The sequence below is a fragment of the Umezawaea sp. NPDC059074 genome (assembly GCF_042738955.1).
GTDB lineage: Bacteria > Actinomycetota > Actinomycetes > Mycobacteriales > Pseudonocardiaceae > Umezawaea.
Genome location: NZ_JBHYHC010000028.1, coordinates 1 through 84,844 on the forward strand (window position 1 = coordinate 1; position 84,844 = coordinate 84,844).

At 70.5% G+C, this 84,844-nt stretch carries 80 protein-coding genes and 2 tRNA genes; 41 read left to right on the forward strand and 41 right to left on the reverse strand.

Annotation, left to right across the window (positions count from 1 at the left end):
* Positions 1–1,623: MDR family MFS transporter (locus ACFWW9_RS15280; RefSeq protein WP_390376901.1), on the reverse strand; the 1,623-nt coding region annotated here is incomplete at its 3' end.
* The gene (locus ACFWW9_RS15285; RefSeq protein ID WP_390376904.1) at positions 1,623–2,138 is read right to left on the reverse strand and encodes a MarR family winged helix-turn-helix transcriptional regulator; all 516 of its coding nucleotides are present in this window, start codon (positions 2,136–2,138) and stop codon (positions 1,623–1,625) included. The genes ACFWW9_RS15285 and ACFWW9_RS15280, both read right to left, overlap by 1 nt.
* A 167-nt stretch (positions 2,139–2,305) precedes the next feature.
* On the opposite strand from ACFWW9_RS15285, the gene ACFWW9_RS15290 reads away from it, so the two are divergent.
* From ACFWW9_RS15290 to ACFWW9_RS15305, 4 genes are all read left to right on the forward strand, one after another.
* Positions 2,306–2,758, forward strand: coding sequence for a DUF4442 domain-containing protein (locus ACFWW9_RS15290; protein ID WP_390376907.1), 453 nt, complete (start codon positions 2,306–2,308; stop codon positions 2,756–2,758).
* Between the two features lie 78 nt (positions 2,759–2,836).
* A complete protein-coding gene (locus tag ACFWW9_RS15295) occupies positions 2,837–3,571 on the forward strand; it encodes a thermonuclease family protein (RefSeq protein WP_390376910.1) in 735 nt (244 codons plus the stop codon).
* Positions 3,572–3,715: 144 nt separating this feature from the next.
* Entirely contained in the window at positions 3,716–4,411 is a 696-nt protein-coding gene (locus ACFWW9_RS15300; protein WP_390376913.1) for a thermonuclease family protein, read from the forward strand.
* 9 nt (positions 4,412–4,420) lie between these two features.
* Entirely contained in the window at positions 4,421–5,434 is a 1,014-nt protein-coding gene (locus ACFWW9_RS15305; protein WP_390376916.1) for an LLM class F420-dependent oxidoreductase, read from the forward strand.
* Here the strand turns inward: ACFWW9_RS15305 and ACFWW9_RS15310 are convergent.
* Complete coding sequence (locus tag ACFWW9_RS15310; RefSeq protein WP_390376919.1) at positions 5,421–5,606, reverse strand: hypothetical protein; 186 nt, start codon at positions 5,604–5,606, stop codon at positions 5,421–5,423. The two genes, ACFWW9_RS15305 and ACFWW9_RS15310, sit on opposite strands and share 14 nt — an antisense overlap.
* Positions 5,607–5,982: 376 nt before the next feature.
* Here ACFWW9_RS15310 and ACFWW9_RS15315 point away from each other — a divergent pair, with 376 nt between their 5' ends.
* Positions 5,983–6,504, forward strand: coding sequence for a hypothetical protein (locus tag ACFWW9_RS15315; protein ID WP_390376922.1), 522 nt, complete (start codon positions 5,983–5,985; stop codon positions 6,502–6,504).
* Here ACFWW9_RS15315 and ACFWW9_RS15320 read toward each other — a convergent pair.
* The 3 genes from ACFWW9_RS15320 to ACFWW9_RS15330 form a co-directional block, all read right to left on the reverse strand.
* Positions 6,501–6,881 (reverse strand): hypothetical protein, encoded by a 381-nt coding sequence (locus ACFWW9_RS15320; protein WP_390376925.1) that lies wholly within the window; start codon positions 6,879–6,881, stop codon positions 6,501–6,503. The genes ACFWW9_RS15315 and ACFWW9_RS15320 overlap by 4 nt on opposite strands.
* A gap of 20 nt (positions 6,882–6,901) precedes the next feature.
* Positions 6,902–7,708 carry a transglutaminase-like domain-containing protein gene (locus tag ACFWW9_RS15325; RefSeq protein WP_390376928.1) on the reverse strand — a complete coding sequence of 269 codons (807 nt, stop codon included), beginning with the start codon at positions 7,706–7,708 and terminating at the stop codon, positions 6,902–6,904.
* A gap of 154 nt (positions 7,709–7,862) precedes the next feature.
* Positions 7,863–7,936: transfer RNA gene (locus ACFWW9_RS15330), tRNA-Thr, on the reverse strand.
* Between the two features lie 120 nt (positions 7,937–8,056).
* Here ACFWW9_RS15330 and ACFWW9_RS15335 point away from each other — a divergent pair.
* The gene (locus tag ACFWW9_RS15335; RefSeq protein WP_390376931.1) at positions 8,057–9,889 is read left to right on the forward strand and encodes a hypothetical protein; all 1,833 of its coding nucleotides are present in this window, start codon (positions 8,057–8,059) and stop codon (positions 9,887–9,889) included.
* Positions 9,890–9,935: 46 nt separating this feature from the next.
* Here ACFWW9_RS15335 and ACFWW9_RS15340 read toward each other — a convergent pair whose 3' ends face one another.
* Both ACFWW9_RS15340 and ACFWW9_RS15345 read right to left on the reverse strand, forming a co-directional pair.
* Positions 9,936–11,084 (reverse strand): glycoside hydrolase family 88 protein, encoded by a 1,149-nt coding sequence (locus ACFWW9_RS15340; protein ID WP_390376934.1) that lies wholly within the window; start codon positions 11,082–11,084, stop codon positions 9,936–9,938.
* Between the two features lie 56 nt (positions 11,085–11,140).
* Positions 11,141–12,748, reverse strand: a complete 1,608-nt coding sequence (locus tag ACFWW9_RS15345) for an L-lactate permease (RefSeq protein ID WP_390376937.1) — start codon at positions 12,746–12,748, stop codon at positions 11,141–11,143.
* 157 nt (positions 12,749–12,905) lie between these two features.
* Here ACFWW9_RS15345 and kduI point away from each other — a divergent pair, with 157 nt between their 5' ends.
* From kduI to ACFWW9_RS15365, 4 genes are all read left to right on the forward strand, one after another.
* Entirely contained in the window at positions 12,906–13,733 is an 828-nt protein-coding gene (gene kduI / locus ACFWW9_RS15350; RefSeq protein ID WP_390376939.1) for a 5-dehydro-4-deoxy-D-glucuronate isomerase, read from the forward strand.
* 9 nt (positions 13,734–13,742) lie between these two features.
* Positions 13,743–14,474, forward strand: a complete 732-nt coding sequence (locus ACFWW9_RS15355; protein ID WP_390376942.1) for an SDR family oxidoreductase — start codon at positions 13,743–13,745, stop codon at positions 14,472–14,474.
* A complete protein-coding gene (locus ACFWW9_RS15360) occupies positions 14,471–15,214 on the forward strand; it encodes an IclR family transcriptional regulator (RefSeq protein WP_390376945.1) in 744 nt (247 codons plus the stop codon). Before ACFWW9_RS15355 ends, ACFWW9_RS15360 begins: the two co-directional genes overlap by 4 nt.
* Before the next feature lie 330 nt (positions 15,215–15,544).
* Positions 15,545–17,215 (forward strand): hypothetical protein, encoded by a 1,671-nt coding sequence (locus ACFWW9_RS15365; protein ID WP_390376948.1) that lies wholly within the window; start codon positions 15,545–15,547, stop codon positions 17,213–17,215.
* On the opposite strand, the gene ACFWW9_RS15370 is transcribed toward ACFWW9_RS15365, so the two are convergent.
* The 8 genes from ACFWW9_RS15370 to ACFWW9_RS15405 all read right to left on the reverse strand — a co-directional run bounded on the left by ACFWW9_RS15370 (position 17,212) and on the right by ACFWW9_RS15405 (position 28,374).
* Complete coding sequence (locus ACFWW9_RS15370) at positions 17,212–18,414, reverse strand: DNA polymerase III subunit delta' (RefSeq protein ID WP_390376951.1); 1,203 nt, start codon at positions 18,412–18,414, stop codon at positions 17,212–17,214. The genes ACFWW9_RS15365 and ACFWW9_RS15370 overlap by 4 nt on opposite strands.
* A complete protein-coding gene (locus ACFWW9_RS15375) occupies positions 18,411–20,513 on the reverse strand; it encodes a bifunctional MFS transporter/dTMP kinase (RefSeq protein ID WP_390376954.1) in 2,103 nt (700 codons plus the stop codon). The genes ACFWW9_RS15370 and ACFWW9_RS15375 overlap by 4 nt, the downstream gene beginning before the upstream one ends.
* Positions 20,514–20,571: 58 nt before the next feature.
* On the reverse strand, positions 20,572–21,042 hold the full coding sequence (locus tag ACFWW9_RS15380; RefSeq protein WP_390376957.1) for a hypothetical protein: 471 nt from the start codon (positions 21,040–21,042) through the stop codon (positions 20,572–20,574).
* 17 nt (positions 21,043–21,059) lie between these two features.
* On the reverse strand, positions 21,060–23,831 hold the full coding sequence (topA, locus tag ACFWW9_RS15385; protein ID WP_390376960.1) for a type I DNA topoisomerase: 2,772 nt from the start codon (positions 23,829–23,831) through the stop codon (positions 21,060–21,062).
* Between the two features lie 104 nt (positions 23,832–23,935).
* A complete protein-coding gene (locus tag ACFWW9_RS15390; RefSeq protein ID WP_390376963.1) occupies positions 23,936–24,544 on the reverse strand; it encodes a hypothetical protein in 609 nt (202 codons plus the stop codon).
* Between the two features lie 85 nt (positions 24,545–24,629).
* The gene (locus ACFWW9_RS15395) at positions 24,630–25,268 is read right to left on the reverse strand and encodes a hypothetical protein (protein WP_390376966.1); all 639 of its coding nucleotides are present in this window, start codon (positions 25,266–25,268) and stop codon (positions 24,630–24,632) included.
* Positions 25,269–25,388: 120 nt separating this feature from the next.
* Positions 25,389–25,961 carry a hypothetical protein gene (locus ACFWW9_RS15400; protein WP_390376969.1) on the reverse strand — a complete coding sequence of 191 codons (573 nt, stop codon included), beginning with the start codon at positions 25,959–25,961 and terminating at the stop codon, positions 25,389–25,391.
* A gap of 112 nt (positions 25,962–26,073) precedes the next feature.
* Entirely contained in the window at positions 26,074–28,374 is a 2,301-nt protein-coding gene (locus ACFWW9_RS15405) for a sodium-translocating pyrophosphatase (protein WP_390376972.1), read from the reverse strand.
* A 211-nt stretch (positions 28,375–28,585) separates the two neighbouring features.
* On the opposite strand from ACFWW9_RS15405, the gene ACFWW9_RS15410 reads away from it, so the two are divergent.
* Entirely contained in the window at positions 28,586–31,009 is a 2,424-nt protein-coding gene (locus ACFWW9_RS15410; RefSeq protein ID WP_390376975.1) for a DEAD/DEAH box helicase, read from the forward strand.
* Here the strand turns inward: ACFWW9_RS15410 and ACFWW9_RS15415 are convergent.
* The 8 genes from ACFWW9_RS15415 to ssd all read right to left on the reverse strand — a co-directional run bounded on the left by ACFWW9_RS15415 (position 30,979) and on the right by ssd (position 38,565).
* Positions 30,979–31,623 (reverse strand): bifunctional DNA primase/polymerase, encoded by a 645-nt coding sequence (locus ACFWW9_RS15415; protein ID WP_390376978.1) that lies wholly within the window; start codon positions 31,621–31,623, stop codon positions 30,979–30,981. The genes ACFWW9_RS15410 and ACFWW9_RS15415 overlap by 31 nt on opposite strands.
* Before the next feature lie 265 nt (positions 31,624–31,888).
* The gene (locus ACFWW9_RS15420; protein WP_390376981.1) at positions 31,889–32,221 is read right to left on the reverse strand and encodes an Rv3654c family TadE-like protein; all 333 of its coding nucleotides are present in this window, start codon (positions 32,219–32,221) and stop codon (positions 31,889–31,891) included.
* Positions 32,222–33,583: 1,362 nt separating this feature from the next.
* Positions 33,584–33,937: a TadE family type IV pilus minor pilin gene (locus ACFWW9_RS15425; RefSeq protein WP_390376984.1), complete on the reverse strand. Its 354-nt coding sequence runs from the start codon at positions 33,935–33,937 to the stop codon at positions 33,584–33,586.
* Complete coding sequence (locus ACFWW9_RS15430; protein WP_390377113.1) at positions 33,934–34,071, reverse strand: DUF4244 domain-containing protein; 138 nt, start codon at positions 34,069–34,071, stop codon at positions 33,934–33,936. The genes ACFWW9_RS15425 and ACFWW9_RS15430 overlap by 4 nt, the downstream gene beginning before the upstream one ends.
* A 61-nt stretch (positions 34,072–34,132) precedes the next feature.
* A complete protein-coding gene (locus ACFWW9_RS15435) occupies positions 34,133–34,690 on the reverse strand; it encodes a type II secretion system F family protein (RefSeq protein WP_390376986.1) in 558 nt (185 codons plus the stop codon).
* Positions 34,687–35,502 (reverse strand): type II secretion system F family protein, encoded by an 816-nt coding sequence (locus ACFWW9_RS15440; RefSeq protein WP_390376989.1) that lies wholly within the window; start codon positions 35,500–35,502, stop codon positions 34,687–34,689. Before ACFWW9_RS15440 ends, ACFWW9_RS15435 begins: the two co-directional genes overlap by 4 nt.
* A gap of 7 nt (positions 35,503–35,509) precedes the next feature.
* Complete coding sequence (locus ACFWW9_RS15445) at positions 35,510–36,697, reverse strand: TadA family conjugal transfer-associated ATPase (RefSeq protein ID WP_390376992.1); 1,188 nt, start codon at positions 36,695–36,697, stop codon at positions 35,510–35,512.
* Positions 36,698–37,500: 803 nt separating this feature from the next.
* Positions 37,501–38,565, reverse strand: coding sequence for a septum site-determining protein Ssd (gene ssd, locus ACFWW9_RS15450; protein WP_390376995.1), 1,065 nt, complete (start codon positions 38,563–38,565; stop codon positions 37,501–37,503).
* Between the two features lie 470 nt (positions 38,566–39,035).
* Here ssd and ACFWW9_RS15455 point away from each other — a divergent pair, with 470 nt between their 5' ends.
* The 6 genes from ACFWW9_RS15455 to ACFWW9_RS15480 all read left to right on the forward strand — a co-directional run bounded on the left by ACFWW9_RS15455 (position 39,036) and on the right by ACFWW9_RS15480 (position 47,000).
* Positions 39,036–39,863, forward strand: coding sequence for an HAD family hydrolase (locus ACFWW9_RS15455; protein WP_390376998.1), 828 nt, complete (start codon positions 39,036–39,038; stop codon positions 39,861–39,863).
* 562 nt (positions 39,864–40,425) lie between these two features.
* Positions 40,426–42,144, forward strand: coding sequence for a glycoside hydrolase family 3 protein (locus ACFWW9_RS15460; protein WP_390377116.1), 1,719 nt, complete (start codon positions 40,426–40,428; stop codon positions 42,142–42,144).
* Positions 42,141–43,373: an exo-beta-N-acetylmuramidase NamZ domain-containing protein gene (locus tag ACFWW9_RS15465; protein WP_390377001.1), complete on the forward strand. Its 1,233-nt coding sequence runs from the start codon at positions 42,141–42,143 to the stop codon at positions 43,371–43,373. Before ACFWW9_RS15460 ends, ACFWW9_RS15465 begins: the two co-directional genes overlap by 4 nt.
* A gap of 8 nt (positions 43,374–43,381) precedes the next feature.
* Complete coding sequence (locus ACFWW9_RS15470) at positions 43,382–45,028, forward strand: serine hydrolase domain-containing protein (RefSeq protein ID WP_390377119.1); 1,647 nt, start codon at positions 43,382–43,384, stop codon at positions 45,026–45,028.
* 131 nt (positions 45,029–45,159) lie between these two features.
* On the forward strand, positions 45,160–46,083 hold the full coding sequence (locus ACFWW9_RS15475; RefSeq protein ID WP_390377004.1) for a MurR/RpiR family transcriptional regulator: 924 nt from the start codon (positions 45,160–45,162) through the stop codon (positions 46,081–46,083).
* Positions 46,080–47,000, forward strand: a complete 921-nt coding sequence (locus tag ACFWW9_RS15480) for an N-acetylmuramic acid 6-phosphate etherase (protein ID WP_390377007.1) — start codon at positions 46,080–46,082, stop codon at positions 46,998–47,000. The genes ACFWW9_RS15475 and ACFWW9_RS15480 overlap by 4 nt, the downstream gene beginning before the upstream one ends.
* On the opposite strand, the gene ACFWW9_RS15485 is transcribed toward ACFWW9_RS15480, so the two are convergent.
* Positions 46,986–47,438, reverse strand: a complete 453-nt coding sequence (locus ACFWW9_RS15485) for an Lrp/AsnC family transcriptional regulator (RefSeq protein ID WP_390377010.1) — start codon at positions 47,436–47,438, stop codon at positions 46,986–46,988. The two genes, ACFWW9_RS15480 and ACFWW9_RS15485, sit on opposite strands and share 15 nt — an antisense overlap.
* Positions 47,439–47,544: 106 nt before the next feature.
* Here ACFWW9_RS15485 and ACFWW9_RS15490 point away from each other — a divergent pair, with 106 nt between their 5' ends.
* The 3 genes from ACFWW9_RS15490 to ACFWW9_RS15500 are packed head-to-tail and all read left to right on the forward strand — an operon-like array spanning position 47,545 to position 50,026.
* Positions 47,545–48,381: a tryptophan 2,3-dioxygenase gene (locus ACFWW9_RS15490; protein WP_390377013.1), complete on the forward strand. Its 837-nt coding sequence runs from the start codon at positions 47,545–47,547 to the stop codon at positions 48,379–48,381.
* Complete coding sequence (gene kynU / locus ACFWW9_RS15495) at positions 48,378–49,514, forward strand: kynureninase (protein WP_390377015.1); 1,137 nt, start codon at positions 48,378–48,380, stop codon at positions 49,512–49,514. The genes ACFWW9_RS15490 and kynU overlap by 4 nt, the downstream gene beginning before the upstream one ends.
* A 38-nt stretch (positions 49,515–49,552) precedes the next feature.
* Positions 49,553–50,026: a hypothetical protein gene (locus ACFWW9_RS15500; RefSeq protein WP_390377017.1), complete on the forward strand. Its 474-nt coding sequence runs from the start codon at positions 49,553–49,555 to the stop codon at positions 50,024–50,026.
* 10 nt (positions 50,027–50,036) lie between these two features.
* Here the strand turns inward: ACFWW9_RS15500 and ACFWW9_RS15505 are convergent, their stop codons facing one another.
* Positions 50,037–50,774 (reverse strand): oxidoreductase, encoded by a 738-nt coding sequence (locus ACFWW9_RS15505; RefSeq protein ID WP_390377020.1) that lies wholly within the window; start codon positions 50,772–50,774, stop codon positions 50,037–50,039.
* 112 nt (positions 50,775–50,886) lie between these two features.
* Here ACFWW9_RS15505 and ACFWW9_RS15510 point away from each other — a divergent pair, with 112 nt between their 5' ends.
* The 5 genes from ACFWW9_RS15510 (at position 50,887) to ACFWW9_RS15530 (ending at position 56,687) form a co-directional block, all read left to right on the forward strand.
* A complete protein-coding gene (locus tag ACFWW9_RS15510) occupies positions 50,887–51,438 on the forward strand; it encodes a GNAT family N-acetyltransferase (RefSeq protein ID WP_390377122.1) in 552 nt (183 codons plus the stop codon).
* Positions 51,439–51,676: 238 nt separating this feature from the next.
* Positions 51,677–53,659 (forward strand): acetate--CoA ligase, encoded by a 1,983-nt coding sequence (acs, locus tag ACFWW9_RS15515; RefSeq protein ID WP_390377024.1) that lies wholly within the window; start codon positions 51,677–51,679, stop codon positions 53,657–53,659.
* 353 nt (positions 53,660–54,012) lie between these two features.
* Positions 54,013–55,215, forward strand: coding sequence for a Na+/H+ antiporter NhaA (gene nhaA / locus ACFWW9_RS15520; RefSeq protein ID WP_390377125.1), 1,203 nt, complete (start codon positions 54,013–54,015; stop codon positions 55,213–55,215).
* A 48-nt stretch (positions 55,216–55,263) separates the two neighbouring features.
* Positions 55,264–55,752, forward strand: a complete 489-nt coding sequence (locus ACFWW9_RS15525; protein WP_390377027.1) for a phage holin family protein — start codon at positions 55,264–55,266, stop codon at positions 55,750–55,752.
* A gap of 8 nt (positions 55,753–55,760) precedes the next feature.
* The gene (locus ACFWW9_RS15530; RefSeq protein WP_390377030.1) at positions 55,761–56,687 is read left to right on the forward strand and encodes an alpha/beta fold hydrolase; all 927 of its coding nucleotides are present in this window, start codon (positions 55,761–55,763) and stop codon (positions 56,685–56,687) included.
* Here ACFWW9_RS15530 and ACFWW9_RS15535 read toward each other — a convergent pair.
* The 4 genes from ACFWW9_RS15535 to nth are packed head-to-tail and all read right to left on the reverse strand — an operon-like array spanning position 56,684 to position 59,850.
* Positions 56,684–57,871 carry a MarP family serine protease gene (locus ACFWW9_RS15535; protein WP_390377033.1) on the reverse strand — a complete coding sequence of 396 codons (1,188 nt, stop codon included), beginning with the start codon at positions 57,869–57,871 and terminating at the stop codon, positions 56,684–56,686. The genes ACFWW9_RS15530 and ACFWW9_RS15535 overlap by 4 nt on opposite strands.
* Positions 57,872–57,893: 22 nt before the next feature.
* Positions 57,894–58,517, reverse strand: a complete 624-nt coding sequence (locus ACFWW9_RS15540; RefSeq protein ID WP_390377128.1) for an NUDIX hydrolase — start codon at positions 58,515–58,517, stop codon at positions 57,894–57,896.
* A gap of 35 nt (positions 58,518–58,552) precedes the next feature.
* Positions 58,553–59,149, reverse strand: a complete 597-nt coding sequence (locus ACFWW9_RS15545) for a TlpA family protein disulfide reductase (protein WP_390377036.1) — start codon at positions 59,147–59,149, stop codon at positions 58,553–58,555.
* Positions 59,146–59,850, reverse strand: a complete 705-nt coding sequence (nth, locus tag ACFWW9_RS15550) for an endonuclease III (RefSeq protein WP_390377039.1) — start codon at positions 59,848–59,850, stop codon at positions 59,146–59,148. The genes ACFWW9_RS15545 and nth overlap by 4 nt, the downstream gene beginning before the upstream one ends.
* Before the next feature lie 206 nt (positions 59,851–60,056).
* Here nth and ACFWW9_RS15555 point away from each other — a divergent pair, with 206 nt between their 5' ends.
* The 3 genes from ACFWW9_RS15555 (at position 60,057) to ACFWW9_RS15565 (ending at position 62,874) form a co-directional block, all read left to right on the forward strand.
* Positions 60,057–60,308, forward strand: coding sequence for a hypothetical protein (locus tag ACFWW9_RS15555; protein ID WP_259629660.1), 252 nt, complete (start codon positions 60,057–60,059; stop codon positions 60,306–60,308).
* Positions 60,309–60,531: 223 nt separating this feature from the next.
* Positions 60,532–61,206, forward strand: coding sequence for a Crp/Fnr family transcriptional regulator (locus tag ACFWW9_RS15560; protein ID WP_106185253.1), 675 nt, complete (start codon positions 60,532–60,534; stop codon positions 61,204–61,206).
* Positions 61,207–61,623: 417 nt separating this feature from the next.
* Positions 61,624–62,874 carry an MFS transporter gene (locus ACFWW9_RS15565; protein WP_390377043.1) on the forward strand — a complete coding sequence of 417 codons (1,251 nt, stop codon included), beginning with the start codon at positions 61,624–61,626 and terminating at the stop codon, positions 62,872–62,874.
* Here ACFWW9_RS15565 and ACFWW9_RS15570 read toward each other — a convergent pair.
* The gene (locus ACFWW9_RS15570; RefSeq protein ID WP_390377046.1) at positions 62,871–63,500 is read right to left on the reverse strand and encodes a Scr1 family TA system antitoxin-like transcriptional regulator; all 630 of its coding nucleotides are present in this window, start codon (positions 63,498–63,500) and stop codon (positions 62,871–62,873) included. The genes ACFWW9_RS15565 and ACFWW9_RS15570 overlap by 4 nt on opposite strands.
* Before the next feature lie 76 nt (positions 63,501–63,576).
* Between ACFWW9_RS15570 and dnaN the strand changes: the two genes are divergently transcribed.
* A complete protein-coding gene (dnaN, locus tag ACFWW9_RS15575) occupies positions 63,577–64,677 on the forward strand; it encodes a DNA polymerase III subunit beta (RefSeq protein ID WP_390377049.1) in 1,101 nt (366 codons plus the stop codon).
* A 361-nt stretch (positions 64,678–65,038) separates the two neighbouring features.
* Here dnaN and ACFWW9_RS15580 read toward each other — a convergent pair whose 3' ends face one another.
* Together ACFWW9_RS15580 and ACFWW9_RS15585 are read right to left on the reverse strand one after the other, a co-directional pair.
* A complete protein-coding gene (locus tag ACFWW9_RS15580) occupies positions 65,039–65,857 on the reverse strand; it encodes an MBL fold metallo-hydrolase (RefSeq protein WP_390377052.1) in 819 nt (272 codons plus the stop codon).
* A complete protein-coding gene (locus ACFWW9_RS15585) occupies positions 65,854–66,702 on the reverse strand; it encodes an NUDIX hydrolase (protein WP_390377055.1) in 849 nt (282 codons plus the stop codon). The genes ACFWW9_RS15580 and ACFWW9_RS15585 overlap by 4 nt, the downstream gene beginning before the upstream one ends.
* Before the next feature lie 40 nt (positions 66,703–66,742).
* On the opposite strand from ACFWW9_RS15585, the gene ACFWW9_RS15590 reads away from it, so the two are divergent.
* From ACFWW9_RS15590 to ACFWW9_RS15600, 3 genes are read left to right on the forward strand one after another with little or no spacing between them, the layout of a single operon-like run.
* Complete coding sequence (locus tag ACFWW9_RS15590) at positions 66,743–67,120, forward strand: hypothetical protein (RefSeq protein ID WP_390377058.1); 378 nt, start codon at positions 66,743–66,745, stop codon at positions 67,118–67,120.
* A 17-nt stretch (positions 67,121–67,137) separates the two neighbouring features.
* Positions 67,138–68,028, forward strand: a complete 891-nt coding sequence (locus ACFWW9_RS15595; protein ID WP_390377061.1) for a Gfo/Idh/MocA family protein — start codon at positions 67,138–67,140, stop codon at positions 68,026–68,028.
* Complete coding sequence (locus ACFWW9_RS15600) at positions 68,025–69,131, forward strand: tetratricopeptide repeat protein (protein ID WP_390377064.1); 1,107 nt, start codon at positions 68,025–68,027, stop codon at positions 69,129–69,131. The genes ACFWW9_RS15595 and ACFWW9_RS15600 overlap by 4 nt, the downstream gene beginning before the upstream one ends.
* 968 nt (positions 69,132–70,099) lie before the next feature.
* Here the strand turns inward: ACFWW9_RS15600 and ACFWW9_RS15605 are convergent.
* The 4 genes from ACFWW9_RS15605 to ACFWW9_RS15620 are packed head-to-tail and all read right to left on the reverse strand — an operon-like array spanning position 70,100 to position 72,603.
* On the reverse strand, positions 70,100–71,317 hold the full coding sequence (locus tag ACFWW9_RS15605) for a hypothetical protein (protein ID WP_390377067.1): 1,218 nt from the start codon (positions 71,315–71,317) through the stop codon (positions 70,100–70,102).
* 35 nt (positions 71,318–71,352) lie between these two features.
* Positions 71,353–71,970: a hypothetical protein gene (locus ACFWW9_RS15610; protein WP_390377070.1), complete on the reverse strand. Its 618-nt coding sequence runs from the start codon at positions 71,968–71,970 to the stop codon at positions 71,353–71,355.
* Positions 71,971–71,992: 22 nt separating this feature from the next.
* Positions 71,993–72,451, reverse strand: a complete 459-nt coding sequence (locus tag ACFWW9_RS15615; protein ID WP_390377073.1) for a RidA family protein — start codon at positions 72,449–72,451, stop codon at positions 71,993–71,995.
* Positions 72,448–72,603, reverse strand: a complete 156-nt coding sequence (locus ACFWW9_RS15620; RefSeq protein ID WP_390377076.1) for a hypothetical protein — start codon at positions 72,601–72,603, stop codon at positions 72,448–72,450. The genes ACFWW9_RS15615 and ACFWW9_RS15620 overlap by 4 nt, the downstream gene beginning before the upstream one ends.
* Before the next feature lie 74 nt (positions 72,604–72,677).
* On the opposite strand from ACFWW9_RS15620, the gene ACFWW9_RS15625 reads away from it, so the two are divergent.
* Genes ACFWW9_RS15625 through ACFWW9_RS15635 form a run of 3 tightly spaced genes read left to right on the forward strand, consistent with a single transcriptional unit; the run spans position 72,678 to position 75,094 of the window.
* Positions 72,678–72,929 (forward strand): hypothetical protein, encoded by a 252-nt coding sequence (locus ACFWW9_RS15625; RefSeq protein ID WP_390377079.1) that lies wholly within the window; start codon positions 72,678–72,680, stop codon positions 72,927–72,929.
* Between the two features lie 36 nt (positions 72,930–72,965).
* The gene (locus ACFWW9_RS15630; RefSeq protein WP_390377083.1) at positions 72,966–73,970 is read left to right on the forward strand and encodes an ArsA-related P-loop ATPase; all 1,005 of its coding nucleotides are present in this window, start codon (positions 72,966–72,968) and stop codon (positions 73,968–73,970) included.
* Positions 73,967–75,094 (forward strand): ArsA family ATPase, encoded by a 1,128-nt coding sequence (locus tag ACFWW9_RS15635; RefSeq protein ID WP_390377086.1) that lies wholly within the window; start codon positions 73,967–73,969, stop codon positions 75,092–75,094. Before ACFWW9_RS15630 ends, ACFWW9_RS15635 begins: the two co-directional genes overlap by 4 nt.
* A gap of 12 nt (positions 75,095–75,106) precedes the next feature.
* On the opposite strand, the gene ACFWW9_RS15640 is transcribed toward ACFWW9_RS15635, so the two are convergent.
* Positions 75,107–75,409, reverse strand: a complete 303-nt coding sequence (locus tag ACFWW9_RS15640) for a WhiB family transcriptional regulator (RefSeq protein ID WP_259628853.1) — start codon at positions 75,407–75,409, stop codon at positions 75,107–75,109.
* A 251-nt stretch (positions 75,410–75,660) separates the two neighbouring features.
* Here ACFWW9_RS15640 and ACFWW9_RS15645 point away from each other — a divergent pair, with 251 nt between their 5' ends.
* Positions 75,661–78,132, forward strand: coding sequence for a penicillin-binding protein (locus tag ACFWW9_RS15645; protein ID WP_390377089.1), 2,472 nt, complete (start codon positions 75,661–75,663; stop codon positions 78,130–78,132).
* Between the two features lie 490 nt (positions 78,133–78,622).
* Here the strand turns inward: ACFWW9_RS15645 and ACFWW9_RS15650 are convergent, their stop codons facing one another.
* On the reverse strand, positions 78,623–79,093 hold the full coding sequence (locus ACFWW9_RS15650) for a GatB/YqeY domain-containing protein (protein ID WP_390377092.1): 471 nt from the start codon (positions 79,091–79,093) through the stop codon (positions 78,623–78,625).
* A gap of 65 nt (positions 79,094–79,158) precedes the next feature.
* On the opposite strand from ACFWW9_RS15650, the gene ACFWW9_RS15655 reads away from it, so the two are divergent.
* Entirely contained in the window at positions 79,159–80,121 is a 963-nt protein-coding gene (locus tag ACFWW9_RS15655) for a metallophosphoesterase (protein WP_390377095.1), read from the forward strand.
* Positions 80,122–80,139: 18 nt separating this feature from the next.
* A tRNA-Pro gene (locus tag ACFWW9_RS15660) sits at positions 80,140–80,213 on the forward strand.
* A 102-nt stretch (positions 80,214–80,315) separates the two neighbouring features.
* Here ACFWW9_RS15660 and ACFWW9_RS15665 read toward each other — a convergent pair.
* Positions 80,316–80,852 carry a helix-turn-helix domain-containing protein gene (locus ACFWW9_RS15665; protein WP_390377098.1) on the reverse strand — a complete coding sequence of 179 codons (537 nt, stop codon included), beginning with the start codon at positions 80,850–80,852 and terminating at the stop codon, positions 80,316–80,318.
* Between the two features lie 76 nt (positions 80,853–80,928).
* Between ACFWW9_RS15665 and ACFWW9_RS15670 the strand changes: the two genes are divergently transcribed.
* Positions 80,929–81,816 carry an alpha/beta hydrolase gene (locus ACFWW9_RS15670; RefSeq protein WP_390377101.1) on the forward strand — a complete coding sequence of 296 codons (888 nt, stop codon included), beginning with the start codon at positions 80,929–80,931 and terminating at the stop codon, positions 81,814–81,816.
* A gap of 38 nt (positions 81,817–81,854) precedes the next feature.
* A complete protein-coding gene (locus ACFWW9_RS15675; protein WP_390377104.1) occupies positions 81,855–82,667 on the forward strand; it encodes a CPBP family intramembrane glutamic endopeptidase in 813 nt (270 codons plus the stop codon).
* A gap of 127 nt (positions 82,668–82,794) precedes the next feature.
* On the opposite strand, the gene ACFWW9_RS15680 is transcribed toward ACFWW9_RS15675, so the two are convergent.
* On the reverse strand, positions 82,795–83,286 hold the full coding sequence (locus ACFWW9_RS15680; protein ID WP_390377107.1) for a GyrI-like domain-containing protein: 492 nt from the start codon (positions 83,284–83,286) through the stop codon (positions 82,795–82,797).
* Between the two features lie 157 nt (positions 83,287–83,443).
* Here ACFWW9_RS15680 and ACFWW9_RS15685 point away from each other — a divergent pair, with 157 nt between their 5' ends.
* Positions 83,444–83,719, forward strand: a complete 276-nt coding sequence (locus ACFWW9_RS15685) for a hypothetical protein (RefSeq protein WP_390377110.1) — start codon at positions 83,444–83,446, stop codon at positions 83,717–83,719.
* Positions 83,720–84,844 lie beyond the last annotated feature (1,125 nt).

Below are 84,844 nucleotides of genomic sequence, written 5' to 3' on the forward strand. Positions count from 1 at the left end.
CTCCAGGCCTGAGCGCATGGACAGCGGGACCTCCTTGAGGAACCAGATCAGCACGAAGCCGATCAGCACCACCACGCCGCCGACCAGGAACACGTTGTCGATCGCGCCGGAGAAGCCGTCCAGGAACGGACGCGCCAGCACCGGGTCGAGGGTCTTCAGGAACTCGGTGTTGTTCAGGTCGACACCGGAACCGCCGCCGCCCTGGAGGCTCTGGGCGAACTGCGCGTTCTCCGGCTTGGCCAGCGCGGCCTGGAAGTCCGGGTTGCCGAACGCCGTGCGGAGCGCGTTGCCGATCTTGTCGCCGACGCTGCTGAACAGGATCGACAGGAACACGGCGGTGCCGACGGTTCCGCCGATCTGGCGGAAGAACGTGGCCGACGACGTCGCGACGCCCATGTCCCTCGGCTCGGCGTTGTTCTGGATGGCCAGCAGCAGGGTCTGCATGCACAGCCCCAGTCCGGCGCCCATCACGAACATCATGCTGAGCGTGAAGGCGTTCGACGTGTCCGTGCCGATCGTGCTGAACGCGAACAGCGCACCGGCCATCAGCGCGAAGCCCATGATCGGGAACAGCTTGTAGCGACCCGTCCGCGCGGTGATCTGGCCGCTGATCCCGGCCGCCGACATGATGCCGAACGTCAGCGGGAGCAGCATCAGGCCGGCTTCGGTCGCCGAGGCGCCCTTGACGATCTGGAGGTACAGCGGCAGCGAGACCATGCCGCCGAACATGCCGATGCCCATCACGAAGTTGATCGTGTTGCCGAGCGAGAACGTGCCGCTGCGGAACAGCCTCAGCGGCAGCAGCGCCTCGTCGCCCATGCGCTTCTCGTTGAGGACGAAGCCCACGACGCCGACCACGCCGAGCGCGTACATGGCGATCGAGGTGCCGGACGCCCAGCCCCACTCACGGCCCTGCTCGGCGACGATCAGCAGCGGCACCAGGCCGATGCTGAGCAGCGCGGCGCCCCAGAAGTCGATGCGGTGGTCGACCCGCTTGTGCGGGACGTTGAGCACCTTGGCGACCACGACGAGCGCGATCAGGGCGATCGGCACGTTGATCAGGAACACCCAGCGCCAGCCCGCGATGCCCGCGAACGAGTCCAGGCCGGCGAACAGGCCGCCGACGACCGGGCCCGCGACGCTCGACACGCCGAACACGGCCATGAAGTACGCGGAGTACTTGCTGCGCTCCCGAGGCGACGTGATGTCCGCCAGGATCGCCATGCCGAGCGACATCAGACCACCGGCGCCGAGGCCCTGCACCGCGCGGAACGCGGCCAGCTCGTACATCGAGGTGGCGATGCCGGACAGCAGCGACCCGGCCAGGAAGAGGCCGATCGCGGTGAGGTACATCGGCTTGCGGCCGTAGATGTCCGACAGCTTGCCGTACAGCGGCGTCGTGATCGTGGCGGTGATCAGGTACGCGGTCGTGGCCCAGGCCTGCAGGGTCTGGCCCTGGAGTTCGTCGGCGATGGTCTTCATCGCCGAGGAGACGATCGTCTGGTCGAGCGCCGCGAGGAACATCCCCAGCAGCAGCCCGGACAGGATCGTCAGGATCTGACGGTGGGTGAGCAGCGATTCGCCCCTCGGCGACGCTTCCGCTCTCTCTACCGTTTCCGACATCACTTCTCCCCTTCTGAGCGCGGCCCCAGTCCGCTCTCAGCCAAGAAACCCGGTAGCGCGTTCTCGTGGTCGTTCACGAAGCGCTCGAACAAGTCGGTGAACTGAACCCAGTCCGGCTCCGACCAGCCTCCGAACATCCGTGCGATGGCGGCGTTGCGCATGCGACGGCGGTCGGCCAGCAGCTGTTGGCCGGACTCCGTGGCGACGAGCACGCTGGCCCGTCCGTCCTCCGGGTCGGCTCGGCGTTCCACGAACCCGTCCTTGACGAGTCCCGCGACCTGGCGGCTGACGGTCGAGGGGTCGGAGAAGACCGCCTCGGCCAGCGCGCTCGACCGGGAGGGACCCAGGTGGGCGAGGGTCGCGAGCAGGATGAACGCGGCCTTGTCCACGCCGACCTTGGCCATGTGCGCGGCCACGCACGCGTTCATCTTGTTGAGCCGGATCATCGCCATGCCGACCCGATCGGCCAGCTCCAGCTCTCGTTCCGTCGCCTCGGAACCCACCGTGTCACTCACCGGGCTCACCATGGAACACTCCGTTGCTTGCATCACCCAACTAGTTGCTGAGTACAAGCATGAACTCGGATGGCGTAGCGAAGCAAACGATTTACGCGTGAGCCATGTCTCAGCAGGCGGTTACCCACGGGTAGGCAACAGGGTTACCGGTCGGTAGCATCCGGGGCATGAGCCAGGACTACGCGTTCGTCGCCGAGACCATGAAGCAGGGCGTGCCGTGGGTGGGCACCACCGGCATCGACTTCCTCGAGGTCGAGGGCGACCGGGTGCTCGTCGCGCTGCCGGACGGCGAGCAGTACCGCAACCACGTCGGCGGCCCACACGCGGCCGTGGTGTTCGGCGCGGGCGAGACCGCGTCCGGCGCCGTCGTGCTCGCGGCCTTCTCCCGGCACATGGACAAGGCCACGCCGCTCGTCGCCCGCGCCGAGATCACCTACAAGAAGGTCGCCACCGGCGCGCTGCGGGCCGAGGCCGTGCTCGGCCGCCCGGCCGCCGAGGTGGTCGCCGAACTGGCGTCCGGCACCCGGCCCGAGTTCCCCGTGCACGTCACGATCACCAACGCCGACGGCGTCACCACGACCGAGATGACCGTGATCTGGACGTTGCGCCCGAACCGCTGACCACCGGTTCAGGCGTTCGGCGTAACGCCCGAACCACTTCCCCGCGATGCCTCCAACACGTCCACTTGGAGGAATCGCGTGACCAGCTCACCCGCCTTAGCCCGCTGGCGCCGCAGCGCCGTCCCGTTCCTGCTCGTCGCCGCGTGCGCGGGCGGCTGCGGGTCCACGCCGGACACCCCGCGCGTCGCCGCGACCCAGTCGTCCGGCGCGGCCAGCACGACCTCGACGCCCACGAGCACGTCCACCGCCCCGCCGCCGGTACAGAAGGTCGTCGACGGCCGCACGCTCGTCAACGCGACGGGCAAGACCGTCCGCGTCGTCGGACTGGCCGCGCCCGGCGAGTGCTGGGCCAAGTCCGCCGCCGAGTTCGCCACGAGCACGTTGACCGGCCAGCGTGTCAAGCTCGTCCCGGTCGCCGGTGACACGGTGTCCGTGGGTCTCCCGGACGGTTCGGACTACGCCGAAACCGCGCTGCGCAAGGGCTTGGCGCGCGCCGAGCCCACCGCGAGCGCCACGCTCACCGCCGCGCAGGCCGTGGCCCAGCAGGCCGGGGTCGGGCTGTGGGGCAGCACGTGCCAGGGCGCGGACACCGTCGCGCCACCGGCTCCGGTCACGCCGCCGCAGCCGGTCGTCGTCCCGCCCGCGCCGGAACCCGTGCCCGCGCCGCCACCGGCCACTCCGGACCTCCCCGCGGCGGTCTACTACAAGAGCTGCGCGGCGGCCCGTGCCGCGGGCGTGACGCCGCTGCACCGCGGCGATCCGGGCTACGGGTCCCATTTGGACCGCGACGGCGACGGGATCGCCTGCGAGTAAACCGATACAGATGCCGCAACCCACGTCCGAGGGGGCTGATCAGGGGATTCGAGTTGGTAACGTCCCGTGGCCGCCGTAACACGGTGGACGTTCCAGTGCGATGACCCGGACACAGGTGCGACCGCCGCGCCCTTGGAGGACCGCGTGCCCAGTACTTCCCCCGCGTCGACTCGTTGGCGTGGAGCCCTGCAACTCCTGCTCGCCCTGACCGTCCTCGGTGGATGCGCGTCGAAAACGGACCTCTCGTCCGCGATCCAGGTGACGACGCCGAGTTCCACGCCGAGCACGGCACCGATGATCACCACCACGGCGAGCGCGCCCGACCAACCGTCCACGCAGGTCGTGGACGTCGTGGACGGACGCACGATCGTCGGGGCGGACGGCAGGCAGATCCAGATCGCGGGCCTCCAGCCGCCCGGCGAGTGCTGGGCGCAGGCCGCGCTGGAGTTCACCCGGAAGACGTTGAACGGCAAGACGGTCAAGTACGTCCCGACGGTCGGGACGGCCGCGACCGTGCTGATGCCGGACGGGTCGAACTTCGCGGTCGAGGCCGTTCGTCGAGGCCAGGGCCGCGCCGAGCCCGGCACGGGGACGGCGCTGAGGTCCGCGCAGTCCGCCGCCGAGCAGGCCGAACTCGGGCTGTGGGGCGGGCCCTGCGGCGGCAAGGACAGCCTCCAGCAGGCGGGGTCGGGGCAGCAGCAGTCGTCGGGGTCCAGCGACGTGTACTACGCGACCTGCGACGCGGCCAAGCGCGCGGGCGCCACGCCGATCGTCGTCGGCCAGCCCGGCTACGGCAAGCACCTCGACCCGGACGGCGACGGGATCGCCTGCGACCGGTAGAACAGCCGCATGAAGGTGGACAGCGTCGAGATCACGTTCGACCCGCGCGAGATCGGCGGCACCGCGCGGCAGGCCGAGGACGCGGGCTACGACGGGTTCTGGGTGGCCGAGGCCCAGCACGACCCGTTCGTCGCCCTCTCGGTCGCCGCCGGGACGACGTCGCGGATCGAACTGGGCACGTCCATCGCGGTGGCGTTCGCGCGCAACCCGATGAGCACCGCCGTGCTGGCGAACGACCTGCAACTGCTGTCCGGCGGCCGCTTCAACCTAGGACTCGGGTCCCAGGTGGAGCCGCACATCACCAAGCGGTTCTCGATGCCGTGGTCGAAACCCGCCGCGCGGATGCGCGAGTACGTGCTGGCGATGCGGGCGATCTGGCACGCGTGGGAGACCGGTGAGCGGCCGAGGTTCCGCGGCGAGTTCTTCACCCACACCGTGATGACGCCGTTCTTCGACCCCGGCCCGAACCCGTACGGCCCGCCCAAGGTGTTCCTCGCGGGCGTCGGCGAACTGATGACCGAGGTCGCGGGCGAGGTCGCCGACGGGTTCCTGTGCCACAGCTTCACCACCGAGCGGTACCTGCGCGAGGTGACGGTCCCGGCGTTGGAACGCGGCCGCGCTCGCGCCGGGAAACCGTTGGCGGGCTTGGAGATCAGCGGCCCGTCGTTCGTCGCGACGGGCAACACCGAGGAGGAGCTGGCGGCGTCCATCAGGGACACCAAGAAGCAGATCGCGTTCTACGGCTCGACGCCGTCCTACCGGAAGGTCCTCGACCTGCACGGGTGGGGCGCCCTGCACGAGGACCTGCACGCGCTGTCCCGGCGGCAGAAGTGGGACGAGATGACCGACGCCGTCGACGACGAGGTGCTGCGGGCGTTCGCCGTGGTCGGCGAACCGGAGCAGGTCGCCGCCGAGCTGCTGGCCCGCTACGGCGACATCACCACCCGCTCGTCCTGCTACGCCCCGTACCGCGCCGACCCCGAACGCTGGGGCCGGGTGTTCACGGCGCTCAAAAACGGGTGATGCGGTGCCGCCCGCTGGGCGAATCGCGCAACCCGTGGTGGAAGAACGCCAGTTCCGCCCGAACCCGCAGCACTCCCCGGCGTCTTATCCACCGCCGTCTGCCCACCCGCGCGGCCACCAGGGCGAGCGGCAGGACGAGCAACGTCATCAGGATCGTCGGGATCAAGGTCATCGCCTCCTTCGGCAGGGCAACGACCGAGTCGGACCCCGCTTACGGCGATCACCCGAAGGCCACCCCGATGGAGCAACCGCTCCACCGGGCGGACGTTCCGTCGACCACCCCTCTGGAGATCAGTTTCGACCGCTCACCCGAAAGTGTTACCGAGGATGGGGGCGAGCGGAAGAACTACAGGTCACGAGGTTGTCACCACCACGCCAACGCTCGGCCGTCCGGGTCACGGCACTGCTCCGGTTCCCCCTGTTCTTCCCTTGTGCCGCAAGCGCTTCGACCCTGAACACACCATCGAGTGGCGGGTAACGCGCCTCGGAACGGCCACGATGAGCGGATGCCAGCCGGAGAACACCGGCTCCGTTCCCAGAGGCGAACCATGTCCGAACCCGTTGTGCCGGCGTCCGAAGCGGTGACCCCGCCGAACGGCTTCCCCCAACCCCAGTGGTCACCGGCTCCGGCTCGGCGCTCCGGAAGGGGGTGGCTCCTGTTCGGCCTCGGGGTCGTGACCGGCGCGGCCGTCCTCGGCGCGGTCTGGCTCGTCGTGGCGCTGCCAGGGGCCACCGCGAAGTCCACGGCGTTCGAGCTGAAGGGGACCATGACCCTGGTCGACTCCCGGCTCGGCGGCAGCTCGAACTGCTACGGCACGGGCGGCTACAAGGACATCTCGGAGGGCAGCGCGGTCACGGTGTACGGCGCGGGCGGCGACGTCGTGGCCACGGGCTCGCTCGGCAAGGGCACGATCGGCTCCTCGTACGACACCTGCGTCTTCACCGTGTCCGTCCCGAACGTGCCGGGCGACGAGAAGTTCTACCAGGTCGAGGTGACCCACCGGGGCAAGATCACCGTCGAGGCCGCGGACGCCAAGTCGGTCGGCGTCGCCGCGACCCTCGGCGGCTAGAGGTCCGGCAGCGGGTCCGGCGGGCCGAAGTCGCGGTCGCGGACCTCCGCGTCGGCCGCGGCGATCACCGGGACGTACTCGTCCCAGGTCTGGAACGGCGAGCCGTCGAACGTGAACGTCGGGTCCATCACCGTGTCCACCGGGCCGAGCCGCAGCGTTCGCGGGTAGGTCCAGTGCACGGCCTTCGGCAGGTCGTGGCTCCGCCAGCTGCACTCCAGCATGATCACGTTCTCGGCCGTCACCACGAAGAGGAACGGCTTCTGCACGAACGAGAACCCCGACGCGGAGTTGGCCGTCGCCGGGAAGAGGTAGCGGATCTCCGTGCCCGGCGGCAGCAGCGCCCGGCACCTCTCGCGCACCACGCTGCTCAACGGCACGTCCCCACGACCTTCCGGTTTCAGCGAATCAGTTCCTCGGGCACCCGCAGGTCCTCGTGCTGGTAGAGAGCCGCGACCGCCGCCGCGTCGTCACCCGCGCACACGGCCGCCACCTCGTCGAGCAGCAGGTCGTAGTCCTCGCCGGTGTTGCCCTCGTACGCGTCGGTCATCCGACCCCACTCGTCCCACGGCAGGGTCTCCACGTTGTTCAACGCGGCCAGGTCGCGCACGGCGTTGCCGCGGATCTCCGACGGCCCCCAGTTCTCCGTGCCGGGCACGCCGAACAGGTCCGCGTCGATCTCCCCGCGCCGGTAGGCGCTCCACGCCTCACCACCGGTCAGGAACTCGCCGGGCTTCAGGTCACGAGGGTCGACCGGGAACGACGACTCGAACACCTCGGTGTCGATCCGCACCCACCGCCCACCGTCCCAGAACTCGGTGACCCAGTGGTCCACCCCGCGCCCGGCCTCGAAGTACATCCCGAACCCGCACCGCACCCGAGCCGGAATCCCGTTGTCCCGCAACAGGGCGCAGCTCAACACCGCGAAGTGCCGACACGTCCCCACCACCCGCCGCGCGGGCTCCCGCCGAGCAGACAACGGTGAGGGATCCAACCCCAACAACACGTCGACCAGCTCGTTCGCGGGCCGGATGTCCTTCTCCACCAACCGCCCAGCCGACATCCCCGCCGCGACGAGATCAGTGGGCTGGAGAACGAGCGCGTGCACAGCCGCGCAGACCTCCAACGGGTCGCTCGCGACCACAGACCCGGCACCCGCGCCAAGAGCGGTGAACGGTCCGGGAACGACGTAGTCGATCTGCACCATGGGAGCAAATGGTAGGGCTAGACCGACCGGTTGGAGACCTGAACCAGGCATCTCGAACCACCGGGCGTTCCCCTGCCGACGAGGCACCGCCCCCAGCACGCGGGCAAAGAAAAACCCCAGGCCACACGATGTGTGACCTGGGGCCATCTCGCTGAGCCGCCTATCGGAATCGAACCGATGACCTGTTCATTACGAGTGAACCGCTCTAGCCGACTGAGCTAAGGCGGCGAGACGCGTTAACTATAGCGGACTTCAAGAGCGTCACCGACAGGGGTCCCCCTCGTTAGTCTTCTCGTGACGCCGCTCACCCCGGCAGCACGCTCTTCACCGCCGAGGAGGACCTCTCACATGCGCAGACGCCGGCTCGCGTTGGCCTTGCCCACCGCCGCAGCGTTGCTCGCGCTCTGCGCGTCGCCCGCGCTCGCCCAGCCGACGACGACGCCGCTGCCCGCGCCCGTGAGCCCTGGGCAGCCGCCGATCTCCGCGCCGAACGGGCCGCAACCGCTTGCGCACGCCGTGGGGGATGCGGGGACCGGGTTGGCGGTGGTGCGGTTGGCGCCGGATTCGACGCCGACCAACACGATCCTGCCGGGGTTCGGGGAGGAGTTGCCGAAGCAGGCCGCGGCGGAGCTCGGGGTCGGGTTGGCGAGTGCGCAGGTGAACACCGAGGCCTACCTGGCGTTCGAGCGGTCGGTGGCGCAGGCGTCGCCGTTGGGGTTCGCGGTGCAGGGGCGGGCGCCGCAGACGCCCGGCTCGTTGGCGCAGACGGCCGGGCCGGACAACGCCGAGGGGTTGAGCGCCGGGCTGGCGTTGCCGAAGACGCCGTTGGACGCGCTGGTCAAGGTCAGCGGGCTCGACGGGAGCGTGCACGCGCGGTGGGACGACAAGGTCGGGCCCTGCGTGCAGCCGTTGAGCGAGGCCAAGACGTCGCTGGCCAGCCTGTCCGTGCTGAACGCGATCCCGACGCTGCCGACCACCTCGGACCTGACCGGGATGCTGACGCAGGACACGCCGAAGCTCGACGCGGCGGCGAAGCAGTCGCTGATCGACGCGCTCAAGGGCATGACCGCCCCGCTCAGCCAGCTCGGCGGGCTGCTGTCGGGCACGCCGGACACCGGCGAGAAGGGGTCGCTGCTCAGCCTGCCGGAGACGTTGACGGCGCGGTCGACCGTGGAGCTGGTCGACCTGCCGGACTCGAAGAACAAGGCCGTGAAGACCACGTCGACCCTCCAGGCCGCGAGCGTGCGGCTGCTCGCGGGCACGCCGATGGAGGTCCGGATCGACGTGGTGAGCCAGCCGACGCTGGTGGCGCTGGCGACGGGCGTGGAGGCGACGTCGTCGATCACGTACACCGCGCCGGTGCTGAGGGTGTCGCAGGGCGGCAAGGTGCTCGGCACGCTGGACGCGGCCAACCAGAAGCTGGAGATCCCGATCGGCATCCCCGTCGCGGGCCTGCCCGAGCTGCCGAAGCTGCCCGTCGTCGGCGGGATCCTGCCGGGCGGCGGTGACGTGCCCGCCGAGCTGAAGAAGCTCGACATCGGGGTGCTGCGGTTGCAGATCGCGCAGCTCAACGAGAAGAAGATGGCGTTGAACGGGCCGTTGACGCAGGGCGGTCCGACGATCAAGGGCTTCATGCTCGGCGCGACGGCCCGCCTGCTGGACCTGCAACTGCTGCCCACGGACGCGCTCGGCCTGCCGAACCTGCCGTCCGCGCTGGCCCAGGTGTCGCTCGGCGAGCAGATCGTCCGCGCCGCCGCGCCCGAAGGGGGCGTCGAGTGCGGCAGTACCACCACACCGACGCCGCCCGCGGGCGCTCAGCCGCCGCCGGGGCAGGCCCGACCGGTCATCCCGCTGGCGTACACGAACGCCGCGTACAAGACGATCCCGATCTTCTGGATCGGCACGGGACTGCTGCTCGCGGGCGTGGTCATCGTGTCCGCGATGCCGGGCACGCGCCGCCGTGAGCCCGCGTTCGCGATGGCGGGCGGAGCCGTGACCACGACCGAACCCGAGACCGACCCCGAGACCGAGACCGAGGTCGAGGTCGAGGTCGAGGCCACGACCGAACCCGAACCGGAAGCCGTGACCGACACCGAGCCGGAAGCCGAGTCCGAGGTCGAGTCCGAGGTCGAGCCCGAGGCGGCGGCCGACACCAAGCCGGAGACCAGGCCCGAGGACTGAGCCGGGTGGGGAGGCCCCCGATGCCTCCCCACCCGCACTCACCTGCCTACAAGCCGATCGCGCGAGCGATCTCGGTGGGCTTCAGCACGCGGAGCAGGGCCTCCATGAAGTAGTAGTCCGCGTACGGCAGAGACACCTCGACGCCGTCCTCGGACGGCCGGTTGCGCGTGCCGCGGGCCAGGACGGCTTCGGCGCGCGTGGACTTCTTGGTGAGGCAGTCCCTGGTCAGGCCGTGCAGGATGCGCAGCGCGGAGTCCCGGTACTGGACGCGGCCGGACGCCTTGGCGAGGTCGATCAGGCCCGCGGCCATGATCGCGCCCGCCGAGGAGTCCTTGATGTCGTTGGGGGCTTGCGGGGCGCGGTAGTCCCACACCGGCACGTGGTCGGGCGTGATCTGGCCCAGCGCGAAGTCGGCCAGTTTGCGCGCGGTGGCCAGGAACGACGCGTCGTTGGTGCGCCGGTACATCGTGGTGAACCCGTAGATCGCCCACGCCTGCCCGCGCGACCACGCCGACGTCGGGCTGTAGCCCTGCACGGTGTTCTGGCCGATCGGCGCGCCCGTCGTGGGGTTGTAGTCGAAGACGTGCGGCGTGGAGCCGTCCGCGCGGACGAAGTTCTGCTGCGTCGACTTGGCGTGAGCGATGGCGATGTCCAGGTACTTGCGGTCGCCGGTCTCCTTGCTGGCGAACGCGAGCAGGTCCAGGTTCATCATCGTGTCGATGATCGAACGGCCGGCGTCGTTCGGCGTGCCCATCGCGCCCCAAGCCCGGATGAACTTGCCCGCCGTGTTGAACCGGCCGATCAGCCCGTCCGCGGCCTTGATCGCGCCGTCGCGCCACTTCACGTCACCCGTGAGCCGCCACGCGGTGACCCACGACGGGTAGAACAGGAAGCCCTGGTCGTGGTCGCGGGCGACCTCCTTGCGCGGCGACAGCTTCTCCGCCGAGGCCAGCGCGAGCGTCTTGAACTGCTCGTCGCCGCTCGCGAGGTACGCCATCCACAGCGTCCCCGGCCAGAACCCGCCGACCCAGCCGCCGTCGGCGACGTAGGTCCACTTCTCGGCCCTGGTGATCTCCGGGAACGTGGTGATGGCCGGTCCGGTGACGCGCACCTTCGACACGGCGTAGTCCAACGCGCCGCGCAGCGCTTCCGGACCTGGCACGGGTTCTTGCGCCAACGCGGTTCCTCCCGTCACAGCGGTCGCTCCAGCCGCCACGGCAGCGGAGGTCAGCAAGGTACGGCGGGACACAGTCATGGCACCATCCATCCGAGAATCGGCGTTGATTGCAGGTAGGCCAGTACGCACATGAGGAGCAGCAGGAGCAGGCTCCAGCCGAAGACGCGGCGGAAGAGTTCGCCTTCCTTGCCGACGAGGCCCGCCGCGGCGGTGCCGATCGCCAGGTTCTGGGGCGAGATCATCTTCGCCATCACGCCACCCGAGCTGTTCGAGGCGCCGAACAGGAACGGGGACGCGTTGAGCTGTTGGGCCGCGGTGGTCTGCAGGGTGCCGAAGAGGGCGTTGGAGCCCGCGTCGGTGCCGGTGATCGTGACGCCGAACCAGCCGACCACGGGTGACAGGAACGCGAAGAACGCGCCGGTGCCCGCGAGCCACACGCCGAGCGTGGTGATCTGGCCGGAGAAGTTCATGACGTACGACAGCGCGAACACGGCCAGGATCGCGAGGATCGCCCAGCTGAACTGGCGGATCGTGCGGCCGTAGATCGCGACCGCCTTGCCGAGCCCGACCCTCAGCACCAGCAGCGACAGCAGGCCCGAGACCAGCAGCAACGTGCCGGTCGCCGACAGCAGGTTCAGCGTGTACACCGTCGCGACGGGTTTCCCGTTCGGCGCGGTGATGTGCAGGCCGGGCCAGGCGAACTTCGTGGTCGCCTTCTCCAGCAGGTTCTTCACGGCGGTGATCTGGGCGAGCGCGAAGATCACCACGATGATCGCGTACGGGGCGAACGCCACCGCGATGTCACGCCGGGAGTCGGTGCCGCGGAGCGAATCGTCGCCGGAGGAACCGCCGCCGACCGTCACGGGCACGGCCGCGGGCCTGCGGATCCGCACCGCCAGGACCACCGCGCCGACCGACACGACGGCCGCGATGATGTCGCACAGCTTGTAGGACACGAAGTTCGACACCAGGTACTGCGTGACGCCGAAGGACAGCCCGGCCGCCAAGGCGATCGGCCACACCTCGCGCACGCCGCGCTTGCCGTCGACGATCAGCACCAGCACGAACGGCACCAGCACCGCGAGGATCGACACCTGGCGGCCCGCCATCGCGCCGAAGTGCTCGGCGGGCAGGCCCGTGACGGTGCCCAGCACGGTGATCGGGTTGCCCATGCCGCCGAACGCGACCGGCGCGGTGTCGGCGACCAGCGCGAGCGCGGCGGCCTTCATCGGGTTCACGCCGAGCGCGATGAGCATGACCGAGCAGATGGCGACGGGTCCGCCGCCGCCCGCCAGCGCCTCCAGCAGCGCGCCGAACGAGAAGGCGATCACGATCGCCTGCACGCGCGGGTCGTCGCTGATCGAGCTGAACGCCCGGCGCAGGACGTTGAAATGCCCGCTCTCCACGGTCAGGTTGTAGATCCAGATCGCGTTGAAGGTGATCCACAGGACCACGAGCACGCTCGTGGCGGCGCCGAAGGCCGCGGAGTTGAGCGCCGTGCCGACCGGCATGGAGTACACGGCCACCGCGATGCCGATCGAGAGCACGAGCGCGGTCAGCCCCGCCCAGTGCGCTTTCCACTTGAAGCCGCCCAGCAGGACCAGCACCGTGACCAGCGGGATCAGGGCGAGGAGCGCGGACAGGAGTAGGGACCCCGTTGGGTCGGGGTTTTGCTGGTACATCGTCGACCGCCGCCTTTCGGGCGCACTGCGAACCGACTCGTCACCGGCGGCGGCGAAGTGACGAGACCACACTTGTTCCGCCCAGCAGAACGTAGTTCCATGGACGGACCGAGCACATAGTGTCACTGGACAGCCACAATCGGAAGGCATCACCGCGATGGAAATCCGGCACGCGACCCACCCGGAGCAGTTGGCCGCGCTCGACACCGACCGGTTGCGGGAACGCTTCCTGGTCGAGGACCTGTTCGTCGCGGGCGAGGTGCGGCTGGTCTACACGCACGAGGACCGGATCGTCCTCGGCGGCGCGACTCCCCTGCCTGGCCAGGCGCTCACGCTGGAACCCGCGGACGCGCTCCGGACCGCCACGTTCCTGGCCCGCCGCGAGCTGGCGGTGGTCGTGGTGCGCGGGTCCGGCAGCGTCGTCGTCGACGGCACCGAGCACGAACTGGGAACTCGCGACTGCGTGTACGTCGGGCAGGGAGCTTCGGACGTCCGCTTCGAGGCCGCCGAGGAGGGCACGCGCTTCTACCTGTTCTCCACGCCCTCGCACGCCGCCCACCCCACGGCGGTCGCCCGCTACGCGGAGGTGGACGCGCTCGCGCTGGGCGAGCAGGCCACGTCCAACGTGCGGGAGATCCGGAAGTTCGTGCACGCGGACGGGATCCGGTCGAGCCAGCTCGTGCTGGGCATGACCACGCTCGCGCCCGGCAGCGTGTGGAACACGATGCCGCCGCACACCCACGACCGGCGCACCGAGGCGTACCTGTACTTCGACCTGCCCGACGAGCACCGCGTCGTGCACCTGATGGGCGAGCCGAGCGCGACCCGGAACCTGGTGGTGCGCAACGAGGAGGTCGTGATCTCGCCGAGCTGGTCCGTCCACAGTGGAGCGGGAACGCACGCGTACTCGTTCGTGTGGGCCATGGGTGGCGAGAACCAGGCCTACGACGACGTGGAACCCGTTCCGGTCACCGACCTTCGCTGAGGGAGCCCAGTGGACCTCTTCTCCCTGCGCGGGCGGACCGCGCTGGTGACCGGCGCGCGCGGCGGGATCGGCCGGGCCGTCGCGCTCGGGCTGGCCGAGGCGGGCGCGAACCTGGTGCTGCTCGGGCGTACCGCGGACTTCGGGGACGTGCCGGACGCCGTCGTGGCCACGGTCGTCGTGGACCTGGCCGACCCGTCGGCGATCGAGCCCGCGCTGGCCCCGGTGCTCGCCGAGCACCGGATCGACGTGCTGGTGAACAACGCCGGGACGATCCACCGCGAGCCCGCGGCGGACGTGTCGCTGGCGGACTGGCGGCGGATCCTGGCGGTCAACCTGGACTCGGTGTTCGAGCTGAGCAGGCTGGTCGGGGGCCGGATGCTGGACGGCGGCGGGAAGATCGTGAACATCGCGTCGCTGCTCAGCTTCCAGGGCGGGGTCACGGTTCCGGCGTACGCGGCGAGCAAGCACGCGGTCGCGGGCCTGACCAAGGCGCTGGCCAACGAGTGGGCACCGCACAATGTGCAGGTGAACGCGATCGCTCCCGGCTACATCGCCACCGACAACACGGCCGACCTCCGCGCCGACCCCGACCGCGAGCCCGCCATCCGCGGCCGCATCCCCGCCGGGCGGTGGGGTTCGCCGTCCGACCTGGTCGGCGCGGCGGTGTTCCTCAGCTCGCGCGCGTCGGACTACGTCAACGGGCACGTGCTCGTGGTCGACGGCGGGTGGATGGGCCGGTGACCGACACGGCGGTGGAGAAGACGCTGGCCGTGCTGGAGGCGCTGGCCGACCACTCGCGGATCACCGACATCGCGCGGGTGACAGGGCTGCCCAAGTCGACCGTGCACCGGCTGCTCCAGGCGATGGTGGACCGGGGGTTCGCCGCCGTGCGGTCCGACGGCGGCTACCTGGCCGGGCCGAAGGTGCTGGTGATGGCCGGGAAGGTGCTGCGGCCCGTGGACACCGTGGAACGGGCCCGGCCGGCGCTGCGGGCGTTGCGCGAGGAGTCGTCGTGCACGGTCCACATGGCGATGGTCGTCGGCGACGAGCTGGTCTACGTGGACAAGGTGGAGGCGGACAAGCCGTACCGGATGCCGTCGCGGCTGGGGATGAGCCTGTCGGTGCACTGCTCGGCCATCGGCAAGGCCGTGCTGGGCTCGATGGGCCCGGTCGAGTCCGACGCCATGGTCGCGCGCCTCCGCCTGGTCGGCCGCACCCCGAACACGATCACCACCGAGGACCGCCTGCGCGCCGAGGTGGCCGAGGTGCGCCGCACCGGCTACGGCTTCGACGACGAGGAGAACGAGGTCGGCATCCGCTGCGTCGGCGCCGCGATCCGCGACCACACGGGCGCGGTCGTCGGCGGCATCTCCGCCTCCACGCTCGCCATGGAGCACACGATGGCCCAGCTGACCGCCCTCGGCCCCCGCGTGCTGAGCGCGGCGAACACCGTGTCGACGGCGCTGGGGTACGTGGAGTGAGCGGCTGATTACGAAGACGTCTTTGTTGCCACCCGATCGGGCGTAAGCCCTGTGGTGCGCGTAACGAGCCGATTAGGCGGTTCGACGGCGTATCCAAGGCTCCATTCGCACTAGTTCGGGGTGTGCACCATGGGACTTGTCGCAGTCGAACAGGAATCGATCTCGCCGATAGCGGGCACGCCTGATTGCGTGCCTTTGTCACTCGAACACCTTCGGCCGTACACCTCCGTCATGGTGCTCGAGTGCACCGGAGAAGATCCCGCCGTCGACTTCTCCAAACTCATGCACTACCTCCGAAGCATCCACAACCGCCGGAGAGGAGCGCTGAGCGTGACACTGGTCGCCAGCGGAACTTCCCCCACGCCGCTACCCGAAGATCTCGCCGTGGACGACCTGGACGGTTTCATCCGACGAATCGCCACGTCTCCCAGCTGGATCCTGGACAGCAGCGGCATTCAAGATTCGAACTACTACCTCACCCTGGCAGTTCGGCGACGCAGGTTGATCGCCCTGCACACCGAGCCCTCTCTCCGGGACCACGTGAAGCGATGGATCACCAAACCTCCACGCCCACCCCTGCGCAAACTCCCTCCGGCGGTTTTCGAGGCAGGACTGCTCCAAGGCGAAGCCAAGGGATTGCTCCTGCGGGGAACGCACAGCAGGCGCACCACTCGACCGGACAGCAAGAACCTCAGCGGTCTCCGCCTCCAGGACGCGCTCAACGCCCTGGAGGACTCGTCCTTCGCCTTGTCCTCCGGTCGAGCCGCGTTCCCGGAGGGCACCGCTTACCCGAGCCTGACCGGCACGGTCAGCACCACGCCTGGCAGTTCACAGGTCTGGCACAAACCGAACCGGGTGTTCACCGAGTTCATCGCCACCGTGTGCGACGTGCTCGACCTCTTGGAGAGCCTCCTCTCGGAGGACGACCTCCCCGCGAGCGCGTTTCCCCAACTGGCCCGTCCTACGACGGACCTGGCCGAACTCCAAGGGCCCTACGAGGTGGTGCCCTTGGCCCCGGAGGACATCGTGGGAACGCCTGATTTCGACCCGGACAGGTACAACGCGGCAGTGCTGCTGGATCGCGCGATGTTGACGGTCCACCCCGGAAGAACCCCGACGTGCTTCTCGTTGGACGTCGGGTTCAACGACTCGGCCAGCGGCACTTTGACATGCAAACTCGTCGCACGGGACGACTCGTTGGCCTTGTCCTTCGGCTACGGGAAGAACATCACCGACCACCGGGCTGTCGAGCGCATCTTCCACGCTCTCAACGATCATCCCGATCTGCTCACGGTCTACTTCGAGTCCGGACACACGTATGTCGAGGGCCAGGTGTGGCAACGCGAAACGCGAGTGGCGCGATTCCCGAACTGGGAGTTCGAGGACTTCTCCGTCTACGCGATCAAGACTGAAAAACCCGGAGGAAAGTCCGCCCAGGCGATCCACGACGCCATCGGGGTTTCCGGTGACGACTCCCTGTTCGCCTGGGTGGTCGCTCACTACTCGACGGGCTGGCTGACCTGTGACGACGGTCCCGGTGAGATCGCGGATTTCCTGCACCTGTCCGACGAGGGGGTGCTGACAGCCATCCACGTCAAGGCCGCGAAGTCCCTCTCTCCCCGCGGCATAGCCGCCACCGCCTACGAAGTGGTGTCGAGCCAGGCCACGAAGAACTTGGTGTTCGCCGATACCGCACGGTTGAAGGAGCGTCTCCTGAACGCTCCGGCGAAGTCACCTGCCACATGGGTGGACGGGACTCGATGCGCCGACCGTTCGGAGTTCATCGACATGCTGGACGCGCGGAGAGCGCAGGACGAGTTCCGAGTGGTGATCGTGCAACCGCAGGTCGCCGAGAACCTGTACAGCAAGATATCCGACTCGAGCCGCAAGGTGGATCGGAACACGTTGCAGCTGTACCGGCTCGAAACGCTGCTCAACGGCGCTCGTGGCTCGATCGTGGCGATGGGCGGCGATCTGACGGTGATCGGACGTCGGGGCTAGCCCCGGTGCAGGGCAGTGACCATGGCGTCGATGGCGATGCGCGGCTTCACGTTCATCTCCAGCGCCTCCCGGCAGGCCAGCACGGCCTCCAGGCGGCGCAGGGTCGACTCCGGGGTCCAGTTCTCGGCCGCGGTGCGGGCGTCGTTGGCGCGGTCGGGGTGGTTGAGCCTGGCCTGGGAGCCGGTGGCGGTGACCAGGACGTCGCGGTAGAAGCCCGCCAAGTCCACCAGGGCCGTGTCGTAGGAGTCGCGCTGGGTCCTGGTGGCGCGGGACTTCTGGCGCTTCTCCAGGTCCTTCATCGCGCCCTTGGCGCCGCGGGTGGCGGCCGCCGTGCCCTTGCCGGTGCCGCCCGCGCCCATCGCGGTCTCCAACGCCGACCGCTCGTCCTCGTTGCGCTCCTCGTTGGCCGTCGTGGCGTCGCCCTCGGCGGCGGCCACGAGCTGGTCGGCGCAGGTGTAGACGTCCTGGGCGCGGCGCACGGCCAGCGGGATGCGCAGCACCGACTCGCGGCGGGTGCGGACCTGCTCGTCGGTCGCCAGCCTGCGGGCGCGGCCGACGTGGCCCGCGCACACCGACGCCGCCCAGCGGGCCATGTCGGCGGGCACGCCGTCGCGGTGCCGCAGCACGTCCGCGATGGCGTCCGGGCGCGGCGAGCCGAGCGGCACGATGCGGCAGCGGGAGCGGATGGTGACCGAGACGTCCTCGGGGTGGTCCGACGGGGCGCAGAGCAGGAACACCGTGCGGTCCGGGGGTTCCTCCACGGCCTTGAGCAGCGCGTTCGCCGCGCCCTCGGTGAGGCGGTCGGCGTCCTCGATGATGACGACCTGCCAGCGGCCGCCCGTGGGGCGGCGGGCGGCGGCCTGCACCAGCGCGCGCATCTCGGCCACGGAGATCGACAGGCCCTCGGGGGCCACGAAGCGGACGTCGGCGTGGGTCTCGGCGACCGTGGTGTGGCAGCCGGGGCAGTCGCCGCAGCCGGGGCGGTCGTCGACCGTCGTGCACTCCAGCGCCGCGGCGAACGCCTTGGCCGTGTCCGACCGGCCGGAGCCGGGCGGGCCGGTGAACAGCCAGGCGTGGGTCATCGCGCCCGGCGCGGGCGTGCCCCCCGCCACGATCAGCGCGGCCGCCTCGGCCGCCGCGCTCAACACCTCCACCGCGGCGGGCTGGCCGACGACGTCGGCCCACACGCTCGAGTTCACGTCGTCTCCACAACGGGCTGGGTCTCGGGGACGGGGACGCGACGGCGTTCCGCGAAGAGCGGGAGCACCGCGGCGCGCACGCGCTCGGACACCTCGGCCTCGGTGCCGTCCGCGTCGACCACCACGTAGCGGTCCGGGTCGGCCGAGGCCATCTCGGTGAGCAGGCGCTGCACGCGCCAATGGTGCTCGATGTTGTCGATGGCCCGCGTCCGGGGCTTGCCGAACACGGTCTCGTTCAGCGCGTCGACCGGCATCGTCACCGGTGAGCGGTCCAGCAGGATCGTCACGTCCGGGCGCAGCCTGCCGGTGGCCCAGTCGACCAGGCCCTCCACCTCGGCGGGCTGGACGCTGCCCACGGCGCTGAAGTGGGCCAGCGGGCTGTCCACGTACCGCTCCATCACGACCAGCGCGCCGTTGTCCAGCGCGGGCCGGACCTCGCGCTCGACCACGTCCGCGCGGACGGCGGCGGCGACCAGGGCGTGGGCGCGGACGCCCGCCAGGTCGACGCTGGACAGCATGCTGCGCAGCCTGCGCTCGTCGAGTTCCGGGTCGCTGGCCAGCAGGACGTCGTGGCCGGCGGCGCGCAACGCCTCGGCGAGCATCCGGGCCTGGACGCCGGTGTCGCGGCGGGTGTCGCCCTCGACGGTGATGAGCAGGCCCGTCGACGACTTCGACTTGCCGCGGATGGCCGCGAACAGCTCCGAGAGGATCGGCTCGATCCGCCGGTTGTCCATCTGCCGGTAGGCGATCAGGCCCACCACGGCCGCCAGGACACCCGCGCCGAACATGACGGGCCGGGTGCCGTCGACGTTCATCGGGTGGTTGAACAGGGTGATCGTGCGGGGCTTCAGCACGGTGACCAGCAGCGGCGTCACGACGGTCGACAGGCCCAGGATGATCTTCATCAGGGACTGGACCAGCGCGACCATCCGGCCGCGCATCTCGTCCTCGACCTGCGAGCCGATGATCGTGAGACCGGTCAGGAACGCGATGCCCGCGCACGCGCCGACCATCGCCACGGCGAGCAGCGCGATCCACAGGTGCGGGGCCAGCGCGACGATCACCAGGCTCAGGCCCGCGCAGACGATCGTGAGGCCGAACAGCCGGTTGTACGTCAGGCGGCGGGCGAACCGCGGCGCGAGGGCCATGCCGCTGGCCAGGCCGATGAACACGGCGATGAACAGCAGGGCGAACGCGCTGTCGCCGCCCAGCAGGCTCAGCGCGTACAGCTTGGCGCAGCCGATCACGGCACCGGCCGCGGCGAACGCGCCGATCATGCCGATGACCAGGCCGCGCACCAGCGGGGTCCGCCACGCGTAGCGCAGGCCGTCCCGCATCATCGCGAGGAAGCCGAGCTTGTCCTCGGCCTCCTCCTGCTTCTTCTTCGCCGACGTGGCCCGGCCGGACAGCTCCGGGATGCGGGTCGCGACCAGCACCGCGGACGTGATGTAGAGCAGGCCGTTGACGACCACCGCGATGATGGCCACCCGGAACACGACGTTGTCGCTGGTCAGGTGCAGGTAGCCGGGGATGCCGGAGATCAGCGCGTACAGGCCGAACCCGCTGATCGTGGAGATGCCGTAGGTCATCACCAGGCCGAGCTGGTTCGCCGACTCCACCTGGTCCGGCCTGCGCAGCAGGTTCGGGACCGCGGACTCCTTGGCCGGGATCCACAGCATCGCGCAGCAGCCGACGAGGAAGTTGGCGATGAACAGCCACCACGCCGCGCCGACGAACGCGATGGACAGGAACAGCCCGCCGCGGGCCAGGTCGCACGCGACCATGACCTTGCGCCGGTCGAACCGGTCCGCCAGCACGCCGCCGAGCGGCGCGAACAGGATGCCCGGCAGCAGCTGCGTGAGGACGACCGCGCTGAGCGCGAAGCCCTCCCAGCCGTAGCCCTCGGCGAGCTTGGTCACCAGGCCCGTGAGGGCGAGCAGTGACAACCAGTCGCCGACGCTGCACAGGTACGTGACGCCCCACAGCCGCCGGAACGGCCGGATCGCCAGCACGCTGCGCAACCTGTGGGTCGCCGAAGCCGCGCCGGTCGCGCCCGGATCGAGCTGACCTGCGTTGTCGCTGTCCTGGATGTTGTCCACCCCCTGTAGGCCACCCACCGATCAGCCTAACCGCGGCCGACCCGGTCGGTGCGCACAGTCAGCGGATTGAGTCCAAGACCGCCTCGACCACCTGGCGGATGACGTTGAAGAACACCGATCCGAGGATCAGCAGCGCGAACAGGCAACCACCGAACGCGCCGCCCCGCGACTTGCGGGGCGCCTGCTGCGGCTGCTGCTGCGGACGCACCCCCTGCGGGTGCGCCAGCGGGGTCGGGGCCACCGGCGCCTGGTACTGCACGCGGTGGCTGCTGACCTGCATCTGCGGCGGCAACGGCTGCCGGGCGCGCACCGGGCGCACGCGCTGCTCGCGCAGCACCGCGTCCCGGATCGCCTGCCTCGCCAGCTCCGGGTCCGGCAGCACCGGCACGTACACCGGCAGCAGCGGCCCGGCCTGCTTCGGCCGGTAGAGGGTCTCCCCCGTGACCAGGCCCGCCACGGCGTCCGGGTACAGGGGAGGTGGCGGCGGGGCCTGAGTCCCGTCGGGTCCGAACGCTCGTGGTCCAGGCACCGCCACCCCCTACGTCGTCAGCTCTTGGTCTTGGCGGGCGCCTTCTTGCGCGGCGCCGCCGGCTTCTTCGCCGCGGGCTTCTTCTTGGTGACCGGGCCCTTGGCGCGCTTCTCCGCCAGCAGCTCGGACGCGCGCTCGTCGGTGAGGCCCTCGACGGTGTCGCTCTTGCGCAGCGACCCGTTGGTCTCGCCGTCGGTCACGTACGGGCCGAAGCGGCCGTCCTTGACCACCATCGGCTTGCCGGACACCGGGTCGTTGCCCAGTTCCTTCAGCGGCGGGGCGCTGGTGGCCGACCGGCCGCGCTTCTTCGGCTCGGAGTAGATCTTCAGCGCCTCGTCCAGCGTGACCGTGAACAGCTGGTCCTCGCTGGTCAGCGAGCGCGAGTCCGTGCCCTTCTTCAGGTACGGCCCGTAGCGCCCGTTCTGCGCGGTGATCTCGGCCCCGGTCTCCGGGTCCTTGCCGACGACCCGCGGGAGCGACAGCAGCTTGAGCGCGTCGTCCAGGGTCACGGTGTCCAGCGCCATGTCCTTGAACAGCGACCCCGTGCGCGGCTTCGGCGCCTTCTTGGCCGCCTTCTCGTCCGCGGGCTCGGGCAGGACCTCGGTCACGTACGGACCGAAGCGGCCTTCCTTCGCCAGGATCTCGTTGCCGCTGACCGGGTCGACGCCGAGCGAACGGCCTTCCTGGGGGGTCGAGAACAGCTTCTCGGCCAGTTCCAGGGTCAGCTCGTCCGGCGGCATGTCGTCGGGCAGGTTGGCGCGCTGCGCGGTCGGCTCGCCGTTGTCGCCGATCACCTCGCGCTCCAGGTACGGCCCGTAGCGGCCGACCCGGACCACGACGGGCCGGTCCTCGTCGTCCTTGAACAGCGCGATCGAGTTCACCAGGCGGGCGTCGATCTCCTCGACGCTCGACCCGACGAGCTTCTTCAGGCCGCCGGAACGGCCGATGGAGCTCTCCGGGCCGACGCTGCCGCCGAAGTAGAAGCCGGACAGCCACGTCGTGCGCTGCTGGCGACCGGCGGCGATGCCGTCCAGCTCGTCCTCGAGCGCGGCGGTGAAGTCGTAGTCCACCAGGCGGCCGAAGTGCTGCTCCAGCAGCCCGACCACCGCGAAGGCGACCCACGAGGGCACCAGCGCGGAGCCCTTCTTCCACACGTAGCCGCGGTCCTGGACGGTGCTGATGATCGACGCGTACGTCGACGGGCGACCGATCCCCAGCTCTTCCATCGTCTTGATCAGGCTGGCCTCGGTGAAGCGCGAGGGCGGGCTGGTCGAGTGGCCGTCGGCGGTCAGGTCCGCGGCCGTGACGGCCTGGTCCTTGACCAGCTGCGGCAGCCGCGACTCGGCGTCGTCCGACTCGCCACCGGCCTCGGCGTCGACCGTCTCCACGTACGCCTTGAGGAACCCGGCGAACGTGATCGTGCGGCCCGACGCGGAGAACGTGCACTCCTCGCCGGTCGTCGCGTTGCCGACGATCCGCACCGACGTCGTGTTGCCGCGGGCGTCGTTCATCTGGGACGCGATCGTGCGCTGCCAGATCATCTCGTAGAGCTTGAACTCGTCCGCGTCCAGCTCGCGGGCGACCTCGCCGGGGGTCCGGAAGACCTCGCCGGCGGGGCGGATCGCCTCGTGCGCCTCCTGCGCGTTCTTGACCTTGCGGGTGTACTGCCTCGGCTGGGCCGCGACGTACTCCGCGCCGTAGAGCTGGGTCGCCTGCGTGCGGGCCGCCGTGATGGCGGTCTCCGACAGCGTCGTGCTGTCGGTTCGCATGTAGGTGATGTAGCCGTTCTCGTACAGCTTCTGCGCCGTGCGCATCGTCCGGTCCGCGGTGAAGCGGAGCTTGCGGCCCGCCTCCTGCTGGATCGTCGACGTCATGAACGGCGCGTACGGCTTCCGCGTGTACGGCTTCTCCTCGACGCTGGCCACGGTCAGCGGCACGTCGGCCAGGCCCGCGGCCAACGCGCGGGCCTCGGCCTCGTTGAGCAGCCGCACCTCGGACCCGGCCTTGAGCTTGCCGTCCGACCCGAAGTCGCGGCCGAGCGCCAGCCGGGCGCCGTCGACGGCGACCATGCGCGCGCCGAACGTGCGCGGCGTCGCCTCGGCGCCCGCGTCCATCGTGGCCGAGATGTCCCAGTACGAGGAGGAGACGAACTTCATCCGCTCCCGCTCGCGCTCCACCACGATCCGGGTCGCCACCGACTGCACGCGGCCCGCCGAGAGCTTCGGCATGACCTTCTTCCACAGCACGGGGCTGACCTCGTAGCCGTAGAGGCGGTCGAGGATGCGGCGGGTCTCCTGCGCGTCGACCAGGTCCTGGTCGAGGTCGCGCGGGTTGGCCGCCGCCGCGAGGATCGCGGGCTCGGTGATCTCGTGGAAGACCATCCGGCGGACCGGGATCTTCGGCTTGAGCGTGTCCAGCAGGTGCCACGCGATGGCTTCGCCCTCGCGGTCACCGTCTGTCGCGAGGTAGAGCTCGTCGACGCCCTTGAGCAGTTCCTTCAACTCCGCGACGGTCGACTTCTTGTCCGGCGTCACGACGTAGAGGGGCTCGAAGTCGTGGTCGACGTCCACCCCGAGGCGCGCCCACGGCTGACCCTTGTACTTCGCGGGCACGTCGGCGGCACCACGCGGGAGGTCGCGGATGTGCCCCTTGGACGACTCCACGACGAAGTTGCTGCCGAGGTACGACGCGATCTTGCGCGCCTTGGCGGGCGACTCGACGATCACCAATCGGCGATTGCCGTCACCCGTAGCCCCGGAGCCGTTTTTCGTCCGTGTCGATCCAGCCACGCTGTCCCGCTCTCTTCCAAACCCTGTGCTTCGACCCGCCAGTGTGCACTGTCGACCAGCCCCGCTGAGCGGGCCTGGTGCGGACAGGGTGACACAACCGCCCTCTATCGCCCGTTGGGAGGACCCGGCGAACCGGTCGGCCAGTCCACTTCCGCCACCCCGTCCGGCGGCTCCCCGACCAGTTCCGCGAGCCTCGCGAGCCTGCGCCTGCCGATCACCCGGAGCACCGGTCCGCCGTCGGGCCCGGCCGCGAGCGTCGACGGCAATCCGGAGCTGATCAAGGCCGCACGCAGGGGTTCGTGCGTTTCCGGGGCCTCCGGGTCGAGCCCCAGCGCGTACGCCGAGTCGAGCCGTCCGCCCGACACCAGGGCCCAGAACCGGAGCACCGCCCCGTCCAGTTCGAACTCCGACGGCACCGCCTTGGCCGCGCCCCCGCGAAGCCAGTCGGCGGCCAAACGGGTGAGATCCGCGCGAAACGCCGTGCGGACCAGCGCGCCGCTCTCCTCCACGGGTGCGATCTCGGCCACCACGCCCCGCCGGGCGCACTCGCCGGCGAGCGCGGAGGCCCGCCCTCGGGTCGGGACGACGACCGACACGCGGGCCGCCGTGCCCCGCCCGAAGCCCATCGCCTGGCCGGGCCCGCACAGCAGGCCCGCCAGGTCCCCAACCCCCGGTTGGCGCGCCTCGGCGGAGTAGAAGGACAGTTGCCCCACACGCGGAGCGTAGAACACCTGTTCGACCTGTGTCAGCTGCCGAACGCCGCGCGGGCGTTCACACCCGCGCGGCGCCGGACGCGGATCAGGAGGTCGGCGTGGAGGACGTCGACCCGGTCGCGCCGTCGATGGCCTTGCAGTTCGGGGCCTTCTTCTCGGCCTCGGCCAGGTTCGAGCGGACGAGGACGCCGTCGAAGTCCTCCCCGACCTTCGCCACGGCCTGCATGTCCGTCGCGACCTGCGTGAACGCGGCGGCGATCGACGCCGGGTCCTGCGGGTTCGCGGCCTCGACGCCGGTCTTGGCCTTGTCGAGAGCGGTCTTGAGCTGCCCGAAGATGTCCGCAGCGCTGCCAGCCAGCTTCTCGGAGTCCGGGTGCGGACCCTTCTTCAGGTCGTTGAGCTTCTTGATCGCGCCGTCCACCGCCGTGGAGCCCTCGCCGAGCCACGCGGCGAACTGCGTCTGCATCTTCGCCGGGTCGGTCTGGTCGAGCGTCGGCTCGGTGGAGAGCGTCTTGATGACGTCGAGGCTCGCGCCGCAGACCTGGTCGATCCACGCCACGGTCTCGTCGCCACCGGCGGCGGCCTTGGACGAGGACGAGGACGTGCCGCTGCTGGTCGAGCCGGTGCCGGTGCCGGAGGCCGTGCCCGCGGTCTGGCTGCCGCACGCGGTCAGGGCAAGGACGGCGGTGGCGAAGACGCCGACCACGGCGAGGCGGTGCCTCATGAGCAACTCCCAGTTCAAATCGAGTCGAGCGGAGATGAGGGGGGAACCTACTCCCCCGCTGGTCCACTCGGATGCGGTTTTGCGCCGTTCGGCGTCTCGTGCCCGAATCGAGATCCGTGCTCAGGACGTGGTCGTGGGGGCGGCCGCGGGTTCGCGGAGCGCCTGGCACTTCGGCGCCTTCTCGGCCGCCGCCAGCAGTTCGGGGCTGGTCTGCAGGTCCTTCAGCGGCTCGGCGAACTCGGTGAGCTTCGCGATGGCTTCACCGGCGGCCTGGAGGCCGCCGCTGGGATCGGCCGCGTCGGCCTGCTCCACCTTCGCTTTCGCGTCGGTGAACACCTTCGTTACCCCGTCGTAGGCGTCGGCCATCTTGGCGACCTGCTCGTCGCCCCCCGCGACCGGCGACGGCCCGACGGCCCGCAGGTCGGCGGCGGACTTCCCGAACGCGTCCGCGAGCTGCCCCATGTAGGCGCTCATGTCGGCCTTGAGCTTGACCGGGTCGGTCGCGTCGAGCTTGGGCGGGGACTTGGCCATCGCGGTGAACCCGGACGCCGCCGCGCACACCTTGTCCACGTACGCGACCGCCGGGTCGGCGGTCGGCGCGGACGACGACGGGCCGGTCGAACCACCGCCGCCCGACGTGCACCCGGCGACGAGCGCCGAGGCGGCGAGCAGCGCGGCGAGGCTGAGCCTCATGTCCAACAACTCCCTGGATCGGGTCGCGGTTACCCGACCAGTGTGAACCGAAAGGGCGCGTCCGGGTCGGTGAAGACCCGAACGCGCCCTTGTCCAGCGGTTCAGCGGCTCGCTACTGGGCGGCGCCGTTGGCCACGGTCTCCGCCGGGCTGTCCGAGATCGCGGTGCCGCGGCGCTTGGAGATCACGACGGCCGCCACGATGATCGCCACCGCGACGACGGCGATCGTCAGCCGGATGCCGGTGGAGGCGTCCGCGCCGATGGAGAACGTGACGATGGCGGGCGCGATGAGCACCGACACCAGGTTCATCACCTTGATCAGCGGGTTGATGGCCGGGCCCGCGGTGTCCTTGAACGGGTCGCCGACCGTGTCGCCGATGACCGTCGCGGCGTGGGCGTCGGAGCCCTTGCCACCGTGGTTGCCGTCCTCGACCAGCTTCTTCGCGTTGTCCCACGCGCCACCGGAGTTGGCCAGGAACACCGCCATCAGCGTGCCGGTCGCGATCGCGCCTGCCAGGTAGCCCGCCAGCGGGCCGACGCCGAGGCCGAAGCCGACGGCGATCGGGGCCAGCACGGCGAGCAGGCCGGGGGTGGCCAGCTCGCGCAGCGAGTCCTTGGTGCAGATGTCGACGACCTTGCCGTACTCGGGCTTCACCGAGTAGTCCATGATGCCCGGGTTCTCCCGGAACTGGCGGCGCACCTCGAACACGATGGCGCCCGCGGCCCTGGTCACGGCGTTGACCGCGAGACCGGAGAACATGAACACCACGGCCGAGCCGATGATCAGACCGACCAGCACGTTCGGCGTGAACGCGACGAAGTCGGCGTTGTCGAAGCCCGCCCCGACCTTGCCGAGCGACTGCGTGATCGCGTCCTTGTAGGAGCCGAACAGCGCCGTCGCGGCGAGCACGGCGGTCGCGATCGCGATGCCCTTGGTGATGGCCTTGGTGGTGTTGCCCACCGCGTCCAGCTCGGTGAGGATCTGCGCGGCCTCGCCGTCGACGTCGCCCGACATCTCGGCGATGCCCTGGGCGTTGTCGCTGACCGGGCCGAACGTGTCCATGGCGACGATGACGCCGACCGTGGTGAGCAGACCGCAACCGGCCAGTGCCACGGCGAACAGCGCCACGACGACCGAGCCGGACAGCAGGAACGCGCCGTACACGGCCGCGCCGATCACCAGCGCGGTGTAGACCGCCGACTCGAAACCGACCGAGATGCCGGACAGGATGACCGTCGCGGCGCCGGTCAGCGAGGTGCGGCCGACCTCCTTGACGGGCTTGTGCTCGGTGCCGGTGTAGTAGCCGGTCAGCCAGAGGATGATGCCCGCGAGCACGATGCCGATGATCACGGCGATGGCCGCGATCAGCGCCGGGTTGCCGCTGGTGCCCTTGATCTCGTCCGACACGCCGTCCAGGTTCGCGAACGAGCTGGGCAGGTAGGTGAACGCCGCCACGGTGCACAGCACCGCGGAGATCACCGCGGAGATGTAGAACGCGCGGTTGATCGCCGACAGGCCGTTCTCGCCGGTCCTGGCCTTGGTGGTGTAGACGCCGATGACGGCGGTGACGACACCGATGGCGGGGACGATCAGCGGGAACAGCAGGCCCTGCGCGCCGAACGCGGCGGTGCCGAGGATCAGCGAGGCGACGAGCATCACGGCGTAGGACTCGAAGAGGTCCGCCGCCATGCCCGCGCAGTCGCCCACGTTGTCGCCGACGTTGTCGGCGATCGTGGCGGCGTTGCGCGGGTCGTCCTCGGGGATGCCCTGCTCCACCTTGCCGACCAGGTCGGCGCCGACGTCGGCGGCCTTGGTGAAGATGCCGCCGCCGACGCGCATGAACATGGCCAGCAGCGCCGCGCCGAACCCGAAGCCCTCGAGGACCTTCGGGGCCTGGCCCGCGTAGACCAGCACGACGACGGCCGCGCCGAACAGGCCGAGGCCGACGGTCATCATGCCGACGACGCCACCGGTGCGGAACGCGATCCGGGTCGCCTTCTCCCGTCCGCCCTCCTCCTTGGACGCGGCCGCGACGCGCACGTTCGCGCGGGTCGACAGCCACATGCCGAGGTAGCCGATGCTGGCCGAGAAGACCGCGCCGAAGATGAAGAACAGGGACCGGCCGATCCGCTCGTTCAGGTCGTCGGCCGGTAGCGCGAACAGCAGGACGAAAACGATCACCACGAAGGGTGCGAGCGTGCGGAACTGCCTGTTGAGGTAAGCCGCTGCGCCCTCTTGGACCGCCTTGGCGATTTCCTGCATCTTGGGGGTGCCCTGGCCCGCGGCCAGCACCTCCCTGAGCAGTACGTAGCCGACGGCAAGGGCTGCCAGGGCGACCACGGCGATCACGGCGACAACGCCGCGATCACCTCCGGAGAGTTCAAGGCCCTCCGCGAGGAATTGCCGGGACATCCGTCCTCCTGGTGAGTGTTCTGCCCAACAGGGGACCGCATCTCGTCGCGCCCTCGAACCGGCCAACCGCGCGTCAGCCCCGACACCACGTGATGCATCCCTCATTGGATGCGATTCGGCGGAGTCTATTCATAGGCCGCAACCCTGCAACGATCCGTCCCGATCCGTGCACACACCGTTATCTACGCAGGAAGCGGTGGTCGGTGCCCCGATGGTGCCAGAACTGTCGGTGCCGTGTGCGAAGCTGCCGACCGTGGCCGACCAGGGACGCCGACTGCTGGACCGGGTGCTCGCCGGAGTGCCCAGCGGGGAAACGCCGCTCACGCACGTCACCGATATGCCACGTCGCGCCGCTCGGTTGGCCCAGTGGCCGTCGTGGGCCGCCCAGCCGGTGATCGACTCCGTGCGGGCGTGCGGCGTCGAACGGCCGTGGCGGCACCAGGTCGAGGCGGCCGAGATCGCCTGGTCGGGGCGCAACGTGGTGCTGGCGACGGGCACGGCGTCCGGCAAGTCGCTGGCCTACCAGTTGCCGGTGCTGACGGCGTTGTCGACGGACCCGCGCGCCACCGCGCTGTACCTGTCGCCGACGAAGGCGCTCGGCGCGGACCAGCTGCGGTCCGTCGAGGGGCTGGCGGTGCCCGGCGTGCACGCGTCGTCGTTCGACGGCGACACGCCGATGGCCGAGCGCGACTGGGTCCGGGCGTACGCGAACTGGGTGTTCACGAACCCGGACATGCTGCACCGCGGCATCCTGCCGAACCACACCCGGTGGATCCGGCTGTTCAAGCGGCTCAAGTACGTGGTGGTCGACGAGTGCCACTCCTACCGCGGGGTGTTCGGCTCGCACGTGGCCCTGCTGCTGCGCCGCCTGCGCCGGATGGCGCGCAAGTACGGGGCCGACCCGGTGTTCGTGCTGGCGTCGGCGACGGTCACGAACCCCGCCGTCTCCGCGGGCAGGCTGCTGGGCGCCGAGTGCGCGGCCGTGACGGAGGACGGCTCCCCGCGCGCCGCCCGCACGGTGGCGCTGTGGGAACCGCCGCTGCTGGAGGACTTCGCGGGCGAGAACGGCGCGCCGGTCCGCCGCTCGGCGGGCGCCGAGACGTCCCGCATCCTGGCGGACCTGGTGGTGGAAGGCGCGCGGTCACTGGCTTTCGTGCGCTCCCGCGTCGGCGCGGAGCTGACGGCGCTGGGCGCGCAGCGGATACTGTCCGAAGTGGACGGTTCGCTGCCGGGCCGGGTGGCCGCGTACCGCGGCGGCTACCTGCCCGAGGAGCGCAGGGCGTTGGAGCGCAAGCTGTCCAGCGGCGAACTGCTCGGCGTGGCGACGACGAACGCGCTGGAACTGGGTGTCGACATCGCGGGCCTGGACGCCGTGGTGGTGGCCGGTTTCCCCGGCACGCTGGCGTCGTTCTGGCAGCAGGCGGGCCGCGCGGGCCGCACCGGCGACAACGCGCTGGTGGTGTTCGTCGCCCGTGACGACCCGCTGGACACGTACCTGGTGCACAACCCGCCCGCCGTGTTCGACCGCCCGATCGAGGCCACGGTCCTCGACCCGACCAACCCGTACGTCCTGGCCCCGCACCTGGCGTGCGCGGCGGCGGAGTTACCCCTGACCGAGGAGGGCCTGGCGGACTTCGGCGGCGACGCCGCGCGCCCGGTGCTGGCGGACCTGGTGGAGCGCAAACTGCTGCGGCGCAGGCCGAACGGCTGGTACTGGGCGTCGCACGACCGCCCGCACGCCGACGTCGACATCCGCGGCTCCGGCGGCGACCAGGTGGTCGTCGTGGAAGCGGACTCCGGCCGGATGCTCGGCACCGTCGATCCGGGCGCGGCGCACCGCTCGGTCCACCAGGGAGCCGTGTACCTGCACCAGGGCGAGTCGTATCTCGTCGACAACTTGGACCTGGAGCAGGGGTTGGCGCTCGTGCACGCCGCCCGCCCGGACTGGTCGACGATGGCGCGCGAGACGGTCGACATCACCGTGGTGAACACGGTGGAGCGGCGGGACTACGACGGCGTCTCGGTGTGCCTCGGCGAGGTGGAGGTGACGTCCCAGGTCGTCGGATACCTGCGGCGGCTGCCGTCCGGGCAGGTGATCGACCAGGTGCCGTTGGACATGCCGGAGCAGGTGCTGCTCACCAGGGCAGTTTGGTACACGGTGTCGGAGGAGTTGTTGGCGAGCAGCGCACCGGGGGGCGCGGGTCTGGATCCCGCGCGCGTCCCCGGTGCGCTGCACGCCGCCGAACACGCGGCGATCGGCCTGCTACCGCTCTTCGCGACCTGTGACCGCTGGGACATCGGCGGTGTGTCGACCGCACTGCACGCGGACACCGGGGAGGCGACGGTGTTCGTGCACGACGGTCATCCAGGAGGGGCCGGATTCGCCGACCGCGGCTTCGCCGCTGTGATCCCCTGGTTGGTCGCTACTCGGGAAGCGATCGCTTCGTGTGCGTGTCCGGCTGGTTGCCCGTCCTGCGTTCAGTCGCCGAAGTGCGGCAACGGCAACGAACCGCTGGACAAAGCTGGTGGAATGGCCGTCCTGGGCACTGTTCTCGGGGTTGTCGGGGAGAGAACCAACAGCACCCAGGACGGCCAGCCTGTGGGTCAGCCCCGCTCCGCGGCGACGAGCCGCTGAGCGCCGGCCTCGAACAGCGAGGGCATCTGGATCGCCTCGACGAGCGCGTCCTGCACGATCCGCGACACCGGCAGGTTCCAGCCGCAGATCTGCGGCTTGACCCGCCAGTGCACGACACCGTGCTGGACCGGCGACGGCGGCAGGGCGATGTACTCGCCCTTGCCGTAGAGGCGGACGTCGTCGTGCGCGGCCAGGTCGGCGCGCAGGACCTGGCCGGACTCGACCAGGAACATCCAGGCGCCCGCGGGGGTCGCGACGATCGGCACCGGCAGCCCGATGGTGCGCAGGGCCATCGCGGCCCGCCGCCCCAGGTCCGCGCCGACCTCGATCGCGTCGAACACGTGGCCCGTGGCACCGAGCACGCTGTACGACCGACCGGTCCACCACGCCGCGACCTGCTCCGGCTTCGTGCCGATGCGCTCCTGCCAGTCGCGGTGCACCGGCACCGGCCCGTCGGTGTCGACCCCGCCGCGCCCGGCCCACTGGACCGAGCCGCTCTGCGAACCGGCCGGATAGGTGCCCGGCAGCACAGGCCACCCGTGCCACGCGAGGCCGACCGCCTCTGCCCGCAGCTCGATGCGGAAGGCCCCGCGCCAGCTATCCGACCACTCCATGCTCTGTCGCCTCCAACTCGTGAACACTGACACTGTGTCGGTGTTGTCAGACACCGTGTCGGTGCCGCTACTCCAATTAACGGCATGAGCCGCACCGGATGTAACTCCCCGTCGACAACTGGTCGGAATGGCACGGCGAACGAAGCCCGGCCACCGGGCGGCAGAACTGCCGACCGAACCCTGAGAGCCAGCTGAGAGCGACCAGACCCCGCATGTGAGTCCGCTCACCGTGGATGGATGACCGTTCACCGCGTCCACCCCCACTTCACCCTTCAGCCGGACCGGCCCGCGCACGAACGCTCAGCGGCCCGAACACGGAAACGTCCCCTTCCACCGCCACGATCACCTCCCAACCGCTCACCGCACACCCGCCCAACCGCTCACCCATCCGCTCGACCACCCACCGCGCCCGGCCACAGGCCACAGCCACCCCATCGGGGAGATGAGCGGCAGCGGCCACCGCGGCCAGATCAGCAGCAGCCCCGATCTCATGCCGCCGCACCACCACCCCACCCACCTGAAGACAAACAGCAACGACCCCAACCACCACCGCAATCCCCACAACCCCGAACACCGTCGCGGACCCCCGGTCATCCACCCCTGCTCCTCCCTCCACCACACCTCCACCACTCCCCTTGCACTACTTCTCCCTCCACCACGCCTCCTTCTACGACTCCCGGCCACCTCCCACACACGACCTTCCTGTCCTGGTTGCCGGACCACCGGTCCACCCATCCCGCGACAGGACAAGCGGCCACAACCACCACCCTTTCCCGGTGACGGCAACCACCCAGCCCAACAGCTGTTGACCGCAGGTCCACACGCGCCTGCGACAGGACAGGCGGTCAACAACCACTCAGCCGCCAGTCCGACCGGCGGTCCCCCTGATGGCAGCGACCACTCGACCAACGCCCCACCAGGACCTATGAACAGGCATTGACCACCGGTCCACCCCTGCCCTACGGCAAACCACGTCGTCACCGGCCCACCGACAGCAGCTTCAGCCGCGTTTGCTCAGCAGCCATGGGGACAACTGCACCCGCATGACTCCCGCCTAGCGCCGGATCACCGGACGCACCCAGATGAAGTTGTTGACCACCGGTCAACAACTGCCCTGTCGCAGGCCGGACGGTCCACCGACGGCCACAGCCATCGCCTTCAACCAGCAGCCACCTCGATGACAACTACGCCTCAGCGCGAGACTCCCGGCCCCTCTTGTCGAAAGGTTGACCAACGGCCCACGCCTTGGCCAGCGTTGGGCAGCGGCAGGCGGCACTGGAACAAAAACTAACCAACCGGCGACCCACCGCCCACCGCCACCGCCCGATGCCCACGCCCACTGCCGCTGCCCACCACCCATCACCCATCACCTGCGGCCGACTGCCCGCCACCCCCTGCCCGCCACCCCCTGCCCGCCACCCCCTGCCCGCCACCCGCTGCTTGCTGCCTGCCACCCACGGCCCGGTGTCTGCCGCCCGCCGCCGCTGCCCGCCGCCCGCTACCCACCCGCTGCCGCTGCTCGCCACCCACAGCCCACTGCCCGCTGCCCACAGCCCGCTGCCCATAGCCCGCTGCCCATAGCCCGGTGTCTGCCGCCAAGTGCCCGCAGCCCGCAGCTCGGTGGCCGGTGCTCGGTGCTCGGTGCTCGGTGGCCAGTGTCTGCCGCCAGCCGCAGCCGCCCGCCGCCCGCCGCCCGCTGCCCGCAGCCCGGTGGCCGGAGCTCGGTGGCCGGTGTCTGCCGCCAAGTACCCGCAGCCAGCAGCCCGGCGGCCGGTGGTCGGTGGTCGGTGGTCGGTGGTCGGTGGTCGGTGCTGGGTGCTGGGTGCTGGGTGCTGGGTGCTGGGTGCGTCAGCTTCGCCGAGGCCTCCGGAGCGGTGTTGATCTTGGTTGGGTGTTTGCCCTTCTCTGTATCTCTTGTGCGTTCTCCTTTCTGGTGGCAGACCGATCGGGCGGTTCGGGGTCAGGGGGCGGTTGGTTCCAGGACTGAATAGGCCCTTGCTGTCAGGTGGAGGCCGGGGAGTGGGCTGGGGGCGGAGATCTCCACCTCGATGTCGTCGTTGTTGGTGTTGATCTTCACGGTGGCGTTGGCTGGGGCGATGGTGTGGGCCAGTGCGGTGGCGCGGTCCGGTTCGCCGCGGGCTAGCAGGCGGGCGGCTTCGCGGGCCGCGTCGGTGCAGCGGAGGTGGTTGACGACCGTTGTGATCGCCGCGGCGCACAGTGTGAGGACGAAGACCATGGCGAAGATCGCGATGGCGGCTTCGACCGTGACCATTCCGCTGTCGTTCGGGGAGCGGCAGCGGCGGGGTGGGGTCATCCGCCCACCGCGAAGGCCTTCTGGACCAGGTCTCGGAGTAGTTGGGTGATGACGTCGCTGCTGAGCAGCACGTAGAGGGCGGTCGCCAAGGCCGCTGCCGCGAGAGTTCCGATCGCGTACTCGGCGGTGGTCATTCCGTCGTCGCCTTGGAGGGCTTCGCGGATGGTCTGGTGCACGGTGGGCTCCTTCGGTTGGTCACCAGGTCGCGGTGAAACGGCCTGCCAGGCCGATGACGACCGGCAGGACTCCCAGGCAGAGGAACGCCGGGAGGAAACAGGCGGCGAGCGGGGCTGCCACCAGGACGGCCGCCCGTTGGGCTCGGGCCTCGGCTTGGTCGGCCATCTGGTCGCGGACGCGGGCGGCCAGGTTCGAGGCCAACGTCGCCAGGGCCGCGCCTGAGCGGGCGGTTCGGCGGGCACCTCGGGCCAGCGGTGCCGTCGTGTCGTTGGCCAGGGCTGGGGCCCAGGCGGTCACGGGGTCCGCGCCCAAGGCGAGCAGGGCTCCTACCTGGCTGAGCGCTGTGGCCGCTGGAGGTGACAGGCCGTCGACGACGGCGTGGACGGCGCTCGCCACCGGCAGGCCGGTTCTGAGGCAGGCGGCCAGGAGGTCCCAGCTCGCGGCCACGGACAGCGGGTCGTCGGCTGGCGGTGGGGTCGGGCGTGCCGGTTTGGGGTTCGGCGGGATGAGGCGGTGGAGCACCGGCGGTGGCGAGGGGAACGTCAGCAGCGCCAAGGCCAGGAGGAAGAAGGTCATGGGCGGGCCGCCTGGTCGGTCAACCTGGCGCTCCACAGCAGACCGGCGCAGACGAGCAGTGCGCCCAGGAGCAGGAGGGCTTGGCCCGCTGTGGTCGAGGTCAGGACGTGGAGGGGGTGAGCGCCGCTCAACTCGCCGAGCGCGATGCCGAACAGCGGGAGGCCCGCCAGTACCGACGCGCTGGCTTGCGGGCCTGCCATCCGGGCTTTGAGCTGGCCCGCGAACGTGACGCGGCGTTCGAGGTCGCGGCGCACGGCGTCCAGGGTTTCGGCCAGGGGAACGCCGTGCTGGTCGGACAGTCGCCACGCGCGGGCCAGTGGTCCCAGTGCCGAGGTCAGGTCGGGTTTCGCTCGGGACATGGTGTTCAGAGCTGTGGTGACGTCGCCGCCGAGGCGGGCGGTCGAGGCTATTCCGGTCAGGACAGTGGTGGCCGGTTCCTCGGCGTCCTGCGCGGCACCTGCCGCCGCTGCGGCGGGGTGAGCGCCCGCTTTGAGTTCCGAGACGAAGGCCGCCAGGCCGTCTGCGATCGCGGAGGTGGCGGTCAGGCGGGATCGCTGGTTCGCGCGTGAGCGGACGCCGCGCCAGATCACGGTGGCGACCATCGCGGTCGCGAGGAGTGCGACCGGGCCCGCCAGGAAGCCGACGACCACGCAGGTCGCGAGGACCAGGAACGAGCGGCGAGGGCGGGGTGAGTGGCGGGATCGGGGTGGTCCCAGGGCGCGGAGTCGGCGGGTTGACGTGGTGGCCGGGAGCAGGAGGAGAGCCGCGGCCAGGATTGCCAGGGGCACGGCGGGTGAATCGGGCAGGGTCATGGCTGACTCACCTCGCTGGTCGGCGGGTCGGGTCGACAGGGCGTTCAGGGTGGCCGAGCAGGGATCGCAGGGCGGGCCAGGCCTGTTGGCGGCCGTGTTCGTGGTGCCAGGCGGTGCGGACCGTGAGGGTCGTCGCGGTGCGGTGGAAGACGGCGATCTCGGCCAGGCGTCTGGCGCCGTCCGGAGCGCGGCGCATGTGGAGGACGACCTGCACGGCGGCGGCCAACTGGCTGTGCAGGGCGGCGCGGTTGAGACCGCCCAGGGCGGCCAGTGCTTCCAGGCGGGCCGGGACCTCGGTCGGCGAGTTGGCGTGCAGGGTGCCCGCGCCGCCGTCGTGGCCGGTGTTGAGCGTGGCGAGCAGGTCGCAGACCTCGGCTCCGCGGACCTCGCCGACGACGATGCGGTCGGGACGCATGCGGAGGGCCTGGCGGACCAGTTCGCGGACGGGGACCTCGCCGGCGCCCTCGATGTTGGCCGGGCGGGCGATCAGGCGGATCACCTGCGGGTGGTTCGGTTGGAGTTCGCCCGCGTCCTCGACGCAGAGGACGCGTTCGGTGTGCGGGACGCAGCCGAGCAGGGCGGCCAGGAGGGTCGTCTTGCCGGAGCCGGTTCCGCCGACGACGAGGAAGGCGAGTCTGGTGTGGACGATGTCGCGGAGGAGGGCGGCGATCGGGGCGTCGAAGGTGCCGCGGGCCTGGAGTTCGTCGAGGTCGTGGACCGCCGGGCGGAGGACGCGCAGGGACAGGCAGGTGCCGGAGGCGGCGATCGGCGGGAGGACGGCGTGCAGGCGGATCCGGCCTGACGGGCCGGAACCGGGGAGCCAGCCGTCGACGTGCGGAACGGCCTCGTCGAGACGGCGGCCGGCGGCGACGGCCAGCCGTTGAGCGAGCCTGCGGACGGCGGCCTCGTCGGGGAACGTGATCGCGGTGCGGCGCAAGCCTTGCGCGCCGTCGGCCCAGACCTCCGTGGGGCCGGTGACGAGGACGTCCGTGGTGTCGGGGTCGGCGAGGAGCGGGTCCAACGGGCCCGCGCCGACGAACTCCTGACGCAGCAACGTCAAGGCGGACAGGACTTCAGCGTCGCCCAGGACACCACCCGCTTCCTCGCGGACGGCTTCGGCGACGGCCGCCGGGGTCAGCTCCGCTCGGCCTACGGCCAGACGGCGGCGGACACGTTCGACGAGGTCTGCGGTCATGGGGGGTCCTCGGGGTTTAGGGCCGGTCGGGCGGGACGGGTGGCCGCCCGACCGGCGGGGAGGTCGACGGATCGCGGCGACGGTCGGGGGCGTCGGGCGCGATGTCGACTTGGTCTGGGTAAGGCGAGGGCTGACGGAATTCGGGAGGAGTGAGGGGGATCTGTTGGTGGGCAGGCCGAAGAGGACGGATGGGTGGGAAGCACCAGGGGGCTGGGAAATGTGGACCGCAGGGGGCAGGGACTCTGGTGGGGCCAGCTGAGGCGGTCCCAGCGGGTGCGGGTTGCGGGAGACGGAGGAGCGCGTGAGCCGGGGACCGGATTCGTTGGGGGGCTTGGAGGTTGAAGGCCCGCAGAGGGAAGCGAGACCGGTCGGCTGACAGGAGAGAGTGGGGGCTGCCTGGGGATGAGAGCGGTGCCGGTTGGAGGGAGGTGGGCTGGGACTAGGGCGGCTGAGTGGACAGGGCTGTGGCGGAGTCGCGACTGGAGCTTGGGGTTGGGGGTGTCGGCGGGATGACCCTGAGTGGCAGGCGAGTCAGGCGGGCGGATCAGAAGTGGCGGCTGGCGAGTGGGCCGGTAGGCGGGATGAGGGCGGACAGGCGGTAAGTGCGAAAGCTGGTTGGAAACCTGGGTGGGGGCAAGCGAGTAGGGCGAGCGAAAGCAGAGATGAGAGCGGGCGGCGGGTCCAAGGGTGGGCAGGCCAGGACTGGTCAGGTGGGAACTGAGCAGTTGAGCAAGTGGCAGCTGGGGCCAGCCGGTTATGGGTGTAGATGGCTGACTACGGCCAGCCAGGTAAGTGGGTGGGGGCTAGGTGGCGTGTAAGGCGGTGAGGATGGTTTTTGCGGTTTTGGCTAGTGGGCCTCTGGTGTTGTGGGGGAAGTTGCCTCGGTCCAGGGCTGTTACCAGGCCTGGTTCTGGGCGCATGGTGGTGAGCAGGGGAAGGCCTAGGGCCGTGGCTATTTCCTTGGGGTGCAGGCCTGTTGGGCCTGGGGTGCGGACTACGAGGGCGATGGTCACGCCTCGTTCGGTGATGTGGTGGGCCACGCGTTTGGCCGCTACGCCCGCGCGGACTTCCGCTGGGACCACCAGGACGGCCAGGTCGGCTCGGTCCAGTGCTGCCCGTGCCGCGTCGGTGAGGTGACGTGGGAGGTCGCAGATGACTGTTTCGCCTGCCCTGCGGCCTGCTTCGACCACGGCTGCCACGGCGTCCGGTTCTGGGCCGTGGCCTTCTCTTGCGCAGGAGAGGACGGTGAGGCGGCCGTGTTTCGCGGTTCTGCCGGGGAGGGCGGCGTGCAGTGCCGAGGCGGCTACTCGGCCGCCGGTGAGGTGGAGTTCGGGCCAGCGAGGGCCTTCGGTGGCCTCGGTGCCCAAGGTCAGGTCGAGGCCACCACCCAGGGGGTCGCAGTCGATGAGGAGGCCTTGGCTGCCCGAGGTGAGGACGGCTTGACCAACCGCCGCGGCCAGGACTGAGGCTCCTGCGCCTCCACGGCCGCCCAGGAGCACCACTACTCGGCCGTCGGTGCTGGGTGGGCCTTCGGCGAGGTCGGCCAGTGCGCCCGCCAGCCAGTGTTCGGCGGCGGGGAGTTCGACCACGCGGTCCAGGCCCAGGGCGACCGCTGTCGGCCACACGGCCGGTGACGGGGTTCCGGTGCTGACCAGGTAGACGCCGGTGCGGCGTGGGAGGTCCAAGAGGCCGCACTCGAAGGCGCCCCACTCGTCCAGCAGGACCGCCGGAGCGGTCTTCCACCTGGTGCGCAAGGCCGCCGCGTCCGGGACGCGGTCCAGTTCGCAGCCCGCCGCCGCTGCCAGGCGGAGCAGGTCGTCCAGCAGCAACTCGTCGCCGACCAGGGCCACGGGTCGATTCGCTTCCACTCCGGCTCACCTCCCTGTCGACTCGTTCGGACCGGTCTTGGTCCGGGGTCAACGGTCGGCTGTCGTGAGGAAAGCCACAAGCGAGCAAGATCGAGATGTGGACAACCGGTGGGGTTGTGGACAAGTCGGAGGCGGAAATCCGGCTTTGTCGGTGCCGTGCGAGAGGCTGGGAGGTTGGGCTTCGAACGCCGCGAGCAGAACGCGGAAAGGGCCGGGAAACCGGCCGTCCACCTGACCCCGGACATGGGACGACCCCCGCCAGGGGGGAGGGACGGGGGTCGTCGGTGGTTCAGTCCCGGGGGGTCGGACTGAACCGGTCCGGTAGAACCGGACCGCACCACTGTATCCCCAGAACCTTGACCGGTGCTCGTCTTCCGTTGGAGGACACGAGGAATTTCCGTCGTCCGGCGCACAGCACTTTCGTCAACGAGCGAAACGCCCTTCGGGAACGCACCCCCTAAACTGGCGGCGTGACCGATCCCGGCAGCGGCGAAGCCCCCGCACAAGGCACCCGAGTCGCCGCGTTCTTCGACCTGGACAAGACGGTCATCGCCAAGTCGAGCACGTTGGCGTTCAGCCGCCCGTTCTTCCAAGAAGGTCTGATCAACCGGCGCGCTGTGCTCAAGAGCGCCTACGCGCAGTTCGTGTTCATGCTCGCGGGCGCGGACGCGGACCAGATGGACAGGATGCGGTCGCACATCACCGCGCTCTGCGAGGGGTGGGACGTCGAGCAGATCAGGTCGATCGTCGCCGAGACCCTGCACGACATCGTGGATCCCCTGGTCTACAAGGAAGCCACCCAGCTGATCACCGACCACAAGGCCGAGGGCCACGACGTGGTCGTCGTGTCGGCGTCCGGTGAGGAGCTGGTGGCACCGATCTCCGACATGGTCGGCGCGACGCACAGCGTCGGCACCCGGATGGTCATCGCCGACGGCCGCTACTCCGGTGAGATCGACTTCTACTGCGCGGGCGAGAACAAGGCCATCGCCGTCAAGCAGCTCGCGCAGCAGCACGGCTACGACCTCGAGGACTGCTTCGCGTACTCGGATTCCGTCACGGACCTGCCGCTGCTGGAGGCCGTCGGTCACCCGACGGTGGTGAACCCGGACCGCGCCCTGCGGAAGGTCGCCGCGCAACGCGGGTGGCCCGTCCTCACGTTCTCCGACCCGGTGTCGCTCCGCGCGCGCATCCCCACGCCGTCGGGCACGGCCGTCGCGGTCACCGCGATCGGGCTCGGCGCGGCCGCCGCGGCGGGCGTCGCCTGGTACGGGATGCGGCGTCGCAGGCGTAGCTGAGCGCCGCGAATCGGGTGGGTGACGTCCTCCGCCCGATCAGCGGTACCGGAGCCGGAAACCCCTGAGATCAACCAACTTTCGCTACTGAACGTGGCTTGACCGGTGCACCCTTCCGAGGCCTTGCTGTGACGCGGCACACGGTCTACAAATGGAGGTGCGGACTTCGGGTCGGCCAGGGACGAAGCGGAAGAGAAGCGGCGTTCACCCCGGCAGAGCTCCGTGCACGGACTTCGAGCACCCACGCGCAGCACGCCGCGGGAGGCTTGCCGTCAAGGGCCTGCGTACTGGGACGCCGGACGCCGAGGCCATGGTGATACGGCACGAGTTGCACGCTTGGTAACTCGAAGGCCCGTGCTGTTGGCGGGGACCCCGCACGAAAGTGCCGGGGTCCCCGCCCTTTTTCGTCCGGCCCGATTCCCCAGGGCGAGGCAAAATACCCACCCGTTGACCGGCTCGCACGTCGTGAGTAACTTGCGAATATGTCCGGATAGTTGTGGGAAACACGCCTGGGGAGGCTCTCGTGGGCCGGGTCGGACATCCGTTGGCCGCCGTCGTGCTGGTCATGACGGCGCTGTGCGTTCCGCTCTCCGCGACCGCGGCGCCGGATTCCACGTCAGCGCAGAACATCTCCACGCTCGTGCGCGGCATGTCGTTGGAGGAAAAGGTCGGTCAGCTCTTCGTGACCTACCTGAACGGGCAGTCACCCGACGAGGTGAACCCGGTCAACAAGGCGAACTTCGGTGTCGACACCCCGGCTCAGGTGGTCGCGAAGTTCCACCCCGGCGGGGTCATCTACTTCAACAACTCCACCCGCGACAACATCGACACCCCGCAGCAGGTCGCCGCTCTTTCGAACGGTTTGCAGCGCGCCGCGATGGGCTCGGGGAGCCGCATTCCGCTGGCGATCTCCACCGACCAGGAAATGGGCATCGTCACCCGCATCGGCGCTCCGGCCACGCAGTTCCCCGGCAACATGGCGCTGGGCGCGGGCCGGTCGACGGCGGACGCCCAGAAGGCCGCCACGATCACCGCGAACGAGCTGCGGGCCATGGGGATCACCCAGGACTTCGCGCCGGACGCGGACGTGAACTCGAACCCGGTGAACCCCGTCATCGGCGTGCGCTCGTACTCCAGCGATCCCCGGTTGACCTCGGACATGGCGGCCGCCCAGGTGCGCGGCTACCAGCAGCGCTACCTCGCGCGGGGTGCCGTATCCGCGACGGCGAAGCACTTCCCCGGTCACGGCGACACGTCCGAGGACAGCCACACGAGCCTGCCGGTGGTGGACCGGACCGTGGAGCAGTGGCGGCAGGTCGACGCGCCGCCGTTCCGCGCGGCCATCGCGGCGGGCATCGACTCGATCATGACCGCGCACATCCAGACCCCTCGGATCGACCCGTCCGGCGAGCCCGCGACGTTGTCCGCGCCCGTCGTCACGGGTCTGCTGCGCAACGAGCTGCACTACGACGGCGTGGTCATCACCGACTCGCTGGAGATGGAGGGCGTGCGCATGCTGCACCCCGACGCGGAGATCCCGGTGCTCGCCCTCAAGGCGGGCGTCGACCAGCTGCTGATGCCGGTCAACCTGGAACTGGCCATCACCAGCGTCGTCAACGCCGTGCGCAGCGGTGAGCTCACCGAACGCCGCATCGACCAGAGCGTGCTGCGGGTGCTGCGGATGAAGCTCCTGCGCGGGATGCTCACCAGCCCCCTGGTCGACGTGAACGCGGTGGCCCGCACGGTCGGCACCCCGGCGAACCTGGCCACCGCCCAGCGGATCACCGACCGCACGACGACCGTGGTCCGCAACGCCGACGGCGTGCTGCCGCTGCGCTCGAAGCCGACGTCCGCGCTGGTCACGGGCTGGGGCGACACCACGACCCGGCTGCTCGCCGACCGGTTGACCGCTCGCGGCACGGCCACCACCGCGCTCCCCACCGGCAGCGCCCCGACGGAGGCGCAGATCGCCGCGGCGGAACAGGCGGCCGCAGGCGCCGGGGTCGTCGTCCTGCTCACGAACTCGCTGAGCAAGCAGCCCGCGCAGCAGGCGCTGCTCGCCAGGCTCCGGGCGACCGGGAAACCGGTGGTCGCGGTGGCCGTGCAGAACCCGTACGACGTCGGGTACGACGCGCCGACGTGGCTGGCCACCTTCTCCTACGGCCTCGGGTCGATGGAGTCGCTGGCCAAGGTGCTCTACGGCGAGGCGGGTCCGAAGGGGACGCTGCCGGTCGAGGTGCCGGGCCCGACGCGCTACCCGCTCGGCCACGGCGTCACCTGGTGAGGCGCAGGCTCCTGCTCCAGGCGGGCGCGCTGGCCGTGCCCGCGGTGGCGCTGGCCGACCGGCCCGCGGCAGCGTCCACGACGGTCACCACCGGCGCCGAGGCCTTGGCGCGGGACGGCTGGCGACGGCTTTGCGGGAAGCGGGTCGGCGTCCTCACCAACCCGACCGGCGTTCTGGTCGACCAGACCCACGTGGTCGACTCCATGGTCGCAGCGGGCATCCGCCCCCAGGCGGTGTTCGGGCCCGAGCACGGTTTCCGCGGCACGGCCCAGGCGGGCGGCTCGGAGGGCGACTACGCCGACCCGCGCACCGGCCTGCCCGTCTACGACGCCTACGGCAAGAACGCCGCCCAGCTGGCCGCGCTGTTCCGCAAGGCCGACGTGGACACGGTCGTCTTCGACATCGCGGACGTCGGCGCGCGCTTCTACACCTACATCTGGTCCCTTTACACGGCGATGCAGGCAGCCGCCACGACCGGCGCGGCATTCCTCGTCCTCGACCGCCCGAACCCGGTCGGCGGCACGGCGAGGGGCCCGCAGCTCGACCCCGCGTACGCCACCGGCGTCGGCCGCAAGCCGATCGTCCAGCAGCACGGGATGACGGTCGGCGAGCTGGCCCGGCTGTTCGACGGGGAGTTCCTGCCGTCCGACGGCGGCAGGCTCAGCAGCCTGGACGTCGTGTGGGCACAGGGATGGCGACGGGCCGACCTGGCGACCGGTCTGCCGTGGACGCCGCCGAGCCCGAACATGCCCACGCAGGACACCGCGCTGGTCTACCCCGGCACGTGCCTGTTCGAGGGCACGCTCTTCTCCGAGGGCCGCGGCACGACCCGGCCGTTCGAGACCGTCGGCGCGCCGGACGTCGACTGGCGGTGGGCCGAGCGCCTCAACGAGCTGGCGCTGCCCGGCGTGCGCTTCCGCGAGACCTACTTCTCCCCCACGTTCGGCAAGTTCGTCGGCAAGTCCTGCGGCGGGGTGGCCCTGCACCTCACCGACCCGCGGAGGTTCGACGCGATCCGCGCCGCCGTCGCGATGATCGTGACCGCTCGCTCCCTCTACCCCGCGCTGTTCGGCTGGCGGCCCGACAACTGGATCGACAACCTCAGCGGCTCGGACCGCCTGCGCCGCACGGTCGACGCCGGCGCGGGCGTCGACGAGGTCGTCGGGGCCTGGGAAGCCGAGCTGACCGCGTTCCGCCGCACCAGAAGTCCGTACCTCCACTACCGGTGAGGACCACGATGCGCCTGCCCGCCCTGCTCGTCACCACCGCCACCCTGGTAGCCATGACCGCCCTCCCCGCCCACGCGGACCCGTCGACCGGCCGGTTCGACCGCCCGCACACCGGTTTCGCGCCGACGTGGACCACGCTGCGCGCCGGTGACGCGGGCCTGGACCGCGCGCCGATCGACGCCGCGCTGGAGCAGGTGCGCCAGTACACCGAGCCGAACTCGAGCGGGCACCCGCTGTTCGCGGGCGCGGTGACGCTCCTGGCGCACGACGGCAAGGTCGTCGCCCACCAGCCGACCGGCTGGGCCGTCCGCTACTCCGACGCCAAGGGCACCGAACTCCCCGTCGAGCAACGGGTTCCGATGGCCGAGGACACGATCTTCGACCTCGCGTCGATCTCGAAGCTGTTCACCTCCATCGCGGTCATGCAGCAGGTCGAGGCGGGTCGGGTGCGGGTGGACCAGCCCGTGGCGCGGTACCTGCCGGAGTTCGGCGTGAACGGCAAGGAGGCCATCACCGTCGAGCAGCTCCTCACCCACACCTCCGGCCTGGAGCCGTTCCTGCCGCTGTGGCAGCAGTGGCCGGACGTCCCGTCGCGGATCAAGGCCGTCATGGACGTCGCGCCGAAGACCCCGCCGGGCTCGACCTACACCTACTCCGACCTGAACCTGATCACCCTGGGCGAGCTGGTCCACCGGGTGAGCGGGGCGCCGCTGGACCAGCTGGTGCGCAACGGGATCACCCGTCCCCTCGGTCTCGTCGACACCGGGTACAACCCGCCCGCGAGCAAGCTCGACCGGATCGCCGCGACGGAGTTCGAGGCCAACGCGGGCCGCGGCATGGTGCGCGGCCAGGTGCACGACGAGAACGCCTGGTCGCTGGGCGGCGTCGCGGGCCACGCGGGCGTGTTCTCCACCGCGCGCGACCTCGCCGTGCTCGGCCAGGCGATCCTCAACGGCGGCACGTACAACGGCCACCGGATCCTCCGGCCGAAGACCGTCGAGCTGATGCTGACGAACTTCAACACCGAATTCCCCGGCGACTCGCACGGACTCGGGTTCGAGCTGGACCAGCGCTGGTACATGGGCGCTCTCGCTTCTCCTCGCACGGCGGGGCACACGGGCTTCACCGGCACGACACTCGTGCTCGACCCGATGTCGCGGTCCATCGCCATCCTCCTGACCAACCGCGTGCACCCCTCCCGCGACTGGGGCTCCATCAACCCCGCGCGCCGGGCCGTCGCGGACGGTCTCGCGAAGGCGCTCGCCGTCCGCCCGCAGCACGGCCCCGACGCGTGGACCCCCGCCCTGACCGGCGCGACGCTCACGACCGGCGACCTGCCCGGCGCGCGCCGCGTCTCGTTCGACGCGTTCGTCGACCTCGACGAGGGCGACAGCGTCGTGCTCCAGTCCGGCGACGGCACCACGTGGCGGGACCTCAGGACGTTGACCGGAACCGGGACCAGGACGTGGAGGCGGGTCGAGGTCGCGGCCGAGGGACCGCGGTTCCGGTGGCTCTACGTGAGGGGCGCGGGGTACGGCGGGCGAGGCGTGTACGTGGACGGGATCAAGGTCTTCGGCAGCAGGAGCACCCTGCTGGACGCCGAGCGGGATCCGGGGGCGCTGACGGCGGTCGACTGGCGTCCGGCAGCGCGGTGAGCACGGTCCGCCAGCACGCGCGGACAGTCGGTGAGGAACTGACGCCGTTCGGGTGAGAAATGCTCACAAATCTGCCCGAGTACCCCCTCTGGTCCGTTGACCTGGGTAGTCACGGTTAGTAAGTTTCCCACGTGTCCAGCCACAATCCCGATTACCTCGACGCCAGCCCCCTGGTCAAGATCCGCTCACTGCTGCCGGGCCTCGCCCGCGCGGAGCAGCGGGTCGCCAAGGTCGTGCTGGAGAACCCCGCCACGGTCGCCCACCGCAGCATCACCGAGGTGGCCGAGGCCGCGGGCACCAGCGAGACGACGGTGACCCGCTTCTGCAAGGCCATCGGCGTCGGCGGTTACCCGGAGTTGCGGATCGCGCTCGCCGCCGACACCGCCAGGACCGCCTCCCGCGTCGACCGCGACCTCGGCAGCGACATCACGCTGACCGACGACCTGCGCCAGGTCGTCGGCAAAGTCGCGTTCGCCGACGCGCGCGCCGTGGAGGAGACCGCCGAACAGCTCGACGTGGAGACGTTGCAGAAGGTCGTGCAGGCCGTCGCGGGCGCGGGACGGGTGGACGTCTACGGGTTCGGCGCGAGCGCGTTCGTCGCCTTCGACCTCCAGCAGAAGCTGCACCGCATCGGCCGGGTCTGCTTCGCCTGGAACGACACCCACATCGCGTTGACCAGCGCGGCCGTCCTCACCGACGCGGACGTCGCCGTCGGCATCTCGCACACCGGCTCGACGTCGGAGACCGTGGAGGCGCTGCGCGTCGCCAAGGACCGCGGCGCGACGACCGTGGCGCTCACCAACTTCCCGCGCTCGCCGATCAGCGAGGTCGCCGACCACGTCCTGACCACGGCCGCGCGCGAGACGACGTTCCGCTCGGGCGCGATGGCCAGCCGGATCGCCCAGCTGACCGTGGTCGACTGCCTGTTCATCGGCGTGGCGCAGCTGCACGTCGACAGCGCGAAGTCGGCGCTGGAAGCGACGTACGACGCGGTCTCCGGCCACCGGCTGGGAGCGCGGCCCGACGGCAGGCGACGACGGGAGACCGGTAAATGACCTCGCCCGGCAACGGTGTGGCGGTGCGCGTGGATTCCCCTACCGAGATGCGGAACCCGCGCACGCTCGACATCGACCGGATGTCCACTTTGGACGTCCTGCGGGCGATCAACGTGGAGGACCAGGTCGTGCCGGACGCGGTGGCGGCGGTGTTGCCGCAGCTCGCGCTGGCGGCCGACCTGGCGGTCGGGGCGTTGCGCGCCGGCGGTCGGGTGCACTACGTGGGGGCCGGGACGTCGGGGCGGTTGGCCACGCTCGACGCGGCCGAGTTGGCGCCGACGTTCAACGTGCCGCCGGACTGGTTCGTCGCGCACCACGCGGGTGGGCCGGAGGCGTTGGTGCGGGCGTTGGAGAACGTCGAGGACAGCAGTGGCGCGGCGGAGATCCGGCGGTTCGCGTCGGCGGGTGACCTCGTGCTCGGGGTCACGGCGTCCGGGCGGACGCCGTACGTCGTGAGCGCGTTGGTCGAGGCGCGCGCGCTCGGGGCGCACACGGTGCTGGTGTCGAACAACCCGATGTCCCCCGCGCCGTGCGAGGTCGACGTGCTGATCGCGCTCGACACGGGCCCGGAGGCCATCGCGGGGTCGACGCGGATGAAGGCCGGGTCGTCGCAGAAGCTCGTGCTGACGTCGTTCTCGACCGCGGTGATGGTCCGGCTGGGCCGCACCTACTCGAACCTGATGGTCAGCATGCGGGCCACGAACGCGAAGCTGCGCGGCCGGACCGTGCGGATCCTGCGCGAGGCGACCGGGCTGGCCGAGCAGGAGTGCACGGACGCGCTGTCGGACGCGGGCGGCGACCTGAAGGTGGCGCTGGTGCACCTGCTGTCCGGCGCGACGATCGCGCGGGCCGCCGAGGCGCTCGTCGGCTCGGACGGGCACGTGCGCCAGGCGATGGTGTCCTTAGCCACCGGCTAGGACGGGACGCCACGGGATCGGCGTCGACAGCACCATCGCGCTGGACGTCTCGCCGTGGCCGCCGAGCCGCACGAGCAGCCGTTCCAGCTCCTGCACCGACGTCGTCACGACCTTCACGACCGAGCAGATGTCGCCGGTCAGCCGCACGACCTCGACCACCTCCGGGCAGTCGTCGAGCAGTTCCGGGTGCACGGTGATGCACCTCGGGCCGTAGCACTTCATCCGCACCAGGGCGACGACCGAGCGTCCCACCGCCGTGGGGTCGACCGCGGCCCGGTAGCCGGTGATCACGCCCGCGTTCTCCAGCCGCCGCACGCGCTGCGCGACCGTCGGAGGCGAGATGTGCACGCGCCGGGCCAGCTCGTTGTACGACAGCCGCGCGTCCTCCTGGAGGGCCTCCAGCAGGGCCCAGTCCACGGCGTCCAGGTCGATGCTCATGAACGCAAACCTATCCGCCGAAACGGCTTTCGGCTGTAAGACTTCGGGGCCCGGAAGGCCGTCGACGTGCATTCAGAAATGCCATCCGAGCACGCATGATGACGACATGAGCACTTGTCCGGTCGTCCACGGCGGCGAAGAGGTCCCCAAGCTCGACTTCGGCGGCACCACGCCGTACGAGGACTACGTGCACGCCTCGGTCCTGCACACGTTGCAGAAGCAGGCCTCCGACGACCCGCGCGAGATGTCGTTCCTGGTCATCACCCAGATCATGGAGCTGTACTTCGGCCTGCTGGTGTTCGAGTGGCGGCAGGCGCAGCGGGAGCTGCGGGCCGACGACCTGCGCGCGGCCGTGCGCACGCTGCACCGCAGCGACCTGCACATGCAGGGCCTCAACGCGGCGTGGCGGCCGATCGCGCGGATGACGCCGGGCGAGTTCAACTCGTTCCGCGACGCGCTCGGCGAGGGCTCGGGCTTCCAGTCCGGCGTGTACCGCGAGATGGAGTTCCTGCTCGGCGAGAAGTCCCGCTCGATGCTGGTGCCGCACCGGGCCGTGCCGAAGCTGCACGACTCCCTGGAGGCGCAGCTGCACGCGCCGAGCCTGTACGACGACGTGCTCGCGGCGCTGCACCGCCGTGGCCTGGGCATCCCGGTCGACGTGCTGGAGCGCGACCTGTCCAGGGCCTACGAGCCGAACGCCGACGTCGAGAAGGTGTGGGCCGAGGTGTACCGCGGCGACGACCGCGACCTGCTGGAGCTGGGCGAGGCGCTGACCGACATCGCCGAGGAGTTCGCGCGCTGGCGCTACGACCACCTCCTCGCGACGCGGCGCTCGATGGGTGCCAAGGTGGGCACGGGCGGTTCCGCCGGCGTGGCCTGGCTGGAGAAGCGCACCCAGCGTTCGGTGTTCCCGGAACTGTGGACCGCGAGGAGCTTCGTGTGACCGACCTCGACGCCGTCGACCCGCTCGCGCGCGTGCGCGACCTGTTCGACCTGGATGACGACGTGGTCTACCTGGACGGCAACTCCCTCGGCGCGCCTCCGAAGGCCGTCGCCGAGCGGATGCAGGAGGTCGTGCGGCAGCAGTGGGGCCGCAGGCTGATCCGCAGCTGGTCCGAGGGCTGGTGGGAGGCCCCGCAACGGGTCGGCGACAGGGTCGGGCGGCTGGTCGGGGCCGCGCCGGGGCAGGTCGTCGTGGGCGACTCGACCAGCGTGAACCTCTTCAAGGCGCTGATGGCGGCGGTGAAGGGCACGGACCGCGCGGAGATCGTGGTGGACGCGGGCACGTTCCCCACCGACGGGTACATCGCCCGGTCCGTGGCGGAGCTGACCGGGCTGGAGCTGCGGCCCGCCGTGCCGGACGCGCTGGAGCTGACCGAGCGGACCGCCGTGGTGCTGCTCAACCACGTCGACTACCGGACCGGCCGGATGCTGGACATGGCCGCGGTGACCGAGCGGGTGCACGCGGTCGGGGCGAAGGTCGTCTGGGACCTCTGCCACAGCGCGGGCGTGCTGCCGATCGAGCTGGACGCGCTGGGCGTGGACCTGGCCGTGGGGTGCACGTACAAGTTCCTCAACGGCGGGCCGGGGTCGCCCGCGTTCCTCTACGTGCCGACGGCCGCGCAGGCCACGTTCGAGCAGCCGTTGACCGGGTGGACCGGGCACCGCGCGCCGTTCGCGATGGAGGAGGCGTACACGCCCGACGCCGGGATCGCGCGGGGCCGGTGCGGTACGCCGGACATCCTCTCCATGCTGGCGCTCGACGCCGCGCTGGACGTGTGGGACGAGGTGTCGCTGGCGGACGTGCGGGCCAAGGGGTTGGCGCTGACCGCGTACTTCCGGTCGCTCGTGGAGGACCTGCCGGGCATCGAGGTGATCACGCCCGCCGACGAGTGGCGCGGGCACCAGATCTCGTTGCGGCACACCGACGCGGAGGCCGTGATGGGGAAGCTGATCGCACGGGACGTGATCGGCGACCACCGGCCCCCTGACGTGCTGCGCTTCGGTTTCGCGCCGCTGTACATCAGGTACGCCGACGCCCGCAGGGCCGCCGAGGTGCTCGCGGAAGTGCTCTGACGGGGCAACCGGGAGAGGGCTTCGAGCGTGGACTGCCCATGAAGACGACAACGGTTCTGCTCGGAGTCCTGGCGCTGGGCGTGCTCGGCGCCCCCGCCGCGTCCGCCGCCGCCACACCGCAGTGCACGGCGTCCGCCCTGGTCGTGAGGGCGGGCGAACGGGTCTCGCCGAACGTCGCCGACCAGCTGTTCCAGGTCGAGTTCGAGGCCTCGCGGGCGTGCGCGATGCGCGGCACGCTCGGCGACCTCGTGTTCCACGACCCGGACGGCGTCGCGCTGCCCATCGGCGTGGTCACGCCCGACCCCGCGGGCGCCGAGCGGGTCGTGGTCTCGCCCGGCCACCCGAAGGTCGTGTACATCGCCTCCAAGAAGGGCACGGCGCAGGGCTACCCGGTCGCGTCCGCGACCTTCACCCTGCCGACGACCGCCGCCGACCGGACCGTGACGGTGGCGTGGCCCAACTCGCTCACCGGCCCGGCGCGCCTCGGGTACGTCGGCGACTACTTCGGCTGATCCCGCTCGATCAGGCGGAGGCGGCGTCCGCGATGCTCGACGCCTCGCGGGCGCCCGCCTCCAGCGCAGCGCAGCAGAACAGGATCCACCGGCCGACGCCCTCGGGTTCACCCGAGGTGAAGGCGACCAGGGCGGCGTCGTACTCGTTCTGCCGCCGCAGGCAGTGGACCTCGGGGACGCCAAGACCCTTCGGGTCCAGGCCGGTGGCGATCGACGTCAGCCGGGCCGCGGCCCGCGCGACCACGCCGTTCGCGCTCTCGAACGGGGTCAGCGCCAGCAGTTCGCCGTGCACGATCGCGACCAGCAGCGGGCCGGGGACCTTCGTGCCGCCGGTCAGCAGGCCCGCGAGCAGGTCGAGCCGGTCGGCGACGCCGGGGTCGAGCCGGGGCCTGCCGAGTTCGCCGTCGAAGTCGGCGGCGGCGAGCAGGTGCAGCCGGGCCAGTGCCTGCGACGGCGCGCGCTCCCACGTGGGCAGCAGCGTGCCGAGCGCCTCGGCGACCCGCAGCGACCCGGCCAGCACGGGGTCCGTCACCGAGCCGTCCTCCGGGATGGCGGTCGGCCCGCCGTCGAGCGCGGCGGAGGCGCGGGCGGCGCGCACGGACGCCTCGGCGGCGGTGGTCGCCCAGCCGCGCAGGTTCACCCGGTGGCGGTGCACCTGGAAGACGGCGGTCTTGGCGGCGGCGACGGCGTCGGCCACGCCGGGCAGGTCCAGCAGCGGAGCCAGCGGATCGGTCACGGGGCCGGACATTACCCGTGAGTAAAGTGGCTATTCGAAATTACCCTTTATTGGCCGTTCATGAGTGGCCACTTGCGGCATAGCGTGAGCACCCGTGACCACCGACTGGTTCGACCGCCCCGTGATGACCGGCCCGCACGTGCGGCTGGAGCCGTTGACCGAGGACCACGCCGAGGGCCTGCTCGCGGCGGGCAAGGACCCGGCGATCTGGACGTGGCTGAGCGTCCTCCAGCCCACGACCCTGGACGAGATGCGGGCGTTCGTCACCAAGGCGCTGGCCGACCCGAACCGCCGGGCGTGGGTCCAGCTCGACCCCGCGACCGGCGAGGTCGCGGGCACGACGTCGTACTACGAGATCGACCCCGTGCACCGCGGCGTCTACATCGGACACACCTGGATCGGCCCGCGCTGGCAGCGCACCGGGCTGAACACCGGCGCCAAGCTGCTGCTGATCGGGCGGGCGTTCGACGACCTCGGCGCGCACCGCGTCGGCTGGCACACCGACATGCTCAACGCCCGGTCGCGCGCGGCGATCACCCGGCTCGGCGCGACCTTCGAGGGGTCGCTGCGGGCCCACCGCGTGCGGCCGGACGGCACGCTGCGCGACACGGCCGTGTACTCCGTGACCGCCCCGGAGTGGCCCGCCGTGCGCGAGGGGCTGACCAGCGGGAACTAGTCCGATCAGGGGTGAGCGGCGTCACCACGGGTCCGTTCGTCGCAACGGACGGGTCGTTCGGCCGACGAACGGTGGCACCGGCGCGCGAGCGGGGTTACACAGTTACCCAGGTGTTTCGACTGTAGCCAGAATTGGTCTGAACCTTTTCGCGTGCCGCGCCTGTCGATCCGGGTCGTCCGGCACTACGGTCAGCACAGCCGCTCTGCACGTAGGTCAGGAACGTAGGAGGTCCCGCACCATGACCCAGCCGTCGGACCAGGGCCCGGCCCTGGACAACCTGCACACGGAGAGCCGGACGTTCCCGCCCAGCGCGGAGTTCGCCGCGCAGGCGAACGCGACGTCCGCGCTGTACGACGATGCGAGTGCCGACCGCGACGCGTTCTGGGCCGCGCAGGCCGACCGCCTCGCCTGGGACACGAAGTGGGACCAGGTGCTCGACTGGTCGAACGCGCCGTTCGCGAAGTGGTTCGTCGGCGGCAAGCTCAACGTCGCCTACAACTGCGTCGACCGGCACGTCGAGTCCGGCCACGGCGACCAGGTCGCGATCCACTGGGTCGGCGAGCCCGGCGACAAGCGCGCGATCACGTACAACGACCTCAAGCGCGAGGTCTCCAAGGCCGCGAACGCCCTGGTCTCGCTCGGCCTGGAGACCGGCGACCGGGTCGCGATCTACATGCCGATGGTGCCCGAGGCGATCTTCTCGATCCTCGCCGTCGCCCGGCTCGGCGCGACGCACAGCGTCGTCTTCGCGGGCTTCTCCGCAGAGGCGCTGCGCACCCGCATCGACGACGCCTCCGCGAAGATCGTGATCACCACCGACGGCCAGTACCGGCGCGGCAAGCCCGTGTCGCTCAAGGCCGCCGTCGACGAGGCCGTCGCGCAGACCCCCAGCGTCACCAACGTGCTCGTCGTGAAGCGCACCGAGTCCGAAGTGGACTGGGTCGAGGGCCGCGACGTGTGGTGGCACGACGTCGTGGACAGCCAGTCCGAGGAGCACGCGCCCGAGGCGTTCGACAGCGAGCACCCGCTGTTCATCCTCTACACCTCCGGCACGACCGGGAAGCCGAAGGGCATCCTGCACACGACCGGCGGCTACCTCACGCAGACCGCGTACACGCACCACAACGTGTTCGACCTCAAGCCGGACACCGACGTGTACTGGTGCACCGCCGACATCGGCTGGGTGACCGGGCACAGCTACATCGTCTACGGCCCGCTGGCCAACCGCGTGACCCAGGTCGTCTACGAGGGCACGCCGAACACCCCGCACGAGGGCCGGCACTGGGAGATCATCCAGGAGTACGGCGTCTCGATCTACTACACGGCGCCCACGCTGATCCGCACGTTCATGAAGTGGGGCGACGACATCCCCGCGAAGTACGACCTGTCCTCGCTGCGCGTCCTGGGCAGCGTCGGCGAGCCGATCAACCCCGAGGCGTGGATCTGGTACCGCGAGCACATCGGCGCGGGCAAGGCCCCGATCGTGGACACGTGGTGGCAGACCGAGACCGGCGCGATCATGATCTCGCCGCTGCCCGGCGTCATCTCGACCAAGCCCGGCTCCGCGCAGCGCCCGCTGCCCGGCATCGGCGCGAAGGTCGTCGACGAGCAGGGCGTCGAGGTCCCGCACGGCGGCGGTGGCTACCTGGTGCTCGACGAGCCGTGGCCGTCGATGCTGCGCGGCATCTGGGGCGACGAGGAGCGCTTCCGCGACACGTACTGGTCGCGGTTCGCCGAGCAGGGCTTCTACTTCGCGGGCGACGGCGCCAAGTACGACGCCGACGGCGACATCTGGCTGCTCGGCCGGGTCGACGACGTGATGAACGTGTCCGGCCACCGGATCTCCACCACCGAGGTCGAGTCCGCGCTGGTCTCGCACCCGACGGTCGCCGAGGCCGCGGTCGTCGGCGCGTCCGACCCGACCACGGGCCAGGGCATCGTGGCGTTCGTGATCCTGCGCGGCGGCGTGGCCGACAGCGCGTCCGGCGCGGAGGCGATCAAGGCGCTCCGCGAGCACGTGGCGAAGGAGATCGGCCCGATCGCGAAGCCGCGGCAGATCATGGTCGTGCCGGAGCTGCCGAAGACCCGCTCCGGCAAGATCATGCGCCGACTGCTGAAGGACGTGGCGGAAAACCGCCAGGTCGGCGACGTGACCACCCTGGCGGACTCGTCCGTGATGGACTTGATCTCCAGCGGTCTGAAGACGACGACCGAGGACTGACCTTCCGGTGGACGATGTCGTACCCCCTGCCGTCGCGGCAGGGGGTACGACCGTTTTGAGGGCTCACGTCCGGGGTGGGTGAACGGTCCGTTCAGCCGAAAGTCCGCACGGACCTCGGTGGTTCACGCCCCACCTCCGGACGAACGGTCCGTTCAGCCGCTCACGAACCCGGACCGCTCCCGCCCACCTCCGGATGAACGGTCCGTTCAGCCCACACCGCCGGCCAACACCACCCACCTCCACCCGCCGTGAACGGTCCGTCCAACCGTTCGCGTCCGATAAGGTGGGTTTCGGTGAGCCGGGAAGTCTGGTCGGCAGCAACATTGTGCTGTCCTCTAGACCTCGGAGTTGATCTGGTGCAGTCCCGCCGCCCGGCCATCGTCACCGATTTCGCCCGCTACCTCCGCACCGAGACCGTCGGTGGGATGGTGCTGCTGGGCGCGACCGCCATCGCCCTGCTCTGGGCGAACTCGCCGTTCAGCGGGTCCTACACCGGTCTTCGGGACCTGCACGTCGGCCCGGCCTCGCTGCACCTGAACCTCAGCGTCGGCGACTGGGCCAAGGACGGGCTGCTCGCGGTGTTCTTCTTCGTCGCCGGGCTCGAGCTCAAGCGGGAACTCGTCGTCGGCGAGCTGTCCAAGGTCAAGGCCGCGATCCTGCCGGTGATCGCCGCAATCGGCGGCATGGTCGTCCCGGCGCTGGTCGCGGTGGGCGTGGCGTGGGGGCAGCCGGGGGTCGAGCGGGCGTGGGCGATCCCGGTCGCGACGGACATCGCGTTCGCGCTGGGCGTGCTGGCGATCACCGCGTCGGGGCTGCCCAGCAGCCTGCGGGTGTTCCTGCTCAGCCTCGCCGTGGTCGACGACCTGGGCGCCATCCTGCTGATCGCGATCCTGTTCACCTCGAAGTTCAACGTCCTCGCGGCGCTCGGCGCGCTGGCTCTGATGGCGCTCTACGCGTACCTCCAGCACAGGCGCGTCCGGTCCGCGTGGCTGTACGTGCCGATCGCGGTGGCGACGTGGGCGCTGGTGCACGCGGCGGGCGTGCACGCCACCATCGCGGGCGTCGCGCTCGGTCTGCTGACGCGGGTGCGCAAGGACCCGCGCGAGAAGCACTCGCCCGCCGTCCGCCTCGAGCACCGGTTGCAGCCGTACTCGGCGGGGTTCGCGGTGCCGGTGTTCGCGCTGTTCGCCGCTGGGGTGCCGATCGGCGGTGACGCGCTGGGCAAGCTGTTCACCGACAAGATCGCGCTCGGCGTGATGGCCGGGCTGGTGTTCGGCAAGGTGGTCGGGATCGTCGGGTCGGCCGTGTTGGCGGTGTGGCTGAAGGCCGCGGTGTGGCCCAGCGGCACGGGCCTTCGGGACGTCCTCGCGGTCGGGATGCTGGGCGGCGTCGGGTTCACCGTGAGCCTGCTGATCGCCGACCTCGCGCTGACCGGAGCGGCCGCCGAACAGGCGAAGGCCGCCGTCCTGCTGGCCTCGTTGACGGCCTCGCTGCTCGCCGCCGTCCTGCTCGTTCGGCGCAGCCGTGTGCACCAAGCCGACAACGAAGTGGCGTGATCAGCCAGCCGAACGGCTGCGCGTCCGCGTGCATGGCACGATGGGCCGGTGACCAGCGCGAGGGAGAACACCAACGGCGGCCGTGGAAGCGACGGCCTGCCGCCCGTCCCGTCGATCCCGCTGACGGCGGAGAACGCGGCCAAGATCGCCGAGGAGACGTCGCTCGGCGGGCTCGTCCGCGACGCGACGGGCCACCTGTCGACGCTGGTCAGGGCCGAGGTCGAACTGGCGAAGTCCGAGGTCGTCAAGGAGATCAAGAAGGGGGTCACGGGCAGCGTCTACTTCATCGTCGCGTTGACGGTGCTGCTGTTCAGCCTCTTCTTCCTGTTCCTGACCATCGGCTACGCCCTCTACGACATCTTCGGCTGGCCGCTGTCGCTGTCGTTCCTGACGGTGTTCGTGGCCATGCTGCTCGTCACGGGCCTGTTCGCGTTCCTCGGCTACCGCAAGGTGAAGAAGCTGAAGGCGCCGGAACGCACGATCGAGTCCGCCAAGGGCATCGTCGACACGTTGCGGCACCGCGGCGAAGCCCACTAGGCCGGGCCGTGCGCCTGCCCCCTGATCCGTCCACGGTGCGGATCAGCGGACCGTGGACCCATCGCGACGTCTCCGCCAACGGCGTCCGGCTGCACGTGGCCGAGATGGGCGAGGGTCCGCTGGTGCTGCTGCTGCACGGGTTCCCCGAGTTCTGGTGGTCGTGGCGCCACCAGCTGACGTCGCTGGCCGAGGCCGGTTACCGCGCGGTGGCGCTGGACCTGCGCGGCTACGGCGACTCCGACAAACCGCCGCGCGGCTACGACGGCTGGACGCTGGCCGGTGACGTGGCGGGCCTGGTCAAGGCGCTGGGCGAACGCCGGGCGCACCTGGTCGGCCACGCGTGGGGCGGGCTGCTGGCGTGGACGGTCGGCGCGATGCACCCCCGCCTGGTCCAGTCGGTGACGGCGATCTCCGCCCCGCACCCGCTGGCGCTGCGCCGGGCGATCCGCAAGAACCCCCGCACCCAGGGCCGGGCCGCGAGCTACGCGTTCCGCTTCCAGGCCCCGATCTACCCCGAGCGCTGGCTGACCAACGACCGCGCGGCCAACGTGGGCGGCCTGCTGCGCTCCTGGTCGGGTCCCAAGTGGACGGTGGCGCCGGAGTTCGACGAGGTCGTCCGCCGCAACCGCGAGGCCATGATGGTCCCCGGCGTGGCGCACAGCGCGCTGGAGTACTACCGCTGGGCGCTCCGCTCGCAGGTCCGCAGCGACGGCCGCCGGTTCATCGAGACCATCGACCGCCGCCTGGACGTGCCGGTGCTCCAGCTCCACGGCGCCGTGGACCCGATCATGCTGGAGTCCACGGCCCGCCACTCGTCCTACTGGCTGGGGCCGAACTCCAAGTGGCGCTGCCTCCCGGAGATCGGCCACTTCCCGCACCAGGAAGCACCCCACACAACAAGCCGCATCCTGGCCGAGTTCATCTCCCAGACCTAGCTGGCACAGCTCTGGGTCGACTCCTTGCGCACCAGCGACGGGGCCTTCTCCACCTCGTCGCGCACCTGCTGCGCGGTCAGCACGAACCCGGTCTCCTGGTCGTCCACGGCCGCGCCGAACACCACGCCCATCACGCGTCCCTGGAGGTCCACCAGCGGGCCACCGGAGTTGCCGCTGCGGACCTTCGCCCGGATCGTGTACACGTCGCGGGTCACGGTCTGCGCGTCGTAGATGTCCGGCCCCCGCAGCATCGGGATGCGTTCGCGCACCCGCGCCTCGGACGCCGTGTACGGGCCGTCCAGCGGGTAGCCGAGGACGATCCCGTCCTGGCCCTGCGGGATCTCGTCGCCGTCGAACTGCAACGGCGTGGCCTCCAGGTCCGGCACGGCGAGGATCGCGATGTCGGTCTGCGCGTCGTACAGCACCACCGTGGCGTCGAACTGCCCGCGCCCGACCTCCACGGTCACCTCGCTCGTGCCCGCCACGACGTGCGCGTTCGTCATCACGCGCTCCGGGGCGACCACGAACCCGGTCCCCTCCAGCGCCCGCGAGCACGACGGGGCCCGGCCGCGGACCTTCAGCACGCTGGGCCGGAGCTTCTGCACGATCGGGTTGGCCGCCAGCTCGGGGTTCGGCGGGCCGACGTCCTTGAGCGGGGTCCGGTTGAACGGGTCCATCGCCGCCGGGAAGCCGGACACGTCGAACAGCTTCTGGAGGTCGTCCGACAGCTCGCGGGCGGCGGCGGGCATCACGTCGTCGACCGTCTTGAGCAGCACGGACTGCTTGAGCGCCTTCGCCAGCGACGGCACGCCCGCGACGGAGGTCAGCGGCAGGGCGATCATCCACGCCACCACGAACACCACGAGGCCCTGGACGATCGCGCCCAGCGCGTTGTCCACGCCGCGCAGCGGGCCCGCGTTGATGTGCGGCTTCACCATGCGGCCGATGTAGACGCCCAGCGTCTCGCCCAGCGCCACCAGCAGGATCACGATGCCGACCGCGAAGACCACCTTGGTGACCACGTTGTCGAACTGCGAGACCACCAGGGGCGCGAGCTGGGTGCCCAGCACGAGGCCGACCAGGACACCGATGAACGCGGGCAGGGCGATGACCATGCCCTGCCGGGCGCCGGACACCGCCGCGAACACGGCCAGCGCCAGCACCAGCAGGTCGACCCAATTCACGCCCACAACCTCCGACAAGCTTCTACGTAGCGCGCAGCGCTAGATCAAGGTCCCGGACGTCGGTCCCGTCCCACGGCCGTTCCCACCCGCCGAGCGCGATGAGCCCGTTGAGCAGTCCTGCCGTGAACCCCCACACCAACATGCCAGGCGCGGAGAACGCGGGTCCCACGTAGCCCGAGGGGTGGCTGACGAGGAACCGGTTCTCCGGGTCCGCGAGATGGGCGATCGGCACCCGCGCCACCGCCGCGGTCTCAGCAGGGTCTACGGGCAGGACCGGACATGGTTCATGCCAATGTGCCAGTACCGGCGTGACGAGGAAACCGGAGACCGGCACGTGCAGCACCGGGAGCACGGCCACGGGCCGCACCCCTTCGCGTTGCACGCCGGTCTCCTCCTCGGCCTCGCGCAGGGCCGTGTCGACCGGTCCGTCGTCGGTCGGGTCAGCCGCTCCACCGGGGAACGCGACCTGGCCGGGGTGCGACCCCAGCGTGTCCGCTCGACGGAGAAGCAGCACGTCAGGGCCGTTCGGGCCCTCGCCGAACAGCATCAGGACGGCCGCCGCGCGAGCCGTGGCGGGGGCGGGCGCGGTCATCCGGGAGAACGTCGCGGCGTCGATCCGGGCGGACGCCTTCACGAGCGTGGTCATCCAGTCCGGCACGTCGGCCGGGTCGGTCAGGAGCGTCACTCGACCGCCTCCCGGACCTGGTCGGGGGTGGAGAAAGTCAGCGGAGATGTAACTTGGATCACTGAACCATTCGCTTGGACGACGAAGCTGGCGGGCAGGTTCGGCGGCGCCTTCAGCACCTTGCGGAGCGCGTCCGACCCGTCGTAGAGCGACGGCAGGTGGACGCCGAGCTTGGTGAGCAGCTCCAGCCCGTCGGACTCGCCGCTCAGCACCTGGACGGGGATCACGGGCACGGCTCCCGGCTCCTGGGCGTACCCGTCCAGCACCCGGAGCTCCTCCTGGCACGGCTGGCACCAGGTCGCCCAGAAGTTGATGAGCGCCGGGCCGCCCGCGACGGTCGTGGCCACGTCTATGGACGCGCCATCACCCAGGCAGGTTGCGGTGACGCCCCGAAGAGGCGCGGGACCGTCCGGTCCACCACGGGGGCACGGTCGGAGCGCGGCGAGGCCACGGGCCGCGCCGAGGTCCTGGGTGGGCCGCTCGACCGCGGCGGGCCCCGGTGACGCCCGGTCGTCCGACCGGGGCCAGAGCGCGACCACCCCGGCCACGACCAGCACCAACGCCACGAGCGCCCACCGCGTCGCCGTCCTCACCCGAGCTTCTCACCCTCCCGCACGCGGTCGGCCAACTCCAGCAGGTGCGGGGCCTCGTCGCCCTTGACCAGCTTCGCGGCCTTGTCCGGGTCGACCTCCCCGATCCCGTAGGACGGGCACTGCGGCGCGAGGAAGCAGGCGCCGCACGCGGGCTTCTTGGCGTGGCAGACCCGGCGGCCGTGGAAGATCGTCCGGTGGGACAGCATCGTCCAGTCCTTGCGCTCGAACAGCGCCCCGATGGCGTGCTCGGCCTTGACCGGGTCCTCCTCGGTGATCCACTCCCAGCGGCGGGTCAGCCTGCCGACGTGCGTGTCGACGGTGACCCCAGGCACGCCGAAGGCGTCGCCGAGCACCACGTTGGCGGTCTTGCGGCCGACGCCGGGCAGGGTGACGAGGTCCTCCAGCTTGCCGGGGACCTCACCGTCGAACTTCTCCACCAGCGCGGCGCCCAACCCCAGCAGGGCGGTCGCCTTGTTCCGGTAGAAACCGGTCGAGCGGATCAGCTCCTCCAGCTCGGCGCGGTCGGCGGAGGCGTAGTCGGCCGCCGTCCGGTAGCGCTTGAAGAGGGCGGGCGTCGCGAGGTTCACGCCCTTGTCCGTGCTCTGCGCCGACAGCACGACGGCGACGACGAGCTCCAACGGCGTGGTGAAGTCGAGTTCGCAGTGGGCGTCCGGATAGCCTAGTTCGAGCAAGCGGAGCATCCGTCGGGCCCGACGAACACGACCTAACCTGGTCTCCGTCTTGGCCGCAGGCGTTTGGCGAAACTTCGCGGTGGGCACGGAACCAATGTACGGGCGTAGGCGTCCTCTTACGTCAGAGGCTCGACCCGCTCACGACCGAGGCTCTGCCCGCCGGAGGGACCCCTCTTGAGCCACCCGAAACTCGATGCGCAAGGATCGGAGCCATCATGACTGCCTGGTTCGTCATCGCCGTTCCGATCATCATCATGTTCTTCGCGCTCTTCATGGAGCGCGTGGAAGCTCGTTTGCGCCACGTCGCCGTTCAGGAGGACGAGGTCGAGGAGTTCTTGGAGCAGGCGCGTCCCGACGAGGTCAGGGCGCTCTACGGGCACGGCATCGGCCGGGCCCTGGAGCTGTTCCGCCTGCGACGGCTGGGCGGTCGTGCCAGGAACCTGCGGCAGCGGCGTACCCGCCGCTAGCAGGGCCCGCAAGACCTAGAGGTCCACGAAGCACCCTTCGTGGGCCTTACCGGGCTGTCTGGGGTTGGCGAAGATTGGTCTGTCTCCTTTGGAGACGGCGAGCCGGAAGGCGAACCACCGATCAACCCTTAGACTGCACTCAGTGATCGACGGCACGGCGCAGGCTCCGCCAAAAGGCGGAAGGCGCACGACCATGCCGTCGCGTCTCGACAGGAGGGACGAGGTGGACGAGACCCTGGCCCGCGCGGGCATCTTCCAGGGGGTTGAACCGGCTGCAGCGGAGGCACTGGCGCAGACGCTGGAGTCCGTTGAATTCCCGCGTGGCCACGTGATCTTCGCGGAAGGTGAGCCGGGCGACCGGCTGTACATCATCCAGTCGGGCAAGGTGAAGATCGGCCGGAAGTCCCCGGACGGTCGCGAGAACCTGCTGGGGATCTTCGGACCGTCGGACATGTTCGGCGAGCTGTCGATCTTCGATCCCGGCCCGCGGACGTCGACGGCCACCACGGTGACCGAGGTTCGCGCGGTCAGCATGGACCGACCCGCACTGCGGACGTGGATCACGAACCGGCCGGAGATCGCCGAGCAGCTGCTGAGGGCCCTGGCCCGCAGGCTGCGCCGGACGAACTCCATGCTGGCCGACCTGATCTTCACCGACGTGCCCGGCCGAGTCGCGAAGGCGCTGCTCCAGCTCGCCCAGCGGTTCGGCAGCCAGGAGGCGGGACTGCTCCGGGTCACCCACGACCTGACGCAGGAGGAGATCGCGCAGTTCGTCGGCGCCTCGCGGGAGACCGTGAACAAGGCGCTCGCCGACTTCGCCCACCGCGGCTGGTTGCGGCTGGAGGGCAAGAGCGTGCTGATCCTCGACCCCGAGCGGCTGGCTCGCCGGGCTCGCTAGTTCCAGGCAAGAGTGAAGGGACCGGGCGCCGCCCCCGACGCGGCGCACCGGTCCCTTCACTTCGCGCGGTCCATCCCCCGACGAACCGCGCTTCTCCAACCGGCGTTCAGGCCCCGACCCTCGTCGCCGGCGTGGAGGTCCTGGTTACCCAGTCCGATCTCCGCCGAAACCCGCGTCGATCTTCGTCTCACCGGGCCTTCCATCGGATGACCCCGTGTTGTCAACGATCGCACGGAGACTCCCCGGTACATCAAGCCCTGTCACCCTGTAAGACGTCGTGTTCAGCGGTTTCGTTGCCAACTTTCACCCAGTCATCCCATTGTTGTGACCAAATCGCAACGACCGTCTCAACGGGTGATGGACCACACCGGTGAAATGACTGGTACGGGCGTACCACTACAAGGCACACTGGTACGCATGTCCCACTCTGCCCGTTTCGCCGACTACCGCGCCGCCCTGACCACCCCCGGAATGCGCGGCCCCGTGGTCGCGTCCCTGCTCGCCCGCCTCCCGATCGCGATGGTCGGCCTGTCCCTGCTGCTCTACGTGCAGCGGTCGACCGGGTCGTTCGCCATCGCCGGGCTGGTGTCGGCGGGAGCGCTGGTCGGTGTCGCGGTGGGCGCGGTCGTGCAGGGCAGGCTGATGGACCGGCTCGGCCCGACCCGTCCGCTGCTCGCCACGATCGTGCTGCTGATCGTGTTCTCCACCGCGTCGATCCTGGCCGTGGAGGCCAAGGCGCCGGTCGCCGTGCTGGTTCCGCTCGCGTTCCTGGTCGGGTTCAACGAGCCGATGGTCGGCTCGGCGTCCCGCGCGCTGTGGGCCCGGATGGTGCCCGCGGGCTCGACCCGGCTCGCCGGGTACGCGTACGAGGCGATCAGCATGGAGGTGTTCTTCATCCTCGGCCCCGGCCTGTCCGGCCTGCTGGTCACGGCCCCGTGGGCGGGCACCGGCGTGGTCGTCGGCGTGGTCTGCATGGTCATCGGCGCCACCTGGTTCGCGCTCAACCCGACCGTCCGGGCCGTGCGCCCGGCCGTCGTGGAGAACCGCAAGCTGCTCGGCGCGCTGGCCAGCCCCGGCATGCGCACGGTCGCGCTCGCCGCGCTCGGCTTCGGCGTGACGATCGGGTTCATCGAGGTCGCGGTGCCCGCGGCCGCCGCGAACGCCGGTCACCTCAGCCTCGGCGGCCTGCTGCTGAGCGCGTGGTCGATCAGCTCCGTGGTGTTCGGCGTCCTGTACGCGATGCGGCCGTTCCCCAAGTCGATGCACCTGCGGCTGCCCGCGCTGCTCGGCGGGTTCGGCGCGCTGTCGCTGCTGCTGGCGATCCCGACCACGCTGATCTGGCTCGGCGTCACGATGCTGCTGGTCGGCACCCTGGTCACGCCGCAGGCCACCACCCACTCGGCCGCGATCGAGCAGGTCGCGCCGAAGGGCACGGCCACCGAGGCGTTCGGCTGGGTCATCACCGCCGTGACGGTCGGCCTGGCCATCGGCCAGTCGATCAGCGGCTACCTCGTGGAGCACGTCGGCACGCCGGTCGCGTTCCTCGCGGCGGGCGCGTCGGGCCTGGTCGTGGCGGCGGCGGTGTGGCTGCTGCGCGGCACGGTCGCGGCGGGCATCCCCGCCGACCCGGCGGCCAAGCGGGTCGAGATGGACCTCGCGGCCCGCTAGGCCAGGAACACGTCCAACCGCTCGAACACGCTGCGCGCGGCCCGCACTTCCTCGGGTTCCTCGATGAAGGTGGCCGCGTGCACGTGTTCGAGGAACACCACCGACGGCCCCTTGTCCATGTGGAACAGGGTGCACGGGTGGCCGATGCCGGGGTACGCGCCCTTGGCGAACGGGATCCGGCGGATCGTGATGCCCGGCTGCTCGCCGGGCATCGCGCCTTCGCTGGTGAACACCGTGCACCGGCTCGGGTCCTTCACGTGCACCGTCGGCACCGCGTGCGGGCTGAGCACGTCCACCCGTTCCGCGGTCTGCCCGAGCAGGGTCAGCACGGACTCGGCCTCCGGCCCCCAGTCGCACTCCAGGTACAGGTCACGGGCGCGGGCGGCTTCGCCGATCAGCACGTCCCGCAGCTTGCGCTCGATGCGCAGCGCGTGGAAGTAGGCGTGCAGGTCCGGCATCCACACGGGCGTGACCCCGTCCTCCAGCCGCCGGACCCGCGCCTCCACGATGTCCAACCGCTTGGCCACCGCCTCGACGGTGAACCCGGTCGCCTCCCGCAGGTCGCGCAACTTCCCACCCAGGACGCGGCCGCGCAGGGTCGGCATCGGCACCGGTTCGCTCTTCACGCCCCCCACGCTAGTCGGACCGCCGCTGACCTCGCACGACCAAGAATTGTCGTACCCCTTGGATAGCTTCCTGACCATGGACCTCACCGCCACAACAGCAGACCTGGCAGGAGCGGCGGCCGAGGTCGCCCGCCTCCTCCCGACCAGGGTCCACGACCCGGTCTTGGCGGGCCTGGTCCTGCACGCCACCGACCGGGTCGAGCTGTCGGGCAGCGACCGAGAACACGCGGTCCGACTGACCAGACAGGCCACGATCCACACCGAGGGCACAGTCCTAGTACCGGCCAGGCCTTTGGCCGACACCCTCCGCACCCTCGACTCCCCCCAGGTCCGCCTGGTCGTGGAGGGCTCCCGCTTGGCCATCCGCACCTCCAACGCCCGCTTCGCCCTACCGCTACTGGACCTCTCGTCCCACCCAGGCATCCCCCACCTCCCACCCGCAGCAGGCACCGTCTCCGCCTCCGCCCTGGCCTCGGCAGTCCTCCCGGTGGCCAGCGCCGCGTCCCGCGACGGCGCACTCCCGGTGTTCACCGGCGTCCGCCTCCACTCGGCAGGCAACCGCCTGGAACTGCTGGCCACCGACCGCTACCGCATGGCCTTCGCCACCGTCCCCTGGCACTCCCAAGCTCCACTGGACGTCCTGGCCCCAGCCACCTTGCTGGCAGACGTCGTCCGCCAACCAGCACCCGGCGACGACGTGACCCTTCAAGCGGACCTCGACCGCCTGGCTCTTTCCTGGCCGGGCGGCTCGGTCAGCACGGCGTTGCTGGCAGCCCCGTTCCCCGACGATCGAGCACGAAAACTCCTGGAGGCGGTCATCGACAGCACGGTCCTCGTGGACGCGGACGCACTGGCGGGCGCGGTCCGCAGAGCCACCCCGTACTCGGGCCCCCACGGCTCGGTGACCATCCAGGTCGACGACAGCGAACTAAGGGTCAAAGGCAGCGACCCGCAGAACGGCGAGTCGGAGGAATCGGTGAAGGCAACGGTAGACGGCAACCGCCTGACCAAGACCTTCCAGGCCAGATACCTGTCAGACGCGCTGAAGGCGTTCACCGGAAGACGGATCGAACTACGAATCCAAGACGGCATCCGCTCAACCGTCCTCACATCCCCAGCAGGAGACGACGGGGTGGAACTGACCTACCTGGTGGTGCCGATGAGAACCGTGGCGTGAACCGGGCGGGTCCCGGAGGCGTGGGCTACGGCTGGCCCTGGCTGGATTCAGCATGAGCTGAGATTCGGCCTGGCCTGGGCTGGGCTGGGTTCGGCGCGGCCTGGGCTGGGCTGGGTTCGGCGCGGGCTGCGGCTGGCTGAACTGATCCGACCAACCCGACCCGCATCCAGACTCCCCCCGCCGCCCCGATCCAAAGCGCCTTCATGCTTGAACCAGGTTTGTCAAGGCATCTTTCCAGCCTTGACAAACCTGGTTCAAGCATTGAAATACTTGCGCGACCGGGGCAAGGGATGCGGACCCACCCTGCTCAAGCCCACCCAGCTCAAAACCCCCAACTCAACCAACCCACGACCAAAAACCCTCACCCCTCCGACCGCAAGTACTCCAACTGAGCCTCCACCGACCACTCCGCCGCTCCCCACAACGACCGATCCACATCCGCGTACACAACCTCCACCACCTGCCGAGCCGTAGGCGCCCCACCCAACACCGCCACCGCCTCCCGCACCTGCCCCAACCTCTGCTCCCGGTGCGTCAAATACCGCCGGGCAACTTCCGCCACATCCCCCAACTCGGGCCCATGCCCCGGCAGCCCCACAGTCCCAGCCCCCAACCCAGCCAACCGCTCCAACGAGGCCAGGTAGTCCCCCAACTTCCCATCAGGGTGAGCGACCACGGTCGTCCCCCGCCCCAAGATCGAGTCCCCGGTCAACACCACCGTCGCCCCGTCGAACTCCACCGCCAAGCACACCGAGTCCGCCGTATGCCCAGGCGTAGCCAACACCTGCACCTTCAACCCAGCCGCCGACACGACCTCCCCATCCCCCAGCGCCCCACCCCCACGACACAACTCCGGATCAAACGCCCGAGTAGGCGCCCCCACCAGTTCAGCGAACCGCTGCGCCCCCTCCGCATGATCGGGATGCCCATGCGTGATCAACACCGCCGCAACAGGCCCACAAGCGGCCACCCGCGTCAAATGCGCTTCGTCGAACGGCCCCGGATCGACCACCACGCACGACACCGAGTCCGGCGACCGCAGCAGCCACGTGTTCGTCCCGTCCAAGGTCATGATCGACGGGTTGTGGGCGAGCATCACCGAGGCGATCGGGGTGACCTTGCGGAGCACGCCGTAGGCCGGGTGCTGGGCGTGGTCACCGATCGCGGGAAACCGGCTCATCGTCGTCCCACCTCACTGTCGGCCGTCGGGTACTCGGGGTCGCCCGGCAGGACGACGTGCAGTTCGCCACCACGTCGGACCACCCTGGGGATGATCTTCTCGACCGTGCGGTCCGCGGCCATCACGTCCGCGACGCTGTCGAACTCGTCCAGGTCCGCCAACGTCATCCACGTCGGCGGCATCAGCCCGCGCCGTCCTTCCCGCCAGTCCGCGATGGCGTCGGCGGGGGTCTGCCAGAGGGCGTCGGACGCCTCGCTCGTCACGTCGTCGGCCCGCTGCCCCTCCGGCAGCACGGCGACGAAGAAGCGGGTGTCGTAGCGGCGGGGCTCCTCGATCGGCGTCACCCAGTGGGCCCACGGGCGTAGGAGGTCCGCGCGGAGCACGAGTCCCGCTTCGGACAGGAACTGCGCCAACGACAGTTCGCGCTTCTCCAACGCCTTGCGCGCGTCGTGGAACGGTCGGGTGTCGGCGACGACGCTGGTCTCGTCGGGGCCTGCCAGCAGCACACCGGACTCCTCGAACGTCTCTCGGACGGCCGCGCACACCAGTGCCGTGGCGAGCGCGGGACCGCAGTCGAAGCAGCGGCCCCACCAGGCCGGGTCGGGGCCGGTCCACGCGACCGAGGTGTCGGAGTCCCGGCGGTCCACGCCGCCGCCGGGGAACACGGTCATGCCGCCCGCGAAGGCCATGCCGGTGACCCGGCGCTGGAGGAACACCTCCGGCCTGGTCGCGGTGTCGCGGATCAGCACGACGGTCGCGGCGTCCCTCGGCACGACCGGGGTCGCCGGTGGCTCATCGGGCACCATTCCTTCGGGCAGCACCATTTCCGCGGGGAGTTCGCGCATGCCGCCGAGCCTACTTCCGGGCACCGGGCAGGATGGGCCGATGGTCTCCGACTCCCGTCCACTGGTCACCGGCTGCCTGGTCAAGATCCTGGTGATGATGCTCGGCGCGATCCTCGGCACGGTGCTGACGGTCGTCGCCGGGGTGGTCCTGTTCATCCCCGACCGCACGACGGTGCACTCCAAGCCGCAGTCGGCGCAGGGGCCGGGCGTGTTCGTGAAGGAGGTCGACAGCTTCGTGGGCTCGCCGAGCTACGAGGTGTGGATCGGCCCGGACGAGTCGCGCGGCTTCGTGGTCCCGATCCCGCGCGGGTGGGACAGCAACCCCGACGCGGTGTTCGGCGACGGCGGCACGCGGCTGCGCTTCGACAACGGCGCGGAGGTGTTCGTCCCCGAGTCCTCGTACTCGGGGGGTCGCTGAGAGGCAGGATGGGCGGCGTGGAAGAACAACTGCGCGTAGGACTCGTCGGCGCCGGACCGTGGGCGACCACGGTGCACGCGCCGGGCATCGCCGACCACCCCGGCACCCGCCTCGCCTCGGTGTGGGCCCGCAAGCCGGAGGCAGCCGCCGAACTGGCGGCCACCCACGGCGCGGAGGTGGCGTCCACTCCGGACGACCTGCTGTCCACCGTGGACGCCGTGGCGTTCGCCGTGCCGCCGGAGGTGCAGGCGGACATCGCCGCGAAGGCCGCCGCGCTGGGGAAGCACCTCATCCTGGAGAAGCCGATCGCGTCCACCGTGGACGATGCCGAACGCCTGGCCGACGCCGTCGAGCGGGCCGGGGTCGCGTCGCTGGTGCTGCTGACCCGCCGCTACGCCCCGGAGACCAAGGAGCTGCTGACCCAGCTGCACCGCACCGGCTCGTGGTCCGGCGCGGACGCGCAGTGGCTGTCCGGCTCGCTGCTGACCGGCCCGTACTCGCACTCGCCGTGGCGGCACGAGCGCGGCGCGCTGCACGACCTCGGCCCGCACGTGTTCGACCTGCTCGACATCTCGCTCGGCCGGATCACCGACGTGCTCGCCGCGCACGTGTCCGACGCAGGCCTCTGGCGCCTGGTGTTCGCGCACGAGGGCGGCGCGACCAGTTCGGCGACGCTGTCCATGAGCCTCCCGTTGCAGCCGTCGGTCGCCGAGCTGACCGTCTACGGCGAGCACGGCTACCGCAGGCTCGCCACCTCCGGCACGTCCGCGCGGGACTGCTACACGCTCCTGCTGGACGACTTCGTCGCCATGGTCCACAGCGGCACCACCGAGCACCCGCTGGACGTCCGGCGCGGCCTGCACCTCCAGCGGATCATCGCGCTGGCTGGTGAGCGGGCGGGCAGGTGACGATCCACGCCTTCCACGTCGACCCGGAAACCCTCCACGAGATCCCCGACCACCCCGCGGAACTCGCCGCTTGGCTCGACCGGCAGTCCCCCGACGACCACGAGTCGTGGACCGCGGCAGGCGTGGCGGCCCGCCTGCTGCGCCGCCTCGACCAGGCCGAACACGCCCTGGCCACGGCGTTGGCGCTGAACCCGACCGTCGCGGCCCGCCTCCGGCACGCCCACGTGCTCCAGTGGCAGGGCAGGTTCACCGAGGCCGTCCCCGAGTTCGACCGCTGCGTCGCCGAGGCGGACGACGACGTCCGGCACTTCGCCCACCAGCACGCGGGCAAGTGCCACTACGACCAGGGCCGCTGGGACCTCGCGCTGACCCACTTCCGGGAGGCCCTGCGCCTCCGTTCGACCGCGCCCCTGATCACCTCGGCCGTGGACGCCGCCGACGCCTGCCTCACCGCAGCCACGATCGCCCCCGAACTGCACCGCCTGGTCCCGGCCGTGCACCGCGCCTCCGGCCCACGAGCCGTCGCCGTGGTCACCGACGGCCCACCCCGCCTAGGCCTGCTCGCCGAGATGGCGAGCCTCCTGGCCACCGGCCCGGTCCCGCGCCAGGTGATCCGCGACCTCAACCGCTACGCGCCCACCCTCGACACCGCACTCACCGCGCTGGCCACCGACGGCTGGCTCATCCTCACCGCCGACACCATCACCGCCACCCCTCGCTGCCACCCACTCCTGGCCCTGCTCAACGACGTCCACGCCACCACCGCGGCAACCCTCTGGCCCACCCCACCACTCCTCCCGGTGTGGCCGGACCACCCCCTGACCAGCGCGATCACCGCCGACACACCCGCCGCCCGCCTGTTCGACCAGCTCCGCGCCCTCCGCCACGACCGCGCAGACGCCCACGCCACCGCCTGGCAAGCGGAAGGCCTCACCATCCCCGAACTCCAGGCCCTCCCCCCGGACTCCCCGCTCCGCACGCGAATCGAGACGACCACCGACCGGATCGCCTCAAGGCCGTACCGCAAGATCGACGCCGAATCCCGCGCCCACTTGATCGACAACGTGCGCGCCCTGCCGGAAAAATCACCAGACATGCCCTGAGCAGCACATTCCCCACAGTTTTTGGTGGAACAAACGTGCCAAAACCTGGATTGACGATCTTGTCGTACCCCACCGCTACGCTGGAATTCGGGGGGATCCCCACGCGCGCGCGAGGGATGGACCCCCGAATTCCACGCTAGCTGGAAGGTCCGACATTTTTGCCGAGCCGAGCGAGGAAGTGATCTCCAGTGAAGTTGGGGAACACTGGAGATCATTCGTCGGGAAACGAATTGAGCATTGCTCGCATTCTTGCTTGGCGGTGAGGTTGGCCGGACGGTCACGCTCGGTGAACATCGGTTCGAGGCAAGGGGTCGCGGGGCGGGGTCCGGCGCATCGCCGGATTGCGACGGAGCGTGATCGGTAAGCGAGGGTGGGCCGCGATGCGGGGAGGGTTGGGCGGCGGCGGAGAGGGCCGTCGAGGGGCCTGTTGGGGGCGAGCTGAAGTCGGGCATTGGTTGGCACGTATGGGCCAAAGGACCGTTCGTATGCCAGGCGACTCCGCCTCGGTGGCAAGCACGGAGGCTTCCCCAGGGCCTCAGACGGGGCTCGCGAGAAGTTGAGGGGAGCTGGCGAGAACCCTCAGAGCAGCCCGAGAGTGCATCAGAAGCCCAGGGGCAGGCCGGAGAGCGACCGCCAGCCCCAGAGGTGCCCGAAGTGCAGCTCGAAGTGCCTGCGGGAACCCAGAGGGACAGCCCGAAAGCCCGAGAAACCCAGTCGCCCCCTGGAGAAGCCGCGAAACCCGGACAGGCCGCCAGAGCACGGCCACGGAACCCGAAGGCAGCCCGAGAGCCCATGGGAAACCGGACAGCGGCCCAAAGTGCAGCGAGAGAACCAGCCGAGAGCCCGCAGGAACCCTGACAGCCGCCCAAAGTGTGGCAAGCAACCCGGAGGCAGCCCGAGTGCTCAGGGAGACCCCGGACAGCACAACGCCCGGCCTCCCAAGGGAAGACCGGGCGTGTGCGAGGTGATCAGGCCGGGTAGGGCGGGTGGCCGTTGTTCTGTTGTGGGGCGTCGCCGTTGGGCGGTGCTCCCATCCACGCGGGGGGTTGGAAGGAGCCCTGGGTGCCTGAGCGGTCGATCTGCCACTGGCTGGAGTCCTGGGCTTGGCCGGGGACGTCCTCGCGTTGGGCCAACTCCTCGTGGAGTTGTTGCAGCAACGCTCGTTCGCGGTCGCTGAGCTTCGCGTCGGCGGCCGGGATCGCTTCCACGGCGACCTGGCCCGGTGGCAGGCCGTTCGGGTCCGCCAGCGCCGCTTGGAGGGCGGCCAAGTCGTCGGGGCCGAGTTCCATGGTCACCTCGGCGTTGTTGAACACCGCCGGTGGCGTGGTCGGTGGGGTCAGGGCGGGAGGCAACGGGGGCTCGTCGGCCACGTCGACCGGTTCGCGGACGACCCGCTTGACCGGCTTCGGTGGGAACGGCTGGGCGCCCTCGTAGGACTCGACGCGGTTCCGTCTGGTGGTCTCTGAGCCGGTCTCGGGGATTTCCGGCACCGGTGTCGGCTCAACCACCGGTGCCAGGTCCCGAACGTCTTCGGGACCGTCGAACCAGGCCCCGGACTCGTCGCGGTGGCCGCCACCACCTGCCGAGGAGCTGAACTTCACCTCGCGGGCCGTGGTGACGGCCGCCGCGTGGTAGTCGCTGAGCTGGGTGGCCGGGCGGAGGACTTCGACGGCGGCGCTCACGCCGGCGCGGCGCAGGGCCCGGTCGATCCGGTAGGCCGTGGCGGGCGCGTAGCCCTGCGGGCCGATGTCGACCAGGACCAGGCGTTGCGGCAGCGGTCCCGGCGAGGCGCCCGCGGGTGTGGAGCGCCAGACGCACATGACCGAGCGGATGTCGGGGAGGCTGGTGACGACCTTCGTCAACGCCTCCGCGATGCCGCCGACCGGGTCCGACTCGGCCGAGAAGCGGTGCCTCGGCACGGGCAGGGTGTCGACCGCGTTGAGCAGGTCGGCGAGGGTGCGCGACGAGTTGAGCTCGTCGAGCAGGTCGCTGATCTGGCCGCGTTCGGCGTCGGTGACCGCGATCCGGCCCGCGAGCAGGCAGCCCACGACCAGTTCCACGGCTCGATCCGGTTCCGCGACCGCCAGCAGCTCCCGAGCCTGGGACAGCGCGTCGTCATCGACGCGACCGGCCAGTGCCAACAGGAGATCGTGCAGCCGGACGGGCAGTTCCACGTCGGTCGCCACGCCTGTTCTCCTTCCGGCCCGCCGATCGACGAGCGCTACACGGGCACCAGGTGCCCGTCGACTTCGGCTCCGGTGCAGATCGGTTCCGAAGCCGCCAGTGCCGCCTGGTGGTAGGACGGCAGTTCCATTCCGAGCGGTACGACCTCCACGCACGGGTCGTGTTCACCCAGTGCGCGCAGCACCCGCTGCACCTCGCCCGTCAGGCGGGCGTGGCCGGTGGTCGCGGCGATCAGGACGATTCGCCTGGCCACCTGGTCCTCGCCGCCCTGCCGCCAGCTGGTCCGGACTTCCCCGACCCCCTGGCGGCCGCGCAGCGTGGCACCGAGCACCGCGGTCGCGGAATCACCCATCGACACACGATCGGGTGATTCTGCTGTGAAGGTGTAGCCGGATTCGGAGAGTTCGTCCACCCCTTCGACGGAACTCAGCATCGCCCGATCGGCCCCGTTCGACAGCACGGCGTCGGCGAGCAGGTTCATCTCGAGGTCCGTCAGACCGATCCGGTCGTGCAGCAAAGCGCGCGGTAGGGCGCGTGCGAGGACCACCACGGCGTCGGTCGCGGCCCAGTCGCGGAAGCGCCAGAGGATGTCGTCCGGCAGCCGTCCGGCCAGCCGGAGGAGCAGTTCGTGGCACGCCCACTCGGTGTCCGACATCTCACATCACGCCTTTCGCGACTCAGCTGACTTCGACGACCAGTTCGACCTCGACGGGCGCTCCGAGCGGCAGCTCGGCCACGCCGACGGCGGACCGGGCGTGCACGCCCGCGTCGCCGAAGACCTCGCCGAGCAGCTCGGACGTGCCGTTGACCACGGCGGGCTGGCCCGTGAAGCCCTCGGCGGACGCCACGAAGCCGACGACCTTGACGATCCGCACGACGTTGTCGATGCCGACCAGCGCGTGGACAGCGGCGAGGGCGTTGAGGCCGCTCGTGCGGGCGTGCTGCTTGGCTTCTTCGGGGCTGACGTCGGCGCCGACCTTGCCGGTCGCGGCGAGGACGCCGTCGACGAACGGCAGCTGGCCGGACGTGTAGACGTACGAGCCGGTGCGCACGGCGGGCACGTACGCCGCCAGCGGGGCGGCGACGGCGGGCAGCTCGATGCCCAGCTCGGCCAGCCTCTTCGACCAGGTCGTCATGCCTTCGCCCTCTTCAGGTACGCGACGTGCTGTTCACCGGTCGGGTTCGGGATCACGGTGACCAGTTCCCAGCCATCGGCGCCCCACTGGTCCAGGATCGCCTTGGTGGCGTGGATCAGCAGCGGGACCGTGGCGTACTCCCACTTAGTCATGGCGGGGAGCCTAGCCGTCCGGCGGGCGGGTGAAGACCCTGCCCGGAACGGCTACCCGCAGCTACCTTGATCTCATGGAAACGTGGCGCGCGGTAGCCACCGGCCTGTTCGTCCTCGGGGGTCTCGTGATGGTGCTGGTCGCCATGGCGCAGGTGCGCGACCGCAAGCGGACGTCGCACGCCGAGGTGGTGCGGGCGGGTGTGGTCGGGCTGGCCGTGGTGGCGGTGATCGCGACGGCGATCGCGTTCTGGCTGCCGTCGGTGGTCACGTGGGGTGTCGTCGCGGCCACGGCGATGGCGGTGTTCTTCATCACCATGATGGACTGACCAACGCGCTGGAGCACGCGCGTTTAGGCTGACCAGGTGGCATCCCCCGCGACTGGTTGGACCCAGGAACTGACCCGAGCACGGCTGCACGTCGTCACCGGCAAGGGCGGTACCGGGAAGACGACGGCGGCCGCGGCGCTGGCCTTGGCGTTGGCGACCGGCGGTCGTCGGGTGCTGCTGGTGGAGGTCGAGGGGCGGCAGGGCATCGCCCAGCTCTTCGACCGGCCGCCGCTGCCGTACTCGGAGGAGCGGATCGCGTCGGCTCCCGGCGGGGGCGAGGTGCGGGCGCTGGCCGTCGACCCGGAGGCCGCGCTGCTCGAGTACCTGGACATGTTCTACAACCTGGGTTTCGCCGGTCGGACGCTGCGCAAGATGGGCGCGATCGAGTTCGCCACGACGTTGGCGCCGGGGCTGCGGGACGTGCTGCTGACCGGCAAGGTCAAGGAGTGCGTGCGGCGCACCGGGCCGTCCGGGCGGCACGAGTACGACGCCGTCGTGCTGGACGCCCCGCCGACCGGCCGGGTGGTGCAGTTCCTCGACGTCACGAAGGCGATGGCGGACCTGGCGAAGGTCGGCCCGATCAAGGGCCAGAGCGACGGCGTCGTGAAGCTGCTGCACTCCGGGGACACCGCGGTGCACCTGGTCACGCTGCTGGAGGAGATGCCGGTCCGGGAGACGCTGGACGCCGTGGCCGAGCTGGACGGCGCGGACCTGCGACCGGGGATCGTGCTGGTCAACCGGGTGCGGCCGCCCCGGCTGCCCGCCAGGTCCGTGGTCGCCGCCGCGGGCGGGCGGGTGGACGCGAGCCGCGTGCGCTCGGGGCTGGAGGCGGCCGGGCTGGACCTGGACGCGGAGACGATCGACGGGCTGGTCGAGGAGACCGTGGAGCACGCCATCAGGGTCACGATGGAGCTGGGCGCGAAGGTGAAGCTCGCGGAGTCGGACCTGCCGTCGGTGGAGCTCCCCGAGCTCACCGACGGCGTGGACCTCGCCGCGCTCTACGAACTGGCCGAGCTGCTGGTGGAGCGGGGTGTGCGGTGAGGCCACCGTTGCTGGACGTCGACGCGCTGATCGACGACCCGGAGACGCGGGTGCTGGTGTGCTGCGGCTCGGGCGGGGTCGGCAAGACGACCACGGCCGCGGCGATCGCGGTGCGCGCGGCCGAACGCGGTCGGCGGACGGTCGTGCTGACGATCGACCCCGCGCGGCGGCTCGCGCAGTCCCTCGGCCTGCGGGAACTCGACAACAGCCCGCGCGAGGTGCAGACCGAGGGCTTCGAGCCCAAGGGCGAGCTGCACGCGATGATGCTGGACATGCGCCGGACGTTCGACGACATGGTGCTGGCCCACGCGGGCCGCGACCGGGCCGAGGCGATCCTGGCGAACCCCTTCTACCAGACCATCTCCACGTCGTTCTCCGGCACGCAGGAGTACATGGCGATGGAGAAGCTGGGCCAGCTCGTGGCCGACGGCGGGTGGGACCTGATCGTCGTGGACACGCCGCCGAGCCGGTCCGCGCTGGACTTCCTGGACGCGCCGCAGCGCCTGTCGACCGTGTTGGACGGCAGGCTGATCCGGATGCTGTCCGCGCCGGCCCGCGCGGGCGGCCGGGGCATCCGGAAGATCGTCGGCGCCGGGTTCGGCCTGTTCACCAAGGCCGTGTCGACGATCGTCGGCGGGCAGTTGTTGCAGGACGCGTCGACGTTCGTGCAGGCGTTCGACAGCATGTTCGGCGGCTTCCGGCAGCGCGCGCAGAAGACCTACGAGCTGCTCCGCTCGCCGGGCACCGGCTTCCTCGTCATCGCGGCGGCCGAACCGGACGCGCTGCGCGAGGCCAGCTACTTCGTGGAGCGGTTGAGCGAGGAGAAGATGCCGCTGATCGGCCTCGTCGCCAACCGCACGCACCCCGTGCTGGCCGAGCTGTCCGCCACGAAGGCGGAAGCCGCGGCCGACGGCCTGGAACGCGCCGGTGACGCGCCCTTGGCCGCTGCCGTGCTCCGCCTCCACGCGGACCGCGTGGCCGTCGCCGACCGGGAGAAGCGCCTGATCGCGCGCTTCACCAAAGCCCACCCCGGCGTGGCGCTGGTCGGCGTGCCCGCGCTGCCGACCGACGTGCACGACCTGGATGGTCTGCACGAGATCGGGCGCAGGCTCGCCGGTGAGTGACCCGGTGGGCCGCTAGCCCACCCTCACGTCAACGTCCACGTCGACGAAGTGCTCCTGACGCGCCGTGTCCAGCAGTTCGTGCCAGGACGTGACGTCCGGCCTCCGCCGCAACAACGCCCGCCGCTCACGCTCCGTCATGCCACCCCAGACGCCGAACTCGATCCGGTTGTCCAGGGCTTCGGCCAGACATTCCGTCCTGACCGGGCATCCGAGGCACACCAATTTCGCCTTGCGCTGCTCCGCACCGCGGACGAAGAGCTGGTCCGGCTCTTCCTCACGGCACGACGCATTGATTCGCCAATCCCCCTGGTCCATAACCCCCACCTCGTTTGAGCTGTCCAAACTCCGAAATCCGCCACACCCCTGCCGCGGATGCCGTAGGGTCACCACGTGAGCGGTGCACCGTCGGCGCCTTACTTGGACGTTGACGAACTCTAGGTGCTTCCGGTTCCACCTCCAACCCTGGGTAACGCACCTGTTATCTGTCTTGAGTACGTCTACTCATCCTGTGTAATCAGTGTTGCGGGTCACTCTCACCCGTTCAGGTGCCGCGTACGCTGGCCGCCGTGCGAGTCAGGAACGGCCTGCTGAAGCTGCTCGGCCTGTGTCTGCTTGCCGGCGTTCTCCTGGCCGGCACGCTGTTCCCAGCCGTGGGCGCACTCGGTGTCGTGTCCAACCGAGCCAGCGATACGGTCGACAGCATTTCCGCGGACCTGGTCACCACCGATCCCCCGTTGATCACGACGGTGACGGACAAGGACGGTGCGCCGATCGCGTACCTCTACGACCAGTACAGAGTGCTCACGCCGCCGGACAAGATCTCGCCGACCATGAAGGCCGCGCTGATCTCCGTCGAGGACCGCCGGTTCTACGAGCACCAGGGCGTCGACTGGAAGGGCACCCTGCGCGCGGCCGTGACGAACCAGGTCGGCGGCAGCGTGTCGCAGGGCGCGTCGACCCTGACCCAGCAGTACGTGAAGAACTACCTCGTCCACGTCGTGGCGCGGAACAACAAGGTCGAGCAGCAGAAGGCCCAGGAGCAGACGATCGCGCGCAAGGCCCGCGAGGCGCGCATCTCGATCCAGCTGGAGCGCAAGCTCGGCAAGGACGAGATCCTGGCCCGCTACCTCAACGTGGTGCCGTTCGGCTCGACGATCTACGGCATCGCCGCCGCGTCGCAGGCGTACTTCAACACGACGCCGGACAAGCTGACCGTCCCGCAGGCCGCGGTGCTCGCGGGCATGGTGAACAGCCCGTCCGCGCTGGACCCCGAGGTGTTCCCGGACAAGGCCCTCGAACGCCGCAACAAGGTCATCGACAAGATGGTCGAGAACGACAAGCTGACCCGCGACGCGGGCGAGGCGGCGAAGAAGGAGCCCCTCGGCCTCGCGACGCCCGTGCGCACGCCGCCCAACGGCTGCGTCGGCGCCGGCCCGGAGAACGGCTTCTTCTGCTCGTACGTGATCAACTACCTGGAGAAGAACGGCTTCAGCGAGGAGCAGCTGAAGACCGGCGGCTACACGATCAAGACCACGCTGGACCGCGGCATCACCGAGCAGGCGAAGCAGGCCGCCGAGGCGCAGGTCGCGAAGGACACCGACGGCATCGCCAACGCGATGGCCATCATCCGGCCCGGCTCGGAGAAGCACGAGGTGGTCGCGCTCGTCGCGAACCGCGACTACGGCCTCAAGGCCGACGCCAACCAGACCCAGTTCGACCTGCCCAGCGGCGTGGAGAACAAGTTCGGCGCGGGCTCGATCTACAAGATCTTCACGGCGGCCGCGGCGCTGGAGAAGGGCATGGGCATCGAGAACACGATGGCCACGCCCGCGTCGCACACGTCGAAGGTCTTCAAGGGCGGCGGCGACAAGTGCCCGCCCACCGGCGAGCCGGACACGCGCTGGTACTGCCTGAAGAACTCGTCGACCTCGTACCCGGCGTCGATGACGTTGCAGACGGCGTTGCAGACCTCGCCGAACACCGGCTTCGTCATCCTGGAGGAGCAGCTCGGCATGGACCCCGTCGTCGACATGGCGTCGCGGCTGGGCATGCGGGAGACGATGGCGACGAACATCGCGGGCGTCCGCCCGGACTCCAAGGCCAAGCAGCAGGAGCTGCGGGTCTCGCAGACCGAGTTCTACAAGGGCAACGGCGGCAACGCGTCGTTCACCCTCGGCCCGGCGCCGGTGAGCACGCTGGAGCTGGCGAACGTGGCCGCGACGCTGATCAGCGGCGGCAAGTGGTGCCCGCCGACGCCGCTGCTGGGCGTCGTGGACCGCAACGGCAAGCCCGTGCCGGTCAACGAGCAGCCGTGCGAGCAGGTCGTCGCCGAGCCGCTCGCGAACACCCTCGCGACCGGGTTGAGCAAGGACGACCAGGGCGGCGGCACGGCGGCCGCCGCGGCGGGCCAGTTCAAGTGGACCCGGCCGATGCTCGCCAAGACCGGCACCACCGAGGACTTCAAGTCCGCGGCGTTCGTCGGCGCGACCCCCGACTACGCGGCCTCCGTGCAGACGTTCAACGACGGCGTCGAACCGCGCGGCATCTGCGTCAACGGCGCGCCCCGGCTGTGCGCGAACGGCAACATCTTCGGCGGCACGGTGCCCGCCCGCACGTACTTCGACACGATGACCCGCGTCCTCGGCGACTCACCGGCGTTGCCGCTGCCGCCGACGGACCCGCGCTACCTCAAGGGCGGCAACGAGAGCAAGATCCCCGACGTCGTCGGCCTCAAGGTCAACGACGCCACCAGGAAGCTGGAGGACGCGGGGTACAAGGTCAGCACCCAGGACCGGAACTCCGAGGAGTCCAAGGGCACCGTCGTCAGCCAGACACCGCGCGGCAACGCGCTGAAGGGCGCGGTCGTCACCCTGTTCGTCAGCTCCGGCTACGTCCCACCACCGCAAACCGCCGACCAGCCCCCAGCGACCCAGGACCCGCCACCGGGCCAGGGCCAACCGCCGGGCCAGGGAGACCCACCGGGCCGAGGCGACCCACCACCGGGCGGCATCACGATCCCGACGCAGCCGGGCGGCTGATCCACCGTTCCGCTGCGTCGGCGGGGCCGGTGAACCGCTGCCACGGCGGTCCACGCCACGACGGCACGCACGCTGCGGTGGGCTTCGCTCGGCGATTGCCGATCGCGGCGGACCATCCCCCGCCGCAGTCGACCAGTCGGCGGGCACTTCTCGCCGTGGTGAGCTCGACTGGCGGGCACTTCTTGCGCTGGTCGGGCCGACTGACGGAGGTTTCTCGCTGCGGTCCGCCCGACTGGCGGGCACTTCTCGCCGCGGTCGTTGTCTCGTGGAGGGCTGTGCCTCGCGGCAGGGACTTCGCCGCGGTCGTCCTCGCGGTGGTCAGCCCTCGCCGACAAGAGGTCCCCCGGCCAGGGGGTCCCCTGGATTTCACGTTACGGCAGGGGTCCGACATTTTTCGGCGGTCGGGTGTTGATCAAGCCGCTGCCAGGGGTTTCCCTGGTGGGCCCGGTGGGCGTGCCGGGTCGTGGCGACCGGGAACGTCCGCGGGAAGTCAGCCCGCGAGCTTCGCCTTCACGGCGCCCGCTACTCGGCCGCCGTCGGCGCGGCCCGCGACCTTGGTGTTGACGGCCTTCATGACCTGGCCCATCTGGCGTTGGCCGGGCTGTTCGCCGAGTTGCGCTGCGACCTCGGCGACGGCCTCGTCGACCAGTGCCGCGAGTTCCGCGTCGGCGAGCTGGGCGGGCAGGTAGCTCTCGAGGATGGTGCCCTCGGACTTCTCCAGTTCCGCCTGCTCGGCGCGGCCCGCGCCCGCGAAGGCCTCGGCGGCCTCCTTGCGCTTCTTCACCTCGCGGGTGATCACCTTCAGGACCTCGTCGTCGGAGAGCACGCGCGCGCTCTTGCCCGAGACCTCTTCGTTCGTGATCGCGCTCAACGTCATCCGCAGGGCTCCGGCCTTGACCGTCTCCCGACCCTTGATCGCGGCAGTGAGGTCGTTCTGCAACCGTGTCTTCAGCTCCGCCATGGGGCAGAACGGTACCGGGAACAGGCGATTACGCCTCACCCGATAACGCCCGTAGGCTCGACGGGGTGAACAAGTTCGGCCGCGCCCTGCTCGCCACGACCGCCGTTGGCACCGCCACCCTCGCCTACGCGGCGGGCTTCGAAAGACGTCACTGGACGTTGCGCGAGGCCACCGTGCCGGTGCTCGCGCCGGGCTCGTCGCCGTTGCGGGTGCTGCACATCTCGGACCTGCACATGCTGCCCGGCCAGCGGTCGAAGCAGCGGTGGGTGGCCGCGCTGGACGAGCTGGAACCCGACCTGGTGGTGAACACCGGCGACAACCTCGCGCACATGCAGGCCGTGCCCGCCGTCGTGCGCGCGCTGGGCCCGCTGCTCGCGCGGCCGGGCGTGTTCGTGTTCGGCAGCAACGACTACTTCGCGCCGCGGCCGAAGAACCCGGTCCGCTACCTGCTGCCGTCGGCGAAGACCAAGCGGATCCACGGCATCAACCTGCCGTGGCGCGACCTGCGGGCCGCGATGGTGGAGCGGGGCTGGCTGGACCTCACGCACGTGCGCCGCACGTTCCAGGTCGCGGGCCAGACCGTGTTCGCCGCGGGCCTGGACGACCCGCACCTCAAGCGCGACCGCTACGAGGACATCGCGGGCCCGGTCGACGAGAACGCCGCGCTCCGGCTGGGCGTCACGCACTCCCCCGAACCGCGCGTCCTGGACCCGTTCGCGGCCGACGGCTACGACTTCGTGATGGCGGGCCACACGCACGGCGGCCAGCTCCGCATCCCCGGCTACGGCGCGCTCGTGACGAACTGCGACCTCGACCGCTCCCGCGCTCGCGGCGTGTCCCGCTGGGGCTCGCACATGTGGCTGAACGTCTCCGCCGGCCTGGGCACGTCGCCGTACGCCCCGGTCCGTTTCGCGTGCCCTCCGGAGGCCAGCCTCCTCACCCTCGTCGCGCGTCCTGTCGACGCAGGTCAGAGCACGTCTGGATCACTTAGTGGCACCCGATTCGGAGTAGGCGGGAACGTCCGGTAGAGTTCACCTCGTTCGAACCGGGGTGTGGCGCAGTTTGGTAGCGTGCTTCGTTCGGGACGAAGAGGTCGCAGGTTCAAATCCTGTCACCCCGACGGTTGAACACACAGGCCAGGAACCTTTCACGGGTTCCTGGCCTGTTTTCGTGTCGGCCTCCGAAGGCGTCTGGGGAGCCAACGGGGAGAGCCGCCAGCCCCCTAGGACTTCTTGGGCTCGTCCGGCACGACGACGAGGCTGACGACGCGGCGGACGCGGTCCGCGGTCCGCTCGTTGCCCATGCGGGAGACGACCGCGTGTTCGATCTCCTCGACCATCGCGGCGAACTCCTCCTCCGTCAGCCACACCGCCGCCTGCCGGTAGACCACGCCGTCGTCGGCCGGGTTCGCGGTGTCGTGGGCCAGGTAGCGGTCGAAGTCGCCCATGAGCGACGCGGCGAACGTCGTGTAGGCGCGGCGGTGGTCGTCGCGCGTCATCGCGGCGCGCGCGGCCGGGTCGACGACGGCTTCCTCCTTGCGGACGCGGTAGCTGCGTTCGACGGTGCCGCGCACCCGCTTCTCCTCCACCACCTCCAGCACGCCCGCCTCGGCCAGGACGGCGATGTGGCGGTACATCGTCGCGGGCGCGATGTCGGGCAGGCGTTCGCGCAGTTGCGCGGTGGTCAGCGGGTCCGCGTCGAACAGCGCTTGCAGGACGCGCATCCGGACGGGGTGGAGGAGGAGATCCGCGGTAACCATGGACCAATGTTCTCACATACGATAACGTTCTCACAGGCGATAAAGTTCGCATGATTGAGAACGATGGGGTGGGGACGTGCCGGACGTCGACATGACGGTCATCGCGGAAGTCGGGATTCACCTGGGCGGAACGCTGGTCCTGCCCGAGGGGCCCGGTCCGCACCCGGCCGTCCTGCTGCTGCACGGGTCGGGGCCGCTGGACCGCGACTCGAACACCCGCAAGGCCCGCATGGACCTCGGACCGGCGCTGGCCACCGCGCTCGCCGAGCGCGGGATCGCCTCGCTGCGTTACGACCGGCGCGGCGTCCCGTCCGGCGACTGGCGCGCGTCGGGGTTCGTCGACAACCGGCGGGACGCCGTGGCCGCGCTGCACGCCCTCGCGGACCGGCCGGACATCCGAGCGGAAGCCGTGGGCGTGGTCGGGCACAGCGAGGGGGCCGTGCACGCCATGGCGCTCGGCACCCGGCCGGACGTCGCGGCCGTGGTCCTGCTGGCCGGCTACGCCCGGTCCGGCGAGGCCGCGATGCTCCGGCAGGCCGCGATGATCACCGAAGGCCTTCCACGGCCCCTGAGGACGCCGCTGCGGGCCGTGGTCGCCCGACTGCTGGGGCGGGTGCGGAAGACCCGCACGGACGTCGCACGGGTCCTCGGGATGCCGGTCAACGCCCGGTGGATGCGGGAGATGCTCGACCACGACTCGCGCCAGGACCTGGCGAGGATCCGGGGCTCCGTCCTCGCGGTCACCGGCGACAAGGACGTCCAGGTCGACGCCGCGGACCTGGACGTGGTCCGCGACCTCGTGCCCGGCGAGGTCGAGGTCCACCGGGTCCCCGACCTCACGCACCTGCTGCGCCGCGACCCCGGCCGCCCGTCGCCGCGCTCCTACCCGGCACAACTCCGCCGTCCCGTGGACCCCGACCTGCTCGCGCTGGTCGCGGGCTGGCTGACCACCCGACTCCGCTGACTCCCCTGACCTCCCCGAACTCCCTGAAAGGGATCACCGTGATCACCGAAACCCCTGTCCGTCGGAAGAGCGGCCTCGCCCTGTTCTGGGCCGTCACGTTCACCTGGACGTGGGCGCTCTGGGGCACCGCGATCGCCCTCGGCGGCCCGGCGATGACCTCCCCGACCGTCATCCCGTACCTGCTCGGCGGCTTCGGCCCGGTCGTCGGCGCCATCGCGGTCCGCCTGCGCCGCGGCCGCCGCCACGACCTCGTGCCCACCCACACCGTGCGGCTCCGGCTGAGCGCGCGGCTGCTGTGGGTCGTGCCGCTGCTGGTGCTGGCCGTGGGGACCGTGGTGGCCGCCGCGCTGCTGGCGCAGGCCGCGGGCGGTCCCGCGTTCGACCTGGAGTCGGGCCGGTCCCTGATCGCGACCGTCGGCGGCGTCGCGCCGTTCATCGTCAGCATGCTGATCGGCGGTCCGCTGGCCGAGGAGCCCGGCTGGCGCGGCACGGCCTACCCGCGGCTGCTCGAGTCCATGGGCCGCGTCCAGGCGGGCCTGCTGCTGGGCGCCGCGTGGGCGGTGTGGCACCTGCCGCTGTTCTTCATCCCCGGCACGATCCAGAACGTGATGGGCCTGGTCAGCCTGAGCGGGCTGCTGTTCACGCTGAGCGTCTTCCCGATGGCGCTGCTGACCGGCTACGCCTACGAGCGCGCGGGCGTGGTGGCGGCGATCGCCGTGCACTTCGGCGTGAACACGAGCGTCGCCCTGCTCGGCACGCCGTCACCCGTGACGCAGGCGTTCACGATCGCGGTGCAGGTGTTCGTGGCCACCGTGCTGCTCGCCCTGCACCGCCCCGCCCGTTCCAGCTGAAACGGGCGGGGGGCGGTCGGGAAATGGAGTCCGCAAAAAGCGTTTCGAATGCGAACATTCCATGTCATTCGGCAAGGACGTGAGTGTGATTTGCGTCGCCCTTAGGCGTTGTGCAAATTGCTGGGGTTCAGTCGGCCAGGCGGAACGCGAGTTCCATGTCCCACTTCGCCATGTCCGGCTGCTCGGCCGGGTCGGTGAGGTAGAACTCGAGGCGGGAGCCCCACAGCTCCCCCTCGGGGGACTCGCGCATGTCGAACGTGAGCCCCTGCTCGGCGGCCCACCCCAGCAGGTGCCCGGTGACGTCGATCAGGTCGTCCGGGTGGCCGGTGTGGGACACCTCGACGTACCGGCCCGCGGGCAGCACGCCCGCCTCCACATCGCCCTGACCTGCGATGGGAGTGGCCACGGGGACGCCGACCTCGATCTCCAGGGTGTTCTCCATGTCGATGCGGTCGTACTTGAAGAACGGGGCTCCGGCCGGCTCGACACCCCTCGAGCCGAGCCAGCCGAAGACCTCGCCCAAGCGGTCGGCGATCTGGGGGATCGTCCGCATGGTGACCACACCGCGAATCGCCACGTACGGCTGGTCTTCGCGGTGGGTGATTCTGGGTTCGCTCATGGAGGTCAGACCCGGCTCTGCGCCAAAACTCATCGCCGTTGGCACGATCGGGTGAATAGAGCGAATAACTCTGACTTAGCGTAACGACATTCGGGGCCCTCGCGACAACGAGACATGGCGTCCGCACCAGACGCCGTTCACGTCGGGAGAACCCAACATGAGCATCATCTCCTCGGTCGGCCATGCCCGAAAAACGTGGCTGGCCACCGCGACCACGACGCTGGTGATCATCACGCTGGCCAGCATCGTCGGCCTGCTGACGACGCCGCTGTTCGCGTTCGTCACCGCCGCCGTGGGTGTACTGGTCACGGCGGCGGGGTTCGCGCTGGCTCGCGCCGCGCGCACGATGGACACCATTTTCGCGGAAGAGCTGGACCGTCGCGACTCTCGTGACTCTCGTCCGATCGAGTTGCCGAAGACGGCCGAGCAGTAGATCTTGCTCACGCAGCGCGACGGAGGCGGTGTAGTGAGTGGTCGTCGTTGACAGAGGGGGTGTGGGAGCGCTTCCATGCGGGGGTGTCGCCCCTTGAGAGGTCACCATGAAGCGCTCGCGTGTGGCGACTGCTCTTGGTGTGGCGCTGCTGGGGGCGGCGGTTGTCTCCGGGCCCGTGCAGGCCACTGATCAGCGGTGGCAGGGTGTCTGGCGAGACGACTTCGACGGTGGTCTTGGGGATTGGGTCGTCGATACCGGTACCGGGTATGTGGGTGGTCCTGCTTCTTGGGGGACTGGGGAAGTTCAGACGTACTCGTCGGATGCTGTTGTGCTGGATGGGCGCGGGCATCTGGTGATCACGCCTCGGGTGGATGGGGGTGGGTGGACGTCTGGGCGGGTGGAGACTCGGCGGGCTGACTTCGCTGCCCCTGAGGGTGGGGTGTTGCGGGTCGAAGGTCGGATGCGGATGCCGGATGTGGGTGGGGATTCGGCGTTGGGGTACTGGCCTGCGTTTTGGGGGCTTGGTGGGGCGTTTCGGGGGGACTACTGGAACTGGCCGCAGGTTGGGGAAGTGGACATCGCCGAGAGCGTCAACGGGCTTGATCGGGTTTGGGGGGTGCTGCATTGCGGTGCCTGTGGGGAGCCCGTTGGGGTGGGGTCGGTGGTGGAGTGCGAGTGTCGGTCGGAGTTCCACACTTACCGGTTCGAGTGGGATCGGAGCGGTGGGGGCGGCGGTGGGGCGGATCGGTTGCGGTGGTTCGTTGACGATCGGTTGTTCCACTCGGTGGACGCTGGGGACGTTGGGGATCTTGGGGGGATTCGGGGTGGGATGTTCTTGGTGTTGAACGTTGCTGTGGGGGGTGGGTTTCCGGATGCGCTCGCTGGGGTGAGAACGCCTGCTGGTGGGACGTCGCCTGGGCATCCGATGGTCGTCGACTACGTGTCGGTGGCTGTGAAGGCCGGCCGCTAGCCGCCACTAGCGGTGGGGAGCCCGTCTCGGTCGGATGTCGGCCGGGGCGGGCGGTTTCGTGTTGAGGGTCAACCCCCGATTGCGCCAATTATCCCACCCTTTTTCGTCTTGTCAAGGCTGGAAAGACGCCTTGACAAGACGAAAAAGGGTGGGGG

What these genes read in the sequence shown, in the direction of transcription:
- ACFWW9_RS15580 (WP_390377052.1), bottom strand. Translation starts at nt 65,857, where the DNA reads ATGAGCCGGTTTCCCGCGATCGGTGACCACGCCCAGCACCCGGCCTAC.
- ACFWW9_RS15500 (WP_390377017.1), top strand. Translation starts at nt 49,553, where the DNA reads ATGAAGACGACAACGGTTCTGCTCGGAGTCCTGGCGCTGGGCGTGCTC.
- ACFWW9_RS15510 (WP_390377122.1), top strand. Translation starts at nt 50,887, where the DNA reads ATGACCGGCCCGCACGTGCGGCTGGAGCCGTTGACCGAGGACCACGCC.
- ACFWW9_RS15425 (WP_390376984.1), bottom strand. Translation starts at nt 33,937, where the DNA reads ATGACCCCACCCCGCCGCTGCCGCTCCCCGAACGACAGCGGAATGGTC.
- ACFWW9_RS15590 (WP_390377058.1), top strand. Translation starts at nt 66,743, where the DNA reads ATGGTCTCCGACTCCCGTCCACTGGTCACCGGCTGCCTGGTCAAGATC.
- ACFWW9_RS15685 (WP_390377110.1), top strand. Translation starts at nt 83,444, where the DNA reads ATGAGCATCATCTCCTCGGTCGGCCATGCCCGAAAAACGTGGCTGGCC.
- ACFWW9_RS15460 (WP_390377116.1), top strand. Translation starts at nt 40,426, where the DNA reads ATGACGGCGCTGTGCGTTCCGCTCTCCGCGACCGCGGCGCCGGATTCC.
- ACFWW9_RS15480 (WP_390377007.1), top strand. Translation starts at nt 46,080, where the DNA reads ATGACCTCGCCCGGCAACGGTGTGGCGGTGCGCGTGGATTCCCCTACC.
- ACFWW9_RS15615 (WP_390377073.1), bottom strand. Translation starts at nt 72,451, where the DNA reads ATGACGACCTGGTCGAAGAGGCTGGCCGAGCTGGGCATCGAGCTGCCC.
- ACFWW9_RS15415 (WP_390376978.1), bottom strand. Translation starts at nt 31,623, where the DNA reads ATGGAGTGGTCGGATAGCTGGCGCGGGGCCTTCCGCATCGAGCTGCGG.
- ACFWW9_RS15540 (WP_390377128.1), bottom strand. Translation starts at nt 58,517, where the DNA reads ATGACCACGCTCGTGAAGGCGTCCGCCCGGATCGACGCCGCGACGTTC.
- ACFWW9_RS15290 (WP_390376907.1), top strand. Translation starts at nt 2,306, where the DNA reads ATGAGCCAGGACTACGCGTTCGTCGCCGAGACCATGAAGCAGGGCGTG.
- ACFWW9_RS15305 (WP_390376916.1), top strand. Translation starts at nt 4,421, where the DNA reads ATGAAGGTGGACAGCGTCGAGATCACGTTCGACCCGCGCGAGATCGGC.
- ACFWW9_RS15620 (WP_390377076.1), bottom strand. Translation starts at nt 72,603, where the DNA reads ATGACTAAGTGGGAGTACGCCACGGTCCCGCTGCTGATCCACGCCACC.
- ACFWW9_RS15485 (WP_390377010.1), bottom strand. Translation starts at nt 47,438, where the DNA reads ATGAGCATCGACCTGGACGCCGTGGACTGGGCCCTGCTGGAGGCCCTC.
- ACFWW9_RS15650 (WP_390377092.1), bottom strand. Translation starts at nt 79,093, where the DNA reads ATGGCGGAGCTGAAGACACGGTTGCAGAACGACCTCACTGCCGCGATC.
- ACFWW9_RS15680 (WP_390377107.1), bottom strand. Translation starts at nt 83,286, where the DNA reads ATGAGCGAACCCAGAATCACCCACCGCGAAGACCAGCCGTACGTGGCG.
- ACFWW9_RS15470 (WP_390377119.1), top strand. Translation starts at nt 43,382, where the DNA reads ATGCGCCTGCCCGCCCTGCTCGTCACCACCGCCACCCTGGTAGCCATG.
- ACFWW9_RS15335 (WP_390376931.1), top strand. Translation starts at nt 8,057, where the DNA reads ATGCGCAGACGCCGGCTCGCGTTGGCCTTGCCCACCGCCGCAGCGTTG.
- ACFWW9_RS15410 (WP_390376975.1), top strand. Translation starts at nt 28,586, where the DNA reads ATGGTGCCAGAACTGTCGGTGCCGTGTGCGAAGCTGCCGACCGTGGCC.
- ACFWW9_RS15315 (WP_390376922.1), top strand. Translation starts at nt 5,983, where the DNA reads ATGTCCGAACCCGTTGTGCCGGCGTCCGAAGCGGTGACCCCGCCGAAC.
- nth (WP_390377039.1), bottom strand. Translation starts at nt 59,850, where the DNA reads ATGCTCCGCTTGCTCGAACTAGGCTATCCGGACGCCCACTGCGAACTC.
- ACFWW9_RS15490 (WP_390377013.1), top strand. Translation starts at nt 47,545, where the DNA reads ATGAGCACTTGTCCGGTCGTCCACGGCGGCGAAGAGGTCCCCAAGCTC.
- ACFWW9_RS15640 (WP_259628853.1), bottom strand. Translation starts at nt 75,409, where the DNA reads ATGGACCAGGGGGATTGGCGAATCAATGCGTCGTGCCGTGAGGAAGAG.
- ACFWW9_RS15430 (WP_390377113.1), bottom strand. Translation starts at nt 34,071, where the DNA reads ATGACCACCGCCGAGTACGCGATCGGAACTCTCGCGGCAGCGGCCTTG.
- ACFWW9_RS15395 (WP_390376966.1), bottom strand. Translation starts at nt 25,268, where the DNA reads ATGAGGCACCGCCTCGCCGTGGTCGGCGTCTTCGCCACCGCCGTCCTT.
- ACFWW9_RS15555 (WP_259629660.1), top strand. Translation starts at nt 60,057, where the DNA reads ATGACTGCCTGGTTCGTCATCGCCGTTCCGATCATCATCATGTTCTTC.
- ACFWW9_RS15625 (WP_390377079.1), top strand. Translation starts at nt 72,678, where the DNA reads ATGGAAACGTGGCGCGCGGTAGCCACCGGCCTGTTCGTCCTCGGGGGT.
- acs (WP_390377024.1), top strand. Translation starts at nt 51,677, where the DNA reads ATGACCCAGCCGTCGGACCAGGGCCCGGCCCTGGACAACCTGCACACG.
- ACFWW9_RS15665 (WP_390377098.1), bottom strand. Translation starts at nt 80,852, where the DNA reads ATGGTTACCGCGGATCTCCTCCTCCACCCCGTCCGGATGCGCGTCCTG.
- ACFWW9_RS15400 (WP_390376969.1), bottom strand. Translation starts at nt 25,961, where the DNA reads ATGAGGCTCAGCCTCGCCGCGCTGCTCGCCGCCTCGGCGCTCGTCGCC.
- ACFWW9_RS15405 (WP_390376972.1), bottom strand. Translation starts at nt 28,374, where the DNA reads ATGTCCCGGCAATTCCTCGCGGAGGGCCTTGAACTCTCCGGAGGTGAT.
- dnaN (WP_390377049.1), top strand. Translation starts at nt 63,577, where the DNA reads ATGGACCTCACCGCCACAACAGCAGACCTGGCAGGAGCGGCGGCCGAG.
- kduI (WP_390376939.1), top strand. Translation starts at nt 12,906, where the DNA reads ATGGAAATCCGGCACGCGACCCACCCGGAGCAGTTGGCCGCGCTCGAC.
- ACFWW9_RS15345 (WP_390376937.1), bottom strand. Translation starts at nt 12,748, where the DNA reads ATGTACCAGCAAAACCCCGACCCAACGGGGTCCCTACTCCTGTCCGCG.
- ACFWW9_RS15440 (WP_390376989.1), bottom strand. Translation starts at nt 35,502, where the DNA reads ATGACCCTGCCCGATTCACCCGCCGTGCCCCTGGCAATCCTGGCCGCG.
- ACFWW9_RS15325 (WP_390376928.1), bottom strand. Translation starts at nt 7,708, where the DNA reads ATGGTGCAGATCGACTACGTCGTTCCCGGACCGTTCACCGCTCTTGGC.
- ACFWW9_RS15310 (WP_390376919.1), bottom strand. Translation starts at nt 5,606, where the DNA reads ATGACCTTGATCCCGACGATCCTGATGACGTTGCTCGTCCTGCCGCTC.
- ACFWW9_RS15505 (WP_390377020.1), bottom strand. Translation starts at nt 50,774, where the DNA reads ATGTCCGGCCCCGTGACCGATCCGCTGGCTCCGCTGCTGGACCTGCCC.
- ACFWW9_RS15435 (WP_390376986.1), bottom strand. Translation starts at nt 34,690, where the DNA reads ATGACCTTCTTCCTCCTGGCCTTGGCGCTGCTGACGTTCCCCTCGCCA.
- ACFWW9_RS15585 (WP_390377055.1), bottom strand. Translation starts at nt 66,702, where the DNA reads ATGCGCGAACTCCCCGCGGAAATGGTGCTGCCCGAAGGAATGGTGCCC.
- ACFWW9_RS15610 (WP_390377070.1), bottom strand. Translation starts at nt 71,970, where the DNA reads ATGTCGGACACCGAGTGGGCGTGCCACGAACTGCTCCTCCGGCTGGCC.
- ACFWW9_RS15565 (WP_390377043.1), top strand. Translation starts at nt 61,624, where the DNA reads ATGTCCCACTCTGCCCGTTTCGCCGACTACCGCGCCGCCCTGACCACC.
- ACFWW9_RS15445 (WP_390376992.1), bottom strand. Translation starts at nt 36,697, where the DNA reads ATGACCGCAGACCTCGTCGAACGTGTCCGCCGCCGTCTGGCCGTAGGC.